Origin of the sequence: Gluconobacter japonicus (genome assembly GCF_002723975.1) — a bacterium.
Lineage (GTDB): Bacteria > Pseudomonadota > Alphaproteobacteria > Acetobacterales > Acetobacteraceae > Gluconobacter > Gluconobacter japonicus.
Map to the genome: position 1 here is coordinate 1 of NZ_BEWO01000011.1, position 115343 is coordinate 115343.

General features: G+C 55.3%; 100 protein-coding genes, 2 tRNA genes, 1 other RNA gene, 3 pseudogenes and 1 riboswitch (1 of these 107 running past the window's edge). Of the genes and pseudogenes, 67 read left to right on the top strand and 39 right to left on the bottom strand.

From position 1 onward, the window contains the following. From GJA01_RS15735 to GJA01_RS08955, 9 genes and pseudogenes are all read left to right on the top strand, one after another. Positions 1-118 (top strand): annotated as a pseudogene (locus tag GJA01_RS15735) (3-ketoacyl-ACP reductase); the annotation flags it as partial. A gap of 9 nt (positions 119-127) precedes the next feature. Then, positions 128-1276 carry a dihydrodipicolinate synthase family protein gene (locus GJA01_RS08920; protein ID WP_062021195.1) on the top strand — a complete coding sequence of 383 codons (1149 nt, stop codon included), beginning with the start codon at positions 128-130 and terminating at the stop codon, positions 1274-1276. 2 nt (positions 1277-1278) lie between these two features. Further along, positions 1279-2136, top strand: coding sequence for a sugar phosphate isomerase/epimerase family protein (locus GJA01_RS08925; protein WP_099282342.1), 858 nt, complete (start codon positions 1279-1281; stop codon positions 2134-2136). A 16-nt stretch (positions 2137-2152) separates the two neighbouring features. Next, positions 2153-2914: an electron transfer flavoprotein subunit beta/FixA family protein gene (locus tag GJA01_RS08930; RefSeq protein WP_099282344.1), complete on the top strand. Its 762-nt coding sequence runs from the start codon at positions 2153-2155 to the stop codon at positions 2912-2914. Continuing rightward, entirely contained in the window at positions 2914-3840 is a 927-nt protein-coding gene (locus GJA01_RS08935; RefSeq protein ID WP_062502472.1) for an electron transfer flavoprotein subunit alpha/FixB family protein, read from the top strand. The genes GJA01_RS08930 and GJA01_RS08935 overlap by 1 nt, the downstream gene beginning before the upstream one ends. Positions 3841-3874: 34 nt before the next feature. Next, positions 3875-5527: an electron transfer flavoprotein-ubiquinone oxidoreductase gene (locus tag GJA01_RS08940; protein WP_062502473.1), complete on the top strand. Its 1653-nt coding sequence runs from the start codon at positions 3875-3877 to the stop codon at positions 5525-5527. Positions 5528-5651: 124 nt separating this feature from the next. Continuing rightward, positions 5652-7049 (top strand): annotated as a pseudogene (locus tag GJA01_RS08945) (sugar porter family MFS transporter). Between the two features lie 117 nt (positions 7050-7166). Further along, the gene (gap, locus tag GJA01_RS08950; protein WP_062021181.1) at positions 7167-8186 is read left to right on the top strand and encodes a type I glyceraldehyde-3-phosphate dehydrogenase; all 1020 of its coding nucleotides are present in this window, start codon (positions 7167-7169) and stop codon (positions 8184-8186) included. Positions 8187-8259: 73 nt separating this feature from the next. After that, a complete protein-coding gene (locus GJA01_RS08955) occupies positions 8260-8724 on the top strand; it encodes a DUF3465 domain-containing protein (protein ID WP_062502474.1) in 465 nt (154 codons plus the stop codon). A gap of 50 nt (positions 8725-8774) precedes the next feature. Here GJA01_RS08955 and clpA read toward each other — a convergent pair whose 3' ends face one another. Together clpA and clpS are read right to left on the bottom strand one after the other, a co-directional pair. Beyond that, complete coding sequence (clpA, locus tag GJA01_RS08960; RefSeq protein ID WP_099282346.1) at positions 8775-11084, bottom strand: ATP-dependent Clp protease ATP-binding subunit ClpA; 2310 nt, start codon at positions 11082-11084, stop codon at positions 8775-8777. Positions 11085-11210: 126 nt separating this feature from the next. Then, positions 11211-11639 carry an ATP-dependent Clp protease adapter ClpS gene (gene clpS / locus GJA01_RS08965; RefSeq protein ID WP_010503767.1) on the bottom strand — a complete coding sequence of 143 codons (429 nt, stop codon included), beginning with the start codon at positions 11637-11639 and terminating at the stop codon, positions 11211-11213. 248 nt (positions 11640-11887) lie between these two features. Here clpS and GJA01_RS08970 point away from each other — a divergent pair, with 248 nt between their 5' ends. From GJA01_RS08970 to GJA01_RS09005, 8 genes are all read left to right on the top strand, one after another. After that, the gene (locus GJA01_RS08970) at positions 11888-12943 is read left to right on the top strand and encodes a D-alanyl-D-alanine carboxypeptidase family protein (protein ID WP_061932902.1); all 1056 of its coding nucleotides are present in this window, start codon (positions 11888-11890) and stop codon (positions 12941-12943) included. 86 nt (positions 12944-13029) lie between these two features. Next, positions 13030-13833, top strand: coding sequence for a type I methionyl aminopeptidase (gene map / locus GJA01_RS08975; RefSeq protein WP_010503763.1), 804 nt, complete (start codon positions 13030-13032; stop codon positions 13831-13833). Next, the gene (gene ggt / locus GJA01_RS08980) at positions 13830-15629 is read left to right on the top strand and encodes a gamma-glutamyltransferase (protein WP_062504153.1); all 1800 of its coding nucleotides are present in this window, start codon (positions 13830-13832) and stop codon (positions 15627-15629) included. Before map ends, ggt begins: the two co-directional genes overlap by 4 nt. Before the next feature lie 45 nt (positions 15630-15674). Next, positions 15675-15771: signal recognition particle sRNA small type (gene ffs / locus GJA01_RS08985), an RNA gene on the top strand. A gap of 100 nt (positions 15772-15871) precedes the next feature. After that, on the top strand, positions 15872-17833 hold the full coding sequence (locus tag GJA01_RS08990; RefSeq protein WP_062504261.1) for a DNA polymerase III subunit gamma/tau: 1962 nt from the start codon (positions 15872-15874) through the stop codon (positions 17831-17833). Next, the gene (locus GJA01_RS08995; RefSeq protein ID WP_010500689.1) at positions 17830-18153 is read left to right on the top strand and encodes a YbaB/EbfC family nucleoid-associated protein; all 324 of its coding nucleotides are present in this window, start codon (positions 17830-17832) and stop codon (positions 18151-18153) included. Before GJA01_RS08990 ends, GJA01_RS08995 begins: the two co-directional genes overlap by 4 nt. Before the next feature lie 28 nt (positions 18154-18181). Next, positions 18182-18775: a recombination mediator RecR gene (gene recR / locus GJA01_RS09000; protein ID WP_167347222.1), complete on the top strand. Its 594-nt coding sequence runs from the start codon at positions 18182-18184 to the stop codon at positions 18773-18775. Continuing rightward, a complete protein-coding gene (locus GJA01_RS09005) occupies positions 18772-19515 on the top strand; it encodes an SDR family oxidoreductase (RefSeq protein ID WP_062504155.1) in 744 nt (247 codons plus the stop codon). The genes recR and GJA01_RS09005 overlap by 4 nt, the downstream gene beginning before the upstream one ends. Before the next feature lie 2 nt (positions 19516-19517). Here the strand turns inward: GJA01_RS09005 and GJA01_RS09010 are convergent, their stop codons facing one another. Both GJA01_RS09010 and GJA01_RS09015 read right to left on the bottom strand, forming a co-directional pair. Then, positions 19518-20123: a chorismate--pyruvate lyase family protein gene (locus GJA01_RS09010; RefSeq protein WP_253783309.1), complete on the bottom strand. Its 606-nt coding sequence runs from the start codon at positions 20121-20123 to the stop codon at positions 19518-19520. Continuing rightward, complete coding sequence (locus GJA01_RS09015; RefSeq protein WP_010500698.1) at positions 20059-20391, bottom strand: FYDLN acid domain-containing protein; 333 nt, start codon at positions 20389-20391, stop codon at positions 20059-20061. Before GJA01_RS09015 ends, GJA01_RS09010 begins: the two co-directional genes overlap by 65 nt. Positions 20392-20541: 150 nt before the next feature. Here GJA01_RS09015 and aroA point away from each other — a divergent pair, with 150 nt between their 5' ends. The 8 genes from aroA (at position 20542) to GJA01_RS09055 (ending at position 33126) form a co-directional block, all read left to right on the top strand. Then, entirely contained in the window at positions 20542-21867 is a 1326-nt protein-coding gene (gene aroA / locus GJA01_RS09020; RefSeq protein ID WP_082785274.1) for a 3-phosphoshikimate 1-carboxyvinyltransferase, read from the top strand. Further along, the gene (cmk, locus tag GJA01_RS09025; RefSeq protein WP_062504161.1) at positions 21864-22502 is read left to right on the top strand and encodes a (d)CMP kinase; all 639 of its coding nucleotides are present in this window, start codon (positions 21864-21866) and stop codon (positions 22500-22502) included. The genes aroA and cmk overlap by 4 nt, the downstream gene beginning before the upstream one ends. Positions 22503-22754: 252 nt before the next feature. Further along, on the top strand, positions 22755-24464 hold the full coding sequence (gene rpsA, locus GJA01_RS09030; protein WP_010500704.1) for a 30S ribosomal protein S1: 1710 nt from the start codon (positions 22755-22757) through the stop codon (positions 24462-24464). A 234-nt stretch (positions 24465-24698) separates the two neighbouring features. Continuing rightward, positions 24699-28049, top strand: coding sequence for a glycosyltransferase family protein (locus GJA01_RS09035; protein WP_062504163.1), 3351 nt, complete (start codon positions 24699-24701; stop codon positions 28047-28049). A gap of 19 nt (positions 28050-28068) precedes the next feature. After that, positions 28069-31050 carry a glycosyltransferase gene (locus GJA01_RS09040; RefSeq protein ID WP_062504165.1) on the top strand — a complete coding sequence of 994 codons (2982 nt, stop codon included), beginning with the start codon at positions 28069-28071 and terminating at the stop codon, positions 31048-31050. A 48-nt stretch (positions 31051-31098) separates the two neighbouring features. Next, positions 31099-32118: a CgeB family protein gene (locus tag GJA01_RS09045; protein ID WP_010500711.1), complete on the top strand. Its 1020-nt coding sequence runs from the start codon at positions 31099-31101 to the stop codon at positions 32116-32118. Positions 32119-32194: 76 nt separating this feature from the next. Then, complete coding sequence (locus GJA01_RS09050) at positions 32195-32524, top strand: hypothetical protein (protein ID WP_062021549.1); 330 nt, start codon at positions 32195-32197, stop codon at positions 32522-32524. 119 nt (positions 32525-32643) lie between these two features. Then, on the top strand, positions 32644-33126 hold the full coding sequence (locus GJA01_RS09055; protein ID WP_062504167.1) for a hypothetical protein: 483 nt from the start codon (positions 32644-32646) through the stop codon (positions 33124-33126). A gap of 100 nt (positions 33127-33226) precedes the next feature. Here GJA01_RS09055 and GJA01_RS09060 read toward each other — a convergent pair whose 3' ends face one another. Further along, positions 33227-35926 carry a M16 family metallopeptidase gene (locus GJA01_RS09060; RefSeq protein WP_062504169.1) on the bottom strand — a complete coding sequence of 900 codons (2700 nt, stop codon included), beginning with the start codon at positions 35924-35926 and terminating at the stop codon, positions 33227-33229. A gap of 145 nt (positions 35927-36071) precedes the next feature. Between GJA01_RS09060 and GJA01_RS09065 the strand changes: the two genes are divergently transcribed. Continuing rightward, positions 36072-36605 (top strand): hypothetical protein, encoded by a 534-nt coding sequence (locus GJA01_RS09065; protein ID WP_062504171.1) that lies wholly within the window; start codon positions 36072-36074, stop codon positions 36603-36605. A 12-nt stretch (positions 36606-36617) separates the two neighbouring features. Next, on the top strand, positions 36618-37646 hold the full coding sequence (locus GJA01_RS09070; protein WP_062504263.1) for a glycosyltransferase: 1029 nt from the start codon (positions 36618-36620) through the stop codon (positions 37644-37646). A gap of 6 nt (positions 37647-37652) precedes the next feature. On the opposite strand, the gene GJA01_RS09075 is transcribed toward GJA01_RS09070, so the two are convergent. Beyond that, the gene (locus tag GJA01_RS09075) at positions 37653-38246 is read right to left on the bottom strand and encodes a DUF4339 domain-containing protein (protein WP_023944723.1); all 594 of its coding nucleotides are present in this window, start codon (positions 38244-38246) and stop codon (positions 37653-37655) included. 131 nt (positions 38247-38377) lie between these two features. Between GJA01_RS09075 and GJA01_RS09080 the strand changes: the two genes are divergently transcribed. From GJA01_RS09080 to GJA01_RS09090, 3 genes are all read left to right on the top strand, one after another. Next, a complete protein-coding gene (locus tag GJA01_RS09080) occupies positions 38378-38767 on the top strand; it encodes an MliC family protein (RefSeq protein WP_253783312.1) in 390 nt (129 codons plus the stop codon). 79 nt (positions 38768-38846) lie between these two features. Continuing rightward, complete coding sequence (gene add / locus GJA01_RS09085) at positions 38847-39902, top strand: adenosine deaminase (protein WP_062504174.1); 1056 nt, start codon at positions 38847-38849, stop codon at positions 39900-39902. A gap of 211 nt (positions 39903-40113) precedes the next feature. Then, complete coding sequence (locus GJA01_RS09090) at positions 40114-41040, top strand: lysophospholipid acyltransferase family protein (protein WP_062504176.1); 927 nt, start codon at positions 40114-40116, stop codon at positions 41038-41040. 39 nt (positions 41041-41079) lie between these two features. Here the strand turns inward: GJA01_RS09090 and GJA01_RS09095 are convergent, their stop codons facing one another. The 3 genes from GJA01_RS09095 to GJA01_RS09105 all read right to left on the bottom strand — a co-directional run bounded on the left by GJA01_RS09095 (position 41080) and on the right by GJA01_RS09105 (position 44049). Continuing rightward, the gene (locus GJA01_RS09095) at positions 41080-42258 is read right to left on the bottom strand and encodes a nucleoside hydrolase (RefSeq protein WP_010500729.1); all 1179 of its coding nucleotides are present in this window, start codon (positions 42256-42258) and stop codon (positions 41080-41082) included. Between the two features lie 139 nt (positions 42259-42397). Continuing rightward, a complete protein-coding gene (locus tag GJA01_RS09100; protein ID WP_062504178.1) occupies positions 42398-43489 on the bottom strand; it encodes a glycosyltransferase family 61 protein in 1092 nt (363 codons plus the stop codon). Between the two features lie 83 nt (positions 43490-43572). Continuing rightward, positions 43573-44049 (bottom strand): Lrp/AsnC family transcriptional regulator, encoded by a 477-nt coding sequence (locus GJA01_RS09105; protein ID WP_034880991.1) that lies wholly within the window; start codon positions 44047-44049, stop codon positions 43573-43575. Positions 44050-44192: 143 nt separating this feature from the next. Between GJA01_RS09105 and GJA01_RS09110 the strand changes: the two genes are divergently transcribed. Beyond that, the gene (locus GJA01_RS09110) at positions 44193-45209 is read left to right on the top strand and encodes a 1-aminocyclopropane-1-carboxylate deaminase (protein ID WP_062504180.1); all 1017 of its coding nucleotides are present in this window, start codon (positions 44193-44195) and stop codon (positions 45207-45209) included. A 70-nt stretch (positions 45210-45279) separates the two neighbouring features. Here the strand turns inward: GJA01_RS09110 and GJA01_RS09115 are convergent, their stop codons facing one another. Genes GJA01_RS09115 through GJA01_RS09125 form a run of 3 tightly spaced genes read right to left on the bottom strand, consistent with a single transcriptional unit; the run spans position 45280 to position 49422 of the window. Next, the gene (locus GJA01_RS09115; RefSeq protein ID WP_062504182.1) at positions 45280-47592 is read right to left on the bottom strand and encodes a xanthine dehydrogenase family protein molybdopterin-binding subunit; all 2313 of its coding nucleotides are present in this window, start codon (positions 47590-47592) and stop codon (positions 45280-45282) included. Further along, complete coding sequence (locus tag GJA01_RS09120) at positions 47585-48061, bottom strand: (2Fe-2S)-binding protein (RefSeq protein ID WP_061932855.1); 477 nt, start codon at positions 48059-48061, stop codon at positions 47585-47587. Before GJA01_RS09120 ends, GJA01_RS09115 begins: the two co-directional genes overlap by 8 nt. A 26-nt stretch (positions 48062-48087) precedes the next feature. Then, a complete protein-coding gene (locus GJA01_RS09125; protein ID WP_062504184.1) occupies positions 48088-49422 on the bottom strand; it encodes a c-type cytochrome in 1335 nt (444 codons plus the stop codon). Positions 49423-49849: 427 nt separating this feature from the next. Between GJA01_RS09125 and GJA01_RS09130 the strand changes: the two genes are divergently transcribed. The 5 genes from GJA01_RS09130 to GJA01_RS09150 all read left to right on the top strand — a co-directional run bounded on the left by GJA01_RS09130 (position 49850) and on the right by GJA01_RS09150 (position 57040). Then, positions 49850-50872 carry a FecCD family ABC transporter permease gene (locus GJA01_RS09130; RefSeq protein ID WP_062504188.1) on the top strand — a complete coding sequence of 341 codons (1023 nt, stop codon included), beginning with the start codon at positions 49850-49852 and terminating at the stop codon, positions 50870-50872. Continuing rightward, positions 50869-51651 carry an ABC transporter ATP-binding protein gene (locus GJA01_RS09135; RefSeq protein ID WP_062504190.1) on the top strand — a complete coding sequence of 261 codons (783 nt, stop codon included), beginning with the start codon at positions 50869-50871 and terminating at the stop codon, positions 51649-51651. Before GJA01_RS09130 ends, GJA01_RS09135 begins: the two co-directional genes overlap by 4 nt. Next, the gene (locus GJA01_RS09140; protein WP_062504192.1) at positions 51648-52604 is read left to right on the top strand and encodes an ABC transporter substrate-binding protein; all 957 of its coding nucleotides are present in this window, start codon (positions 51648-51650) and stop codon (positions 52602-52604) included. The genes GJA01_RS09135 and GJA01_RS09140 overlap by 4 nt, the downstream gene beginning before the upstream one ends. An 84-nt stretch (positions 52605-52688) precedes the next feature. After that, complete coding sequence (locus GJA01_RS09145) at positions 52689-54836, top strand: beta-N-acetylhexosaminidase (RefSeq protein ID WP_062504194.1); 2148 nt, start codon at positions 52689-52691, stop codon at positions 54834-54836. A 134-nt stretch (positions 54837-54970) separates the two neighbouring features. Continuing rightward, positions 54971-57040: a M13 family metallopeptidase gene (locus GJA01_RS09150; RefSeq protein ID WP_062504196.1), complete on the top strand. Its 2070-nt coding sequence runs from the start codon at positions 54971-54973 to the stop codon at positions 57038-57040. 43 nt (positions 57041-57083) lie between these two features. On the opposite strand, the gene metE is transcribed toward GJA01_RS09150, so the two are convergent. Next, positions 57084-59396 (bottom strand): 5-methyltetrahydropteroyltriglutamate--homocysteine S-methyltransferase, encoded by a 2313-nt coding sequence (metE, locus tag GJA01_RS09155; RefSeq protein WP_062504197.1) that lies wholly within the window; start codon positions 59394-59396, stop codon positions 57084-57086. A gap of 116 nt (positions 59397-59512) precedes the next feature. Further along, positions 59513-59716, bottom strand: a riboswitch (cobalamin riboswitch). Positions 59717-59783: 67 nt separating this feature from the next. Between metE and GJA01_RS09160 the strand changes: the two genes are divergently transcribed. The 3 genes from GJA01_RS09160 to GJA01_RS09170 are packed head-to-tail and all read left to right on the top strand — an operon-like array spanning position 59784 to position 62319. Beyond that, positions 59784-60710, top strand: coding sequence for an ArsR/SmtB family transcription factor (locus GJA01_RS09160; protein WP_062504199.1), 927 nt, complete (start codon positions 59784-59786; stop codon positions 60708-60710). A 30-nt stretch (positions 60711-60740) separates the two neighbouring features. After that, complete coding sequence (gene metF / locus GJA01_RS09165) at positions 60741-61607, top strand: methylenetetrahydrofolate reductase [NAD(P)H] (RefSeq protein ID WP_062504201.1); 867 nt, start codon at positions 60741-60743, stop codon at positions 61605-61607. A 46-nt stretch (positions 61608-61653) separates the two neighbouring features. After that, the gene (locus GJA01_RS09170) at positions 61654-62319 is read left to right on the top strand and encodes an HAD family hydrolase (protein ID WP_010500755.1); all 666 of its coding nucleotides are present in this window, start codon (positions 61654-61656) and stop codon (positions 62317-62319) included. A 9-nt stretch (positions 62320-62328) separates the two neighbouring features. On the opposite strand, the gene GJA01_RS09175 is transcribed toward GJA01_RS09170, so the two are convergent. From GJA01_RS09175 to GJA01_RS09190, 4 genes are all read right to left on the bottom strand, one after another. After that, positions 62329-63426: a LacI family DNA-binding transcriptional regulator gene (locus tag GJA01_RS09175; protein WP_062504265.1), complete on the bottom strand. Its 1098-nt coding sequence runs from the start codon at positions 63424-63426 to the stop codon at positions 62329-62331. Between the two features lie 144 nt (positions 63427-63570). Then, positions 63571-63834: a hypothetical protein gene (locus GJA01_RS09180; RefSeq protein WP_062504203.1), complete on the bottom strand. Its 264-nt coding sequence runs from the start codon at positions 63832-63834 to the stop codon at positions 63571-63573. Positions 63835-63948: 114 nt separating this feature from the next. Continuing rightward, complete coding sequence (locus tag GJA01_RS09185; RefSeq protein WP_010500758.1) at positions 63949-64356, bottom strand: ArsR/SmtB family transcription factor; 408 nt, start codon at positions 64354-64356, stop codon at positions 63949-63951. Further along, positions 64353-64997 carry a peroxiredoxin gene (locus tag GJA01_RS09190; protein WP_010500759.1) on the bottom strand — a complete coding sequence of 215 codons (645 nt, stop codon included), beginning with the start codon at positions 64995-64997 and terminating at the stop codon, positions 64353-64355. The genes GJA01_RS09185 and GJA01_RS09190 overlap by 4 nt, the downstream gene beginning before the upstream one ends. Positions 64998-65101: 104 nt before the next feature. Here GJA01_RS09190 and GJA01_RS09195 point away from each other — a divergent pair, with 104 nt between their 5' ends. From GJA01_RS09195 to GJA01_RS09215, 5 genes are all read left to right on the top strand, one after another. Continuing rightward, complete coding sequence (locus GJA01_RS09195; RefSeq protein ID WP_062504205.1) at positions 65102-66028, top strand: MBL fold metallo-hydrolase; 927 nt, start codon at positions 65102-65104, stop codon at positions 66026-66028. A gap of 44 nt (positions 66029-66072) precedes the next feature. Then, on the top strand, positions 66073-67758 hold the full coding sequence (locus GJA01_RS09200) for a bifunctional protein tyrosine phosphatase family protein/NAD(P)/FAD-dependent oxidoreductase (protein ID WP_062504207.1): 1686 nt from the start codon (positions 66073-66075) through the stop codon (positions 67756-67758). 15 nt (positions 67759-67773) lie between these two features. Then, complete coding sequence (locus GJA01_RS09205; protein WP_062504209.1) at positions 67774-68541, top strand: sulfite exporter TauE/SafE family protein; 768 nt, start codon at positions 67774-67776, stop codon at positions 68539-68541. 291 nt (positions 68542-68832) lie between these two features. Then, on the top strand, positions 68833-69378 hold the full coding sequence (locus tag GJA01_RS09210; RefSeq protein WP_061932821.1) for a cupin domain-containing protein: 546 nt from the start codon (positions 68833-68835) through the stop codon (positions 69376-69378). 183 nt (positions 69379-69561) lie between these two features. Continuing rightward, the gene (locus GJA01_RS09215; RefSeq protein ID WP_010500769.1) at positions 69562-70215 is read left to right on the top strand and encodes a TetR/AcrR family transcriptional regulator; all 654 of its coding nucleotides are present in this window, start codon (positions 69562-69564) and stop codon (positions 70213-70215) included. Positions 70216-70241: 26 nt separating this feature from the next. Here GJA01_RS09215 and GJA01_RS09220 read toward each other — a convergent pair whose 3' ends face one another. Next, positions 70242-72503 (bottom strand): TonB-dependent receptor, encoded by a 2262-nt coding sequence (locus GJA01_RS09220; protein ID WP_062504211.1) that lies wholly within the window; start codon positions 72501-72503, stop codon positions 70242-70244. Positions 72504-72685: 182 nt separating this feature from the next. Between GJA01_RS09220 and GJA01_RS09225 the strand changes: the two genes are divergently transcribed. Beyond that, the gene (locus tag GJA01_RS09225; RefSeq protein WP_062504213.1) at positions 72686-74953 is read left to right on the top strand and encodes a TonB-dependent receptor; all 2268 of its coding nucleotides are present in this window, start codon (positions 72686-72688) and stop codon (positions 74951-74953) included. A 66-nt stretch (positions 74954-75019) separates the two neighbouring features. Here the strand turns inward: GJA01_RS09225 and GJA01_RS09230 are convergent, their stop codons facing one another. Both GJA01_RS09230 and GJA01_RS09235 read right to left on the bottom strand, forming a co-directional pair. Further along, positions 75020-76711: a putative bifunctional diguanylate cyclase/phosphodiesterase gene (locus GJA01_RS09230; RefSeq protein WP_253783314.1), complete on the bottom strand. Its 1692-nt coding sequence runs from the start codon at positions 76709-76711 to the stop codon at positions 75020-75022. Between the two features lie 480 nt (positions 76712-77191). Next, a complete protein-coding gene (locus GJA01_RS09235) occupies positions 77192-77875 on the bottom strand; it encodes a Fe2+-dependent dioxygenase (RefSeq protein WP_010500776.1) in 684 nt (227 codons plus the stop codon). Between the two features lie 305 nt (positions 77876-78180). Here GJA01_RS09235 and GJA01_RS09240 point away from each other — a divergent pair, with 305 nt between their 5' ends. Together GJA01_RS09240 and GJA01_RS09245 are read left to right on the top strand one after the other, a co-directional pair. Beyond that, positions 78181-80136, top strand: coding sequence for an adenine deaminase (locus GJA01_RS09240; protein WP_062504217.1), 1956 nt, complete (start codon positions 78181-78183; stop codon positions 80134-80136). A gap of 63 nt (positions 80137-80199) precedes the next feature. Next, positions 80200-81336: a HupE/UreJ family protein gene (locus GJA01_RS09245; protein WP_253783326.1), complete on the top strand. Its 1137-nt coding sequence runs from the start codon at positions 80200-80202 to the stop codon at positions 81334-81336. A gap of 232 nt (positions 81337-81568) precedes the next feature. Here the strand turns inward: GJA01_RS09245 and GJA01_RS09250 are convergent. The 6 genes and pseudogenes from GJA01_RS09250 to GJA01_RS09275 form a co-directional block, all read right to left on the bottom strand. Beyond that, positions 81569-81644 (bottom strand) — tRNA-Glu (locus GJA01_RS09250). Between the two features lie 41 nt (positions 81645-81685). Beyond that, positions 81686-83485, bottom strand: a complete 1800-nt coding sequence (recJ, locus tag GJA01_RS09255) for a single-stranded-DNA-specific exonuclease RecJ (protein WP_062504220.1) — start codon at positions 83483-83485, stop codon at positions 81686-81688. Between the two features lie 10 nt (positions 83486-83495). Further along, positions 83496-84497, bottom strand: a complete 1002-nt coding sequence (gene glpX, locus GJA01_RS09260; protein ID WP_062504222.1) for a class II fructose-bisphosphatase — start codon at positions 84495-84497, stop codon at positions 83496-83498. Then, positions 84494-85783, bottom strand: a complete 1290-nt coding sequence (locus GJA01_RS09265) for a homoserine dehydrogenase (protein WP_062504224.1) — start codon at positions 85781-85783, stop codon at positions 84494-84496. The genes glpX and GJA01_RS09265 overlap by 4 nt, the downstream gene beginning before the upstream one ends. Further along, positions 85780-87005: pseudogene (locus tag GJA01_RS09270) on the bottom strand (LL-diaminopimelate aminotransferase). Before GJA01_RS09270 ends, GJA01_RS09265 begins: the two are co-directional and overlap by 4 nt. Before the next feature lie 97 nt (positions 87006-87102). After that, positions 87103-88059, bottom strand: a complete 957-nt coding sequence (locus GJA01_RS09275) for an OmpA family protein (RefSeq protein WP_062504267.1) — start codon at positions 88057-88059, stop codon at positions 87103-87105. A 222-nt stretch (positions 88060-88281) separates the two neighbouring features. Between GJA01_RS09275 and GJA01_RS09280 the strand changes: the two genes are divergently transcribed. The 3 genes from GJA01_RS09280 (at position 88282) to GJA01_RS09290 (ending at position 91125) form a co-directional block, all read left to right on the top strand. Then, on the top strand, positions 88282-88923 hold the full coding sequence (locus tag GJA01_RS09280) for an ATP-dependent Clp protease proteolytic subunit (protein WP_026017357.1): 642 nt from the start codon (positions 88282-88284) through the stop codon (positions 88921-88923). Positions 88924-88976: 53 nt separating this feature from the next. Beyond that, positions 88977-89960 (top strand): ferritin family protein, encoded by a 984-nt coding sequence (locus GJA01_RS09285; RefSeq protein WP_010500788.1) that lies wholly within the window; start codon positions 88977-88979, stop codon positions 89958-89960. 199 nt (positions 89961-90159) lie between these two features. Next, positions 90160-91125, top strand: coding sequence for a GGDEF domain-containing protein (locus tag GJA01_RS09290; RefSeq protein WP_062504226.1), 966 nt, complete (start codon positions 90160-90162; stop codon positions 91123-91125). A gap of 42 nt (positions 91126-91167) precedes the next feature. Here GJA01_RS09290 and recA read toward each other — a convergent pair whose 3' ends face one another. From recA to GJA01_RS09325, 7 genes are all read right to left on the bottom strand, one after another. Continuing rightward, a complete protein-coding gene (recA, locus tag GJA01_RS09295) occupies positions 91168-92202 on the bottom strand; it encodes a recombinase RecA (RefSeq protein WP_010500791.1) in 1035 nt (344 codons plus the stop codon). 174 nt (positions 92203-92376) lie between these two features. Further along, entirely contained in the window at positions 92377-93453 is a 1077-nt protein-coding gene (locus GJA01_RS09300; protein WP_062504228.1) for an EscU/YscU/HrcU family type III secretion system export apparatus switch protein, read from the bottom strand. Between the two features lie 3 nt (positions 93454-93456). After that, the gene (locus tag GJA01_RS09305) at positions 93457-94284 is read right to left on the bottom strand and encodes a flagellar biosynthetic protein FliR (protein ID WP_062504230.1); all 828 of its coding nucleotides are present in this window, start codon (positions 94282-94284) and stop codon (positions 93457-93459) included. Then, positions 94281-94553 (bottom strand): flagellar biosynthetic protein FliQ, encoded by a 273-nt coding sequence (locus GJA01_RS09310; protein WP_007284585.1) that lies wholly within the window; start codon positions 94551-94553, stop codon positions 94281-94283. The genes GJA01_RS09305 and GJA01_RS09310 overlap by 4 nt, the downstream gene beginning before the upstream one ends. 3 nt (positions 94554-94556) lie before the next feature. Next, positions 94557-94874 carry a flagellar hook-basal body complex protein FliE gene (locus GJA01_RS09315; RefSeq protein ID WP_062504232.1) on the bottom strand — a complete coding sequence of 106 codons (318 nt, stop codon included), beginning with the start codon at positions 94872-94874 and terminating at the stop codon, positions 94557-94559. 3 nt (positions 94875-94877) lie between these two features. After that, positions 94878-95285, bottom strand: coding sequence for a flagellar basal body rod protein FlgC (gene flgC, locus GJA01_RS09320; protein ID WP_062504234.1), 408 nt, complete (start codon positions 95283-95285; stop codon positions 94878-94880). 13 nt (positions 95286-95298) lie between these two features. After that, the gene (locus tag GJA01_RS09325) at positions 95299-95691 is read right to left on the bottom strand and encodes a flagellar basal body rod protein FlgB (RefSeq protein ID WP_061932798.1); all 393 of its coding nucleotides are present in this window, start codon (positions 95689-95691) and stop codon (positions 95299-95301) included. 208 nt (positions 95692-95899) lie between these two features. Here GJA01_RS09325 and GJA01_RS09330 point away from each other — a divergent pair, with 208 nt between their 5' ends. After that, the gene (locus GJA01_RS09330; protein ID WP_062504236.1) at positions 95900-96193 is read left to right on the top strand and encodes a flagellar biosynthetic protein FliO; all 294 of its coding nucleotides are present in this window, start codon (positions 95900-95902) and stop codon (positions 96191-96193) included. Continuing rightward, positions 96190-96927, top strand: coding sequence for a flagellar type III secretion system pore protein FliP (gene fliP / locus GJA01_RS09335; protein ID WP_010500815.1), 738 nt, complete (start codon positions 96190-96192; stop codon positions 96925-96927). Before GJA01_RS09330 ends, fliP begins: the two co-directional genes overlap by 4 nt. 2 nt (positions 96928-96929) lie before the next feature. Here fliP and GJA01_RS09340 read toward each other — a convergent pair whose 3' ends face one another. Continuing rightward, positions 96930-98321, bottom strand: a complete 1392-nt coding sequence (locus tag GJA01_RS09340) for a gamma-glutamyltransferase (protein WP_172794476.1) — start codon at positions 98319-98321, stop codon at positions 96930-96932. Between the two features lie 152 nt (positions 98322-98473). On the opposite strand from GJA01_RS09340, the gene GJA01_RS09345 reads away from it, so the two are divergent. From GJA01_RS09345 to folE, 5 genes are all read left to right on the top strand, one after another. Continuing rightward, positions 98474-99289 carry a DsbA family protein gene (locus tag GJA01_RS09345; RefSeq protein ID WP_099282348.1) on the top strand — a complete coding sequence of 272 codons (816 nt, stop codon included), beginning with the start codon at positions 98474-98476 and terminating at the stop codon, positions 99287-99289. A gap of 408 nt (positions 99290-99697) precedes the next feature. Next, positions 99698-102094 carry a putative bifunctional diguanylate cyclase/phosphodiesterase gene (locus tag GJA01_RS09350; RefSeq protein WP_253783318.1) on the top strand — a complete coding sequence of 799 codons (2397 nt, stop codon included), beginning with the start codon at positions 99698-99700 and terminating at the stop codon, positions 102092-102094. 46 nt (positions 102095-102140) lie between these two features. Continuing rightward, positions 102141-102986: a dihydropteroate synthase gene (folP, locus tag GJA01_RS09355; RefSeq protein WP_062504269.1), complete on the top strand. Its 846-nt coding sequence runs from the start codon at positions 102141-102143 to the stop codon at positions 102984-102986. Then, entirely contained in the window at positions 102983-103870 is an 888-nt protein-coding gene (gene folK, locus GJA01_RS09360; RefSeq protein ID WP_062504241.1) for a 2-amino-4-hydroxy-6-hydroxymethyldihydropteridine diphosphokinase, read from the top strand. The genes folP and folK overlap by 4 nt, the downstream gene beginning before the upstream one ends. 8 nt (positions 103871-103878) lie before the next feature. Further along, on the top strand, positions 103879-104517 hold the full coding sequence (folE, locus tag GJA01_RS09365; RefSeq protein ID WP_082785272.1) for a GTP cyclohydrolase I FolE: 639 nt from the start codon (positions 103879-103881) through the stop codon (positions 104515-104517). Positions 104518-104523: 6 nt separating this feature from the next. Here the strand turns inward: folE and GJA01_RS09370 are convergent, their stop codons facing one another. From GJA01_RS09370 to queE, 3 genes are read right to left on the bottom strand one after another with little or no spacing between them, the layout of a single operon-like run. Next, positions 104524-105057 carry a 6-carboxytetrahydropterin synthase gene (locus GJA01_RS09370; RefSeq protein WP_062504243.1) on the bottom strand — a complete coding sequence of 178 codons (534 nt, stop codon included), beginning with the start codon at positions 105055-105057 and terminating at the stop codon, positions 104524-104526. Then, on the bottom strand, positions 105054-105755 hold the full coding sequence (gene queC / locus GJA01_RS09375; protein ID WP_062023040.1) for a 7-cyano-7-deazaguanine synthase QueC: 702 nt from the start codon (positions 105753-105755) through the stop codon (positions 105054-105056). The genes GJA01_RS09370 and queC overlap by 4 nt, the downstream gene beginning before the upstream one ends. Beyond that, positions 105752-106393 carry a 7-carboxy-7-deazaguanine synthase gene (gene queE / locus GJA01_RS09380; RefSeq protein ID WP_062504244.1) on the bottom strand — a complete coding sequence of 214 codons (642 nt, stop codon included), beginning with the start codon at positions 106391-106393 and terminating at the stop codon, positions 105752-105754. The genes queC and queE overlap by 4 nt, the downstream gene beginning before the upstream one ends. A 123-nt stretch (positions 106394-106516) precedes the next feature. On the opposite strand from queE, the gene GJA01_RS09385 reads away from it, so the two are divergent. Further along, positions 106517-107356, top strand: a complete 840-nt coding sequence (locus tag GJA01_RS09385; RefSeq protein ID WP_062504246.1) for an ABC transporter permease — start codon at positions 106517-106519, stop codon at positions 107354-107356. Between the two features lie 3 nt (positions 107357-107359). Next, complete coding sequence (locus GJA01_RS09390; RefSeq protein ID WP_062504248.1) at positions 107360-108124, top strand: ABC transporter ATP-binding protein; 765 nt, start codon at positions 107360-107362, stop codon at positions 108122-108124. Positions 108125-108136: 12 nt separating this feature from the next. Here the strand turns inward: GJA01_RS09390 and GJA01_RS09395 are convergent, their stop codons facing one another. Together GJA01_RS09395 and GJA01_RS09400 are read right to left on the bottom strand one after the other, a co-directional pair. Beyond that, a complete protein-coding gene (locus GJA01_RS09395; protein ID WP_062504250.1) occupies positions 108137-108376 on the bottom strand; it encodes a hypothetical protein in 240 nt (79 codons plus the stop codon). Between the two features lie 198 nt (positions 108377-108574). Next, a tRNA-Asp gene (locus GJA01_RS09400) sits at positions 108575-108651 on the bottom strand. Positions 108652-108852: 201 nt separating this feature from the next. On the opposite strand from GJA01_RS09400, the gene GJA01_RS09405 reads away from it, so the two are divergent. The 8 genes from GJA01_RS09405 to cheB all read left to right on the top strand — a co-directional run. Further along, positions 108853-109815 carry a retropepsin-like aspartic protease family protein gene (locus tag GJA01_RS09405; protein WP_062504274.1) on the top strand — a complete coding sequence of 321 codons (963 nt, stop codon included), beginning with the start codon at positions 108853-108855 and terminating at the stop codon, positions 109813-109815. A 116-nt stretch (positions 109816-109931) separates the two neighbouring features. Next, on the top strand, positions 109932-111428 hold the full coding sequence (locus tag GJA01_RS09410) for a methyl-accepting chemotaxis protein (protein ID WP_253783322.1): 1497 nt from the start codon (positions 109932-109934) through the stop codon (positions 111426-111428). Next, positions 111428-111694, top strand: a complete 267-nt coding sequence (locus GJA01_RS09415) for an STAS domain-containing protein (protein ID WP_062504252.1) — start codon at positions 111428-111430, stop codon at positions 111692-111694. The genes GJA01_RS09410 and GJA01_RS09415 overlap by 1 nt, the downstream gene beginning before the upstream one ends. Then, positions 111694-112053, top strand: a complete 360-nt coding sequence (locus tag GJA01_RS09420; RefSeq protein WP_062504254.1) for a response regulator — start codon at positions 111694-111696, stop codon at positions 112051-112053. The genes GJA01_RS09415 and GJA01_RS09420 overlap by 1 nt, the downstream gene beginning before the upstream one ends. Continuing rightward, on the top strand, positions 112050-114059 hold the full coding sequence (locus GJA01_RS09425) for a chemotaxis protein CheA (protein WP_062504256.1): 2010 nt from the start codon (positions 112050-112052) through the stop codon (positions 114057-114059). The genes GJA01_RS09420 and GJA01_RS09425 overlap by 4 nt, the downstream gene beginning before the upstream one ends. Before the next feature lie 24 nt (positions 114060-114083). Then, a complete protein-coding gene (locus GJA01_RS09430) occupies positions 114084-114506 on the top strand; it encodes a chemotaxis protein CheW (RefSeq protein ID WP_062504257.1) in 423 nt (140 codons plus the stop codon). Further along, entirely contained in the window at positions 114503-115324 is an 822-nt protein-coding gene (locus tag GJA01_RS09435; RefSeq protein WP_062504259.1) for a CheR family methyltransferase, read from the top strand. The genes GJA01_RS09430 and GJA01_RS09435 overlap by 4 nt, the downstream gene beginning before the upstream one ends. Then, positions 115324-115343, top strand: part of the annotated coding region (cheB, locus tag GJA01_RS09440; RefSeq protein WP_099282350.1) for a chemotaxis-specific protein-glutamate methyltransferase CheB (this coding region is incomplete at its 3' end). 968 nt of the annotated region lie beyond the right edge of the window; 20 of its 988 annotated nt are in view. The genes GJA01_RS09435 and cheB, both read left to right, overlap by 1 nt.

Genomic DNA, 115343 nt, shown 5'->3' on the forward strand with positions numbered 1-115343 from the left:
AGTTGGAGAGCCCTCGGACATGGGACGCATCATTGCGGCCCTTGCCACCGGGAAACTGCCTTACACCACAGGCCAGGTCATTTCGGCGGATGCCGGAATGCTTGTGCCGCGCTTCTGAGAAACGGTTATGAAGATCATCCTGCCCGACGAAACCGGCCGGAAGATGGACTACCATCTGATCGGTACTCCTGTTCCTCGCAGTGTCCTTCCTGCCAATCCGGCCCGGATCGTCTATTCGGCGGCCCATGTCGTCGCTGATCCGTTCACGGATAATGCACCGTCCGGCCGTGCCACGATTGACTGGAAGAAGACGCTTGAGTTCCGTCGCTATCTCGTCGGCATGGGCCTTGGAATTGCTGAAGCCATGGATACGGCCCAGCGCGGCATGGGTCTGGACTGGCCCGGTGCGCTGGATCTGATCCGTCGCACCAAGGCCGAACTGCCAGATGCGATGGTCGTGAACGGCGCGGGGACAGACCATCTGGACCCGAAGGATGCGCGCTCCGTCGATCATGTGCTTGCAGCCTATCTGGAACAGGTCGAGGCGATCCAGAAGGTTGGCGCACGCGTCATTCTGATGGCCAGCCGAGCCCTCGTTCGCGTGGCGTCCAGTGCCGAGGACTATAAGCGGGTCTACCGCGAAGTGCTGTCCGCCTGTGATGAGCCTGTCGTTCTGCACTGGCTGGGCAAGGATTTCGATCCGGCTCTGGCTGGCTATTGGGGTACGGATGACTTCAATGAAGCCCTGGAAACAGTCCTGAGCATCATTGAAGAAAACGTCGCGAAGGTGGACGGCATCAAGATTTCCCTTCTCGACAAGGAGAAGGAAATCATCATGCGTCGTCGCCTGCCCAAGGGTGTGCGGATGTATACGGGTGATGATTTCAATTACCCCGAACTGATCGCCGGGGATGAGCAGGGCTACAGCCATGCGCTTCTCGGCATTTTTGATCCGATCGCGCCTCTGGCGGCTCGTGGTGTGAAACTGCTGGGTGAAGGCGATGTGAAAGGCTTTCACGCTGCGCTCGACCCGACCGTTCCGCTGGCTCGCGTGATCTTTCAGGCACCCACGCAGTACTACAAGACGGGTGTGGTGTTCCTGGCCTGGCTGAACGGATTTCAGGATCACTTCATCATGCTGAATGGTGCGCAGTCCATGCGCTCCCTTCAGCATTTCACGGAGATCTTCCGTCTCGCTGATGGCTGCGGCCTGCTGCGGAACCCCGATCTGGCCGTGTACCGGATGAAGTCGCTTCTGGCGATGTACGGGGCCTGACCATGCGGGACTTCCGTCACGATCATTCGGCTCTCGCCCTCAATACCGCAACGCTTGGCCATAATGTGCCGGGCGTTGGGGCAGGGTGGTCACCGGAACAGACGATCGACGCCTGTGCTGAACGCGGCATTGGCGGGATCGTGTTCTGGCGGCGGGAGATCGAAGAGAGGGCTGCGGAAATCGGAGACCGGGCGCGTCAGGCTGGGGTGAAGGTTGTCGGCCTGTGTCGGACTCCCTTTCTGGTCGGTCCGCTGGGCCTTCAGACAGAAGAGGCGATCCTGTCGGATTTCCGTCGGTCCATCGACCAGACAGCCGCACTCGGGACCGATGTTCTGACCATCGTTGTCGGTGGTGTGGAAACCGGCACGAAAGGCGTGACGCGCAGTCTGGACATCGTGGCGGACCGTATGGCGAAGGCCATTCCCTATGCTGAAGCCTGTGGCGTGAAACTCGCGCTGGAACCTCTGCATCCGGCTTATGCCGGAGACCGCTCCTGCCTCACGACCACCCGTGACGCCCTGGATCTCTGCGACCTTCTGGCGTCGGAGAGCGTGGGCGTTGCGATCGATATCTACCATGTGTGGTGGGACACGGACCTGCCACGCCAACTCGCTCGTGCGGGAAACCGCATTCTGGGTTTTCACCTCTGTGACTGGCTTGTTCCCACAACAGACATCCTGCTTGACCGCGGGATGATGGGGGACGGCGTTGCAGACCTGCGGGGGATCCGCAGGGAGGTGGAGGCCGCCGGATATTCCGGCTTCTGCGAGGTGGAAATCTTTTCCGCGAATAACTGGTGGAAGCGCCACCCGGCTGACGTGCTGGACACGATGGTCGAACGCTTCCGCACTGTCTGCTGACCCATCGGAGGGCATCATGAAGATCCTCGTCCCTGTCAAACGTGTCGTCGATTACAACGTCCGCATCCGCGTAAAGGGTGACGGGTCCGGGGTCGAGCTTGCGAACGTCAAGATGTCGGTCAATCCGTTTGACGAAATCGCCATCGAAGAAGCCGTCCGTCTCAAGGAAAAAGGCATCGCAACGGAAGTGGTCGCTGTTTCCATCGGTGTGCCGCAGGCGAAGGAAACACTGCGCACTGTGCTCGCCATGGGCGCGGACCGCGCTATTTTTGTCGAAGCCACAGCAGATGTAAATGTGGATATCGAGCCTCTCGCCGTCGCCAAACTGCTGGCGAAGGTGATTGAGGATGAGAAACCAAACCTCGTCATCGCGGGCAAGCAGGCCATCGACAACGACATGAACGCGACCGGCCAGATGCTCGCCGCCCTCCTGGGGTGGGGTCAGGCCACGTTCGCGTCCTCCGTCGAGATTGAGGGCGACAGCGCAACCGTCAGCCGTGAGGTTGATGGTGGCCTTCAGACCATCCGCGTGAAGCTGCCTGCCATCATCACGTCGGATCTGCGCCTGAACGAGCCGCGCTATGTCGCTCTGCCCAACATCATGAAAGCCAAGAAGAAGCCGCTCGAAGAACGCAAGGCGTCTGACCTTGATGTGGATATTGCGCCGCGTCTGAAGGTTATCCGTACGGCTGAACCGCCTCAGCGTCAGGCGGGTGTGAAGGTCGGTTCCGTTGATGAGCTGGTTTCGAAACTCAAGACTGAAGCAGGAGTGATCTGATGTCTGTTCTGCTGCTTGCTGAAGTGGCCAATGGCCACCTCGTTACCGATACCGTTGCCAAGGCTCTGTCCGCCGTCAAGGCGCTGGGCGATGTGACGGTTCTCGTCGCGACCCAGAACGGAGCGAATGCTGCCGCTGAAGCTGCAAAGCTTGAGGGTGTGTCCAAAGTCCTGCTGGCGGACGATGCGTCTCTGGCTCATGAACTGGCTGAACCTGTCGCCGCCCTTATCGTGTCGCTGGCATCCGGCTATAGCCATATCGCTGCGGGCTCGACGGCGTTTTCCAAGAATGTTCTGCCACGTGTTGCGGCTCTGCTGGATGTCATGATCCTGTCAGACGTAACGGCTGTGCAGGATGCCGAGACGTTCGATCGCCCGGTCTATGCCGGCAATGCGATCCAGACGGTGCAGTCCTCCGATCCTGTGAAGGTTTTCACCATTCGTACGGCAGCCTTTTCGGCTGTTGGCGAAGGTGAGGCTGCCAGTGTGGAAAATGTCTCTGTTCCGGCTGATCCGGGGCTGTCGTCCTGGGTGGAAGACAAGGCAGTTGAGTCCGAACGTCCTGAGCTGACGGCTGCCAAGACCATTGTTTCGGGTGGTCGTGGCGTCGGATCGAAAGAGAACTTTAATACTATCGCCAAGCTTGCGGACAAGCTGAATGCCGCCATCGGTGCCAGTCGCGCTGCTGTGGATGCCGGATATGCGCCGAATGACTGGCAGGTCGGGCAGACGGGCAAGATTGTCGCGCCGGAGCTGTATATCGCAGTCGGTATTTCCGGGGCGATCCAGCATCTGGCGGGCATGAAAGATTCCCGGGTGATCGTCGCCATCAACAAGGACGAAGACGCCCCGATTTTCCAGGTCGCGGATTACGGACTGGTGGGAGACCTCTTCACCATCCTTCCAGAACTGACGGCAAAACTCTGACAGGCCCCGGAGGCCTGCAGGGAGGAGAAAGACCATGACTACGATCGAACGGGAAAGCATGGACTATGACGTTGTCATCGTCGGCGCTGGCCCTGCTGGTCTCTCCGCGGCGATCCGGCTCAAACAGAACGAGCCGGACCTCTCCGTGGTCGTACTGGATAAAGGGTCTGAAGTCGGGGCGCATATCCTGTCAGGCGCGGTCATTGATCCGTGCGCGCTGGATGTGCTGCTCCCTGACTGGCGGACCATGGATGCGCCCATCACCGTGCCGGTGAGGGAAGACAATTTTTTCCTGCTGACGGAAAAGAGCCAGATCCGCCTGCCGAACAGCATGATGCCAAAACTCATGGACAACCATGGGAATTACATCGTCTCGCTCGGGAATATCTGCCGCTGGTTGGCACAGGTCGCAGAGGGCCTGGAGGTGGAAATCTTCCCCGGCATGGCAGCGAGCGAGATCGTTTATGACGAGCAGAGCCGCGTTGCGGGTGTCGTGGCTGGTGAGTTTGGCAAGAACCCGGATGGAACGCCGGGTGATGCCTACGAACCGGGTATGGAACTGCACGGGAAATACGTGTTCTTCGCGGAAGGTGCGCGGGGTTCACTGGCCCGTCAGTTAATGGATCGGTTCGCGCTTTCCGAAGGCAAAGACCCGCAGAAATTCGGGTTGGGCCTCAAGGAAATCTGGGAAATCGATCCCGCCAAGCATCATGAAGGCACGGTCACGCACACCATGGGCTGGCCGCTGAACAGCAAAGCCGGTGGCGGGTCCTTCATCTACCATCTCGACAACAATCAGGTCTGCGTTGGGTTTGTGGTCCATCTTGGCTATGAAAACCCGTATCTGGACCCGTATCGCGAGTTTCAGGAGTTCAAGCACCACCCGATGGTGGCCGAACTGCTGAAGGGCGGAAAGCGTGTGGCCTACGGGGCCCGCGCGCTTTCAGAAGGCGGCTGGCAGTCCATCCCCAAGGTAACCTTCCCGGGTGGTGTTCTGCTGGGGTGTTCCGCCGGGCTGGTGAATGTCCCGCGCATCAAGGGCAGCCATAACGCCATTTTCTCCGGCATCGCAGCAGCGGACGCGGCACGCTCCGCTCTGGCTGCGAGCAGGGCACAGGATGAACTGACGGCCTATGAAGACGAACTCCGTAATGGCCCTGTAGGCGCAGACCTCAAGCCTGTCCGGAACGTCAAACCGCTTTGGGAGCGTTTCGGGCTGATCGGTGGCGTCGCTCTTGGTGGCCTTGATATGTGGATGACCAGCCTGGTCGGGTATTCCCCGTTCCGGACCCTGCATCATGGCAAATCCGATGCCGCAGCAACGGGTCTGGCTTCGCAGTTCAAGCGGATCGACTATCGCAAACCGGATGGCGAACTGAGCTTCGACCGCACGACCAACGTGGCGTTCTCTTTCACCAACCATGAAGAACGCCAGCCGTGCCATCTGACCCTGCGTGATCCATCCATCCCGATAGCGGTCAATCTGCCGCTCTATGACGAGCCGGCCCAGCGATATTGCCCGGCGGGTGTCTATGAAGTGCTGCGACCGGAAAACGAGCAGCCACGCTTTCAGATCAACTTCCAGAACTGCGTGCACTGTAAAACCTGCGATATCAAAGATCTAAGTCAGAATATCGTCTGGACAACACCGCAGGGTGGGGATGGTCCAAACTATCCAAACATGTAAAACTTAAATAAAAGAGAAATAAAAATGTTCTCTTTTATTTGATTTTACCTGAGATGATAACTCTAGAACATGAATAGTTAAGGGTTGTTCTCATAACGGGAACCTGAAGAAGAGGAACAAGGCAATGAGTGGCATCGACCTTTCGGCATCGCCGCCAGTGTCCCTGAATGGTAAAAGTGTTCTGACCGCAATTCTGGCTGCGGTTGCGGGGCTGATGTTCGGCCTCGATCTCGGTGTGATTTCAGGCGCCCTGAAATTCATCGGTCAGGAATTCAACGTGACGGATTTCGGCAAGGAATGCATCGTTTCGGCCATGATGGTCGGGGCAGCGCTGGGCGCAGTTTCTGGCGGCCGGCTCTCTTTCCTCTTCGGCCGCAAACGCCTGCTGCTGTCTTCTGCTTTCCTGTTCGTTCTGGGCTCGCTGCTCTGTGCGCTGGCAACGTCCGTCACGTTTCTCATTATCGGACGGATGGTACTTGGCGTGTCTGTTGGCATCGCCAGCTTTACCGCTCCACTTTACATCTCCGAGATCGCCCATCAGCACTACCGCGGGTCTCTGATCTCGGTTTATCAGCTCATGATTACGGTCGGGATTTTCGTAGCGTTCATCTCCGATGCGCTGCTGGCATATTCTGGTTCCTGACGGTGGATGCTGGGGATCGTGGCCATCCCCGGCGTAGTGTTTTTGCTGGGTGTGCTTCTGCTGCCGGACAGTCCGCGCTGGCTGGTTCTGCGCGGACGCAAGGACGAGGCCTTCACGGTCCTGCATCAGCTCCGTGGCCATGAAGGGGAAGCACGCTCGGAAATTGCAGACATTGAGGAGCAGCTTGCCCAGATTGAAGGCGGCTACGGTCTCTTCAAGGCCAATGCCAATTTCCGCCGTTCAGTGTTTCTCGGGGTTCTGCTTCAGACCATGCAGCAGTTCACCGGCATTATCGTGGTCATGTACTACGCCCCGCGCATCTTCGAAGTCGCAGGTTTCGGCGATAACGCAGCCATGTGGGGTACGGCGATTGTCGGACTGGTCAACGTGCTCTCCACGTTCATCGCCATCGGCTTCGTGGACAAATGGGGCCGCCGTCCGATGCTCATTGCCGGCTTCATTATCATGACGATCGGCATGTTTACGGTTGGCACGCTCCTCTACTTCGGAACGGGTGATAGCGAACTGGCCCGCTATGGGGCGGTTACGATGCTTCTGGCTTTCATCGTTGGCTTTGCGTTCTCTGCCGGGCCGCTGGTGTGGATCCTGTGTTCGGAAGTGCAGCCCATCAAGGGCCGTGACTTCGGTATCGCCTGCTCGACCTTCACCAACTGGCTTACGAATATGATCGTCGGTCTGACGTTCCTGACGCTTCTGAACACGATCGGGAATGCTCAGACCTTCTGGATGTATGCCGCTTTCAATGCGTTCTTCATCTACCTGACCCTGAAATTCGTGCCTGAAACGCGTGGTGTCAGCCTCGAACAGATCGAGCGGAACCTCATGGCTGGCAAGCCGCTCAACCGGATCGGCCTGTGAGCCCCGGCTTTGACACCCTTTCTGGCAAGACTGTCCCGGCGCTCTCACGCCTGCCGGGACAAACCGCCGCCGTGGTCTCGTCCCGGCAGCGGTTTCCCCTGACGGAGACCCAAGACAATGACAGTAAAGATCGCCATTAACGGTTTCGGCCGTATTGGCAGGCTGGCCCTTCGCAGTATCGTTGAAACAGGACGGCAGGACGTCACACCGGTCGGAATCAATGGGCCTGGATCAGTCGAAGACAAGGTGCATATGCTGGTTTATGACAGCGTGCATGGCCGGATGCCGGGTGAGGTGCAGCTTGAGGGCGACATGCTCACAATCACCCATAACGGCAGAACTTACGGTCCTATCCGTGTCTCTTCCGAGCGTGACCCTTCAAAGGTTCCGTTCGAGGGAGTGGATGTGGCTCTTGAATGTTCAGGTCTTTTTACGACGAAGGAAAAGGCAGGGCTTCTTCTGGATGCCGGTGCCCGCAAGGTTTTGATTTCCGCGCCGGGCACGGATGTTGATGCCACCATTGTGTATGGTGTGAATAACGACATGCTGAAGCCGGAAATGACGGTCATTTCCAATGCCTCCTGCACGACCAACTGCCTTGCTCCACTTGTGAAAGTGCTGGACGACAATTTCGGCATCGAATGCGGCTATATGGTCACGATCCACTCCTATACTGGAGATCAGCAGATCGTAGACCGTCGCCACCGTGACCTCAGGCGCGCGCGCTCCGCCGCCCTGAACATGGTGCCGACCTCAACAGGTGCGGCCAAGGCCATCGGGCTGGTGCTTCCCCATCTGAAAGGTCGTCTGGACGGAACCTCCATTCGTGTTCCAACACCGAATGTTTCACTGGTGTCGCTCGACTTCCTGTCCCGCAATCCGCCGGAGACAGCAAAGGATGTGAACCGCGTCATGCAGGAGGCGGCCAAGGGGGCTCTGAAAGGCGTGCTGGCTTATAGCGATGCGCCTCTGGTCAGCAGCGATTTCAACCACTCGCCCGCGTCGTCCAATTTCGATGCAACACAGACGGCGATCATGGAATGCGGACGGATGGTGCGCGTCTGTGCTTGGTATGACAACGAATGGGGTTTCTCGAACCGCATGATCGACACGTCCGTCCTGTTTGGGACGATGTAAATCAGGCGGTTATTTGTTTCAGAGTATGGAACGGAGCATAAAAGCACTTTCCTGAACGGAGGGTGCTTTTTCCATGATGTCCCGTCTGAAACTTCTGGCGCTAATGGCCTGCCTTGGCGCGCCGCTTGGGGCTTCTGCCCAGACCGTGGGTTCCATGCCCGCAACCTGCGATAACGCGAAATTCCTGAACGACCAGCAGACTTTCGAACAACGCGGCGCCACCCGGACGGACCTTCCGGAACATATCTGCGGGCGTGTCATTGCGGTGGCACAGCGGGCGCAAAGAACGCGCAGCGGCTGGCATGGCTATTTCTACGTCGATGTCGGGCAGGGCGTTTCCATCCGGATCGTCTCCGGGCTGGATGAGATGAGCGCCCCTCAATGGCCGTGGGTTCAGAAGGGCGACACTGTTGAGGTGCAGGGCCGGTATTACTACGACAGCCTGCGCAAGCAGGGCATCGACTGGACGCATCATGGCACAAGCCGCAAATGGCCCTGGGCCGGGTATGTGACCGTCAACGGGCATCGCTACGAATAAAAAAAAGCCCCGGAGGATCATCCTCCGGGGCTTTTTCCTGACAAGACGACTTAGTTCGTCGCTTCGTCTTTTTTCTCGGCGTCTTCGTTCTTGAGTTCTGAGCCTTCGATGATCTCGAAGTCCAGCGCGTCGTTTTTCAGACCGATCTTCACAGCGCCACCCTTTGCCAGTCGACCGAAGAGCAGCTCTTCCGCCAGTGGCTTCTTGATGTGCTCCTGAATGACGCGGCCCAGAGGACGTGCGCCATACAGGCGATCGTAACCCTTCTCGGCCAGCCATTCCTTGGCGGCAGAGGAAATTTCGATCGTGACGTGACGGTCGGCCAGTTGGGCTTCGAGCTGGAGAATGAACTTCTCCACCACGCGGCCCACGGTCTCCGGCGTCAGGTTGGCGAACGGAATAACCGCGTCCAGACGGTTCCGGAACTCAGGGGTGAAGGTGCGCTTGATTGCCTCTTCATCCTCGCCCGAACGACTGGTGCGACCAAAGCCGATCGCTTCCTTGGACAGATCCGCCGCACCCGCATTCGTGGTCATGATCAGGATCACGTTGCGGAAATCGACGGTCTTGCCGTTGTGATCCGTCAGGCGACCATGATCCATGACCTGAAGCAGGACGTTGTAAAGGTCCGGATGGGCCTTTTCGATTTCGTCCAGCAGCAGGACGGCATGGGGATGCTGGTCAATCGCATCCGTCAGCAGTCCACCCTGATCAAACCCGACATAGCCCGGAGGAGCACCGATCAGACGGGAGATCGAATGACGCTCCATGTATTCGGACATGTCGAACCGGATCAGTTCAATGCCCAGAGACGAAGCAAGCTGCTTGGCCACTTCCGTTTTGCCGACACCCGTAGGGCCGGAGAACAGGTAGTTGCCAATCGGCTTTTCCATATCGCGCAGACCGGCGCGGGACAGCTTGATCGCTGCGGCAAGCGCATCAATCGCCTTGTCCTGACCGAACACCATGTTCCGCAGATCCCGCTCCAGATGGCGCAGGGTCTCCCGGTCATCTGCCGTGACAGCCTTGGGCGGAATACGCGCAATCTTGGCGATGGCGTCTTCCACGTCTTTCAGCGTGACGGTCTTGCGGCGCTTGTTCTCGGGAACCAGCATCCGGGCCGCGCCGACCTCATCAATCACGTCAATGGCCTTGTCCGGCAGCTTGCGGTCATGCACGTAACGGGCTGCCAGTTCGACGGCGCCACGCAGGGCTTCGTCGGTGTAGCGAACCTTATGGTGCTTCTCGTAGCTGCCTTTCAGACCTCTAAGGATTTTGATCGCGTCCTCGATGGGCGGCTCCGGCACGTCGATCTTCTGGAAGCGCCGTACCAGAGCACGGTCCTTCTCGAAGTGCTGACGGAACTCCTTGTACGTCGTGGACCCGATGCAGCGGAGCGTTCCAGCGGCCAGAGCCGGTTTCAGCAGGTTGGACGCATCCATTGCCCCGCCCGACGTTGCACCTGCACCAATGACGGTGTGGATTTCGTCGATGAACAGGATTGCACCCGGTGTCTGGTCAAGTTCCGTCACAACGGCCTTGAGGCGTTCCTCAAAGTCACCGCGATAGCGCGTACCAGCCAGAAGCGAACCCATGTCGAGGGAGAAAATTGTGCTGTCCTGCAGGACTTCAGGTACGTCCTTCTCAACGATGCGCTTGGCCAGACCTTCTGCAATAGCCGTCTTGCCCACACCCGGATCACCCACATAAAGCGGGTTGTTCTTCGTGCGGCGGCACAGGATCTGGATCGTGCGTTCGATTTCCTGATCGCGACCAATCAGCGGATCGATCCGTCCTTCACGGGCGCGATCGTTCAGATTGACGCAATAGGTCGCCAGTGCACCGTCCTTGGCCGTTTCCTTGCGCTCTTCGCGTTCGGACGTGTCCTTGGACGCAGCAGCAGGTTTGCGGCCTGCACCCCGGTCCGGAGCTTTGGCAATTCCATGAGAAATGAAGTTCACGGCGTCGAGTCGTGTCATGTCCTGCAATTGCAGGAAGTACACGGCATGGCTTTCACGCTCGGCAAAGAGCGCAACCAGCACGTTCGCGCCCGTGACTTCGTCGCGGCCTGTGCTCTGCACATGAATGGCCGCACGCTGGATCACGCGCTGGAAAGCCGCCGTCGGTTTGGGTTCTGTCGGGCGATCTGACGCTAGCCCCGCCAGATCCTTGTCCAGGAAATCGGTCAGATCGGAGCGCAGCTTCTCAAGGTCGATTCCGCAGGCGCGGAAAACCGTCAGTGCGTCGGCATCTTCTGTCAGAGCCAGCAGCAGATGTTCGAGGGTGGCATATTCATGACGCCGATCCCCCGCGAATGTCAGGGCGCGGTGGAGCGTCTGTTCGAGCGTACGGGACAGCATAGGGTGGCGCTCCTCTCGACCTCTCGTGGAAGAGGTATCTTGTCGTGGTGCAACACGTAACGCCAGTCAGAAACGCAGGATTGAACAAGAAATTGTCCGGTGCCTGCATTCCTTAGGGCAAGAAAGTCAGTCTTTTTCGATCGTACACTGAAGGGGATGCTGGTTCTGGCGTGCCAGATCCATAACCTGAGCCACCTTGCTTTCCGCAACCTCGTAGGTAAAGACGCCGCAGACGCCCACCCCCCGTTGATGCACCTGCAACATGACAGCCGTCGCTTCTTCCCGGTTCATGGAGAAAAAGCGCTCCAGCACATGCACGACGAACTCCATTGGCGTGTAGTCGTCATTCAGCATCAGCACCTTGTACATGGACGGCTTGCGCGTCCGTGTCCGAGGACGAACGACAACGCTGAGTCCCAGATCTTCGTCATCGGGAAGGCGTGGCCCCGTAGGTTCTTTGGGGTCCGACGGTCCTGGCCCCATCACGGTCGATCCGTACATGGATTCGGCTTGCAGACTGGCGGTAGCGGGTGAAAGAAAATCGTAAGAAGACATGACTGGTATGATATGGGACGCTTCCCCCGACTTGAGAAGGGGGTAAGAAGCAGTACATTTCGTGAATATTGCCATGTTCCTGACATGATCTGGTCGGCTTTGCGTCATGCTTACGAAAAATTAAGCAAACTCCCGCAAACCCTGTGGACGGGCGCTTTTTGTTGCGCCTAATGTAATGGGATTACAGGCCGTTCCAAAGCGGTCTGACTGTCCCCGGCGATAATGTTCTGTTCAGAGGCTGCCATAGAATGCGTTCTCCTTTCCGCAAGGCCCTCCTGTTATGTGCACTGACGGCAGTAGGTATGGGGTCCGCCCGCGCGCAATATGCCGGGCATGTTTCCAGCTTCGTGATGGATGCCCGAACCGGGGCCGTCCTCTCGCAGTCCGATGCGGAGTTGCAGCGCTATCCGGCGTCTCTGACCAAGCTCATGACGCTGTATCTCACTTTCCGCGCCCTTGAAGCGCACCAGATTACTCTGGATCAGGAAGTTCCGGTCTCCATTCATGCTTCCATGCAGGCACCTTCGAAACTGGGGCTTGTACCGGGAACACGTCTGACGGTTGAGCAGGGCATTCTTGCTCTGGTTACGAAATCCGCCAATGACGCCGCCTGCGCTCTGGGTGAGTTTCTGGGCGGCGGTGACGAAGTGCGCTTCGCCCAACTCATGACACAGCAGGCCCGCGCTTTGGGCATGACCAACACGACGTTCCGCAATGCGTCCGGTCTGCCAGATCCGGATCAGGTGACAACGGCGCATGATCTCGCCCTTCTGGCACAGCATCTGATCAATGATTTCCCGCAGTATTATCACTATTTCGGTGTACCTTCTTTCTACTTCCATCGTCATCTGGTGCCGAACCATGATCCGATGCTGAAGATCTATGCAGGCGCTGACGGGATGAAGACAGGCTATACGGATGCGGCTGGCCATAATCTCGTGACGTCCGCCATTCGTGGGAATGTCCGCCTGATTGGTGTGGTGCTGGGGTCGTCGTCCAATGGGCGCCGCTCTATGGAAATGGCTTCCATTCTGGATGATGCCTTCGCTTCTGAAGGTGTGGCACCGCAGCCGCTGATGCATCCGGTCGCACCACGGACGATGATGATTGCTTCTGCCCGTCATGGTGGTCGCTTCGCGCATAGCCGCACCCTGGTTGCGTCCAATCGTCCAATGGAGGTGGCGGATGCCCCGACAGGGCCGCGCCGCTTCGGTCGTATTACCCGGCGGGGAGCATCGGTCCGTATGGTCAGTGCGCATCATGTCGCGACCCATCACAAGGCGGGTCGTCACCCGCGAGGCTGAAAAACTCGTCTCCCTGCCTTGCGGTCAAGGCAGGACAGTCGCATTTTGTCCCGACCTGTAGAAAGATTAAGGATCGGGCGGCAGACATGGGTGATAATTCGCGTGGGATTGTTCTTTACGACAGTGAAGACTTCAAACATCTGAGAAAAGTCGGGCAACTGGCTTCAGAAACGCTGGATATGATCACGGAGCATGTTCAGCCGGGTGTCACGACGGAAGAACTGAACCGGATTATTCATGAGTTTACCCTGGCTCATGGCGCGATCCCGGCTCCCCTGAATTACCATGGCTTCCCGAAAGCCTGCTGCATTTCCATCAATCATGTCGTTTGTCACGGTATTCCAGGGGACAAGAAGCTTTCCAACGGCGATATCGTCAATATCGATGTGACGTCCATTCTGGATGGCTGGTACGGCGACAACTCCCGTATGTACATCGTCGGAAAAGCCCCGAAGAAAGCCGAGAAGCTGGTTGAAGTGACCTATGAGTCCCTGATGCTGGGGATTGAGCAGGTCAAGCCGGGCAATACACTTGGCGATGTCGGCCATGCGATTCAGGTTCATGCTGAAAAGAACCGCTTCTCCATCGTGCGTGATTTCTGCGGTCATGGCATCGGGCGAGACTTTCACGCCGCTCCGAACGTCCTGCATTATGGAAAACCGGGGCAGGGCGTGAAGCTGGTGCCCGGAATGGTCTTCACGATCGAACCGATGCTCAATATCGGCAAGCCCGAGGTCAAAGTATTGGATGATGGCTGGACAGCCGTTACGCGTGACCGCACACTCTCCGCTCAGTTTGAGCATATGGTTGGGGTGACGGAAGACGGTTGCGAAATCTTCACCCTCTCCCCGAAAGGTTACAACAAGCCCCCTTACGGAGCTGGCGCATGAAAAAAATCTTTGCCCTGATTGTTGCAGGTCTGACAGGGGGTACAGCGCTGGCCGCTCCCGCAACGACCACTCTGAGTTCTGCTCACGATCCGCTGGCTTTCGGCCCGGATCATATGTCTCCAGGCGTGCTGGTGTCAGGCAAGCACGGCATGGTGGTCTCAGCGCAGCATCTTGCATCGGAAGCGGGGGCGCAGATTCTTGCACAGGGCGGTAACGCCATCGATGCGGCTGTTGCCGTGGGTTATGCGCTGGCAGTTGTCTATCCGGCTGCGGGTAATATTGGCGGTGGCGGTTTCATGACCATTCGCCTGAAATCCGGTCAGACGGTTTTCGTGGATTTCCGCGAACATGCGCCGGGTGCCGCAACCGCCACAATGTATCAGGATGCTTCCGGCAAGGTTATTCCGGGTCTGTCCACGGAAGGCTGGAAAGCCGTTGCGGTTCCGGGGACGGTGGCTGGACTGGATACGATCCTGCAAAAATGGGGGCATCTGTCGCGTGAGAAGGTCATGGCGCCTGCCATTGCTCTGGCACGCGATGGCTTCATTCTGAATGAAGGGGACGTGCAGCTTCTGAACACGTCCACGAAGTATTTCCGTCAGGACCCGTATGCGCGTCCGATTTTCCTGCGTCCGGATGGGTCGTCTTTTGAACCGGGTGACAGACTGGTTCAGAAAAACCTCGCCAATTCGCTGGAACTGGTCGCCAAGAATGGGCCGAAGGCTTTCTATGACGGGCCGATTTCCGCTGAGATCGTACGCGCCAGTAAAGAAGGCGGTGGTCTTCTGGAAGCCACTGACTTCACGAACTACCATATCCGTTTCATGGACCCGATCCGCTGCACCTATCGGGGTTACACGATCGATACAGCCCCTCCACCAAGTGGTGGTGGCGTAGCGCTTTGCGAAATCCTGAATATTCTGTCCGGCTATGACATGCATGCGCTGGGCCTGCACACGGCGGCATCTGCGCAGCGTGAAATCGAAGCCATGCGTCATGCCTATTCAGATCGGCGTGATCTTGGCGATCCGGCTTTCGTCAAAAATCCGATCGAACACCTGAATGATCCCGCTTACGCCGCGCAGGTGCGGGCTGGTATTCCGCTGGATCATGCTCTGCCGTCCAGCACGCTCCGTGCGGGCGAAGCACTTCCGGTCAAGGCCGCAGAAGCCGCGCCGGATACGCAGGAAAAGCATGAAACGACCCAGTTCTCCGTGCTGGACAAAGGCGGCATAGCGGTTTCGGCTACTTATACCCTCAATGGCTGGTTTGGCTCGGGGGTGATGGGCGGCAACACTGGCATCTGGATGAACGACGAAATGGATGATTTCTCATCCAAACCGGGTGCGCCAAATATGTTCGGAATTGTCGGGTCCGAGGCCAATGCCATTGCTCCGGGCAAGACACCGCTGTCCTCCATGTCTCCATCGATTGTCTCGAAGGACGGCAAGGTTATTATGGTGATTGGCAGCCCCGGTGGCTCCCGTATCCCGACGATTACGCTCTCCGCCATTCTGGGCGTGCTCGATTACGGCCTGGATATCCGACAGGCTGTGGATCTGCCTCGAATCCACGAACAGTGGGAGCCGTCTGCTGTAGAACTGGAGCCGGGTGCCCTGACGGATGATGTGATGAATGTGCTGAAATCCGAAGGTTACGCGCTGTCTCTGCATCGCCCATGGGGTGTGGCTGAAGGCATTCTGGCAGATCGTCCGAGCCTGTCTGCTCACAAAACGGGCCTGATCTACGGTGCTGCTGATCCGCGTCATGCGGGTGGTGAAGCCGCGGGTGAATGATAGGGGGTTGTCAGACACCCCCATCTCCGTGTTAGGAGAGCGCCGGGAGGTCGGCTTTGGACGGATACCTTGCCAACCCGGTCAGGTCCGGAAGGAAGCAGCCGCAGTGAGTTTTATCCGGGTTAAATGTCCGGCCTCCTATCAAGTACAGCCTGCGGGCGCGACAGATTTTCTGTTCTGCGCCCCGGCACAAGGCCGACAGAGAGCGGTCTTCACATCCCGCTCTGACGGTTTCCAGTTTCATGACTGACGATAACGACGATCTTCCCCTGCCGCCTGAAAACGGTGGCGGCTTTTTCGGTGATGCGCCTGCGCAGCCCGTTCCGGCTCCTGCGCTCCCGGAGAACAATACGCCCTATCGCGTTCTTGCCCGAAAATATCGGCCTCAGACTTTTGAAGATCTGATTGGTCAGGACTCGCTGGTCCGTATCCTGCGGCGCGCGTTTGAACTGAAGCGTGTGGCGCATGCCTTCATGCTGACGGGCGTGCGCGGTGTGGGTAAGACCACGACAGCCCGTATCATCGCACGTGCCCTGAATTGTGTTGGGCCTGACGGGAATGGCGGCCCGACCGCTGAACCCTGTGGCGTTTGCGCGAACTGCACCGCCATTCTTGCGGATCGGCACCCGGACGTTCTGGAAATGGACGCGGCCTCCCGCACCGGCGTGGATGACGTGCGTGAGATCATTGAGGCCACGCGCTTCCGCCCGATGCAGGCGCGCATGAAAGTCTTCATCATCGATGAAGTGCACATGCTGTCCCGCAATGCGTTCAATGCGCTTCTGAAAACGCTTGAAGAACCACCGCCGCAGGTTACCTTCATTTTCGCGACGACAGAACTGCGGAAGGTGCCGGTCACGGTCCTGTCCCGCTGTCAGCGCTTTGACCTGCGCCGTGTGCCGCAATCTTTGCTGATCGAACATTTTGGCCGCATTGCGCAGAAGGAAGGCGCAAGCCTTTCTGACGACGCGCTGGCCCTGATTGCCCGCGCTGCTGATGGGTCTGTTCGTGACGGCCTTTCGTTGCTGGATCAGGCGATTGCCCAGGGTGCCAGTGATGCGGATGCTGTGTCAGACATGCTGGGTCTGGCAGATCGCGGACTGGTCTTTGACCTGCTCGAAGCTCTTATGGCTGGTAAAGCGGCAGCGGCTCTGGACCTGACGGATCAGGCTTATGCAAGAGGCGCTGATCTGGGCGTCCTTCTGGCGGATCTGCTTGATCTTCTGCACCTCGTGTCCCGCCTCAAGGCTATGCCATCCCTGCGAGAAGGCCGGGATCTGCCGGAAGCCGAGCGGACACGGGGTGGCATGCTTGCCGATCGTTTGTCCACGAGTGTTCTGGGGCGTGCGTGGCAAATCCTGCTCAAAGGTGTTGGGGAAGTCGAGGCCGCGCCTGACCGACGACAGGCGGCGGAAATGGTGCTGATCCGTTTGTGCCATGCCAGCCTGCTGCCAACGCCGGACCGTCTGATCCGCCAGTTGACGGAAGGCGGTGTCGACCTCTCGCTTCCGTCTGGTCCGTCTAGTGGCTCTACGAACGTCGGATTTTCAACTGGCAGCGTAAATATTCAGGCTCATGCCTCGCAGCAGCTTTCCGCGTCTACGGATCAGGGCGGCCCGAGAGCGCATGTTCGTCTGGTCGCCAATGGTGGCGAGATCATTGAGCCGGGTTACGCGGAAGCAGAGTCCGAACAGGCCCCGGAGCCAGAGGTCCTGACGCCTCCGCGCACATGGCGCGAAATGGTGGCCCTGACATGGGACAAGGTTCCTCAGCTTCATGGAACGCTTCGCAATGCGGTGCATCTCGTGCGGTTCTCCCCGCCAGATGTTCAGATTCGCCTTGAAGATGCCCAGACCAAAGCCGACAGGCTTCTCCAAAGTTTTCTGGAAGAGCATTTTCCCGGTCAGTGGCGCATCAGCCTCTCAACAGCTGAGGGTGAGCCAACGCTTGACGAGCAGGGCGCCGAGGTCGTGCAGCTCAACCGGGCGGCGGTTGAAGCTCATCCACTGGTCAAAGCCATTCTTGACGCTTTTCCCGGTGCAAAAATCGGGGATGTGCAGGATCATTCCCTTGATGAATACGGTCTGCCACCCGAAATAACCGCACCATTGACGGAGGATTCTCCTCCCGACCTGGAATTCGCGCCTCTCGACGCCGATTTCCTTGATGAAGACGATCTACTGAAAGACCAGGAGCCGTTATGAAGAACCTTGCCGGACTGATGAAGCAGGCCAGCCAGATGCAGTCCAAGATGGAAGAAGCCCAGAAAAATCTGGCCAATCTGACGGTGGATGGCTCGGCGGGTGCAGGTCTCGTGACGCTTCAGCTCACGGGTAAGGGCGAAATGCGCAGCCTGAAGATCGATCCGAAGCTGGCTGATCCGAACGAAATGGAAATGCTTCAGGATCTGATCGTTGCTGCTTATACGGACGCCAAGAACAAGGCAGAAGCGGCCAGTTCTGCGGCCATGCGCGATGTGACGGGTGGTCTGGACCTGCCCCCTGGCCTGAAGCTGCCGTTCTGATCCTTTTTCCTGCGGACGTGACGCCATGATGATCAGCAATGACATCGAGCAGCTGATTTCCATGCTGTCCCGTCTGCCGGGGCTTGGTCCTCGGTCCGCGAGACGGGCTGCTCTCAGTCTGCTGCGCCAGCCAGAGGCGCGGATGTTGCCCCTGGCGCATCTTATGGAACGCGCCGCGACCAGTGTGAGAACCTGCACTCTGTGCGGGAATCTGGATACAGTCGATCCTTGCCATATCTGCACGGATGCTCACCGTGATCGCGGTCTGGTCTGCGTTGTCGAGACTGTTGGCGATCTCTGGGCACTTGAGCGGGCAGGGGTGCATCGGGGCGTCTATCAGGTGCTCGGTGGTACACTTTCTGCACTTGCAGGACTTGGTCCGGATGACCTGAATGTCGCGTCTTTGCTGGATCGTATTGCCGAAGGCGGCGTCCGGGAGGTCATTCTGGCCCTTGGCGCAACTGTTGAAGGCGCAACGACCGCGCACTGGTTGCAGGAAAAGCTGGCTCCCACAGGCGTGACGGTCAGCCGTGTCGGACATGGTGTTCCGATGGGGGGAGCGCTGGATGTGCTGGATGACGGCACGCTCGCCGCAGCCCTGATTGCACGGCGCGCCTTATGATTTCTCCGCGCGTTCCCCGTACGGCGCTTGTGACGGGGGGAGCCAGACGCATTGGTCGTGCATTGGTCGAAATGCTGGTGGAGCAGGGCTTTACGGTTGCCATCCACTACCGTGAAAGCGAGGAAGATGCTCAGGAGCTTCTCGATCGGCTTGGCGGTCGTGGTTGTCTTCTGAAAGCGGATCTGGCTTCTGAAAAAGGTGTTGAGGCACTGGTTGCTGACGCCACGGAGAAACTGGGTCCAGTTGGTGTTCTCATCAACAATGCTTCTGCTTTCACACGCGATGAGATCGGGACGGCAACCCGGGAAAGCTGGGACCGGCATATTGAACCGAACCTGAGAGCGCCGTTCGTTTTGTCTCAGGCTATGGCACAGTCTCTTCCTGAAGATGCGGAAGGACTGATTCTGAACATGCTGGATCAGCGTGTCTGGAACCTGACACCACATTTCGTCAGCTATACCGTGTCTAAAGCTGGTCTGTGGACCCTGACACAGACGCTGGCGCTCGCGCTGGCCCCCCGGATTCGCGTCAATGCGATTGGTCCCGGACCTGTTCTGCCGGCTGTAGGGCAGTCACAGGAGCATTTTGACCGAATGTGCGCCGGAACGCCCCTGAAGCGTGGTGCCTCGCCGGAAGAGATTGCTCAGGCCGCTCTGGCCCTGTTTTCGCTCCCGTCCGTGACCGGCCAGATGCTGGCGATGGACGGCGGTCAGCACCTCAACTGGTCACCAGCCCGATAAGTTCAGGGCTGGGGCTTCAGAGCTGCGGGAAGATAATCTTCTACAACCAGAGAAATGGGTGCGTTGTCGGACGCACGCCGGAGTATGGCCCGGTTTTCCAGAACGATTCCCGACGATGCGTCCGGAAAATGCGATTCGAGTCGCTGTCTGTGGAAATGTGTCTCGGTCACAGCTTTCCCGAACGGCGTGTCTGTCGTCTCAAGGATATGGTTCATTTCAGCCGTCAGACGTTCTGGCACATACCAGTTCCAGGCGTCTGACAGGGCCACATCGCCGCATAGAAGCTGGACGTGCCGCGTCCGCACCTGATCTGCCGTTTTGACGTCTAAAAGTAGAAGAACGTCCGGAGAAGGCTGTTCTCGGGCTGGAAGGCGCACCACCCGGATGGGAAGGGCGCAGTGTTCCTGAAGGACCGCCGTTGCGCTGGGATGATGGTCCAGCCGGTCTTTCAATGCACGAACGGCTGCGCCATCCGGGGACGAAACGTCCCCCGGACCGGCGCAGCCGCTCAATGCTGCTGCAAAGGAAAGAGCACGGACAACCTTAGTTGTCGTCGCGGTCGTCCTTGTCAGTCGTGACTTCGATGTCGTTCGAAAGATCATCGTCATCGTCCAGATCATCATCAGGTGCCATGACATCGTCATCGGCATCATCATCCGTGTCCAGATCGACGTCGACATCATCTTCGTTCTCGTCAGGCTGAGCCTTCGGATCCTTCTCTTCCGGCAGCGGGCCTTCGCTCCGCTTCAGACGGCCGATGTCGTTCGGCTGGGTGGTGCCACACTTGGGGCACACTGTAGGGACGCGGTTCAGGTCATAGAAGCGGGCGCCGCACTCAACGCACGTCCGTTTTAGACCGAGTTCGGGTTTTGCCATGTTATGCAAGCCTGCCAATGCCTCGGATAAGGAACGCGGCCATGCCAGCTTGTTTCCGTCATGTCAAACATGAAGTGTCTTAAAAACTGCATGAGCGCACCCTTTTGTAGGTGATTGACAGGCAGGAATGACCCTCGCATGAACAGGGGCATGCAAGCGCGACCTTTGACAGTTTCCGCGTCCCCGAAGGGACTTTCCGGCCGCACCCGTGTTCCGGGTGACAAATCCATCAGCCATCGTTCGCTGATGCTGGCCTCTCTCGCACATGGCCGTACGCATGTTTACGGTCTTCTGGAGGGCGAGGACGTTCTGCGGACTGCAGACGCCATGCGCGCTCTGGGTGCGACCATTACCCGCGATGGTGCCGTCTGGACGATTGACGGTCGGGGCGTCGGAGAACTGACCGAGCCAGCAGATGTGCTGGATATGGGAAATTCCGGAACGGCCGCGCGCCTCCTGTCCGGTATTCTGTCGTCCCATAAAATGAACAGTGTCATGACCGGGGATGCTTCCCTCCGCTCCCGTCCAATGCGTCGCGTCATGGATCCCCTGTCCAAAAACGGTTCCGAATTTCTGGCCCGTGAGGGTGGACGTCTTCCGATGGCCGTCCGCGGTGATGGTCAGGCCAAGCCGCTTGAATACCGTCTTCCGGTTGCTTCGGCACAGGTGAAGTCCGCTGTTCTGCTGGCCGGTCTGAATGCCGTTGGCAAGACAGTTGTGGAAGAGCCGGTCGCCACTCGTGACCACACGGAAAACATGCTCCGTCATTTTGGTGTGGACGTTGATGTTTCCGTTCTTGATGCCGGTGGGCGTCGAATCGAGCTGACTGGTCCGGTGAAGTTGACGGCTCGTGACGTGACCGTGCCGGGCGATCCGTCTTCATCAGCCTTTCCGCTGGTGGCTGCACTGCTGGTCCCCGGCTCTGATCTGCTGATCGAGAACGTGGGCCTTAATCCCCTGCGGACAGGTCTGTTCACGACACTGCTCGAAATGGGCGCTGACCTGACGATTGAGAACGAGCGTGTTGAAGGTGGTGAGCCTGTTGGTGATCTGCGCGTTCGTCACAGCAAGCTCAAGGGTGTGGATGTGCCGCCCGAGCGTGCTCCTTCGATGATTGATGAATATCCCGTTCTGGCCGTGGCCTGCGCGTTTGCAGAAGGATCGTCCCGCCTGCGTGGTCTGGAAGAACTGCGCGTAAAGGAAAGCGACCGTCTGGCTGCCACGGTTTCGCTGCTGGACGTCAACGGTGCAGAAACAGAAGTCGTGGGTGATGACCTGATTGTTCAGGGCTTCAGGGGGCCGCTGGGTGGTGGCACCGTGACGACGCACATGGATCACCGTCTGGCCATGAGTGGCATCGTGTTCGGTCTTGCCGCGCAGAAGCCGGTTCATATCGACGATACGGCTTTTATCGAAACCAGCTTTCCCGGCTTTGTTGACCTGATGAACGCATTGGGTGCGGATATCCGGGCATGAGCCGTCCGCTCGTCATTGCCGTGGATGGACCAGCCGCAGCCGGGAAGGGGACGCTGGCCAAGGCGCTCGCAGCCAAGCTGGGGCTGCCCTATCTGGATACCGGGTTGCTGTACCGTGCTGTCGCGCGCCGGATGGTAAATGCGGATCTGGACCCGGCGGGAGATGCGTCTGCCCAAGCGCAGGCACTCCAGCCGGAAGATCTTGCCCGAACGGATCTCCGTGTTCCAGAAATCGACCGGGGGGCCTCTCTGGTGGCGGCCCAGCCGGCGGTTCGTGCAGCCCTGCTGGACCGGCAGCGTGTGTTTGCCACACAGACTGGTGCTGTTGTGGATGGCCGGGACATCGGAACGGTCGTTTTTCCCGACGCAGACGTGAAGTTTTTCATTACGGCGTCTCCCAGAACACGCGCCCTGCGTCGCCACCATCAGGTTCATGGTGAGGCTCCTCTGGTCGAAGCTGACCTTGAGGCGGCTGTTGCCGAGATTGTCGCGCGAGACTCGCGGGATTCTTCGCGTGATACGGCACCCCTTGTACAGGCTGCGGATGCCGTGCTGATCGAGACGGACGACCTCTCCGCAGAACAAGTGCTTGAAAAAGCCTGTGAAGAAGTCTTACGCCGGCAGGTGCGCTCCTGATTGCTCGCAGAGAGCGATCAAACACCCGTTTTTTTATTGACAGAGCGCCTGCTGAGGGTGTTTTTGCGGGCTAGCACTGTGTCCATAATGGACACAGTGTCGTCTGTCGCGCGTATTTGCGTGCAGGCTTAACCTAACAGACCCGTCCTGACCTCTGATGGCAGCGGGGAGTCGTCACGACAGATCCTGATCCGCGTGGCGCAGACGTGGATGATCGGTTTCAGGCCGAAAATCCGGGAATATTGTATTTACATGGCTTCAGCCAATCAGACCCCTGCCGAGCACGGCATGGAAGATTTTGCAGCCCTTCTCGAAGAGACGCTGGGCCGCGACACCGGTTTTGACGGCTCCGTCGTCACCGGTCGCGTGATCCGTCTGACAGACGAATTCGCTATCGTTGATGTCGGTCTCAAGAGCGAAGGCCGCGTTTCCCTTAAGGAATTCGGCCCGCCGGGTGTTGCTCCGGACGTAAAGCCGGGCGACGTTGTCGAGCTGTATGTCGAGCGTTACGAAGACCGTGACGGTTCCATCGTTCTGTCCCGCGAGAAGGCTCGCCGGGAAGAAGCATGGACCGCTCTGGAGCGTGCATTCGGCAACAACCAGCGCGTCAACGGCACGATCTATGGTCGCGTCAAGGGTGGCTTCACGGTTGATCTGGGCGGCGCAATGGCGTTCCTTCCGGGCAGCCAGGTTGACATCCGTCCGGTTCGTGACGTCGGCCCGCTGATGGGTCAGCCGCAGCCGTTCCAGATCCTGAAGATGGATCGCGCACGTGGCAACATCGTTGTGTCCCGTCGTGCCGTTCTTGAAGAGACCCGTGCAGAACAGCGTTCCGAGCTGATCCAGGGCCTGAAGGAAGGCATGATCCTTGACGGCGTCGTCAAGAACATCACCGACTACGGTGCGTTCGTTGACCTCGGCGGCGTTGACGGCCTTCTGCATGTCACGGACATCGCTTGGAAGCGCATCAACCACCCGTCCGAAGCTCTGCAGATCGGTCAGCCGGTTCGCGTGCAGGTCATCCGCTTCAACCCGGACACGCAGCGTATCTCCCTCGGCATGAAGCAGCTTGAAGCTGATCCGTGGGAAAATGTTGCACTCAAGTACCCGGCAAATGCCCGTTTCACGGGTCGCGTCACGAACATCACCGACTACGGTGCATTCGTCGAGCTGGAGCCGGGCGTCGAAGGTCTGGTGCACGTTTCCGAAATGTCCTGGACGAAGAAGAACGTCCATCCGGGCAAGATCGTTGCTACTTCCCAGGAAGTCGACGTCATGGTTCTGGACGTGGACAGCTCCAAGCGTCGTATTTCCCTTGGTCTTAAGCAGGTTCAGCGCAACCCTTGGGAGCAGTTCGAAGAAGAGCACAAGGTTGGCTCTGTCATCGAAGGCGAAATCCGCAACATCACCGAGTTCGGTCTGTTCATTGGCCTCTCCGCAGACATCGACGGCATGGTTCACATGTCCGACCTGTCCTGGGACGAAGCTGGCGAAGCAGCCATGGCGAACTACGAGAAGGGTCAGGTCGTCAAGGCCAAGGTCCTCGACGTGGATCCTGAGAAGGAGCGCATCTCCCTGGGCATCAAGCAGCTCCAGGAAGATCCGGCAGCCGACACGCTGGCTCGCGTTCAGAAGGGTGCAGTTGTCACCTGCGTCGTGACGGCAGTCCAGACGAACGGTATCGAAGTGAAGGTCGACGATCTGCTGACCGGCTTCATCCGTCGTGCGGAACTGGCTCGTGACAAGGCTGAGCAGCGTCCAGAGCGCTTTGCAGTTGGCGAAAAGGTTGATGCGAAGATCGTGTCCGTTGACCGTGCAGCCCGCAAGCTTGCCCTGACGATCCGTGGTCGTGAGGTCGAGGAAGACAAGGCAGCCATCAGCGAGTACGGCTCTTCTGACTCGGGCGCATCCCTGGGTGATATCCTTGGTGCGGCAATCCGTCGTCGCAGCACAGACGTCTAAGGTTACAAAAATCTTACAGAATTATTCTGTGATGATTTTAAGAAAGAGCCGCGAAAGCGGCTCTTTTTTTATGTCTGTATTCCGAAACCGTCTTTTTTCTTGGGGGGTTTTGTTGCTGTAAACCTTCGGGTAAGTATTGTTGTACCGTGATAGCGGCAGTCTTTTGCGGCCTATTGCCAAAATGGCTGATGGTTCGGTTCTGGATGGGAGTGGGTGTCAGGCACCCAAAGATTGATGGCGGTTATTTACAACACGAATTATACCCACAATCCCAATTCCTATCTGACTCTGGCGGTCGAACGGGCCGCCAAATCATTGTTTGGAAAAGATCAGGTAGTTGTCGCTGACAACATGTCTTTGGCAGGTATTGCTGCTTCAGGCGAACATGATGTTCTGATCTGCCTTGATGCACAGCGCATCAATCTGGCTCTGATCCGTCGTGTGCGCCCAGCTTTCAAGACGCTGATCCTGTGGACGTTTGAAGATCCGTTCATGCGTGACTTCAATGTCGAGAATGCTGGTCTTTTCGACTACGTCTTTACGAATGATCCATCCTGCGCCGAATATTACCATGGCAAAGGACACTATCTGCCGCTGGCCGCCAGCACCTCTATTCATGAACGCAAGGTTCTTCCGGCTAATGAGCTGGAATATGACATCTTCTTCGCCGGCACGATGTGGCCGAATCGTGTTCAGACACTGCGCCGCGTTATCGCAGCCTTCCCGGATGCGAAGCTCAAACTGGTGTGCCCAGGGAACGAATATCTCCCGCCGCTTCCGGCTGATCTTGCTGCGTTGGCAATCCAGCGCCCCATCAGCCATGAAGCTTTCATCGACTTTGCAAATGTCAGTGCCGTCACCCTGACGATGTTCCGCGACTATGCGAGCCATGGAGATGTCAGTCAGGCGACGGCTCCGGGGCCGCGTTTCTTTGAACTGGGTCTTGCGGGTACAGCACAGGTTGTCGAAGCGCCTGAGAGCATGGCCAGCGAGTATTTCGATACGGTGGAGGGGATCAGTCTTGCCCGTGATCCGGATGGTGTCGTTGACGCGATCGCCCGTATTCTGAGCAACAAGAGCACGCGTCGTAAGGCGGCTCTGGCTGCCCAGAAATCTGTCCTGGCTCACCATCTCTATGAGCATCGTCTCGAGAAAATGCGTGAAATTACGGGCGCAGACTTCGGGCGCCGCAAGGCATCGGATGTTGTGCGACTGGACCGTCGTCGTCGTCTTCGCATCCTCATGTGCACGCACTCCACTATTCATGAGCAGGCCTGGGGTGGCGTCGAAGTCTATCAGCAGGCTCTGTGTTCTCTGCTTGGACGTGAGATAGAGTTTTTCTACTGGCTGCGTCGTGGAACATTCTGTCGCCTGACAACAGCGAGCGGTCAGGAACTGGAGCGTTTTGATGTGCCAGAGGTCGGCTGGCAGGATGCAATGTGTGATGGGCCGGAAGAAATGGCCTTCTCCAGCGTTATCAGCCAGTACAACATGGACATTGTGCATTTCCAGCACCTTGGCCACCATGCCTTGTCCCTGCCCATTATTGCCAAGGCAAATGGTGCAGGCGTTGTCTTCTCAGCACATGATTTTTGGTTGGTTTCTGCCCGCTATAACCTGCTGAACCATGAGCTGCGTTACGTAGAGGATGAGGTTCGTTCGGTTCTTGCGGCCGATATTACGCTGAAGGCTTCTGAAAATGTCGAGCATGGTGGGGAGCAGACGCGTCGTGCGTTTGTAGCCAAAATGCTGCGGTCGGTAGATGCGATCATGTTCGGGACACAGCATTCCCGTGACCTGACGCATGAAATTTACCCGATCCTCGATGAGAAGATCAGCCTGATTACAGGTATTCCCAGCCCTGAAAACACAGTTCCTGTAAAGCCGAAGACGTATGAGCCGCTGGGTGAAAAGCCGCTCAATATTGCCATTGTCGGAAACTTCCTGCGGACAAAGGGAGCGGATACGATCCTGAGCCTGATCGAGATCGCGCATCCGGATCATTTTGTTTTCCACATCTTTGGTTATGTCCATCCGGAATATGAAGCGGTTCTGAATGGCAGCCGACGTTCCAATGTGAAGCTTTATGGCCGCTACGACATGGGCGATATTGAAGCTCTGAAGAAGGCTGATGTTGCCCTTAATCTTTCGATCTGGCCCGAAACCTATTGCATCTCTCTGTCTGAAGCCTGGCAGAACGGTCTGATTCCCATCGTGACCGATGTTGGGGCTCTGGGCGATCGCGTTGAAGATGGCGTCAATGGTTTCAAGGTTCCCATTAACCGTCCCAGCATGGTTCTTGAGCGCCTTGAACTGCTGAGGTCTTCCGAGCCGCTGCGCAAGGCAATCATGGCTAATATCGGGCCGCATCTGTGGACACATGCCCGCGAATATGCGGATGGGCTTCTGGCTCTTTATCAGGATGTTGCTCCGCGCCGGCCGATGGGTGTGGCCGATCTTCGCCTGGATGCAGGTCAGGTTCATCTTCTGCCGCATCCGTCATGGCGTCATCAGGCTCCGCCACGTCATATTTTCGATCCGCCGACGACACGCGATCTGTCGGTCGAGCTTCCGCTTCCAGTGTCGGACTGGTTCTCTATTCAAGGCGCGGAATGCTACATTGACGACATCTGCCATCATGTTTTTGCGACCAACGAAGACGAAGACTTCAAGGGCTCGAACGAATTCCACATTCGCGGCTGGTTCCTGATCCCGGGCGTTAGCACGGCAGGACGTATGCTAACGGTTCTGATTGGGGAAGATGCGGACAGCCCGCTGATTTTCCTTGAATGTGAGCGGGAAATTCGTGGCGATATTGTCGAGATGTTCAATGGCGCCCCGCGTCGTTCGGGCTTCTCCGGAAAGGCTGCTCTGCGCGGCAAGTGGTGTGAGGGACGTTTCCGGGTCGGGCTGGTCAATGTCATCAATGGCCAGGCTGCATTCCAGATGACGTCCATCCAGATTGAAGTCGACGGTGGCAAGATCGAAACGATCCAGCGTTCGGCTCCTTCCAATGATGTTATCCTTGCTGACTTCAATCGTATTTCCCATAGCGACGGTTTGATGCGCGGAATCAAGCTGGCTGCGTTCCAGAAGGGTAAGCTTCATCCTTATGGCAGCGGATTGCTGGAGTGCTTTATCGACGAGTTTACCGGTGTGATCGGTGAGCCTGCGAATACAGTTGAGCCTTACGAAAACATTGTCATCCGCGGCTGGGCCTTCCTGAAGTCTCTCTCTCGTGCCGGTCAGATCTATATTGGGCTGGTGTGCCCTGAGAAGGACGAGTTGGTTCTGTTTGGTATGGATCGCGTTGCTCGTCAGGACGTGTCTAAAGTTCATCGGGATGCCCCGCTTTGTGCCGGGTTTGCTGGGGTTCTGAATCCGCTCCATGGTTATGCCCGTCCACTGGACGGTGTTTACCGCGTGGCTTTGATCAATGTGGCGAGTGATGTCTTTGGAACGCATTTGACCGATCTGGTTGTGACGTTCGATGGGGGGCGTATTGTCTCCACTGGTCGTGAAGACCTGACACTTGAGCAATCCGAACGGGTGGACTTTCTGCTGAACGAGAAAGCCATAGCCTGAGGCGGGGGCGTTATTCTTGATGTCTGATCCAGTCCCTGACCAGCTTTCTGCTGCTCATCAGCCTCGCTGGCGCGCGTTTGATGAGCAGTGGTATCTGCTGCGTTATCCTGAAGTCAGAGACTGGATGCATGAAGAAGGACATCAGGATCTTCATGCATTTTATCTGGAGACTGGTCAGCGTTATGGCCATTCCCCTAACCGCTACTTTGATGAAATCTGGTATCGGGAAGCTTATCCGGACGTTCGTCGTGACCTGATTCAGGAAAAGTGGCAGTCTGGATTTGAGCACTATTGTGCTGAAGGCTATCGTCAGAATTCTCCGCACTGGCTGTTTGACGAAAGCGGTTATCTTCGTCGCTATCCTGAACTGACCCGTCGGTTTCTGGATGAGAACGGATTTGTAAATGGCTACGACCATTATCTCGAAGTCGGTGAAGCCCGTTACTATCGGGGGCATCAGTTCTTTGATGATGAATTGTGCCGCAGACTTGCTTTGCGTTTTCCCGACTATTTTGACAGTAGCATCGGGCTGTTCGCGTCATGGTTGAGTCTTCCGTCCAGCATCGCGGATGCAGGTCGGGTGTCATGGTATTTTGATCCCGTCTGGTATTTGGAACGATATCCTGAGGTCCGTCGTGAGATCGCGGATGGTCGTTACAGCAGTGCTTTGCATCATTATCTGACGAATGAGACAGCACGCCGTTTTGACCCGCAGGAACTGTTCTCTGAAGAGTATTATGCATCGTCCCATCCGGACGTCATGGCCTGTATTGATCTGGGATCTTTCAGAAACGGTTATGAGCATTTCCTGCGCTTTGGTGCTCATGAAGGGCGGGTTCCCAAAGAAGGGGTAGACCTGCTGGCGCATATGAGCCGGCCTCAGGTGCGTAACGATGTCCGCAATCATGTTTATGACAGCGCCTTTGCCCATCTTGTCGCGGCGAGAACGGGCGATGTTCAGCGGGCAGCGCTGGCCGAGACGCCTGACATAGACGAAAATCATTCCCGGCAGGTTTTTGAACGGGAAGCTGAAGCGCTCTTGCCCGCTTTTGCCCGGCACCCACTTGATTTCACGGTTACTGGCGTGCCGGAGGTCAGTGTCATTGTGGTCGTTTACAATCGGCTTGCTCTGACAATGCAGGCGCTGTCGTCGCTGAGAGCCAATTATGCAGGTGCGATCCAGCTGATTGTTGTCGATTCAGGATCGCACGACCAGACGAGACGTCTGGGAGAACTGGTGCGTGGGGCCAAAATCCTGCGCTTCAGATATAATATTGGATATCTCGAAGGGTGCAACGCGGCTTTGGCCGAGGTTGAAGCGCCCTTCGTTCTGTATCTGAACAATGATCTGCGCCTCTATCCCTGCAGCATTGCCCATGCTTTGGAGCGGCTCCGGTTTGATGAAGGCGTCGGGGCGGTTGGGGCGAAACTGATCCGGACGAACATGCGGTTGCAGGAGGCGGGGTCTATCATCTGGCGTGATGGGTCCACCTATGGGTATCGGCGTGAGGCTAATCCCAATTTGCCGGAAGCCAATTTCGTCCGGGATGTGGATTATGTTTCGGCCGCATTCCTGATGATCCGTTCTTCCCTGCTGAGACGTCTGGGCGGATACGATCTGCGGTATCGCCCGGCTTATTTCGAAGATACGGATCTTTGTGTCCGGATTCTCAAGATGGGTCTCCGGATTGTTTATGACCCGAATGTGGTCGTGGAACATCTGGAGTATGGCAGTTCCGGTTCCGCCGGATCACAGACACTGATGCATGCTAATCTGCGTATCTTTGCCAAAGCGCATCAGGATTTCCTGCGACAGCAGCAGCCCGCTCATATCCGGAATGCCGTTCAGGCGCGTGAACGTCGATCGGACCGGAAGCATATTCTGTTTATTGAAGACAGATTGCCGCTTCGTCGTCTGGGATCTGGCTATGTGCGCTCGAATGATGTTGTTCGGGAGATGGCTGCCCTCGGATATCAGGTGACGGTTTTTCCGATGCTGCCGAGGGATCAGAGTGAACTCGAGCTTTTCGGGGATTTTCCTGAGACGGTCGAACTGATCGCAGATCAGCATTTGTCCACATTTCCCGACTTCATTCAGGCGCGTGCCGGGTATTATGATCTTGTCTGGGTTGGGCGAACGCACAACATGGCGCGATTGCTCCCGATCATGAATGAAGCCAGCCGTTACCTTCCGACGGGTGGAGCCGTGCTCGATACGGAAGTGATCTCTACGCCAAGAACTCTGGAACGCATCAAGGTTCTGGATTTGCCACAACCCAAGGTGGGTTTTGATGAGATGCTGCGGCGTGAACTGGAGTGTGCTCATTACTGTCAGCAGATTGTCGCTGTGACGGAGCATGATGCGTCTCTGGTGCGTCGGGCAGGCTATGAGAATGTTTCGGTTTTGGGACATGAGATGCGCATTCGCCCTACGGCAGCGCCTTTTGAGACCAGAAGAGATATTCTGTTCCTTGGGGCTCTCCATGACGAAGGGGCTCCTAACCATGACAGTCTGGAATGGTTTGTCGGAGAGGTTTTGCCGTTTCTGGACGACGTGCTGACGGAAGATGTTCGCTTTACAATCGCAGGATTCATTCATCCGTCTGTCGATGTGAGTGTCTTTGCAAGGCATCCGCGCGTGGATATTGTGGGGGCCGTAAACGATCTGGCACCGCTTTTCGATCGGCATCGTGTCTTTGTGGCGCCAACTCGGTTTGCCGGCGGATTGCCTTTCAAGGTGCAGGAGGCTGCGGCCTTTGGGGTTCCAATGGTGATTACGTCTCTTTTGGCTAGCCAGGTGGGATGGAAAGATGGCGAGGAGCTTCTTTCGGCTGCTGCTGATGATGCTGAAGGGTTTGCGTCTGGTGTGGCCCGTCTCTATCAGGACAGCGCACTCTGGGCGCGTTTGAGAGACGGGGCGCTGAAAGCGGTAGAACGGGATTGCGCTCCTGCACGATTCCGGCAGGATCTGTCTTCGATCCTGCAGGCCTGCATTGCGTAAAAGGGCCGGGTGGCCGGATCATGAGAGTGTAAGGAAACAGGTGAGGCTATGACCACAGAAGTGAAAGAACATGCCGCTGCAACAGAGCGGAACGTGTCTGGCCTGACCGGACGTGTTCTGGTGTGTAGTGGTGGCCGCTATGAGAGCCAGGCCAACGCGCAGATCCGTGAGTCTATCATGGACGGTTGGGCGGAGTGTTTTGGCGAAGAAAACGTAACGGCTGTCCATATTTCTGCCGCTGCGGCGTCCGTTAAAATCCTGAAGCCTACGATCGTGTTTGCTATCGGCTCTTACCTGCCAGAAAGCACCTATTTCGGCGAAGTATGTCGGGAAGCCAAAAAGATCGGCGCCGTGACGGTTTTCTGGGCCACCGAAGACCCCTACGAACAGGATGCGAACTATCGCATCGCTGATGACTTTGACGTCGTGTTTTCCTGTGATCGCTGGGGACACAACTTCTATCAGCGTGACCGGGTGTTCCATCTGCCGCTCGCCGCAAGCCCGAAGCTGCACTACATGCCGATCGAGGAAAACGTCGAAAAAACGATCGACGTTCTGTTCTGTGGTGTGGCGTTCACCAGCCGTAAGGATATCGTTCGGAACCTGCTGCCGGTTCTCCGCAATCTGAATATCAAGATTGTTGGTCCAGGCTGGGGTGAGCTTGGTATTGGCTTTTCTGACGCGCGTATTGAGAAGTCCCAGCTTGTAGAACTGTATCGTCGCTCGAAGATTGTTCTCAATCTTGGTCGTTCGCTGCATTTCGAGAACAAGCGTTTCGTGATTGCGCCTTCCACGCCGGGTCCGCGGACCTTTGAAGCGGCTCTGGCAGGCGCGTTTCAGGTCTTTCACGAAGATACGCATGAAATCCGTCGCTATTTCAATGCGGATGAAATCCCTGTCTTTTCCAATCGGATCGACTTTGAAAATCTGATTGAAAAGTATCTGGGAGATGATGAAGCGCGTCTGGCCATGACCCGCAAGGCTCAGGCGCGGACACAGGCCGAGCATCTTTACAGCCATCGGATCAAGCAGGCCCTCGCTGTCCTTCAGTCAGAGGGACTTCTCTGACCTCGGGTGTTGCTGAGAGGGTATTTATGGAAAGCCGGACTTCTGTCCGGCTTTTTCTTTTTGAAGGGGTGTAGGGGTGCAAACTGTCTGGCTTACGGTTTTGTTGATTGTGGCGGCGTTTCTGGAAGTCGGAGGCGATGCTCTTGTGCGATCAGGGTTGCATACGGCTGGGTTGGGGCGGTTAGGATATATTGCCGCTGGAGGAGCGGTGCTGCTGGCTTATGGTCTGACCGTCAATCTGCCTGACTGGGATTTCGGACGCCTGATGGGGGTGTATGTTGCGCTGTTCTTTGTGGCCGCCCAGATCGTCGCCTATTTTGCCTTTGGCCAGACACTGACGCTTCCGATTTGTGTTGGGGGCACATTGATTGTTCTGGGTGGAGCCGTGATGACGGTTTGGCGTTAAGACATCCTCTTTGTCTCAAAACTGTTGCTTGAAATATATTGTTGTAAATCAGAATTGTGACGTAATGTTTTCATAAAGATCCTGACGGATCTGAATGTCGTTGGGAGCTTTGCGTAGAAATGCCACAGCATATATTTAAGAGGATTTTTTACAGCCTTACTTTTCTTGCTCTTGCCGGTTGTATCCACACAACTGCAGCCGTGGTGAATCCACTCCAAACGTCCCAGGTTTCAAAACGGGTCGTTGTTCCTGCCGCCTCCAATTATTATAGCTTTACGGACAGAATCGTAAAAAAGAACAGCGATGTTATTATTGCATCCTGGAAATCAGTAAATGTTGACTGCACGACAAACCCTTATCAGGTCTTGCAGATCAACAAACAGCCTCTTCATGGGACGGCGTATCTCGCTGATTATTCAGTTTTTCCGCAATTTGTAGAGAAAAATCCACGTTCTCGCTGCAATAAAACCAAAGTTATGGCGAAAGCCCTGCACTACCGTGCGAGCACTGATTATACAGGATTTGATCTCGTTCTTGTGGATGCTGGTGGTCCGACAGGAGAGGTACGCAATATGGCGTTCCGTATAAAAATCATTGAATGAATTTTTAGGACGTGGGTGCCGCTCAAGATCGAGTGGTGAAAAACAGCACTGAAATACCAAGGTTCAGTAAAGGTGCCGGGCTTTCCCGGCACCTTTATTTTTACTTAGGCTGAGGCCCCAGAACGATCTGGGCCAGATCATCCGGACGTACCCATTTGCTGAAAGCGGCCTGCACCTGAGCGGGCGTCATGTCGTAGATGGCCTTGGCGGCCTCGGCTGGTGAGTTCAGGGGAAGGCCAAGATCAATCAGGTCCAGATAGCTTCCGGCCAAGGCACCGAAGCTTGCGCGCGCCATGGGTTGACGGCGGAGCAGAGAGGCTTTGGCCAGATCGAGGCTCTCCTGTGATACTGGCTGTGTCCGCATGTCCTGCACATCCTTGATGGCCAGTACACGTGCTTTGCTGACCTTGTCCGGGTCCGCGCCGAAGCTGATGCCGAACGAACTGCGGGTGCGGGAATAGCTGAAGCTGCTGCCGGCTCCATAGACGTATCCAGTGCGAACGCGCAGATCCTGCATCAGGCGTGAAGAGAATCCATTCCCAAGGATCTCGTTGCCGACAGCCAGAGCATGGCGATCCGGATCTGTGACGTTCATTCCAACCGTTTCGACCAGCTTCACGTCATCCTGAGAGCGTCCCGGATCAGAGACAACGGCCTGCGAGGCTTTGCTGAGTGGAATGGAAGGGAGATCCACAACCGGGGCTGGGCCCGTGGCTTTCCAGCCGCCAAAAGCTTTCTCGATCTGATTTTTGGCGTCTTCTGGCGTGATGTCACCGACGACGACAATTGTGGTCAGGTCCGGGCGGTAAGTGGCTGTGTAATAGGACTTCACATCGTCGAGCGTGATTTTGCTCAATGTGGCGGGCGTGGCTTCCCGGAGGGTGGGGTCATTGGCGGGGACAAGCGCGTGACGTGTGGCACGGCCAAAGCGGTAGGCCGGCGACTGAAGCTCGCCAGCGCGCGCCTGAATGGCCTCCATTTGCGTGACGTGGAACGCTTTCTCTGGGAAGGCCGGAGAGAGCTCATGCTCGGCCAGCAGGGAAAGACCCGCACTGAAATTCTGCGTCAACGTGCTGAGACTGAAACTGGGACCAGCGTTTTCGTCGGCGGAAATTTCGTCTAGCGCACTGGCGAGAGCCAGCCGGTCATGATGCGTGCTGCCATAGAGGAACATGTCTGCCGTCAGTCCGGCGAGCCCCTCTTTCCCGGCAGGCTGTTGCAGAGAAGGGTTCTGCCGGATTGAACCAACCAGTTCGATTGTGTGGCTGACATGTTCTGGCTGGACCAGAAGATGGAGACCATTCGGGAGCGTATAGGCCGTTGGGAGCGGGGCTGCTGCCGGGATGCTCAGGCGGGCAAGAGCTTCGGTGGCCCATCCCGGAAGGGAGACCTTGCCGGAGGGGGGCGTGTTGAAAGATTCCGCGCCGCCATATCCTTTGCCGCCAATCGCCTTGCCTTTTTCGCTAGGCGTCAGGGTTGCGCTGATGGCGTGTTGCGGGTCCAGCAGGGCTTTGGCGAGATCATCCACCTGCGCCTTGGTGACGTTGCGGAAGGCCGCAATCATGTCATCAGGACTGTTCAAATGCTGAATGGCGACGGCCTGCGACCAGTTTTCGGCCAGTTCGGAAATGCTGTTGGCGTTGAATTCCAGCGCTGCGATTTCCTTGCGCCGTGCCGCCTCAATCAGCTCTGCCGGAACGCCATTTTTGCGGAATCCTTCCATGAGAGACGCAAGCGTATGACGGAGTTCGTCAGGGTTCGCGCCTTTGGGGAATCCGGCATAGGCCACGGCCAGACCCGCCTGTGCGTCCGGATCATACATGAAGCCTGCATCCAGGGCCTTGCCGTCCGGGACCAGCCCAAAGAGGGCACCGCGCTGACTGGCGATGGCATCGGCCAGAAGGTTAACGGCGGCATAGTTCGGGTCACGCTGTCCCGGCATCCGCCAGGCCATGGTGACGAGCCCGATCGGGAGATCGGTATCCAGTGCAAGAGACTGGGCTTTGGCAGGTGTGGGAGTGACTGTTGGGCGTTCCGGGAGTTTGGCGGAAGGGATGTCGCCAAATGCAGCCTGAACTTTCTTCAGTGTTTCCTGTGCATCGACATCCCCGGTGATGACGAGAATGGCATTGTTCGGAGCATACCAGCTTTCGTAAAACTGCTTGAGCAGGGGCGCCGTGGTGGCATCGAAGGACGGACGCGTTCCCAGAGCGTCATGCTCATAGGGGGTCCCTGCATACAGGGCGGCTCTGACCTGCGAGAGGTAGCGATAGATCGGGCTGGAGAGATCGCGTGAAACTTCCTGCTCAATGGCACCGCGCTCATGTGCCCATTCTTTTTCGGTAATGTTCAGGCCACGCATCCGGCCTGCTTCGATCCGCAGAAGAACATCCAGATCAGCCGTCGGTGCCTTGAAATAATACTGCGTGACGTCAGACGTGGTGTCCGCATTGTCGTTGTTGCCAAGTTGGGCGCTGATGGTGGACAGCTGATCGCGCGACAGGCTTTGCGATCCATTGAACATCATGTGTTCAAGGGCATGGGCCGTACCCGGAAAGCCCTTGGGCGCATTGACGGAGCCAACTTCGTAATTGAGCATCGTCTGAACAACGGGTGCCAGCGTGTCCCGCACGATCACGACCCGAAGGCCATTGGGCAGTGTCGCCCGTGTAACGGCTGCCGGTGCCGCGGTGCTGGCCTGTGGAACTGCAGGGGCGGCCTGTGCGGTCGCCAGCAGGGGCGGTGCCAGCATGGAAGCTGCAAGCAGTGTCAGACGGGTCAGGCGGGAAAAACCGGGCATAGGATGTTAACTTCCTGCGGGTAAAATGATCTACCAGGCAGTAAATCGACTGTCGGGGATGCTGTCTACGGGAGCAGGATTGCCGAAGGATGAATAAAAAATCATGTGACGTGCTCAATCGGTCGCCGCTAAGAATGGAAGTATTATGACGTCTTCCAATTTTATCGTTCGCTGTGATGACTGGCTGATTGATCGCGTGTTCCTGCCGGTTGCAAACCGGCTGCCCGTTGGCCTGTCTGCTGTTCAGCTTGGACTGAGCTTTCAGCTTGGGTCGCTGATGCTGAATGGTGCTGCCCTGCTGCTGCCGATCGTGCTGTTCGGTGTCACGCTGGGTGGCCTGGTTGATACGGCGTTGATCTGGTTCATGAATCTGGCCTTCTTTCTAGGGATGAAGAAGACGATCCCGCTGATCCGGCCTGGCATGATGAATCCGTTGCGACCCATGATGCTCAGTATGCGCATGATTGCGATTGCGTTTCTGATTTATCAGCTTTTCCGGGGGCTGGACGGGGTTGGTATCGGCTGGATTCTATCCCAGCTTATGACGCTGTCTCAGCTTACGTTCGTGATGGGGCTGTATTTTGTGTCTTGTCAGCCTCAGCCGCCCCGCCAGCGGATGTCTTCCCGCACTGGGCCAATCATTGAAGGCGTCTGGTCTACGGGTGGTCGAATCAACTGATTGGGAAAGACGGTGAAAATTCTTCACTGTCTTTCAACGCGGGAATTTGCCGGGACCGAGCGTCATGTCGCTGAACTGACGGCAATTCAGGCCCGTTCCCATGAGGTAACGCTGCTGCTGGAAAGCCGCACGGCTGACTTCAGAACCGGCGGCGATATTGCACGTCATATCGACCCGGCTGTGCGGATTGTCCGGGCAGACTGGCGAGGATATCTGGGATGTCTGGCCAGACTGATGCAGGCCGGTTCCTTTGATATTGTTCATACGCATCTGGGGCAGGCCTCTATCCGGGCCGGGGCCCTGAAAAAAGCCGGAATAGGCGGCAGGGTGCCCGTCATTGGTACGCTGCATAACGTCTATCGCGGGCGCAGTTATGGCGCGCATGACGGTTTGATCTGTATTGCGCGCTGGCAGCAGGACAGTTTGCCCAAGCGATGGGTCAACCGAAATGCGCTGATTTCGAACTGGACTGTTCCCTGCACTACGGCTGCACAGGAAGGTCCAGCTCTTCGCAGGAAATTTCGGCAGCACCACGGTATTCCGCAGGACGCTTTCGTTATCTGTGCGATGGGGCGGCTCGTTCCGGAAAAGCGGTTTGATCTGTTGGTGCAGGCATGGAAGCAGGCTGGTCTTGCGGCGGAGGCTTATCTGGTTCTGATGGGTGATGGGCCTGAGCGGGCGTGTCTTGAACGGGGACATACCGTGCGGGATCGCATTATTTTTGCGGGCTACCGGGAGGATGCACCGGCCGTTTTTGCTGCATTTGATGGCTTCGTTCTGCCTTCAGGTCGCGAGCCATTCGGGTTGGTTCTGCTGGAAGCCATGGCGGCCGGTTTGCCAGTTTGTGCTACGGCGGCTGGAGGCGCTTTGGATATTCTGGAGCATGATCCGGCTTCGCTCGTCACGCCGAATAATGTGGAAGCCTTATCCGCTGGGCTGAAGCGTCTCCGGCAGCAGCCCAGACGGGTCTGGGATCTGTCTTCCTACGATCTGGCGGAGCAGGCTCGGAAGACAGAACAGTTTTACCAGCGGTTTCTCTGAGCAGACTTATAGTTCGTAGTGGCGAGAGACGTAGCTGGAGACATTTCCGGGGTGACGCACCATGTCCCAGCTTTCCGAGAATGATGGAACGAACTGGAACAGGAACACCAGCATAGACAGGAAGAACAGCAGCATTCCGCGCCCCACGAACCGGATGCGTCTCCAGAAATACAGGGGCGGGATCAGAATCCAGAATGGTGAGCCGGGGCGGAAGCCGGCGGCCATCAGGGCGCGACGGTCTGCCAGCATGGACGTAAAGATGATGGCAAAGCTGAGAATGACAGCGATGATCCCCGACTGCCGGTCAGGCATCCCGCCGATCCAGGCCAGTGCGTTGACGATCATGCTACTGACAAACGGACCGAAAATACTCAGCCATGCCCAGCGATTGGAAACCCGGCTGGCGGGCAGTGCAGGGGGGACCCCAGCAGGCTGAGGGGGCCAGAAGGAGCAGCTTCCCGCTGGTTGCCATTCCGCCCCGAAGGCTTCTGTCCAGCAGAGAGTGGAATGTTCGATCATTCCTGTTGTTGCCAGAGTGCGCATGTCCTCTTCGGAGACCGGGCCTTTGCGGCTACCGTGTTCTTCGTAAAACCAGCTCACAATCCATCCTTGCTCGGGAAAGGTGTCATCATCCTGGCAGGATGGGCGCTTAATCTGACTGAAAGATGCGTCTCAGGCAATGGCAGAGGCGTTACCCTCTCATGGAGGATCAAATGATGAAGAAATGTTCGATGAGTGTGTTGTCTGTTCTCTGCCTGGCTACTGGCCTGGCTCAGGCTGCTCCGACAGGCAGCCTGAAGATCCCTCTGCCTTCAGGAGTGAAGGTGGATCGTCAGACGGCGGTCTATACCTGCAGTGCGCGGGACGAAAACGCGAAAGACCTTCTGGCTGCGCTCCCTAAAAATCCTGTGACCGCACAGTATTTCAACGCCGGTGAGATCAGTCTGGCTATTCTGCAGATTCGTGGGCAGACACAGGTCTTTTCCAATGTCATTGCGGCGGATGGCGCAAAATATACGGCGGCTCAGTATGTCTGGTGGAGCAAAGGCAATGAGGTACTCTTCTCGAGTGCTATGGACGACAAGGCACTTGTGACCTGCCGCGCCACCACAAAACGGTAAAACCGTATCGGGATCGTTTCAATTTTCCAGCAGGCATGCATGATGGTTTCCTGTCTTCGGTTGATGAGGAAAACGCGTCATGTCTGCTGTCTCTATGCAGGAGTTTCTGGAAAAGCTGCCCAAGGCTGAACTCCATGTTCATCTCGAAGGAACTTTGGAGGCAGATCTGAAGATCAGGCTTGCAGAACGTAACAACCATCCTTTGAAGTCAAGCACTGCGGAAGACATCCGGCGGGGCTATGTCTACCATGACCTGCCGTCTTTTCTTGCGCTGTATTACGAAGGGGTGGAGCTTCTCCAGACCGAGCAGGATTTTTATGATCTTTGCTACGCTTATCTGGCGAAAGTGGCGCAACAGAACGTGCTCTACACCGAGATTTTCTTTGACCCGCAACTGCATATTCGCCGTGGGCTGGATTTCGGGACTGTTATCCGCGGCTTCAATGCCGCGCAGGAAGACGCCGAACGCGATTTCGGTATCCGGTCCAATCTCATCCTGTGTTTCATTCGGGAGATGAGTGCGAAATCCGCTGATGAGACCTTCACCCAGGCGTTCCCCTATCTGGAGCGGCCTGACCGTAGTCGTATCATCGGTGTGGGTTTGGACTCTGACGAGATGGGCAATCCTCCCGCAAAGTTTGCGAAGACTTTTGCCCGTGCAAAAGCAATGGGGCTCCACCTGACCATGCATTGCGATCTCGATCAGGAGAACACGCATGAGCACATCCGACAGGCGCTTCAGGACCTTGGGAGCGAACGTCTGGACCACGGGCTGAATGTGCTGGAAAAGCCTGAACTGATTACCATGGCACGCGAAAAAGGCGTGACGTTTACGATTTGCCCGTCCCCGAATGACGTCATCCGTCCCGGTCGGTCCCGTCAGGACATTCGGGATATGCTGGCGGCAGGTCTGAAAATTACCATCAATTCCGACGACCCGGGCTATATGCAGAGTGTGTATATGACGGAAAGCCTCGCCAAGGCGCAGGCTGCTGCTGATTTGACACCGGAAGAACTGATTCAGATCAGTAGAAATGCTTTTGAGGCTGCCTGGATCTCCGATGCAGAGCGCGGGACGTATCTGGCGGCTCTTCAGGATTTTGCACAGACATACCGGGTTGTCGCTCCGGCCTGAGGAAGACGTTGATCCTTCCTGTGGCTTCAAGGTGTGGGGGGGCAGGAAGGATCTTTTAAAAGTAATTTCAGGAATAATTTCATATCCTTAAAATAAATTATGTTTTTATATGTCTGTATTGTTTCTTGATAAATATATTCCAGGTATATCCGTATTCTTTAGATACAAATCATAAATTGATTATCTCTTTTTCTGTGACGATGATCTGCCTATGGCCTTTATCGTCTCGGCTCTGCACCGCCTTTCCTATCACCTTCAATCCGCCGCGCTGGGGAGTGTGATCGGCATCCTGCGTGGTGTCGGTCCAAAGCGTGCGTCTGACGCCGGCGGCTGGTTAATGCGCAGGGTGGGGATGAAACTCTCCGCTACCCGTATCGCCGATCAGAACCTGCAACAGGCTCTTCCTGGTCTCGCCGCGGATGCACGACAGCAGATCATTCGGGATGTCTGGACCAATCTGGGAAGAAACGTCACGGAACTGCCTCATCTGGCGTCGTTTGCGCGCAGTGAGGTTGGACCGGGTTGGGAAATCGAGGGCGAAGAGCATCTTGTTGCTCTTCAGGCTCAAGGAGCACAGGCTTTGTTCTTTTCCGGCCATCTGGGAAACTGGGAACTGATCCTGCCGATCGCGACCAGCTTGGGTATGCCGGTTGCAGGTTTCTATAGGGCCTCATCCAATCTGGCTGTTGAAAGCGCGACGCAAAAAATGCGCCAGAAGGCTCTTGGCTCGACTGGTACGATGTTTCCCAAAGGCCCTAAGGGTGCCCGGCAGGCTCTGACCCATTTACAAAATGGCGGATCACTGGGTTTCCTGGTGGACCAGAAGATGAATGATGGGCTCGCCATCCCTTTTTTGGGGCGTGACGCCATGACGGCCCCGGCAGTGGCGCAACTGGCTCTGCGTTTTAACCTTCCAATCATTCCCGTGTACATTGTCCGTCTGGGAGAAGGGCGGTTCCGCATGGTGTGTGAAGCACCGTTACAGGCTGTGCGCACGGGCGATCGTCATGCGGATATACGGTCTATTTGTGTTGCTATGAACGAGACGCTTGAGCGTTGGGTCCGTGAGCGACCTGGAGCGTGGCTCTGGCTGCATCGGCGGTGGCCAAAAGAACCACTGGCCTTGCCAGCAGTATGAAAAAAGCCCCGCGACAATGTGTAGCGGGGCTTTGATGTTTTAGGGCAGAGGACGACCGCTGACGGGAGCCTGCGGGCTGCCGATCAGATCAAGGATCTGCTTCTCAAGTTTCGGGACATTGACGCGTAAAACAACTTCGTTCTTGCGTTCACCCAGACCCGGTTCATAACCCGGCGTCCAAGAGACAACGTCTCCATAGCCCGGACCGAACTGGCTGTTCACATCGACGAACAGTTCCTGTTTCTCCGTGATGATGCTCGGGTCCAGCCAGACGGATGCTGCGATCTCATCCCAGAGCGGGAAGCCGCTCAGATGCCACTTCATGACATGCCCGATGGGCGTGCCGGTTGCTTCCAGCTTCTTCAGAAATTCTGGCGTCAGTTCCGTATCCGTTGAAGGGTCGGCCGGAACCATCACGATGTGCTTCCACGGTGCGCGGAGAGCTGCGCTTGCGCTTTCCGGGTCCAGACGGAAGTTAAATTCACGGCGGGGACTGTTCAGGAATTCACGCGCGAACTGATGCGCCACAACGCCGGGCCGTGTCTGGCGCGGGTTCAGGCCACCGCCCATGTAGACGAGTTCTTTCGCGAGCCCGGCGAATTCCGGATCGAGCGTCTGCGCCAGTGCAATATTGGTCATTGGCCCCGTTGCGATGATGCTGACCTGCCCTGGATACTGATGAACCATACGGATCAGGAAATCAGCCGCACGCTCGTTTTCCGGCTTCTTGACCGGGTTGCCATAGGGCAGATCCGGCACAACGTCGGGGCCATGATAATAGGGCAGGGGCTGCTCGGTCTTCTCGACCCATTTCTTCATCCAGACGCCCTTCCAGATCAGCTTGCCATAAAGGGCTTCCCAGCGATCTGTGAGCTTTTCGGAGTTCAGGAACGGGTACGTCGCGCCGGGAACGACGGGGATGTCTGCCCTGCCTGCCACTTCCACGCCACGAAGCGCATCATTCGTCGCTTCTTTCTGCCAGACGTCTCCCGTGACGGTCGTGATGCCAAGCACGCGCACGTTGGGCGCTTTGATGATCATCCACTGGGCAATGCTAAAACCGTCATCGTCAAAAATGACAAGGCGAGGATCAGCCTTGGCCTGCGTCGCCCCTGCCAGAAGGCTGCCGACTGTCAGGCTGAGAGCCAGGGTTTTGCAAAACTGTTTGCGTATCTTTGTGAAACGTTCCGCTTTAGGGACGATTGAAAGGAGAGGCATGGGAGACTGTGTCCATGGCTGTTGGCAGAGAACCGCGAGACCATACCTCAATGAAAGGGTTTGCACATCGCGAACCAGCCGTTCGCAGCTCTTTGGAATAATTATATTTCAGGACGGCGGGTACGCGTTTTGCGAATGCTTACGGAATGAGAGCGTCAATTTTCTGGAGGAAAGCCTGAAGATCTTCTTCAGAACATCCAATCAGGAACTCGTTTTTTTCAGGGGTGGGCCACGCGCAGCCTTTGGTCACATAGACATTCTGATGGCCCATCAGAAACCCGATGTTCAACTGAACGGCGTTCCAGAAGCCAAGACATCCGACGACAGTGTCAGGACCGGAAAACAGCGTGCTGTGCATGCCTGATCCATGTTCGCCAATAACCGCTGCTGCGTCGGAAAAAATTTCGATCTGCTCTTCAAGGGAGAGCTTTTCGGGGTGGATAATTTCATAGCCGCGTTCTGCCGCCATGGATTCAAAAGCTGCACGGTTGGGGAATGGCCGATTGCCATGTGAGAAGTCTGCCCGGGACACCAGAATCTTGCGGGATTTCTTTTCAGTACCGATGTTCGGTTTCAGGGAATTGTAAAAATCCCTGACGAAACTGTGGAAGGAAAATTCTCCCGTGTAGCAATACGATGGAAGAATAGCCTCTCTGCATAGAACGATATCGGAGCCGGGATTATATCCGATGATAGTGTCTCTGTTGACGCCGCACGCCAGAGCCAGAAAGCGGTAAATCCATTCGGGTGATGAATGCGGAAGAAGGATTTTCAGGTCCGCAAAATGCTCTCCCTTCACGGCTTTTACGACGCCGAACCGGGGTAGATAATCAATCAGCCAGTGCCCCCAGATCTCAAAAGAAATCCCATCGGCGACAATGACTGGCTCTTCTATAATGATCTTATTTTTGGAAGACTGTGAAAAATAGTCTTCTTCAGGCGGAATTGTGCGTTGATTGTCCTGCCCTGTGGCACAGTCATAGATCAGATGCGTGCTGAGAATTGTACTGCCCGGGCGCGTCACAATAAGGTCTTTGACGGTATAAAAACCAACGGGGTTAAGGTCTTCGGTCGGTCTTTTCCAATGGTACTCGTGAACCCACCCCCGATGATCCGTCAGTTCCCAGATTTTGAAAGGTCCAACGGATTTTTCGGCTGGTCTGCATTCCTGAAAGTCTGAAATCCCGCAATCGGCAGTTTTCGTTCCTTGGGACAGATCGGAAAATCTCATGACGTCAGGACCTTTGATTTTACTGTATCGCGAACAATAGAAGCCTTTCCGGATCTGTTCCAGACGTTGGAATGTTTTGAGCTTTAGAAAGCCAATGGTGCGTTGTCTTTCACTTCCTTGATAACGAAAAACGTCCTGGCCTGACGAACGCCGGGGAAAGCGATCAGCTTTTCGGCATGAAGGCGGTTGAAATCCGCCATGTCATCCACGCGGATTTTGAGAAGATAATCAAAATCGCCCGCTACCAGATGACAGTCCAGCACCATGGGCATGTTTTTCACGGCGGCTTCCAACTCTGCAAAACTCTCTGGCGTGGACCGGTCCAGCACGACGCCAACGAGCGCGATGGTGCCAAGCCCGACTTTCACGGGGTCAATCTCTGCACGAACGCCGCGGATATAGCCCTCCTGAAACAGGCGCTGCGTCCTGCGATGGCAGGTCGCGGCACTGACATTCACGCGCTCCGCGAGTTCGGCATTGGACATGCGACCGTTTCCCTGCAGAAGCTGAAGAATCTTGCGGTCAATGGCATCGAGATCGGAGGAGGAAGACTCTTTCATAAAGATCCTTAAAATTGACAATATCTTCGATAAAAATCGAGATTGATAGGTTTTTAGGTAAAAATATAGATCAAATTAGAAAGCACCTTCGGGATAAAATTCATTACGCCTCATGGCCTGTCATTCTTCCAAGGGCACAGACCATGAAGCTGGAAAAATTCGAGCGTTATCCCCTGACATTCGGCAAGACTGCCATTGAGCATCTGCCACGGCTAAGTGAAGAGCTGGGTGGCAAGGTGCAGATCTACGCCAAGCGTGAAGACTGTAATTCCGGCATGGCGCTGGGTGGGAACAAACTCCGCAAGCTGGAATATATCGTGCCGGATATTCTGGCCTCTGGCGCGGATACGCTGGTTTCCATTGGTGGTGTGCAGTCCAACCATACCCGCATGGTCGCAGCGACAGCCGCCAAGCTGGGCATGAAATGCGTTGTCGTGCAGGAGAAATGGGTCCCGCATTACGACGCCGTTTATGACCGTGTCGGCAATATCCTCATGACGCGCCTCATGGGGGCTGAGTCCCGCATCGTGGAAGATGGCTTTGACATCGGTATCCGCCAGAGCTGGGAAGATGCGATTCAATCCGTGAAGGATTCTGGCGGAAAGCCCTATGCCATTCCGGCCGGTGCGTCGGTTCATCAGTATGGCGGTGTTGGTTATGCCGCTTTTGCGGAAGAAGTCGCGGAGCAGGAAAAGGAACTCGGATTCACATTCGATTACATTATCGTCTGTGTCGTGACGGGTTCGACGCAGGCGGGAATGATCGTTGGGTTCGCTGCGCAGGATCGTGCGGATCGGGTCATCGGTATTGATGCTTCCGGAACGCCGGAGCAGACGCGCGAGCAGGTGCGGGAGATTGTGGATCGTACGGCGGATCTGGTGGAACTCGGGCGGACGGTGCGAGACGATGAGATCGTGATCCTCGAAGATTACGCCTATCCCGCCTATGGCGTCCCCTCCGAAGAAACGAACGAAGCCATCCGGCTGGCTGCCCGCACGGAAGCCATGATGACCGACCCTGTCTATGAGGGGAAATCCATGCAGGGCCTGATTGATCTGACCAAGAAGGGATATTTCCCGGACGGGTCAAAGGTTCTGTACGTCCATCTGGGCGGCGCACCGGCCCTGAACGGTTACAGCTATTATTACCGGAACGGCTGATGCAGCCATAAAAAAACGCCGCGTCCCGGGTGGGCGCGGCGTTTCTGTTTTCCGACGATAGGGCCGGGTTTTAGCTGTTGTGACCGTTCAGTTCACGCAGCACGTCCGCCGGACGCATCGGAAGGTGACGCAGGCGCACACCGACGGCATTGAACACGGCATTGCCGATGGCAGGGGCAACAACCGTCACACCCGGCTCACCAAGACCCGTAGGTTTCTCGGTGTTCTGGACGAACTCGATGTCCATCTCCGGCACGTCTGGAAGACGGACCGGAGTGTAGGTGTTGAGGTTGCTGTCCTTGATCGTACCATTGACGATCTCGGTGCCTTCAAACAGCGCCATGCTCAGACCCCAGAGGGCTGCACCCTCGGTCTGTGCCAGTGCGCCGCCCGGATCAACGATCGTGCCCGCATCCAGAACCAGCCAGAGCTTCTGGCAGGTAATCACGCCGGTCTTGCGATCAACGTGAACCTGAGCCGCACCAGCCGTCCAGGTCGGCATACCGCGCTCCTGACCGAAGCTGGTCGCGATGCCGATGGCCGTGTCTGCCGGAAGCTGCGTCTTGCCGTAGTTGATCTTCTCGGCAAGGCGCTGAAGAGCAGCAGCCTGACGCTTGGCCCCGCCGACGGCATTTGGCGCATCGCCTGCGTTACGGCCTGTGCCCGTGAACATGGACAGGCGGAACTCCAGCGGGTCCTGCTTGGTCTGATGAGCAATTTCATCAAGAAAGGACTCAAGCGCCCATGGCGTCCAGCCCGCAGACACTGAACGGAGCCAACCTGGACGGAAGGTCTTGTTGGCCAGATCGTTCGTGATGGCGCGAACGCGGGTCGGACCGGTTTCGTACCAGTGATCCGCACCGGCAATGGCGAACTGATCGTAAGACTTGCCGTCTTCGCCCTTTGCCATGAAAGCAGGGGCCATGATGAGCGTCGGCCAGCCAGCGGTCGCAGCATAGTCCATCGCCGTGATCTTCTTCTGGTCTGCGTCGAGGGCGACGCGGATCGTCTGAAGGGACGGGGAGCGGATGGAGTCAAACGCCATATCGTCAGAGCGCGTCAGGATCAACTTGACGGGTGCGCCACCAATCTCTTTGGACGCCAGTGCCGCCGGGATGGAATAGTCACCGTTCAGACGACGACCAAATCCGCCACCGAGCAGATAGGTCCGCATGACGATCTGCTCTTCTGGTACCTGAAGCGCTTTGGAGAGCTGCGGCAGAACAAGGGACTGCCACTGGTTGCCGGTATGGATTTCCCACATGCCGTCAACATGACGGGCCACGGCATTGACCGGCTCAAGCTGGTAATGCGCAACGGAGGCACAGGTATAGCTGCGTTCGAAGCTGTGTGCCGGATGGGCCAGAGCTTCATCCACGCCTTTGTCGTTGAAGACGCGCGCCCCTGTGTTCGGGTCTGCAATCAGCTTGCGGCCGTGTTCGATAATGTCTGCTTCCGAGACATTGATCGTCGGGCCGGGATTCCACTGAACCTTCAGAACGTCCGCAGCCTTGATGGCGGCCGGATAGGTCTTGGCCAGAGCCACAACCCAGCCCGGCACGATACCGGACGGATCATCCAGAACAACATAGCGAAGGAAGCCGGGGATCTTCTTGGCTTCGCTGTCATCGACGGACTGCACCTTAGCGGCATAACGCGTTGGCGGCATCTTGGGGCGGCCATAAACCATCCCTTCGAGCTTCACGTCGATGCCGTAGATGGCCTTGCCCGTCGTCTTGTCTGGAATATCCAGAGCGGGAACCGGCTTGCTGATCAGGCGGCGTTCGCTGGCAGGCTTGAGTGGCAGCTTGGCCATCTCATCCGCCGTGAAGCTCCGCGTTGGCTTGGCTTTGGAGACGATCTCGCCGTAGGAAATGCTCTTGCCGCCAGCCGTGAGCGTGCTGTTGCGGGCAACGCATTTGTCTGGCGTGGTGCCGAGCAGCTTTGCGCCTTCTTCCAGCATGATCGTACGGGCTGCGGCGCCGGCCTGACGGAACGTGTCCCACGTATCCCAAACAGACCAGGAACCGCCGGTCACGAACTTGCCAGCCCATTTCGGGGCGGTGTCCACTTCCGTGATTTTGATGTGATCCCAGTCGGCTTCCATTTCGTCCGCAATGATACGGGCGAGGGCGGTTCCGACGTGCTGCCCCATCTCGGCACGGACGACATTGACATTGATGGAGCCGTCCGGCGCGATGGCGCACCACATGTTCGGCTCAAATGCGGCTTCCGGCAGCATGGCAGACGGATAGGTCTGGGACGCTTCGGCCTTGCGGGCGAAGCCGAACATCAGACCGGCTCCGGCGGCCGTCATCAGGAAGCTGCGGCGTGAAAGACGGGCCTTGTCCGACTTGCGGGCAATCTGCTCGATTTTAGCCATTGTTGGCGCCTCCCTGCTGTGCGGCAGCCGCTTCCTTGATGGCCTTGCGAATGCGGATATAGGTCATGCAGCGGCAAAGGCTGCCCCCCATGACACCGTCAATCTCGGCATCCGTTGGGTTCGGATAGTCTTTCAGAAGGCTCGCAGCCTGCATGATCTGGCCGGACTGGCAGTATCCGCACTGCGGCACCTGCTGGTCACGCCAGGCGACCTGCACGACATGATTGCCTTCCGGGTCAAGGCCTTCAATCGTTGTGATTGAAGCGCCTTCGATGGAAGACAGCGCCGTGATGCAGGAGCGCGTGGCGCGCCCGCCCACATGCACGGTGCAGGCACCGCATTCACCGATACCGCAACCGAACTTGGTGCCGGTCAGGTTCAGTTCGTCACGCAGGACCCACAGCAGGGGTGTATCATCCGGTGCATCGACCGAAACGGGTTGTCCGTTGAGTTCAAATTTCGTCGTCATCTTCGTGCTTCCCTGTCCTGCCCGGATCAGTGCGAGGCGTTAACGGGCGGTGCGGACAGTGTGGCGCGGGCTTCCGCGGCCTTCTTTTCCAGATCCGTCCAGGGGGGGAGGGTGGTGCGGGTGCGGCGCAGATACGCGGCGATGCGGGCCATGTCATGGTCCGAAAGGGCCGTGTAGAAGCTCGGCATGGCAATATGATCCTGACCTTCGGCAGCTCCGATGCCATGCAGCATCACCTGGAAGAGATTGTTCGGCTCATCCAGCCACAGTGCATTGTTCAGAGCCAGTTCCGGGCGGCCGGAAACAGGCTTCGGGCCCGAATTGTAATGGCAGGCGCCACAGGCACCCTGATAGAGTCGGGCATCCGCATCCAGCGTCTGCGGACCGACCAGATCCTTGCCAGACATCTGCATGGCACGGGCAATCGCGGCTTCATCACCGTGAACGCGCTGATCAGCCTTGGCGATGTCAGCATAATAATGAGCAATGGCGTGCACATCTTCTTCCGGAATTTTGGACAGGAAGCGATGCGGCACGGGAGACATCGGGCCAGCCGCAGAGCCATGCAGCGGGGCAACGCCGAAGCGCAGGTACTGGAAGAATTCATCTTCCGTCCAGACAACTGGCGTCGGGTTATGGTCATTCAGCGGCGGTGCGATCCAGCCATCAATGACGGCACCGTCATAGGCATGGCTCGTCTTTTCCGCACCGAGAAGGTTGCGTGGCGTATGGCAGGCGCCGCAATGGGCATTGCCTTCAGCCAGATAGGCACCCCGGTTCCACTGTGCGTCATGCTTCGGGTCGTTCTGATAGCGGCCCGGCGTGAAGAACAGGAGCTTCCAGAAGCCCTGACCGATCAGGCGAATGTTGATCGGGAAGGGGACCGTGTTGTCACGCGGTTTCAGATGCACGGCTGGACGGGTCATCAGATACGCATACAGGTCCGAGACGTCCTGGTCGTTGACCTTTGTGAAGTGGTCGAACGGGAAGGCCGGATAAAGCTGCGAGCCATCGCGGGCGATGCCCTTGTTCATGGCGCGCTTGAACGCTTCCAGAGACCAGTTGCCGATACCCCATTCCGGGTCAGGCGTGATGTTGGATGAGAAGATGTCACCGAACGGGGTGGCCATCTTGAAGTCACCAGCCAGTTCGGGGCCGGGCTTGCCATCGACGCGGGTGTGACACTCCGCGCAGTATCCACCAGCCGCGACGATTTCGCCACGCTTGATGGCGTCCGCGGAAAAGGACGATGCAGAAGGGGGGGAGATGGGGGAAATTGCAGGATACCAAGCATAAGCGAGGAACCCGAGACCGCCCACCGCACCGAGGCCCACAATACTGGCGGCTATCCGTTTGAGCATTCTTGTACTGTCCCGGCACTGTTTTCAGAACTGCCGTCCACGTTGTGACGGATGATTGCCCCTCAATATGGCACACGCCACAGAAATGGAAGATTGAGATAACTCAAAATTCATCTGGATTGATGTTGTCATGCAGTTTTCATGGAGGAGGGGCTTCAATGTCACACATATTCAAAAATCTTTCAGTCAAATCCATGCAGGGATGCGTCAATATTCAGATTTATAAATAGGTATTTTATTGGTCCTATATGGTTCCATCACTGTCTAGGCACTCTGAAAAAACGATTCGGTCTGAATGAATATTCTGTCACCGAGTGCCAAAAAGAAGATATGTTTCAATTCAGGCTGAGAGTCCTGTCGCAAGGAGAAGAGGCCGGCCCAGTTTCCGATCCCCCCTGACAAGGGGTAGGATGGGGAGATATCTCGCGTGAAAGGGCGCCTCATTTCCATTCGTCCGGCCTTTATTCGCAGTCTTTCGATCGCAGTGCTTGTTCTGGCAGTCCTATTGGGCTTGTGCTGGGGACGGTATCCCCTGTCTCCTTCACGTGTGGCGGTCGTTCTCGGCAGACTGCTGCATGTGTGCGGCGGGTCTGACCCCATTGCAGATGCTGTCATCTGGCAGGTGCGCCTTCCGCGTGTTCTGGCTGGATTTCTGGTTGGAAGTGCTTTGTCCTGCGGTGGAGCAACGTTTCAGGCCGTTCTGCGAAATCCGCTCGTCTCGCCAGATATTCTTGGTGTTCTGAGTGGATCGGCGTTTGGGGCTGCTCTGGTGATCGTGATGGGCGGTTCGCCCGTTCTGATTCAGCTTGGGGCATTCTGTGGTGGCCTGGCAGCGGTGAGTGCCGGTCTCTCCATTTCCCGCTTGTTACCGCAGGGGGGGCTGCTGACACTGTTAATGGGCGGTTTGATTGCCAATGCAGTCTTCACCGCTCTGCTGTCCCTTGTGAAATATACGGCTGATCCGATGGATCAGTTGCCCGCTGTTGTGAACTGGCTTCTGGGCACGTTGTCCCAGACGGGCTGGACGGAACTCTCCTGGCTGACAGTCCCGGTTCTTGCTCTGGTCACGGTCCTGATTCTTTTGTCTCCGTTGCTGGATGTTCTGTCTCTGGGGGATGACGAGGCTCGAAGTCTTGGTGTGTGCGTTCAGTTCATGCGCCCGGTGATCATCCTTCTGGCAACGCTGGTCTGTGCCATGACGATTTCCATGGCGGGGATTATCGGCTGGGTTGGGCTTCTGGTGCCGCATGTGGCGCGGATGCTGGCAGGGGCGGAGCATCGGAACATGATGCCGGTCTGCGCGCTTCTTGGAGCCGCAGGGCTTATTCTGGCCGATACTGTTGCCCGCTCCCTGACCTCGGGAGAAGTGCCGCTCGGGATCATGACTGAGCTTTTTGGCGCTCTGGCTTTTGTGCTGGTGCTGCGACGCCTGCGGGGAGAAGGCGTATGACGGAGGTGTTCCTGTCCTGTGAGGCTGTCACGTTGAAGCGTCTCGGACGCCCGGCTGTGCTTGACGGAATTACGCTGACGTTTTGTCGTGGAGAACTGGTTGGACTGCTGGGCCTGAATGGCGCGGGGAAAAGTACGCTTCTGCGTATTCTGATGGGATTGCTGAAGCCGACATCCGGTACGGTTCATCTGGAGGGGGAGCTGCTGTCGTCTTTTCGTTCAACGGATGTGGCGCGGCGACTGGCGTATGTGCCGCAGGGCCATGCGGCGGTTTTTCCCTACACGGTGCGGCGGATGGTTGAGCTTGGACGTGTTCCGCATCACGGCATTGCCGGACGGTTGGGGCCAGACGATCAGCGGAAAGTCGATGCTGCGCTGGAGCGGCTGGGCCTGTGTGGCTTGGCGGATCGACCGGTGACGGAGCTGTCTGGCGGAGAACGGCAACGCGTTGTTCTGGCGCGGGCTTTGGCGCAGGAAGCCGTCGGGCTGCTGCTTGATGAGCCGATGACAGGTCTGGATTATGGTCATCAGGTCAGGTTGATGGGATTGCTGGCAGAGTTGGCGTCAGAGGGACATCTCGTGTTTCTGACGTCGCACCGGCCGGAAGAGTTTTTTGCGTCTGGAAGTCGTGCGCTTGTTCTGGATGGGGGCCATATCGTTGCGGATGGTCCGCCTGAGCAGATTGTGACGGCAGAACGGATGTCCCGCCTTTACGGTGTGCCGCTGGCGCAGATCGATCATGCCGGGAAACGGTTTTTCCACCATGAGGAGAATACATGATGACACTGTCTCGACTGTTCGGGGGGCTTCTGAGCCTCTCCCTCATGGCGACAACAGCTTACGCAGCTCCCCCGACCCGGCTTGTGGAAGGATGGTACGCGCATAATGCGACGCTCATCATGCTGGGGGCGCAGGATCACATCGTGGCAACCGTGGCCAAGCCCTCGATCATGCCCTGGATGTTTAAACTGGTGCCGTCTCTCTCAAAGGCTCAACCTCTGGAGCCCGGCAATCTGAACGGTGAAGAGCTGCTGCGTCTTGATCCGGATCTGGTGTTCGTGACGGCATCCGGTCATTCGGCTGATGCGCTTGCAAAGGTGGGGCTGCATGTCGTGCCTGAAGGATTTGATCGTTTCGTCGGTCTTCTGGAGTGTGTGGACGGAACGGCGACCCTGCTTCAGACGCCTCTGGCCACCAAGCGGGCGCAGGCTTATCGCGTTGCATTTCTGAAAGCAGTCTCGCAGGCTGCCACCAATCCGCAAGGCCCGCGCGTTCTCCATATTGAATCGCTCAAACCGCTGCATGTGGATGGCGATCAGAGCATCATAGACCAGTGGATCCGGTCTGCGGGGGGCCGGAATGCCGCTATTGGCGTTCATGGAAACAAGCAGCCGGTCTCTGTGGAGCAGATCCTGTCCTGGAATCCGGACATTATTATAGTTGGTGCCAATGCGGGTGATCCGGCGCAGCTTGCCAGTGATGGCGTGTGGTCCCAGCTTGCAGCCGTGAAGGCGGGGCGTGTCTATCGCAATCCGGCCGGAATTTTTCCATGGGACCGGTATAGCCCTGAACTGCTTCTGCAGGTTGATTGGGCGCGACAGATTGTTCAGACCGGTCATGTGGATGAGGCCGGAATGATCACGAAAATGCAGGACTTTTACCGTCAGTTCTATGGCATTACGCTACGGGCCGCGGATGCAAAACGGATGCTTGCGGCCCTGCCGCCGGAATGAAAACGGTAAAAAACACTCAAAAAGATTGCTGATTCGATCAGAATCGTTTCAGATATTGATTCGAAACTGCAAGGAAACTCTCGGATGACCCGGACCTCCTCTTTCCCTAACAGCTCTTTCTGGAAAAAAGCATGTCTGGGTGCTGTTCTCCTGGCTGGTACAGCCTTTGGTGGGATGGCGCAGGCGGCACCCGTGCTGATGCCGGTCCCTCAGACTGTTTCAGCGTCCAATGGCGTCAGCGCTCTTTCGGGAGGTGTTCGGATCGTTTGGGATACGCAGGCTTCTCCGCTTCTGCAACGTGCGGCAGCCCGCTTCACGACGCGTCTTGAGGCTCTCGCCGGGCCTGCTGGGCAGGGGAAACCTTATGTGCTGCATATCAGCGCAGGGCATGATCCCGCCTATCTCACCACGTCGACCAAAGAGCATTATGCTCTGACCACGTCCGCGGATGGAGCGCATCTTGAGGCCGATGGTCCGGCGGGTGTTGTTTATGGACTGGCGACGTTTCTTCAGCTTGTTCACAAGACGTCTGATGGTGCGGTCGTAGAGCGGTTGCATATTGATGATGCTCCCCGCTTTGTATGGCGTGGTTTGCTCCTGGATGTGTCCCGTCATTTTGCGTCGGTTGAAGCCGTCAAGCGCCAGCTTGATGCCATGGAGCTTCTGAAGCTCAATGTTCTGCACTGGCATCTGAATGACGGTACCGGCTTCCGCGTGGAGAGCCATGTTTTCCCGAAGCTGACCAGTGTTGGGTCTCACGGGCAGTATTATACGCAGGCTCAGATCCGGGACGTCGTGGCATATGCTGCGGATCGCGGGATCCGCATTGTTCCTGAGTTTGATGTTCCCGGTCACGCGCTGGCTGTTCTGCAAGCCTACCCGGAACTGGCGGCTCAGCCGCTGCCGGACGTCAACGCTGTGGGTGAGAACCTGAACAATCCGGCAATGGACCCGACCAATCCCAAGACGCTGAAATTCATCCGCGCGCTCTATGCGGAAATGGAGACGCTTTTCCCGGATCATTATTTCCATTCGGGCGGCGACGAAGTGCTCGGCACGCAATGGACGAATAATCCGAAGATCGCGGCCTACATGAAGGCGCACGGCTATGCGGATGCGCCGGCTCTTCAGGCCGCGTTCACGGCGCAGGTTGAGAAGATCCTGTCCAGCCAGGGGCGTGTCATGATGGGCTGGGATGAGGTCAGCGAAGCGCCGAGCCCAAAGAATGTTGTTGTTGAGGGTTGGCGCAGCTCCAAATGGACGGGGTCTGCCACGCAGGCTGGTCATCCGGTTGTGGTGTCTTCAGGCTATTACCTGGATTTGCTGACGCCATCGCGCACGCATTATGCGGTTGATCCGTATGACACGAAGGCGAATGGTATTACGCCATCAGAGGTGGAGGAGACGCATCCTCACATCACTCCGCTGATGGACGCTTTCCTCCAAGACCCGAACGCAGCTCCGCTGACCGATGAGCAGAAGAAGCTGGTTCTCGGTGCAGAAGGCGCCTTGTGGACGGAAATTGTTTCCGAAAACATGCTGGACGCCCGTTTATGGCCTCGGACTGCCGCTCTGGCAGAGCGGTTCTGGTCTCCTGAGAGCGTGCGGGATGTGGATGATCTGGAGCGTCGCCTGCCTGTCATCATGGGGGAGCTTCAGGCAACCGGTCTGCAGGCCACGCAGCATGAAAATGGTCTGAAAGAAGCGCTGGCTCCGGGACATACCGGCCCGCTTTCCACTTTTCTAGAAACCGTTGTTCCGGTGCGGAACTATGCTCTGAACCGTCTGGCCTCCAAAAGTGGGGATGCCATGCTGTCGGCTCCGGTGGCGATTGCCGATCCGGATGCGTTTGAAGCCACGCGTTTCAACAACATGGTCAAGCGGTATCTGGCCGGTGAGAAAAGCCTGAAGGCACCCTTGAAAGCCATGCTGACGGCGTGGTCCTCCAATGATGAAGCTTTTTCCGCCATCGCCAAGGATGTGCCCGCCCTTGAGGAAGTGACGCCTGTGTCCCATGCAGTTGCAGCGCTTTCCAATGCGGGACTGAATGTTCTGAACGGTGCTTCAGGAACGGCATGGCGTCTGGATGTGCAGCATCTGATCGCGGCGCAGGATGAGTTCTTCCACAATTCGTCGAATCATATCCTGTCCCTGAAGCGTGAGCAGCCACCTGGCGGCCTGCTGATTGCCATTCTGCCGGGGATCAAAGCACTCGTCGAAAGCAAGAACTAACAGTGTTGGTCATGCCCCGCTTTTCAAAGCGGGGCATAATTTTTGCGTCTTATTCGTTTCGACCGTAAACTTACAATGCAGGCCCGAGGGCAGACCAACATGGCCTGCCAGATTTTCATGATCGGGCCTGTTGTATGAATCAGAAGACATTTTCCCGTAAAGCAGTTCTGCTGCTGTCCGCCAGTCTCGGACTGGCAGCAACGCCTTCCGTTGTTTCCGCAAAGCCGACTGTGCCGCTGATCACATACGATCAGTATGGCCTTGATCTCGCGGGCCGGAATACGAGCGTAAAGCCGGGGGACAGTTTCTTCGATTATGCAAACGGCAATTTCCTGAAGACGCTCGAAATCCCGTCGGATATGAGCAGCTATGGCCCGTTCAATGCTCTGGCCGAAACCTCCCGCCAGCGCATCCAGTCCATTCTCAAGGATCTGTCCGCACATCCGGTCGATCAGCCGCAGACAATCAACGAGAAGCTCGGCACATATTATGCGTCTTTCATGGATGAGAAGGCCGTTGAGGCTGTCGGCGCCAAGCCTCTTGATGCTGAAGTTGCTACCATTCATCAGATCAAGGATCTGAAGACGTTTGCACGGTTCAGCGGTGCATCGGCGACGACATTTGGTTCATCCCCGTTCTCGGTGGATGTGGATGTCGATGCGAAAGATCCAACACAATACGCGCTCAGCATTGATCAGGCTGGTCTGGGAATGCCGGATCGGGACAACTACCTGAAGCCGGAATTCGCCTCCAAGAAAGCGGCTTATCAGGCATACGTCACGAAGCTTCTGACACTTGTTCACTGGGCTGACCCTGCGAAGTCTGCTGCGGATATCGTGGCGTTTGAGACGGAAATCGCCAAGGTTCACTGGGCGCGGACAGAACTGCGTGACCCGGACAAGACTTACAACCCGATGACCGTGGCCGCACTGGTCAAGAGCACGCCGTCTTTTGACTGGATGACATGGTTGCTTGCAGCCGGGGTGCCTGAGGCGGGTCTGGAACAGCGGACCGTCATTGTAGGGGAACCGTCCGCAATCAAGGCTGAGGCGGATCTGATCGCAAAGACTGATCTGAACACCCTCCGGGCCTGGCAGGCTTTTCACACGGCCAGTAATGCTGCGTCCTTCCTGTCTAATCCGTTTGTGCAGGCGCGTTTTGCGTATGCAAAAGCCATGTCTGGCCAGCCTGCTCTTGCGGCGCGCTGGAAGCGTGGTGTGGATTTCACGAGTGCTGCCATGGAAATGGCGCTCGGCAAGATCTATGTGGATCGGTATTTCCCGGCTTCGGATCGTGCGGCTATGCAGATGCTGACGGGCAACCTGAAGGCAGCGTTCCACAATCGTCTCGAACACAACACATGGATGAGCGCGCAGACGCGTGACGCCGCGTTGAAGAAGCTGGCCAGTTTTGAAATCCAGGTGGGTTACCCGAACGAATGGCGGGATTATTCCGATCTGGTTGTGAAGAAGGGTGATGTGTACGGCAATGCCAAGCGCGCTTTCGCTTTTGAGTGGCACTATCAGCTCAGTCATCTCGACAAGGTTGTTGACCGTAACGAGTGGTTGATGTCCCCCGCAACGGTGAATGCCTATAACAACCCGCGTTTTGTGGAGGTTGTGTTCCCGGCTGCAATCCTTCAGCCGCCATTCTTCAACCCGAAAGCTGATCCGGCTGTGAATTACGGGGCGATCGGTGGCGTCATCGGGCATGAAATGACCCATTCCTTTGACGACAAGGGCCGCAAATACGACGACAAAGGGCGTCTACGGAACTGGTGGACAAAGGAGGATGAAGAGCGCTTCCAGAAGCTGGCGGACCGTTTTGGTGCACAGTACGACGCCTTCGAAGTGCAGCCCGGCGTGCATGTGAATGGCAAGCTCACGATGGGCGAAAATATTGCCGATCTTGGTGGCCTGACATTGGCGCTGGATGCTTATCATGCGTCCCTGAACGGCAAACCAGCTCCGGTCATTGATGGCCTGACGGGCGATCAGCGTGTGTTCATGGGGTGGGCACAGGTCTGGCGTGAGAAGGTTCGTCCGGATACTGAGAAGCAGATGGTCGTTATTGACCCGCATTCGCCGCCGAAAGCCCGCGTGAACATTCCCATGCACAACGTAGATCTTTGGTACAAGGCCTGGAACGTGCAGCCGGGCGACAAGCTGTATCTGACACCCGATCAGCGCGTCAAAATCTGGTAACGGCGTATGATGGGGTGGAGAGCCACCCCATCTACTCGCGGGTTTACGGCCGCATATAATGGGCTGCTGCAACCATGTTGAGGAGCGCAGCTTTCGTCTCCGGCCATTTCCGGGTTTTCAGTCCGCAATCCGGATTGACCCAGAGGGCATCCGGACTGATGGCTTTGCTGGCAGCCCGAAGCAGGTCCACCATTTCCTCAACAGACGGCACGCGTGGCGAATGGATATCGTAAACACCTGGCCCGATTTCTGCCGGATAGCGATAGGCTGCGAACGCATCGAGCAGTTCCATACGGGAACGGGCGGTTTCAATCGAAATCACATCCGCATCCATTGCGCCAATGGCAGCAATGATGTCGTTGAATTCCGAGTAGCACATATGGGTATGGATCTGCGTGGCGTCCTGCACACCAGAGGCTGAAATGCGGAAACTTTCCACGGCCCAGTCCAGATAGGATTGCCAGTCTGCACGACGAAGCGGCAGGCCTTCACGCAAGGCGGCTTCATCAATCTGGACAATGCCGCACCGGGCTTTTTCCAGATCACACACTTCATCTCTGATGGCGAAAGCGATCTGTCGGCATGTTTCCGAACGCGGTTGATCGTCTCGTACGAAGGACCAGTTCAGGATTGTGACGGGCCCTGTCAGCATGCCTTTCACGGGGCGGTTGGTGAGGGATTGGGCATATTCCCACCATTCAACCGTCATGGCTTTTGGACGTGACACATCCCCGAAAATGATGGGTGGCCGGACATAGCGGGACCCGTAGGACTGAACCCAGGCATGTTTTGTGAACGCAAAGCCGGAAAGTTGCTCCCCGAAATATTGCACCATGTCATTGCGCTCAAACTCGCCATGCACCAGCACATCAAGATCAATTTCTTCCTGCCAGCGGATGGTCCGGGCGGTTTCTTCCTGCAGGAAGACTTCGTAAGCCTCGGAAGAGAGCTCTCCTCGTGCATGATCGGCGCGGGCTTTGCGGACTTCAGGTGTCTGGGGGAAGGACCCGATGGTCGTCGTTGGATAAAGCGGCAGTCTGAGTTTGGACTGTTGCAACGGACGGCGCGCGGGGAAGGGGGAAAGGCGCTGGGCGAGAGCTGGGTTGCGATCCGCAGAGCGTGCCTGAACGGCAGGATCGTTGATTTTTGCAGAAGATCGGCGTGCCTGAAGAGCCGCAGCATTTTCGGCCAGAGTGGCCTGCACGACGTCTCGCCCTTCATTCAGGGCACGTGCCAGTGTGTGTAGCTCCTCGATTTTCTGAACAGCAAATGCGAGCCAGGATTTCACATCCGCGTCCAGATCTGTTTCCCGTTCCAGATCAATGGGTGTGTGGAGAAGGGAGCAGGATGGCGCGAGGATGAGGTCACGCTGGCGGACCAACGGTTCAAGATTGTCCAGAAGTACGTTCAGATCGGCCTTCCAGATATTCCGTCCGTCCACCACGCCGAGAGACAGCAGCAGATCTGGTCGTGCTTTCTCAAGAATAGATGCAAGTTGTTCGGGAGCACGGACTAGATCCACATGTAGACCGTGAACTGGCAGGCTTAGGGCGATGTCCTGATTGTCTCCGAGCGCACCGAAATACGTCGCGAGCATCAGTTTCAGGTCTGGAACAGCGGCTGTCAGAGTGTTGTAGGTCGTTTTGAAAGCTGCGGCAGCATGTCCCGGCAGATCCAGAACAAGGGACGGTTCGTCAATCTGAACCCAGTCCACCCCTTCTGTTCGCAGGGCCTTCAGAACCCGTTCATAAACGGGCAACAGGACAGGAAGCAGATCAAGGCGATCAAACGCCGGGCCGTCACATTTTCCCAGAAGCAGGAAACTGACAGGACCGAGCAGAACAGGGCGTGTCTCAATCCCAAGGGCCTTGGCTTCCCGATATTCGTCCACCGCTTTTGTGGAGGCGAGGCGGAACGTCTGGTCTGCTATAAATTGCGGGACAAGGTAATGGTAGTTCGTGTCAAACCACTTGGTCATTTCGGCAGCGGGAACGTCCTGAGGTGCGCCATGAGCATGACCGCAACCACACGCCTCGGATGTCGTCTGGGAGCCGCGCGCCATGGCGAAGTAGGTTCCCAGATCCACCTTGTCCCTCACATTACCATAAATAGGAGGAACGGCGCCGACCATTGCGGATGTATCAAGCACATGATCGTAGAGTGAAAAATCGTTGGAGGGGATGATCTCTGCGCCGAGGTCTTTCTGGCGCTGCCAGGCTGACGCCCGAAGGGACGCAGCAGTGGAAAGCAGATCATCGACGGAAGAATGTCCCGCCCAGTACTGTTCAAGAGCGGTTTTCAGTTCACGGCGGGTGCCGATACGCGGAAAGCCCAGAGTTGCGACGCGGACAGTCATGAAAGCCTCGACAGGTTCGTGGCAGTGCGCTCGCAGGGCATGCAGGATCGTTCACGCCCCGAACAGGCAATGTGCGGCGTGGAGACATGCGTGACCCTTCCGGAACGCCCCGCCGGAGGATGTTATGTGCCGTGGCAGGTCTCCTGGCTTACGGGTCTTCGCGCTGATTCCGCCTTCCCGGACTTTCATCCAGTGGCCTGTGTGGAATCGGCACTCGCCGCTGACAGTTGCGGGGGCAGCGCCGGCTTTGCACCGGCTTCCCTCTTAGCCACACCAGATGCGCGAACATCCGACATGGAACCATGACAAGCCTTATGACTGCCGCATGTTCTGAAAAAGAGTCAATAGCTCTTGCTCATATAAAGAACTCCTTATATGTAAATCCATATGGAGCAGGCACTTACTATTTTTCAGGCCTTGGCGGACATGACCCGTCTGCGGATTCTGGCCCTTCTGCGCGAGATGGAACTGTCCATCGGCGAGGTTGCGCAGGTGCTCGGGCAAAGTCAGCCCCGCGTGTCACGGCATGTCAAAATCCTTGCCGACGCAGGGCTGATCGAGCGTCGTAAGGAAGGAAGCTGGGTTTTTCTGACGCTAGGGACGCCGGAAATTCTTGAACCTGTATTCATGGCGTTGGATCGTTGGACTGTGAGGGAGCCGGCGGAAATCCGGGCAGATCGTATTCGCTTGCAGGCGATCCGGGATGTCCGCGCTATTGCCGCGGAAGACTGGTTTGAAACCCATGCCGCCGAGTGGGATGCATTGCGTTCCCTGCATGTGTCGGAACGGGAAGTCGAAGCTGCGATTGTGAAGACGCTTTCAGCGTTTCCGATCGGGCGACTGGTGGATATCGGGACTGGAACCGGCCGCATGATGGAACTGCTTGGGGTGGGTGCTACTACCGTTATCGGGTTTGATCGCAGCCCGTCCATGCTTCGTCTGGCCCGAACCAAACTGGCGGCGGCGGGTTTGGAGCAGGCCGATCTGCGCCAGGGAGATTTCCAGGCTCTTCCCTTGCCAGAGCACTCTGCGGATGTCGCGATCATGCATCAGGTTCTGCACTATGCGCAGCATCCGGCGGCGGCCATTGCGGAAGCTGCCCGTATTCTTGATGGAAACGGTCGATTGCTGGTCGTCGATTTTGCGTCCCATAGCCGTGAAGAACTTCGCACGCGCGACGCGCATGTCCGTCTCGGTTTCACGGATGCACAGATGGCGGCATGGTTTCGTGCTGCCGGTTTGATCCCTGCGGAGCCGGTTGCTCTTGAAGGCGAACTGACGGTCAAGCTCTGGCTTGGCCAACGTCCTAACTGATCTCAAATATTGAACTAAGGAGCTGGCGTGATGGCCGCACAGACAGGGCCGCTGCCCGCAATTTCGTTCGAATTTTTCCCCGCAAAGTCGGAGAAGGCAGCCGCTACGCTGTTGGAGAACGCAAAAACGCTTGCTGCTTTTGGCCCGCAGTTCATGTCCGTGACGTATGGGGCAGGCGGTTCAACACGGGACCGCACCTTGGCCACCCTGAAAGATATGGTTCGCGAAACTGGCGCGCCAATGGCTGGGCATCTGACCTGCGTGGGAGCCTCCCGGGAAGAGGTCGACGCCGTGGCCCGGGCATACTGGGATGCTGGTGTGAAGCACATCGTGGCTCTGCGTGGTGATCCGCCGCCGTCAGCCGGGGGTGTCTATGAGCCTCATCAGGAAGGTTACGCGGGGGCTGTGGATCTGGTGCGTGGACTGAAGGAAGTTGCGCCGTTCGAAATCTCCGTGGCGGCATACCCGGAAACACATCCTGCGGCACTTAGTCCGCAGTCGGATTTGGAGCATCTGCGGGCGAAAATTGATGCTGGCGCGGACCGGGCTCTAACGCAGTTTTTCTTTGAAGCGGACACATTCTTACGCTTCCGGGACCGGGCGGCTGCCGTTGGAATCGAGCAGCCGATTGTGCCGGGTATTCTCCCCGTCGGAAGTGCTGCACAAGCCTGGAAATTTGCCGAGATGTGCGGTGCAAACGTGCCGAGGTGGATGCGCGATCTGTTTGATGGGCTGGATGAGACGCCACAGACGCGGACGCTTGTGGCTGCGACCATTGCTGATCGTTTGTGTCAGACTTTGAGGGCCGAAGGTGTGGAGCAGTTCCATTTCTACACATTGAATCATGCAGATACAGCATCCGCTCTCTGTCGCCTGCTCAAGCACCGTCCCCTTTGAAGAGGCAAGGGCTGGATTTCCAGCCCAAACGGGGTGACAAAAGGGAATGACACGATTCCCGATTATTCTTCTCGACTACGATGGTACTCTGGCGGAAACGCAGCCGGCCATTCTTCGCAGCCTGAAAGAAGCCTTCGAGGCCAGTGGTTACGACAGTCCGTCCCCTGATGCTCTCAAGGCGGAACTGTCGAAGGGTGGGACACTTCAGACGCTTTTTCAGGCTATCGTTCCGGACAGTGAAGACGAAGATGCCGGAGCGTTTGTGCGGCATTACCGTGCCAGTTATCCAAGGGCCGATCAGGAAGAAACAGTTCTGTTCGATGGGGTGAAACCGGTTCTGGAAGCTCTGAAGGGCAAAGGCGCAACGCTTGTTGTCCTGAGTAACAAGCATGCGCCGACAGTTCATAAAAGCATTGAGCGCTTTGGCCTGTCGCGCTGGTTCAGCGGCGTTATAGGCTCAGAGCCGCAATATCCCCATAAACCTGATCCCCGCGTCATGACGGATCGGGTGCGGCCTCTGTTCCCGGAAGCGGATTCTGCTGAATTCCTGATGGTGGGGGATACGCTGGCGGATCTGACCTTCGCCCGCAATACGGGCATCGCCTCCTGCTGGGCAAGTTATGGTCATGGTGCCGCGCAACCCTGCATTGATCTCAGACCGGATTACCGGATTGATCGCGTTGCCGATCTTCTGAACGTCGTCAGCCTGTAACGGGGAGGCTCAGCCCCTAGAAGGCTCAGCCTTGGGGGGCTGGCCAATACTGCCGCGCTTCACGAGTTCTGTTTTGAGAATGACATTTTGACGGCCGTCCTGCTGCACTAGAAGGCGAACGGCTTCCGTGCCCTTTTGCTCATGGGGCTGGCGGATTGTGCTGAGATCTGCGGTCGCTGCGGCGGGAATATCGTCAAAACCAAAAATGGACACGTCCTGCGGAATACTCAGCCCTGCCGCGCGAATGGTCTTCATGGCGCCGATCGCGACACGATCGCTCATCGCGAGGATCGCTGTGGGGCGTTCTGGCCGATTGATGAGAAAACGGGCGCCTTCTGCACCAGCCTCTTCAGAATTGATGGGAATTTCCCAGGCCGGAACAGTCTCGGGAGCAATCCCGGCTTCCTGAAGAGCAGTCAGGTATCCCTCCAGGCGCATGGCGATCGTACTGTGTGCGATGTTGGCCCGGCGTTTTGCTGTCAGGATACCAAAATAATCGTCATGAGCCGTTTTGAGAGACAGGATGCCAAAGCTGCGATGGCCAAGTTCCAGAAGTGTTTTGGCGGCTTTGTAGGCCGCATCCCGGTCGTCAATGCCAACATACGGGACGCCATCAAGTCTTGGCTGATCGACGACAACCAGCGGCACATTGCGCTGCTGGGCCATCATGACGCAGCGGCTGTCGGGGGCGACGGAGTACAGGATGTATCCATCAACAGCAGCGTTGCCCAATGAAACCGGCGTATTCATGTTACGAAGGCTGCTGCCAGCGGAGATCAGCGCCAGATCGGTTTCAAGCTCGTTACAGCTTTTGGCCACGCCATTCAGAACGGTCAGGACGGCCGGGTCGGAGAAGGCGTAGGGGAGGTCTTCGCTGAAAAGAAACCCGAGCGCACCTGAATGTCCTGTCGCAAGCTGCTTGGCTGCCGGATCGGGGCCTGTGTAACCCATCTCCTGTGCCGCTGCGAAAATCTTCTCACGCAGCGCCGCAGACAGCTGACCGGGGCGAATATAGGCATTGGAGACTGTCGTGTGAGACACCCCGACCTGTGCTGCTACATCCTTGAGGGTAACTTTGCGGCGGCCGTGCTGACGGGTGGTTTTCATACGCTGTCCAATAATGAAAACGGATCTTTCACGCAATCCTGCGGGATGTTGCGCTGACCCGTCAGGGATAAGGCCCTGAAAACAAATATTAGCCTGCGGAGGTCCATTCCGTCTTCACAATTACGACAGCACAATCTGGAAAGATCATTCTTTGGGTTTGGAGATGGTACTGGCCTTCTTGGCTGGGGGGTCGAACATGGCGCGGCATTTGGGGGTAAGCTGATCCAGCTTTTTCTTCATGCAGGCCGTGATTTTGGCTTCATTCGGGATGGCAAACGTGCACAGCCGAATGGCATCTCCCTGACAGGCCTGTTTCTGCTCGTCGCGTGTCGCAGCGTGGGCGGACCCAAGAGTCAGTCCGGCCATGCAGGTCAGTGTCATCAGGTAACGGATTGGATAGCAGGTCATGAGCCATCTCCTTTTTGATGTAAAAGCGTCCGGCAAGAGAAGCGGTTTCCAGTCTGAATACACTCCCGTCAAGAAAATGACAGAAATACATAAATAGACCGGAAACAGTCCTTTTTACACTGACCGCGGCAGGGGCCGAATAATACGGGCAAATCGTGCCCCATCCTGGGATGCCGCCTGAATACTCGCTTGGCGAAGTGGGGCTGCTGCAGACGGTGCCACGGCCTGGCCGTCCGGTCGAAGGGTCATCAGGAGCATTCGGGCGCGGGCCGCATCGGGTGTATCGGCCATGCAGTAACTGATGGCACGTGATTCTCGCTGAGACTCAATCAGGCCGCTGCGCCGTAGCGTTCCCAGGTGCTGGCTCAGGGTCGGCTGTCCGATTCCCGTCATGCTTTCGATTTCGCTGACGGCATGAGGGCCATCCAGCAAGGCAGAGAGGATTGTCAGGCGTTGGGGTTGTGCGAGGAGGCGCAGCCACTCCGCAAGATTACGACTTTCTTCGAGAGCAAGAAGGGTCATGAGCGGGGCCTTTTCGGTTGAAGGAACCAGCTTGGTCCAGCTTTCTGAACGGCTTCCTGTGTCTGGAGCGGAGGCGCAATAGCCGGTTCGCCCGGTTGCCATCCTTCAGGGGTCAGAATGTTTGACCGATCGACTTCCTGCAGGGCGCAGAGGATGCGCTGAAGTTCGGCAACAGAGCGTCCTACACTGGCAGGATAGGTGAGGATCGTGCGGATGATCCCTGTTGGGTCAATGAAGAAAACCGATCGGACCGTGGCACTGTTCTGCGCCTGTAGATCCATCATGCCGTATGCACGGGCCACTTCCAGGGAAGGGTCTTCCACAATCGGGAAGGGAACACGCACGTTGTACTGTTCTTCAATAGCGGACACCCACGCCAGATGTGAGGGCAGACTGTCTGCGGATAATCCGAGCAGAACACAATCCCGTTCCCGGAAAGCAGGTTCCTGTCTGGAGAGGGTGATGAATTCGCTGGTGCAAACGGGAGTAAAGTCTGCCGGATGGGCAAACAGCAGAACCCACCGTCCGCGTAGGGCGCTCAGAACGAATTCACCGTGTGTCGTACGGGCAGTGAAATCCGGAGCTTCATCCCCGATACGCAGGGTGGGGAAGGGAAGATCGTCAGTGATGGGGCCTGTCATGGTCCTGTTCCAGCTTGTCCGGGTCTTGACGTTTGATAGTTAATGACTTTATTAAACCAATAATAAATTTTTTGGAAACGATAAACTCCAGAGGTGAAAACGTCATGCGCGATGCTGCCATTGAAGCTGCGACCGCCCAGATCAGACGTGTGCAGAACGGTGAGGTTCCATCTCCTGTAGTTTGCACGTTCTTTGATGAAGCGACAAATACCGCCAGTCACGTCGTTCACTGCCCGGTGACGCGCCGTGCAGCAATTATCGACAGCGTACTCGACTATGATGCCGCTGCCGGGCGCACATCCAACGGCTCTGCACAGGTGATTGTGGACTATGTCCGCCGCGAAGGGCTGACGGTGGACTGGCAGCTTGAGACCCATGCACACGCTGACCATCTGTCGGCAGCCCCATGGTTGCAGGAACAGCTTGGCGGAAAACTGGGAATTGGTGCGGACATCATTCGTGTCCAGAATGTTTTCGGCAAAATTTTCAATGCCGGAACACGTTTCGCTCGTGATGGGTCCCAGTTTGATCGACTGTTCAAGGACGGCGAGACTTTCTTGCTTGGCGAAATTCCCGTTACGGTTTTGCACGTCCCTGGCCACACCCCCGCTGATATGGCGTTTGTTATCGGAAGCTCCGCTTTTGTGGGGGATACGATCTTCATGCCAGATTTCGGGACGGCTCGTGCGGATTTTCCGGGGGGCGATGCCCGTCAGCTTTTCCAGTCCATTCGTCGTTTGTTGTCCCTGCCGCCAGAGACGCGCCTTTTTCTCTGTCATGACTACAAAGCACCCGGCCGCGATGACTATGCCTGGCTGACGACGGTTGCGCTGGAGCGCGAGTGCAACATCCATGTTCATGATGGCATCAGTGAAGACGAATTCGTGTCCATGCGTACAACGCGGGATGCCACACTTGCCATGCCAAAGCTGCTGATGCCGTCTGTACAGGTCAATATGCGTGGCGGACATATGCCCGAGCCGGAAGCAGACGGCATCAGCTACATCAAAATTCCCGTCAACCGCCTCTGAGCGGACCCTGTTTTTTCAGTTTCACTGTTACCGGAGAGGCCACCATGCCGACAAACCATATCACGGAACGCTATGCTGTTTCCCCTCAGGTCGCACCGCAGGACGTTGCTGTTCTGAAAAGTGAGGGCTTTCGCAGCATCATCTGTTTTCGCCCGGATGGTGAAGCCCCGGACCAGCCAGAAGCCAATCTGGTCGCTGAGGCTGCAAAAGCGGCGGATATGGCGTTTGTTACCATTCCGGTTAAGGCAGGGACTGTGCCTGATGACTCTCAGATTCAGGCAACCCGTGCAGCTTTGACATCCCTGCCAGCTCCAATCGTGGGCTATTGTCGCTCTGGCACCCGTGCTGCCCAGATCTGGGCTTTGGCGGAGGCTGGCTCTCGTCCGGCCAGTGACATTCTTGCGGATGCCGCGCGTGCAGGGATTGATCTGGGAGGGCTGAAGTCTCGTCTTGAGGCTGTGCCAGCGCCTTCCATGTCGTCTCGTGAGGGGGCACGTCATTTTCAGGTTCTGGTCATTGGCGGTGGAGCCGGTGGTCTGTCTGTTGCGGCAAGTTTGCTTAAGCGCGATTCTGCTCTTGCGCTGGGTATTGTGGAGCCGTCCGAAGAACATTTCTATCAGCCAGGCTGGACGCTGGTGGGTGGCGGTGTCTTCAAGGCCGCGCAGACACGTCGGCGTGAACAGGATCTGATTCCGAAGGGCGCGGTCTGGCTAAAGAATGCGGTAGAACTTTTCCGTCCGGAAGCGCGTGAGGTGGTTCTGAAGGACGGGACGGTTCTGTCTTATGATGCCTTGATCGTTGCAACCGGCATTTCCCTGAACTGGGATGCAATTCCCGGCCTTACAGAAACGCTGGGCAAGAACGGTGTCACGTCCAACTACCGCTATGATCTGGCGCCATACACCTGGCAACTCGTGGAGCAACTGAAGGGGGGTAAGGCGATCTTTACGCAGCCTCCGATGCCGATCAAATGCGCTGGTGCCCCGCAGAAAGCCATGTACCTGGCCTGTGACGCATGGCGCCGTCGGGGTGTTCTGAAAAGCATTTCGGTCGATTTCAATACAGCAACGCCAGGCCTGTTTGGTGTAAAGGAATTCGTTCCCGCCCTGATGAATTATGTGCGTGACTACGATATCGCTTTGCATCTTGGCTCCAAGCTGGTGGCAGTAAACGGGCCGGAGCGCATTGCCGTGTTCGAGCGTAAGACGGAAACCGGTGTTGATCGCGTGGAATGTGCGTTCGATATGCTGCATGTCGTCCCGCCACAGGTCTCCCCGAAAGTCGTGCGTGAAAGCGCCATCGCGGGCTCAGACGGGTTCGTGGAGGTCAATCCCGAAACATTGCAGCATGTCCGTTATCCACAGGTCTTTGCTCTTGGAGACGTGATCGGTACGTCCTGTGCCAAGACGGCGGCGACTGTGCGTGTTCAGGCTCCTGTTGTGGCAACAAACGTACTGGCTTTTCTGAAGCGCAAGGATCCGGTTTCAGGATATGATGGATATGGCGCGTGCCCGTTGACGGTGGAGAACGGCAAAATCGTGTTGGCTGAGTTTTCCTATGGTGGCAAACTTGCCCCGACGATGCCGAAATGGCTGCTCAACGGTCAGAAAGCGACCCGTCTTGCCTGGTGGCTGAAGAAATACGTTATGCCCGCTCTTTACTGGAAGGGAATGCTCAAGGGTCATGAGCTTTTTGTCGCTCCCAAGCCTTTGAAATCTGGTAAGAAATGATCGTCAGCCAGAATAATGCATATCGCGATTGAACTGTTCTGTGGCGTCATTATCGGCTTCACGCTTGGATTGATTGGCGGGGGTGGGTCCATCCTCGCTGTGCCTCTGATGGTTTATGTGGTGGGGGTGAAAAACCCTCATGTCGCCATTGGAACCAGCGCCTTGGCGGTGGCTGTCAACGCGCTGGCTGGGTTGGTCAGTCATGCGCGACAAAGAACGGTCAAATGGCGGTGTGCGGCTGTTTTTGCACCATTTGGCGTAGTTGGTGCCCTGGTTGGCGCAGCTTTGGGGAAAGAGGTGGATGGCCAGAAACTGCTTCTGTGCTTTGCCATCCTGATGGTTGTCGTGGGTGTCCTGATGCTTCGGGGGCGCCGCAATCCGGGAATTGCAGGGGCTGCCTGCAACCGCGACAATATGCCCAAAGTCATGGCCAGTGGTCTTGGGACAGGTCTTCTTTCCGGCTTTTTCGGTATTGGCGGGGGCTTCCTGATCGTTCCGTCTCTGGTTGCCTGTACAAGAATGCCTATTCTGAATGCGATTGGCACATCGCTGGTTGCAGTTGCGGCCTTTGGTGCAAGTACAGCCCTGAGTTACATGCTGTCAGGATATGTTGACTGGGTTATGGCCGCTCTCTTTGTAATTGGAGGCGTTATAGGGAGTACGCTGGGCACGTCTGCGGCACGTCGTCTTGCCGGGGTGGGTAGTACCTTAACCACGTTCTTTGCTGGCGTTATCTTTGTCGTTGCGGCCTATATGATCTGGCGGAGTCTTGCCGCTCTTTGACGTACTGCAAAGAACGGTTTTGATGTTTGCCTGACCCAAAGCCTGTCCGACTGCATCGGGCAGGCTTTTTTTTGTGGAAGCATCATGGGGTTGGTGAATTTCGCAATTTAATAAAGTTACCATAAATCATCGCTCGTTTAATCCGTTTCGAGAGATATGCTCGTCGCAAAAAATTTGCGGGATCTGTGGCTACACCTCTGATCGGCATCCCGTTGGCGTAGCAGTCTTTTCCGTGTTCCATTCCTGAACCGTTATGACATACTGCAAAGACTGTCAGAGCAGGGAGAGCGAATGGTGGCGGATGTTGGTCAGAGACTGCGGCTTGTTCGTGTTTCAAAAAATTTATCTCAGCGGGAACTGGCCAAGCGTACAGGTGTCACCAATTCTACAATTTCCCTGATCGAATCAGGCGATATGAATCCCTCAATTGGGACTCTGAAGCGCGTGCTTGATGGTATCCCTGTTACGCTGGGAGATTTTTTCAGCTTCCAGACTGAGGGACAGGAACAATACTTCTATGAGGCCCGGGATCTTACGGAAATTGGGCAGGGGGGCGTCTCATTGCGACAGGTTGGCAGCAACCTGTTCGGACGCTCGCTTCAGGTTCTGCATGAGCGCTATGAGCCTGACTCGGATACGGGTGTTGCCTATGCTCACGAGGGGGAAGAGGCAGGCGTTGTTATTCGCGGCCAGGTCGAAATCACTGTAGAAAATCAGACCCATATTCTGGGGCCGGGTGATGCTTACTATTTCGAAAGCCGCAAACCTCATAGGTTCCGTTGCATTGGTGAGGAGCCCTGCGAACTGATCAGCGCCTGTACGCCTCCGACGTTTTGAATAAAATGCCCTGTTTATTTGTCTGAGAAAGGCGGAAAAGACGCTGGGCTTGTCTCTCATGGAATGCTCACAATTTCATGAGGGGTGTTTTTTCCGAGAAACGCACCAATCTTAAGCCTTGTGAAAAGCCTCTCGATTTCGTTAAGGCTAGAGACAAGACCTTTTTCAACAGGGAGGCTGGGTATGTCCCAGTCATCATCTTTAGCGGTAAAGGAAGTTTTTCCGCCGCATCTCGGAGATATGAGGGCAGGGCGTTCGCCTGGTCGACCCATCAATCTTCTGCTGAAAGACACGATTCTGACGGCAATTGCCACGGTCCTGACCGAAGAAGGGTATCAGGGCCTGACGATTGGCAAGGTGGCCAAAGCTGCAGGCGTTTCAACCGCAACCGTTTACCGGCGCTGGCCTACGAAGCAGGCCATGTTCTTTGACGCAATCCGTCAGTGGAAGACCAGCCTGACCCCCGATGTCGATACGGGAAGTTTTCTTGGAGACGTCGATCAGCTTGTAGAGGCACGTATCCGGTTTCTGGCGACCCCACTTGGGCGCACCTATGGCACCCTGCTGGGTGAGGCAGTTCACAACCCGGAATTCGGAACTGTCCTGCGCGAGGTCAGCATTGAGCCGGCTCGTCTGGAAATGCGCCGCTTTCTGGAGCGCGCAAGACAGCGTGGTGAAGATGGGTTCTGCTACCCGGCCGAGACGGTTCTGGACATGCTTCTCAGCACAATACACTTCCGCGCAATGGACACATTGTGGAACTGTCCGCTGGAAACAGAGGCCAATATCCGGGATATCAAGGGGCTGGTTCGCTGCATGATTGGAACCCGCCAGTAAGCGGGCTTCAATCATCTGCTTCCAGGTCAGAAGTTGCTTGAAATACGGCCCCCGATAAATCGCGGGGTGCCGGGGATATAGAAGTATGTTGTTGTCGCCATCCCGCCACTTTCGAAATACTGGCGGTTCAGGATGTTCGACGCATAAATCGTAGCTTCCCAGCGCCCTGAAGCGGGGTGCAGGGTGGCGTGGGCGCCCAGTAGGAAATACGGCGGCAGGCGATAAAAGCCAGTTCCTCCAACGGCAATGGCCTGGCTCCCCCGATAAGACCAGTCAGGCCCGACATCGAGGCCCAGCTTGTCTGTGAGGGGTTGCCGCCATTCGGCCTGGCCGTTCAGGGTCAGTTTGGGTTGACCGTTATCCACGCCTGCAAAATTATTGGTTATGGCTTTCCACACGCCTGTCTTGGCGTAATAGGCATTTGTTGCGGCGCGATTGACGTTCGGGAAATCCTGATAGTTGCCCCGCTGCCAGCCAATATTCTGCGTCACAAAGACGTGCCGCACAGGGTGCATTTCCAGCGTGCCCTCAAAACCCCAGCTTTCGGATTTTGGAACATTGGTAATCTCGCTAAGCGGACCATAATTCGGAATCAGAACTGTGCCGACGACCTGCTGTCCATGGAAATCATTGTAGAAGGCCGCGCCGTTCAGGCGCAGTTTTCCCGGAATCGGATCGCTTTTAAAGCCGACTTCGTGGGTCAGCACTGTTTCCGGCCCGAATGGGTCAAGCTGAGCTTGAATCTGAGTATTGTTTGCGCTGAATCCGCCCGGTTTGAAGCCTTTGCTCAGCTTGTAATAAACCATGGTGCTTTGCAGCATCTGCCATGAGACGCCAACCTGTCCGGCAAACTGGGCCGAGGCCGTACTCTCAGGCTGAAAGATATGGGTCGATCGGCCGAAGATTTCCGATTTCAGACCTGTCAGTGAGCGATCATCAATTTCGTGGAGCAGACCTCCGAACAGCGTCACGTTATGCGGCAGACGATAACTGATATGGCCAAACTCGGACGTGCTTTCCTGGTTCATCCCAAAGTTGGTGGACATCATGTAGCCGCGGGCGGAGTAATCCGTGTAATCGAACAGAAAGCGCTGTTTCATCCGGCTGCGCTGATAGAATGCGCCGACAACCCATTGCAGACGGCTGGATGGATCACGGGATGAGAGCCGCAGTTCCTGCGTAAACGCGTTGGCGCTAATAGTCCGATAAGTGTCGGCCTGTGAGGCAGATGTCGCGTCCTGATCGGTGTATTCGCCCTGACGTTCTGTCTCGAAGGCGCTGATGGACGTGATTTTGGCAAAGCCCAGATCGCGGTCGATATGAAGATCCCAGCCCCAGAACTGATTATGTTCGCTGGGTTTGAGACTCCGTGGACGGCCAATAAGGTCCGCGAACTGTGGCCGAAGAGACCATTGCGCCTGCTGCCGTCCCAGAGAGGGTAATCCCTGTGATCCAATCAGACGATGAACGGGAATCCCGGTCACGACTTCGCTGTCATCCTGAACGAAATGGCCGGATAGCAGAACTGTTGTTTTGCTATCCGGGCGCCAGCGAAGCTTTCCGCGTAAGGCCCAGGAGTCTGCATCTCCCAGGTGAGCACCCGTAACAGGATTGGTTTGCCATCCGCCACCTTGCCGGGTTTGTCCGGCCAGACGAAAATCCAGCCCTTTGGCCAGCGGGCCAGAGACATAGGCTTCGCTTCGACTGCGGGCGTAGGAGGCGATGTCTTCGCTGGCACCATAATGCCAGGTGCTCGTCGGGTCCGCCGTGTGAAAGCGGACTTCGCCGCCCGTGTCAGACTGTCCATGCGTGGTGCCGACCGGGCCCGGTGTAACCGTTGCATCGGCCAGATCGAACATCATGCCACTGGCCATGGTCGAAAAGGCAAATGGCACGTCATCGAAATAGGTCAGAACGGTTGGAATGTTGTTCTGGGTGAAGTCATTGAAGCCCACGCCGCGAAGATAGAAATTTGTGGAGGCTGTGCCGTTGATGGACTGAATCGTCAGATTGGGGGCAACACGTTCGACGTCGCGTAACGTCACAACACCGCGCTCGATCAGGCGCTCTGCGGTCAAGCGCGTATCGGCATCCGGCTGTTTCTGGGCGGCTTGAAAAGCAAAATCCGTTCTTCTGACGCTGACCTTGATGGTCTCGTCCGTGTGCGCTTCAAGGGCTTTTGGAGTGATGTGCCGGTGCGATTTCTGGCTGTGTGGAAGCGTCTCTGCGAAGGCGGACGTGGCGCTCAGAAGGCTGGCGCCGAGAAAAAGAACCCTGCGAAACGACATGGGAAAAGTAACTCTTCTGAAAGGGGAGATACCGGCACACGGCAGAAATTGTGGCTTTTATATCTCACCCGAAAGCCAGAGCAAGCAAACAGGAGGAAAAGAGTCCGCTTCGGCTTGATACGTTATGATATAACATAATACAAAGCTGCCGCTGATTATCTTTTTCGTCTGTTGAGGACTGCATGCTGCCTTTTGTGTCTGCCCGATCTTTCCTTGTGCTCCTTGGATGCACGACCGCCCTGTGTGGCGCTGCTCATGCACAGGACGCAACGGCAGGGACAACGACTGCTGAAACTGAAACTTCTCGGTCCAGCTTTGGTCATTCCGACAATCAGCACGGAACGACAGTGACGGAGACAAGCCGGACGGGCGAAGATGATATTGTCGTCAACGCCCATCTGGAGCGCGCGCGTGACGCCCTTCAGTCTTCTACGGGCGCGACCACCTATCGTTTCAGCCGTCAGGATATCGAAACCAATCCGGGTGGTGACAATGCACCGCTGACCTCTGTTCTGCTTCAGGCTCCGGGTGTCGCGCAGGACAGTTATGGTCAGATCCATATCCGTGGCGATCATAATGAAGTTCAGTTTCGTCTGGACGGTGTAGCACTGCCGGAAGGGATGAGTGTCTTCGGTCAGGCGCTGATGACCCGCTTTGCACATTCCATGTCCCTGACGACCGGCGCACTCCCCAGCGAGTACGGATTTCTTCAGGCCGGTGTGATCGATATCAACACCAAGAACGGCTATTCCGACCCCGGTGGCAGCATCTCCATCTACGGCGGCGCGCGCGACTATTTCTTCCCGTCACTTCAATACGGCGGTCACAAGGGGAAGTGGGACTGGTTCGCGACAGCTGATTATGTCCACAATCGTGTTGGCATTGAAAATACGACCCCCAGTTTCAATGCGATCCATGATCTGACCAATCAGTATCACTTCCTCGGCCACGCCCGTTACACGGCCGACGAGAATACCCGGATCAGCCTGACGGCAGGTGTTTCCAATGCTGAGTACCAGCTTCCGAACAATCCGGGTCAACAGCGTCAGTTTGCCAACCCATCCTATCTTGGAAACTCTTTGTCCCAGAACCAGTACGGTACAGGAGACAGTGGAAGCCTGAGCGAACATCAAAAGGAAATTACCGATTTTGGCATGCTGTCCCTTCAGAAGGATATGGGCCGTCTGAGCTTCCAGACGTCTGCCGTTCTGCGATACAGTTCCCTGCGGTATTCGCCCGATCCGCTGGGTGATCTGGTTTATAACGGTATCGCCCAACGTGCGGCCCGTTCCGTTTTCTCAACAGGCACCCAGACGGATGCGACTTGGCAGGCGGCGAAGAACCATACCGTCCGCTTCGGCTATCAAATCTATGTCGAACGCAACACGTCCAAGTCTGACTCAACCGTTTACACACAGACGGGTGAAGACGACGACGGTAACGCCGTTTACTCCGGCGATACGGCGAACATTCATGAGGGTTCAGGCCGGACTGGCTGGATGTATGGACTGTATGCTCAGGATGAGTGGCGCCCGATCAAAAACCTGACCATTAATTACGGTCTGCGCTTTGATGGTGTGGATGAATATACCCATTCAAAGCAGGTCAGCCCGCGCATCAATATCGTTTACAAGCCCTGGCATGGCGGAACCTTCCATGCGGGCTATTCCCGGTACTTCACGCCACCGCCGTTCGAACTCGTGACCGGAACGGCTCTGTACAAATACACTGGCACCTCTGCACAGCCTGCGAACTATAAGAACAGCACGGTCAAAGCTGAGCGCGACCATTACTTTGATGCCGGTTTTTCCCAGACGATCCTTCCGGGCTGGCATGCGTCGTTTGATGCCTATGTTAAACTGGCGAAGAACATGATCGACGAAGGACAGTTCGGCTCGCCGGTCATCCTGTCGGTATTCAATTACCGGCGTGGTCAGGTACACGGATACGAGTTCTCAACGGATTACACACGCGGTCCGTTCAGCGTGTACGGCAACTTCTCCTGGTCGCGCGCGATCGGCAAGGATGTGGTGTCCGGGGAGTGGAACTTCGATCCGGACGATCTGTCCTACATCAAGAAGCACTGGGTCCATCTGGATCATGACCAGCGTTGGACGGCGTCTGCGGGAACAAGCTACACGGCGTTCTACAAGACCGGTCATCCGCTGCGTCTGTCAGCGACCATGGTGTACGGAAGTGGCTTGAGAGCCGATGGGGCGACGCCGAATGGTGCGTCGGTTCCGCAGTATGCGACGTTTAACCTGTCTTTGGTTCAGTCTTTCAAGGATCTGTTCCACGTTCCGTTCCTGAAGCAGACACAGCTTCGTCTGGACGTCACAAACCTGTTTGACAAGACCTACCTTCTGCGTGATGGCAGCGGCATTGGTGTTGGTGCGCCGCAATATGGTCTGCGCCGGACAATCCTGACCGGTATTGACCAGCGGTTCTGAGGGACCACAAGAGGCAGGCGCGAAAGTGTCTGCCTCTTTTTTTGGCTTCCCGGCTATGAGCGGAATTTATTCCGCCACTTCGATATCCAGCACAAACGGATCATGCCGTATCCACGGTGGTCCGTTCAAATTGAGGATATGGGGAATTTGCGAAAGAGGGATGGCTTTGGAAAAATGCCATCCCTGAAAGAAATCACATCCCATAACGGCTAGGGCATCTGCCTGTTCGGCTGTTTCCACGCCTTCGGCAACCACAACGCGCCCCATGCTGTGGACGATATCGATCACGCCCCGAATAATGGCGGTATCAATCCCGCGTTCCGTCACACCTGCTGTAAAGACCCGATCAATTTTGACGTGGTCGAAGGTCACGGTGCGGAGATGGGTAAGAGACGCAAAACCGGTTCCGAAATCATCCAGAGAAATCTGGATACCTGCCCGGTGAAGGTTCTTCAGTTCGTCCAGAATGTGTTGGTTATGCATTCCGAAAAGGATTTTTTCGGTAATTTCGATGGTAATTTTTTCGGCAGGCACAGCATGGCGCTGCATTTCCCGAAATAGTCTTTCAGTGAAATTATAATCCCGGAAATCTTCTGACGTGACATTGATGGCAACGCGTTCAAACGGGATCTTCTGTTTTGTCAGATGCTGAATGTCCGTCAGGGCCTGACGTAGCACGAAATCGCCAATGGCAATGCTGAGTTCAGCATCTTCAAAAGCTTCATGAAAATAGTGCGGGCCAAGCAGACCCCGTTCGGGATGATCCCAGCGTAGCAGGGCTTCAAAGGAAGGGTGGCGTTTGTTGTCCCGGGGGAGCACGAGCTGATAAAAAAGCTTGAACTGCTTTTTCTTGAGACCAAGCTGAATAGCCTTTCTCATGCGGGAGCGCCTTTCGGTTTTCTCCTTCATGAACTGGGCGTATTTCTTGATGCGGTTACGTCCTTCAGCCTTGGCTTCATAAAGCGCCAGATCCGCACATCGCAGGATCTCACGTCTCCGGCTGTCATTAAGGCGTGAAACGGCATAGCCCAGACTGGCGCTGCAATGATGCGTCAGGCCACCGCCCCTGAAACGAAAGCGCATCGTCTCAAGAATCTTCCTGAGCCGGATTTCAAATGTCTGCGGCTCATCTGATACCATGATGATGGCGAATTCATCGCCTCCAATACGCGCGATAAAGCAATCTGTTGCCTGAAAGGCTTTGAGTCTGTTGGCAATACGCTTGAGCAGCCGGTCGCCGGATTCATGGCCTGAGGTGTCGTTAATGGCCTTGAAAGTATCAATATCGAGAAGACACAGGCAGACATACCGATTGTCTGGATGATCGTAGGTGAAAAGATCTTTGAGGTATTGAGAGAATGATGTGCGATTGGGAATATGCGTCAGGAAGTCCGTATTAACTGCTACCTGAAGCTTCAGCTTGTTAGCCGTAAGTCGTTGTTCGGCATTTTTCCGGGCGGTAATGTCGAAGCGGATCGCAACGTAGTTTGTGACTTTTCCATTTGAGGCACGTCGCGGAACAATCGTTGTATCAACCCAGTAAAGCTGACCATTTTTCCGGCGGTTGCAGATTTCGCCATGCCAGACGTTACCCTGTGCAATCGTCTTGTACATTTTCTGGAAAAAGCTTGAATCGTGAATGCCGGAATGGAGCATTCGGTGATCCTGATTGATCAGTTCTTCTCGTGAATACCCGCTGATTTCAATAAACTTATCATTGGCAGAGAGGATCTGTCCGCGCGTATTGGTAACGGCCACAATAGCTGAGCAGTCCAGGGCGTGCAGAACAAAAGAATCATGTGCGCTTTCGGACCACGTTTGAAGTGATTCGAGGTAAGTTCCAAAATCAGGGGGGGGTATCACAAAGTCTGTCCCGCTTGTCCATACGATGCCAGTGTTGCGAGAAAACACTAACAAAACGCTAAAGAATAATTTCTATGGCTCTGTCTCTGACAAGAGGCCAGTGCAGTCAAAGTGGTTTGCCAGAAAGGTGAATCCTTTAGAGCAGAACAGTTTCAAATGCCAGAAACGCTTTACCCCATAGCCGTATCCTTTAGCCGTGCGGAGGAGGGCGGGGAGGTGGTGCTATTCGAGAGGGCAAGGTAATCCTGTAACTGCCTTGCCCGGATATAGCTGGTTGCAAAAGCCTGTTTTGACGTCAGATCATATTGACAAAATGTGGTGTGAGCGTGGAGAGCGCTGTTCCTGCTCTGAGGCTTTGTTTGGTGGCTGTCGTGTTTACAGTTCAGCCCATTGCCGCAGAAGGTTATGGTAGGTGGAGGTCAGGCCCAGAACTGCTGGGTGATCATCGGGCAATGCTTTGCGGGTTTCGATGATGGAGCAGTCAAAATCATACAACAAGGCGCGCTTTGTATCATCCCGAACCATAGATTGAGACCAGAAGAAGGACGCCCAGCGGCTTCCACGCGTAATACGATTGACGCTGTGCAGACTGGTGGAGGGATATACGACCATATCGCCCGCTGGCAGTTTGATGCTCTGCTGGCCATATGTGTCCTGAATGACGAGTTCTCCGCCATCATAATCTTCCGGGGAGGACAGGAATAGCGTGGAGGAAACATCTGTTCGAATGCGAAAGCCTGCCCCAGGAACGGGCCGGATGGCATTATCGACATGAGCATTGAAGTGCATTCCGGTATCGTACCGGTTGAAAAGGGGTGGATAAACCCGCAAGGGCAGGGCTGCACTGTTAAACGTCGGATTACGCCCCAAGGCGCGGAGAACGATTTCCCCTAACTCCCGGCATATGGCTGAATCCTGTGGAATTTGAAGGTTCAGTTTTGCTTTCGCAGACTGCTCTCCAGCCGTAACGCGGCCGTCCGTCCATTCTGCCGTCTTCAGGCGTTCACGGCAGTAGCGGACTTCCTCGCCGGACAGAACATTTGGAACGTGGATGAGCATGTTTCTGAAGTTTCCCTGTGGTGAAATCTGGCCCTTTACGGCCCAGTCCAAAATATTTTCTGTAAATAAGAATGACTCTCATTGTTGTTTTTAGAGCCCTTTGAAGATCCCTGCAATCCACAGCGTGTTTCATGTGTTTGTGTATCCGACGAAAAGCTCAGAGACGTAGGAAACGGATGGAGACCGTACGGAGTAGGATATATTCTGCTTCAGAGTGTTCGATTAAAAACACCTCCGAAAATATTGCGAATACGTTATTAGTAAGCCTACACTCCGGCACTTTTTTGAGTGACTGGATCATCAAAATGCCTATCGTCCTGTCTCTGTGGCGTCGTTCCATAATCGCCCTGTCCTGCTTCTGCATCGGGAGTTTTATGGAGGCGGGCGCGATGGCCTCGGGAGTAGCTTCCGATGTGCCTACGGCAAGCCATGTGCTGCATCCGATTGCCTTCAGCGATGAAGTCAAAACGCGGCAGACCCTTGTAGCTGTTGCGCTGGGACGGGAACCGGCCGATCTTGTGATTCACAATGCTCGGGTACTGAACGTCTATACTCTGAGTTGGGAAGACGGGCAGGATATTGTTATCGCCCGCAAACGCATTGCATGGGTTGGGCCAGCCGGGCAGTGGAAGGGCCATGCGTCTTCGGTGTTTGATGCCAAGGGCCTTCCGGCAGTACCGGGCTTTGGAGAGTCCCATAAGCACATCGAAAGCTCAATGTTGTCCCCGGAATGGGAGGCGGCTCTTGTCATTCCGCTTGGAAATACCTGGACGACAGAAGGCTCACATGAATTTGCCAATGTGAGCGGCGTGCATAACGTGGAGTTCTGGCTAACGCCTGAACGGCTCGGAAGCCCACTGAAAATCTTTCCTGCTTTGGGATCGGCTACGCCGCCTTCCGCTTTTGAACAGGGCGGGGGCAGCTACGCCTATCAGGAAATTGCGGACAATATCCGCAACAACCCACGGGTTCAGGGACTGGATGAGGTCATGGACTGGCCTGCGGTATCCAACCCTGCACACCCCGGGCATCAGCGTATTTGGGAGAACATTCAGGCGACGTTTGATAATCGTGGGGTGATCGACGGTCACGGTGCCGGTTTGTGGGATATGGATACGATCAACGCTTTTGCGGGCGCGGGTCTGTCCAGCGATCATGAAACCCGGTTGCCGCAGGAGGCCTGGAACAAGCTTCAGCACGGTTTGTTCCTGCAATTGCGGGATGATAATATTGAGCGGGCTATCCCCTATTTCGTTAATAAGGGACTGAAAAGCTGGAGCAATATTTCCCTTGTCACGGATGATCGGAATGTTGCGGATACCCTGAAGCAGGGGACGATGGACTATCATATCCGGCTGGCTATCAAGATGGGTGCTCCGGTAGAAGCCGCTTATGCCATGGCGAGCTTATATCCGGCGCAGCACGGCCATATGGACCAGATTGTCGGATCAATCACGCCGGGCCGTTATGCGGATGTGGTTCTTCTGTCGTCTGTGCCAGATGTTAAAATCAAATATGTTTTTGCAAATGGAAAGCTGGCGGCTCAGGATGGGACGTATCTTCTTCCTGTTCCGAAAATCACATGGCCGTCCTGGGCCTCTGATACCATTCATATTGGCAGGAAGCTGACGGCAAAGGATTTTGAAATCCTTGCCCCTCAAGGCAGGACAACACACGTCACAGCCGCCATCCAGGCACCGTTTTATACTGACCCCGTGCAGAAGACCGCGACTTTATCCGTTGTGAACGGAGTTGTTCAGCGCGATATTGCCCATGACATCATCAAAGTCGCGACTGTGGATCGCTACATGGGGCAGGGACGTCTGGGAAAGATGTTCTGGACGGGCAATGGCCCAAAGACGCCAGACAGTGCGATTGCGACATCTGTTTCTCATGATCTGCATAATATCACCGTCATGGGGACGAGTGACGAAGCCATGGCGCTGGCCGTCAATCGCATTGCCGAACTCAAAGGAGGCATCGTGATGGTGTCTCACGGCAAGGTTCTGGCGGAAATGCAGTTGGAAATTGCAGGTCTGATGACGAGCCGGTCCATTCCGGATGCTGCGGCCAGCATGGAAAATGTCTATGCCAAAGCGGATACTCTGGAATGGATTGGAACGCCGGGATATCCGCGGAGACTTCTGATATCCATGATTACATGCAGTCCCTTCACATGGCGGCTGGTTGTTCCCTATCCGGGTAATCCCAGCGGGCTTGTGCTTCTTCAGACGGGGCAGACGATGCCGACGGTCTGGTAAGGTATGAGGAAGGTTCGCAGCCTGGGACGGTTTTTCAGGACTGTTCTTTGCAGCTTGCTCATTGTGACCCTTTTCGGGTTGGCCTCTGTTGCTGAGGCTGACCCTGAATCCATGACGAGAGTTCTGGTGTCATTGGATCGACCTGATGCGGCCACCGTCATGATCGATATGGATCTGACAGTTCTGCTTGGTGATCCCGCTCGTTATTATGCCTTGGCAATCGGAAAAGGGCCGCAACACGAGGCAGAAGTGCAGCATGTCGCTGCTCTTATTACCCGTGTTCTGCCCCTTTTTGCAGGATCGAAACCGTTACATCTCTCGTTTGTAAAGTACGGCTTCTCTCAGAAAAGTCAGGCAGAATACATGGATCTGGCAGCAGACAAGCCTGCGCATTTCCAGTTTGATGTTGCGCTGCCTCCGGAGGGAGGGGCTTTACAGCTTCGGATACCGCTGGCCGCCCAGATTGATTACCCGGTTGCATACACGCTCCAACTTCCTGAGCGACATTTTACACAGACCCGGTGGATGGATGCAGGACAACATGAAAGTCTGTCCTTCGAGTATCGTGGCAAACTTCCCACCCATCACGCTGATCAACCTGCCAGTTTTGATCCAGATACGTTGGCGTGGTGGCAACAGCTTCCGATCTATCTCAAGCTGGGCTTCAAGCACATTGTTCCTGAAGGAACAGATCATATTCTTTTCGTTCTCGGGCTTTTCTTTCTTGGGATCAGTTGGCGGAAACTCCTTTCACAAACCACGGTCTTTACCGTTGCGCACGCGACAACATTGTTTCTTTCGACCTATGGGATCTTCGAGCTTCCCAGTCGTTTTGTAGAACCTGCGATTGCGCTGTCTATTTCATTTATTGGGTTGGAAAATGTCTTCAGCCCCCGGTTGGGCATAATGCGGCTTTTGGTGGTTTTTGCGTTCGGGCTGATTCATGGCTTTGGCTTTGCCAGCAGTCTAAGCGAGGTGCCTTTCCCCAAGCGTGATTTTATTGGTGCTCTTCTGGGGTTCAATCTGGGGGTCGATGCAGGGCAGCTTTTTATCATCCTGCTTGCGACATTGGCGGTGGGCTGGTTCAGAAAGCGCCCATGGTTCAGAAGCCGTATTGCGATACCTGGCTCGCTTGTGATTGCCGCTATCGGTCTGTTCTGGGCAGGACAACGCATTCTTGCGTATAATCTATTGTTTTGAAGTATTTCTCGAGGACATACCGGCCACTGGCGTGGTGCCTCAGGCGTAGAAACGATCTATCATGGACACAGTGTAGACTGATCCGACAGTCAATCCCGGTATATTGAGGTAAGATTGTTGAAAGCTTGGCCCCAGCCCATTTACACACTTAACAGCAGATAGCACTGGCACTGAAGTGGTTAGAATGAGTTGCTCATTCTGTGTAAGGAACTCAGTTTTTAGCTGAATACCTTGGTGTCCCGTACGGGATTCGAACCCGTGTTGCCGCCGTGAAAGGGCGGTGTCCTAGGCCTCTAGACGAACGGGACTGGAGGCGTGAGCGGGTGTATAAGGGGGTTCTGGACCCCCGTCAAGCGGCTGAAACGTCAGAAATGAAAAAAGTTAGATTTTTTCTTTCCTGCCAGGTTTCGACCCTCAAATGTCCCGCCAGATGCAGAAGTGGCATTGCTCGATCTTCCAGAAGTGGCACGAAGGGTTTGTCTCCTGCACGGAAGACGAGCGCCTTCAGTCGGGTCCCTCCGTCCTCACCCTGGAACATCAGACGCAGCGTATTGCCGTCTTTGCCGATCCGATCGCTTTTGACGCATCGTACATTGCTGATCGCCAGAACGGGCTCCTCGTTACCTGGTCCAAAAGGAGCCAGTCGCTCAAGCTGGGAGGCAACTTCAAGCGAAGCACCGCGCAGGGTTAGAACACCGTCGATGCGCAGCGCTTCCTGTACAGGGAGCGCGTGTGCTTCGGAGAGAGTGGTATCCAGAAAGTCATGGAATGCTGGAGCATTGTCGCTTGTCAGGGAAAAGCCTGCTGCCATGGCATGACCGCCACCTGTGACCAGTAGACCGGATTGCCGTGCCGTAATGATGGCATTTCCAATATCGAGGCCCGGTACGGAGCGGGCAGAGCCTTTAATGATGCCATCTGTATAAGCCCCCACAAGGGCAGGGCGATTAAAGCGTTCCTTCAAACGTCCAGCGACAATCCCTACAACGCCGGGATGCCATGTTTCCCCATGCAGGAAGATAACGGCGTGTCCGTTTTCTATTTGCTGCTCGGCCTGCTCTATGGCCTGCGCCAGAATACCGGCTTCAACTGATTGGCGCTGTCGATTGACGCTGTCGAGCTCATCCGCCAGCGCTCGGGCTTCAATAACGTCGTCAGACAGAAGAAGGCGCAGACCCAGATTGGCTTTCGCAATCCGGCCACCCGCGTTGATCCGTGGGCCAAGTGCAAAACCGCAGGCCATGGCACTGGCTTCTTCCTTGACGCCCGCGACGGAAGACAGGGTTGCCAGACCGAGCCGTTCCCCACGGCCCATGACGCGCAGTCCCTGCATGACCAGAGCGCGGTTCAGGCCGGTCAGAGGCATCACGTCACAGATGGTGGCGAGGGCTGCGAGGTCGAGGCGTTTGAGAAGGTCAGGCGGCTGGCGCCCGTCCGTGAACCAGCCTTCCTGACGGAGGAGGCGCACTGTGGCGACCATTGTCAGAAACGCGACTGCGGTGGCGCAGATTGATCCCAGACCGGAGGTGCAGTCCAGTCGGTTGGGGTTTACGACAAGACCTTTGGGAAGAATGGAACCATCCGGTTTGTGATGGTCCAGAACAATGACGTCGGTCTGACCGTGGAAGCCGTTCAGAATGTCGATGGCGGCTGTTCCACAGTCGATGCAGACCAGAAGGGTCGCACCGTCAGCGACAAGCTTTTCCAGAGCGGTTGTATTGGGGCCGTAACCCTCGGTCATCCGATCGGGAATATGCGTGCTGACTGTGCAACCCATTTCACGAAGCGTATCGCAGACCAGTGCAGTCCCACAGGCCCCATCGACGTCATAGTCGCCGAAAAGGCCCACATGCTCATGCTTGCGGACAGCTTCGGCCAATCTGGATGCGGTAGCATCCATATCCTGCAGGCAGGATGGATCGGGCATGAGATCGCGGAGACGTGGGTCCAAAAAGGAAGCAGCTTCCGTGGCGGAAACGCCACGGGCTGTCAGGATACGGGCCAGAAGTTCCGGAATGGCCGCACGCTGGGCCAGACCGAGGGCGAGGCGGTTATCCGCCTCTGCCAGACGTGGATCGCGCCAGATCCACCGACGGTTGCCTGCGCTGCGGGATACTCCGAGGACCAGGCCCGTATCGTCTTCTAACATGCTACTCCATTCAGGATGGTCGATTTGTCTTCAGGCTGAAGTCGTGATGGCTCTCAATATAGCGAACTGTGCCTGATTTTGAACGCATGACAATCGAATGCGTCTTTGCGCGCGTCGGACCGATACGCTCGACACCTTTCAGCAGGGAACCAGTGGTAACGCCTGTAGCGCTAAACAAAACGTGACCGGCGGCCATGTCGTGCAGTCCAAGAAGGCGCGTCGGATCTTTGCCATCGGCCATTTCACGGGCGCGTTCACGCTGTGCATCGTCTTCAAACAGCAGGCGGCCCTGCATCTGGCCATTCATGCAGCGGATTGCTGCGGCTGCCAGAACGCCTTCGGGGGCACCGCCTGAGCCAGCGTAAAGATCCACGCCACCACCATCGATACAGGTCGCGATAGCTGCCGCAACGTCACCATCGCTCAGAAGCTGAACACGGGCACCGGCCTGACGGGCACGGGCAATCAGTTCTTCGTGGCGCTCACGATCAAGCGTACAGAGGACAAGATCCGAGATATCGCGGTTCTTGGCCTTCGCGAGATTGCGCAGGTTCTCTTCGATGGAAGAGTCCAGATTGACGACATCATCCGGCAGATCCGGTCCGACGACAATCTTTTCCATGTAGATGTCTGGGGCATGCAGGAACTTGCCACGCTCGGCGAGGGCAACCACCGTAATGGCATTCGGCAGGCTCTTGGCGCAGAGGTTCGTGCCCTCAAGCGGATCGACCGCGATGTCCATGGCTGGGCCGCCGGAGCCGACTTTTTCACCGATGTAGAGCATCGGTGCTTCGTCCATTTCGCCTTCGCCAATGGTGACGACGCCATCAATGGCAACCGTATCAAAGGCGGCGCGCATGGCCTGAACGGCCGCACCATCTGCGTCGTTCTTCAGGCCTCGGCCTGTCCAGCGGTCAGAGGCAATGGCGGCCGCTTCCGTGACGCGGACAAGCTCCAGCGCCAAGTTGCGGTCGGTAACGCGGTAAGGAAGAACACTTGTGGGATCGATCACTGGAGAGAATCCTCGATCTTGAGCACTAAAGGAGCCCCATTAACAACTGGGAGCGCGGAAAGTGCTGTTATAGCTGCAGAAATAGCCTTTTCTGGGGCCTGATGCGTCACCAGGGCCAGATGTGCACGTCCCGCCGCAGCGTCATGTTGCGAGACAAAATGCACGGAAACATCATGGTCACGGAGAACGGATGTCAGATCGGCCATGACACCAGAACGATCTTCCACATCCAGACGGATATAGAATGCGCTCTTCAATTCCCCGAGACTTGTGCAGGACACAGGTGCCGGAGCACTTTTGACGCCCCAGACCGGGAGATTTGCCCCGCGGGCCAGGTCGATCAGGTCCGCAACCACGGCGCTTGCCGTTGGGCCTTCGCCAGCGCCACGGCCGGAAATTGTGATGGGACCGCTGAACGGCCCCTGTGTGGTGACGGCATTGAAAACCCCTTCCACGGCGGCAATGGCTGCCTTGGCAGGGACGAGGCAGGGACGGACCCACGCTTCGATCCCGTTATCCCCGGTGGCGCGAGCCATACCGAGCAGTTTGATACGGTATCCCAGTTCATTGGCGAACGTCAGGTCCGAGGCTGTCACATCTCGGATACCGTGGACGGGAAGGGTGTTGAAAACGATCGGCTGGAAGGCAATCCCGGCGAGAATGGCCAGTTTGTGAGCCGTGTCCCAGCCATCAACATCCGTGGAAGGCTCTGCTTCTGCGTATCCCTTGGCCTGCGCTTCTGTCAGCACATCCCCGAAATCGCGTCCGGTCGTGCGCATTTCCGTGAGGATGTAATTGCAGGTGCCATTCAGGATGCCGCCCACGCTATCCAGGCGATCAGCAGCCAGTCCTTCGCGGACGAGCTTGATGGCCGGGATGCCGCCAGCGACCGCAGCCTCAAAGAAAAGCGGCGCAGCATTTTCGGCGGAGAGACGCGTCAGTTCCGAGCCATGTAGCGCAACGAGTGCCTTGTTGGCCGTCACAACCGGGATACCGCGCGTCAGGGCAGTTTCCACCATGTCGCGTGCCGGACCTTCGGAGCCACCGATCAGTTCGACAACAACGTCGATCTCCGGGTCTTGCGCGACGGACACGGCCTCGTCATGCCAGCGCATGCCAGACAGATCGACGCCGCGGTCTTTGTCCCGGGTGCGCGCCGTGACCGCGACCACTTCGATCGGCCGACCGGCCCGGGCCGTAATCGTTTCGGCATTCTTCTGAAGAAGACGAATGACGCCGACACCGACAGTCCCTAGTCCGGCCAGTCCGATCCGCAGTGGTTTCACGATGATGCAGCTCCAAGAAGATCAGCGGTCGATGCACCGGCACCGTGCCGGCTCATGAAGCTCTTGATGGCCCGCGTCGCCTGACGCAGCCGCTGAGTATTTTCAACAAGTCCGATCCGGACGAACCCTTCGCCATATTCGCCAAAGCCGAGGCCGGGTGCGACGGCCACGCCAGCTTCTTTCAGCAGAAGCTTGGAAAATTCCACGCTCCCCATGTCAGCGAAAGCGGGGGGAATAGGGGCCCATGCGAACATGGATCCGGCAGGAGCAGGAACATCCCAGCCAGCAGAGCTCAGGCCGCGCAGCAGAACGTCCCGGCGATCCTTATACATGGCGCGGATGTCGGACACGTAATCCTGTGGGCCATTCAGAGCCGCGACCGAGGCCACCTGGATCGGCGTGAAAGCACCATAATCCAGATAGGACTTGATACGCGTCAGGGCCTGAATCAGCTTCGGGTTGCCAACGGCAAAACCCATGCGCCAGCCCGCCATGGAATACGTCTTGGACATGGAGGTGAACTCCACGGCCACATCCTTCGCGCCTGGTACGGCCAGCAGGGATGGCGGTGGTTCATCCGCATTGAAGTAGATCTCGCTATAGGCGAGGTCCGAAAGGATCCAGATGTTTTCCCGGCGCGCGAAAGCCACGATTTCCTTGTAGAAATCGAGATTGGCAACAAAGGCCGTCGGGTTGGACGGAAAGTTGACGATCAGCGCGGTTGGCTTCGGAACGGAGTGGCGTACGGCACGGTCCAGCGCACGCAGCATGTCCTCATCCGGTGTGGCCGGAATGGAGCGGACGGACGCGCCTGCGATGATGAACCCGAACTGATGGATAGGGTAGGACGGGTTCGGCACCAGGATCGTGTCACCGGGGCTGGTGATGGCAGCGGCCAGATTGGCCAGACCTTCTTTGGCCCCAGCGTTGCGATGACTTCCGTTTCTGGATCGACGGAGACATTGAAGCGGCGCTCATAGTAGTTCGCCATGGCGCGACGCAGACCGGGGATACCACGACTGACGGAATAGCCATGCGCGCGCGGGTCACCGACGGTTTCGACAAGCTTCTGCACGACATGAGCCGGCGGAGCACTGTCCGGGTTGCCCATGCCGAGATCAATGATGTCCTCACCGGCCGCTCGCGCGGCAGCCTTGGCCTTGTTCACTTCAGCGAACACATAGGGCGGCAGGCGGCGGATGCGGTGGAACTCTTCGGTCATGACCAGCTCAGGGTAAGAAGATTACGGGAAGAGGCACGATAGACAGGTTTTTCTGTAAGAGGAACAGTCCTTTAAGACATGTTCCTTTCAGACCTGATCAGCCGCCATTCCGGACGCGAACACCGTTGCCGATGGCCTCGGCGCGCAGGACGATGGCCGAAGCCGGGACGCCTCGCTGGATAAGCGCATTGGCGACTGCGCGGGCGCGCAAAAGCCCGAGCGCAATTTCACGGCCCTGATCGGCCGTAGACAGGCCGGCATCCGCACTCATGGCTGCGCCAAAGCCAAGAATCGTGATTTTCTGATCCCCGCGTTGGGAAATGATTCGCTGATAGTCGCTCGAAGGGTCCCCTACGACGTGATCTGTCGAAGGTTGAAAGCGGATCAGCGTGCCTTCCGGGGTGGAGGTATCGATGTCCGGGCGGAGAGGGCCAGTCAGATTGGCATCTCGGGGAAGATCAAAGCCTGGAAACTGTGGCGGCGGTGGTGGAAGCGCGCCGATCTGCGGAAACTCTCCTGGAGGCGTTGGCGGAATTGCTGCAGCAACCACTGGCGGAAGTTCGGCCTCTGGCGTGGTTGGCTGTGGCGTTTTTGATGGGGTGGCAGGCTTGGTGGCAGGCGCAGGAGTTCCCGGAGCTGCTCCTGGAGCCGCATTGACAGGAGGTGTTGTGTCCGCTGGCTGTCCTACTGACGTCATGGTCAGGTTGTTCTGCTCTTCCGGTTCAGTCCCGGTCGGGTTAACGGCCGACGGTGCGGTTTTCGGCGGCGGTGGCGGTATGGTGGGAAGTGTGCCCTGGGCCGCACTCTCGCGCTGGGCCAGATTGCGCTGGGCTTCCAGTTGCATTGTCAGGTTAACGCGTGCCTCGGGGGACGGCATTTCCGGATTTTGAGCCGGGGTACGGCCAACATGTGGGTATGGCAGGTTCTGTCCCGGCGGGGGCGGACGCAGTTTGGCGATCTCGCCGCCCTCAAAACTATGCCACCATCCAGTCGGAACATCGACGGCGTCCTGATGCTGGCAGGCGGTAAAGAGGGGCGCGGCCAGCAGCAGCATGAACGAAATCTTTCCCGCATTTCTGCGCGTTACCGCTTTCCCGGGATGCGTCGTGTTCCCTGAACCCACTGTGCCGTTCCTGCCTTCGTCAAATCTCTGAACAGCGCGGAGACTAGCGGTTCGTGATCGGGATGGCGAGACTTCGTCTTTCCCGGACTTGGCATGAAGGCAAACGAAGCGCAGGATAGGGGGATGAAGACGCACGATGGATCTGGAAACGACATGGACATCACCAGAATGACCCTTACCCGTCTGGACGACGAGCCCGATGCCCCAGAGGCACCGGAAGACGACAACAAGACGCTGAACAGCCCGATCAGCGAACTCGAAAGCCGCCTGTTCGACCAGCGCAAGGTTCTGATCTTTGGTGGGATCAACGACAAGATCGCGCGTGACGTCACGGGACGCCTGCTGGCGCTTGCTGGGTCGTCCGACAAGCCGATCGACGTCTATGTGAACTCCCCAGGCGGCCATGTAGAAAGTGGCGACACGATCCATGACATGATCCGCTTTGTGGATTCGATTGCGCCTATCAACATGATTGGCACGGGCTGGGTCGCCTCCGCCGGTGCGCTGATCTATGCGGCGGGCCGTCCGGAACGTCGCGTTTGCCTGCCGAATACACGCTTCCTTCTTCATCAGCCGATGGGTGGTGTGCGTGGTCCGGCAACGGATATCGACATTGAGGCCCGCGAGATCATCAAGATGCGCGAGCGTCTGAACCGGATTTTCGCCAAGGAAACCGGGCAGACCTATGAAAAGGTCGCCAAGGATACGGACCGCAACTACTGGATGTCCGCAAAGGAAGCGATTGAATACGGTCTAGTGAACCGTATCATCCACTCCGCGACCGATCTGAAGTAAAACGACAAGCTCCAAGGGGCACGGCGTGTCGCAGGGCACGCCGCGAAAATATCATGAAAAGCCTGGCTGACATCTATTCCCACCTTCCCGACGCACCGTCGGAGAAGACGCTTGAACGCGTCGATTACGAAGCGCGTCACTGGAGCAGCCCGATCAAGGGACCTCTCAAGCCGGGAACGGAAGAGCACAAGAAGGCTGTCGCGCAGATGTTCCGCGACACGTTTAATCCATACAAGCCATCTGTCATCGACTGGCCGGAACTGGACCCGGAGACGCTGCATCGCATCACGTCTCTGCCGATTTGGGACATTGCCGTACAGACTGAGGGTAAGGCCCGTCTGCGGATGGCAGCCTATGCTGCGATGATTGATGACCCGGACATGAAGGACGCCTTGTCCCGCAATGCCTGGGAAGAAAACCGGCACAAGGAAGTTCTGAGCAAGCTGGTCGAAGCCTACAAAATTCCGATGGCGCCTGAGCCTCCCTATGTGGAGCCTAAGGACACGGAATGGGCCTATCTCGTGACGGGTTTTTCCGAATGTGTAGATAGTTTCTTCGCGTTCGGCCTGTTTGCCTTGGCTGAGCGCGCTGGTCTGTTTCCGATGGAACTGATTGAGACGTTCGAGCCTGTCATGCAGGAAGAGTGCCGTCACATTCTACTCTTTGCCAACTGGCTGGCCTGGCACCGTGCGACTATGCCGTTCTGGAAGCGTCCATGGTTCGAATTGCGCGTCATTGGCGTCTGGATCTTCCTAGCCTACGAGCGCATGGGACTAGCCCGTTCCATTGACGACAATGGCGAGGAGCATACGCAGGACAACAATTTCACGGTAACTGGCGCCAAGGACATGACGAATATCGACATTAAGGTTCCTGAGCTGATGCAGCTCTGCCTTGATGAGAATGATCGTCGTTTTGCTGGTTACGATCCGCGCCTGCTGCGTCCGACGACAACGCCAGCAATTGCAAAAGTCATTATTAAGGGTGCTCATCTCTGGGAGCGCCTGCGCGGCGGACGAAAAGCTGTCGCTGAATGATGGGGTAATCAGGATTGGGGGAGGCATAATTATGCTTCCCCCGAGAGTTCTATAAGCAATGTAGTTCGTTAATATATCATCAAATAATACTTAAAAATTATAAGTTATCGTTGATTCTTGTTGAGGGACATTGTCCTCTTATTGACCTTTTTTCAAAATAAAGCTTCGTCATGTCCTAGAGGAGGCATGGGAAGATTTTATGAAGAAAAACTCTTCGCACGAGCACGACCTGCAACTCCGGCAGGATCTGGACAGGCTTACTCTGATGCTCGATGCCAGTGTGGACTGCATCAAGCTTCTGTCCTGCGATGGAACCCTTCTGCGTATGAACAGATCGGGTTGTGAGGCTTTAGGCTTGGAGCATGGCAAGACCGCGTTTGGCATGAAATGGCTTGAGTTGCTTCCGCAAGATATTCGAGCCCGTGGGCGACGTGCGCTTTCCCGAGCAAGACAAGGATTCAAGGCATCATTTTCTGGCCGGAGCGAACTTCCGGGTCAGAAAACTGTCTATTGGGATAATATTTTAACGCCTGTGATGGGAGCAGATGGTGCGATCATAGCTATTCTCTGCCTTTCCAGAGACGTAACGCGCCAGAGAGAGGCTGAACGGAAACTGCGTATTGCTTCCGAGAATGATGCCCTGACGGGGCTTCCTAACAGACGAATGTTCAAGAAACATTCCGCTCTTATGCTGAGGAAAAGGAGCAGAGGAGAAGAAGTCGGTTTGCTGCTTCTGGATGTTGATTACTTCAAGCAGATCAATGACGCTTTTGGGCACGATGCAGGGGATTTTGTTCTGAAGGCAATCGCAGCGCGCCTGGAATCTGTGCGCCTTCCAACAGAATGTATTGCCAGATTGGGAGGCGATGAATTCGCCCTTCTGGCACGCAAAACCTCCAATGAACTTGCTTTAGAGCAGATCGGTGCACGAATTCATGCAAGTCTTGAAGAACCCGTTCATTATCGAGGCAGGATCTTTCAAATCGGTCTGAGTATTGGTGGAGCGATATCTTCGTCCCGGCTGAAAGAGATCAGCACTCTTTTCAAAGCCAGTGATACAGCTCTGTATCAGGTAAAATCCTCAGGACGAGGTGGTTTGATAATTTTTAGTGAAAACCCGAGGGAATACGGTTTGGAGAGTTCTGCAGGAGTTTTGCGCGCTTAACGAAAAAAGAGGCTCTTGAGAGAGCCCCTTTCTTTAAGAAGTTCAGTCTTCAGAGGTGTCATCTGCCGCGTCTGGGCCCACCATCAGGGCGTCAGCCACGACGCCTGCGTCAGCACGGATACGGCGTTCGATTTCACCAGACATCTCCGGGTGCTCCCGGAGGAACTGCTTGGCGTTTTCGCGGCCCTGTCCAATGCGCTGGCTGTCGAAGGAGAACCATGCGCCGGATTTCTCGACGATATTGGCTTTCACACCGAGATCAAGCAGTTCGCCCATCTTGCTGATGCCTTCGCCATACATGATGTCGAATTCGACCTGACGGAACGGAGGCGCCATCTTGTTCTTGACGACCTTTACGCGCGTCTGGTTACCGACAACTTCATCCTTGTCCTTGATAGACCCGATACGGCGAATATCAAGTCGGATGGAAGAGTAGAATTTCAGCGCATTGCCGCCCGTCGTTGTTTCCGGGTTGCCGAACATCACGCCGATCTTCATGCGGATCTGATTGAGGAAAATCACCAGTGTGTTCGAGCGCGCCACTGTCCCTGTCAGCTTACGCAGGGCCTGGCTCATGAGGCGGGCATGCAGACCAACATGACTGTCGCCCATATCCCCCTCCAGTTCCGCACGGGGAACCAGAGCAGCCACAGAGTCAACAACGAGAACATCTACAGCGCCGGAACGAACCAGCGTATCGCAGATTTCAAGGGCTTGCTCACCTGCATCCGGCTGGCTCAGAAGAAGCTCATCAATGTTGACGCCAAGCTTGCGGGCATAGCCGGGGTCAAGCGCATGTTCGGCGTCAATGAAGGCAACTGTTCCGCCTTTTTTCTGGGCTTCTGCCAGAACATGCAGGGCGAGTGTCGTCTTGCCGGAGCTTTCCGGACCATAGATTTCGACGATACGCCCACGTGGCATGCCACCAATGCCGAGGGCGATATCAAGCCCCAGAGAACCGGTTGAAATAACGTCGGCCTGCTCTTTCGGACGCTGGCCCATGCGCATGATGGACCCTTTGCCGAATGCGCGCTCGATCTGGCTGAGTGCGCCCTCAAGCGCCTTGGTCTTGTCCATTCAATCCTCGTAATCGCTCATGGCTGGCAAAGAGGAACACGATAGACCGCGCATTCTTTGCCGCATAGGGCAGATTTCAGTCGGTAAGCGTGTCGTGTTCACAAATGTTCTGGTGCTCATATTATGGTTCGTGCCGGTTTCGCCAAGAGGGAAGATGCGGGAAAGGCAAGATTTTTATTCGGCCGGGATATTCCGGCTGCCTGGCCTTTTAAGTTTCCAGACATAGGCAATGATCGCGGCGACCACTTTGAAATGTTCCGCTGGAATCTCGCTTTCAAGAGGAAGAGGAAAGAGCGCACGCGCCAAAGGCGGGTTAGAGACGACCGGGATACGATGATCCTGCGCCGTCTCCCTGATCCGAGCAGCAAGATCATCCATTCCTTTAGCGACAATTCGGGGTGCGCTGGATTTCCCCTTCTCGTAAACGAGCGCTACCGAATAATGGGTGGGGTTGGTTACGACAACTGTTGCGTTTTTGACGGCTTCCATCATGCGCTGTTTGACCCGTCTGGCTCGAAGGGCCTTGAGTTGCCCCTTGATGTGAGGATCGCCCTCCGTGTTCCGATATTCTTCTTTCAGTTCTTCCCGGCTCATCTTGAGCTTGGCGGTGTGGCGGAAGCGCATCCAGAAAATATCCCCGCCCGCAATGACAAGTTGTGCCAGAGCCATGCTGATGGCGCCGCTGAAACCCAGATGAGCAATTTTTGTCAGGATGGCCGCTGTAGTCAGACCCGTCATACTGCGCGCATCGGGAATGATGCCTTTGGCAAGGTGCCAGAGGACTGCCGTAAAAATAAGCAGCTTGATAACGGCCTTGAATGTATCCGGCAGAGTACCGCCACCAAGGATGCGTGTCAGACCGGCCATAGGTGAAACACGGGACATCTTAGGGAGGAGTGAGGCGGGATGAATCAGAAAACCCGTTTGTAAAAAACCTGCCGCCAACGTGAGGGCCGTGACCAGACCAGCGACGGGAAGAGCCAGTTTCAGCCCCGCGACAATGGAATGTTCTGTAGCGGCCAGAAGACCGTCCTGAACCATGGAAACAGTCCCGGCATTGGCCATCAGGCTCTGCATGCTGCGGACAAAATCCGTCACTAGAAAAGGCAGAAGTGTAAAAACACCCAGTATTCCGGCCAGCAGGACGATGAAACTCATGGCTTCACGGGAGAGAACAATCTGACCATCGTCCCGGGCTTTCTGAAGCCGTTGTTGGGACGGGGCTTCTGTTCTGTCTTCTGCCTCTGCCATGGATTACAGACCCGGCAGAGCGCGCAGCACGTCAAAGGCCTGTCCTTGCCAGACGGTCAGCATGGCCTGCAGCGTCAGTCCAAGAAGGGCAATTCCTCCCAGCATCTGAAGAGGATTAGCGGCATTATAGATTTGTAGAGCAGGAAGAAGGCGCGTCATAATGCCAAGCATCATTTCCCAGATCAGGGAAAGGATGAGAAAGGGCGCGCTGAGTTCCAGTCCCAGTGCAAAGGCTTTACCAGTCATTTGGATGACGCTGTGTGCTGCATCTCCGAGGATTGGCCAATGATCAATGGCAGTCTGGCCCATAAGGGCACCCCCGGGAGGAATGAGGCCATAACTGCCAATCATTGCCCTGACCGGGAAGATATAGGCTCCGGTGATCAGAAGCATCAGGGGCGCAAGAAGGTTCATGAATCTGGCCGGAGCTGAACTGCTTGAGCCAAGATCCGGGTCTGGCTGGAGAACGCTGGAGATACCGATAAACATGGCGATCATCTGGCCTGCGATAGGAAGGGCCATGGTGATGAGCCGGGCCAGCCAGCCGATCAGAACGCCCGCAAAGAGCTCAACCGCAATCATCCCGCCCAACCCCAAGGGCCCCAGAGCATCAAGCCTGCCCATATCAAGCAGAGGAGCAACGAGAGGCAGGACCAGAAAGGTCAGCGTCAGGGCAATGCCAGCCCGGACCACCATGGGCAAAGACTGTTCCCCAAGTCCCGGCATGACCATGACCGTCGCTCCCGTGCGGGACAGAACGAGCAGGAAAGCGAGGGCCCATTCCGTCAGCGCGGGCCCTGCGAGGTCCGTAGGCAGAAACATGGGAGTCATGTTGTGCCGACGAGAATGAGCTGGTCAAAAAGATGGCGTGTGAATGTAAGGAGCGTTGCTGTCATGAATGACCCTGCCATCATCATGACAGCGCCAATGGCAATGACCTTTGGGACGAAGGACAGTGTGCTTTCATTGAGCTGCGTAACCGCCTGCACAAGAGAGACCAGCAATCCAACCACAAGAGCCGTGAGCAGGGCGGGGGCACTCAACTTGAGGGCAACGATGAACGTCTGCTCAAGAATGGCGCCGAGATCGATCGCCTGCATGGATCAGATCGTCATTTTCATGACGTCCTGATACGCTTGCACCATCCGGTCCCGGATGACGGTTGACGTCTGGAGCGCGAGTTGAGCGTTGGAAACGGCTGTGACGATCTGGGTCATGTCTCCGCCACCGTTCAGGCCGACGGCTGACTGGGCTTCAGCATCATGGCCTGTGGCAATGACGTTCTTGACCGCCTGTGACATGACAGAGCCAAAATCATTGCCGGATGTGCCGTCGGGAACATCGTCCGTCACGCCTGTCTGGAGGCTGTTCTGCAAACTTTGGGCGTAGGCACTATGGGCCTGGGAAAGGGATGTGATCATGGATTACTTCAGAAGATCGAGCGTGCGCGACAGCATGGTGCGCGCGCTCTGCATCGTATTGAGGTTGGCTTCGTAGGACCGTTCCGCCTCGCGCATGTCCATCATCTCCACCATGGAATCCACGTTGGAAATCTTGACGTAACCCTTTGCATCCGCTGCTGGATGAGACGGGTCATATTTCGTCTGGAAGTCTGACATGTCCTGGCCAATGTCATGGACATCGACTGAGGATACGCCGGTATCGTCGTCGATATGCTCTGAAAAAGTAATCGTCTTGCGACGATAGGGATCGGCGCCGGGCGTTGAGCCGGTCGTATCCTGATTGGCCAGATTTTCAGCGACGACACGAAGGCGCTGGGCCTGTGCGTCCATGCCGCTGGCGGAGATGCCAATGGTATTCGAGAGGTTCATGTGTCAGGGCGCCTTATTTACCAAGAACCGTCTGGAACATGCTCATGTATTTTCCATAGATATTGACCGCGAGGTGCTGCTGGTCGTTGACGTCAGCCACCTGTTCCATCTGCTGGTCGAGGGAAACCTGGTTTCCATCCAGCGAACTTTCGGAGTCCACTTCCCGCACGGACGTATCAGAGGTGCTGACCCCGAAATGACCGGGCTGTGTCGCAACGGGCGTGATGTCGAACTGGCCCAAAGCCGCCTCGAAGGGAGAGACATCCTTGGGTTTGTAGTCGGGTGTGTCTGCATTGGCGATGTTGCCTGCCAGAACCTGCTGACGGGCCTGTAGCCAGTTCAGGCGGTCCTGACCCAAGGCAAACAGGTTAGTTCCACTGGTTGAGGTGGTGTCTGTGTTGCGCATTGGTGCAGTTTTCCTCCCTGCGGTGCCGGATAGCGGCTCGACAGGAGGGATCATGGACGAAACAGCTTAATAAATGGTTGATGGTGGTTCCGATTCTGGAGGATAGGGTGGCTGCGTGATGAGAATTTGAGAAAGAATGGCGCGGTATTAGGCGTCTATTAATCTTTGTCCTGCATCATTCCTTTCAAAGTGAAGGAAACCTGATGCCATGACCTTGCATGACGGTCTGACTGCCTGCTCAGCGCTAATGTTCGTAATTGTGCTGCTTGTCTGCCTCAAGCCTCTGTTGAAGCTCGTTTCGCCGCAGCGTAGCGGTCAGAAAGGCGGAACTGCGGCATTGTCGCTGGTTGGACAGATGGCTTTGGATCGGACGCGGCGTCTTTCGGTCGTGCGCTATGGCAATCGTGAAGTTCTGGTTTTAACAGGCGGGACACAGGACGTTCTGTTGGAATGGCAGAATGAGGGCGCAGCTTTTTCGTCCGCTCTGGAGGATGCCTCGTGAAGCGTTGGGTGCTTTTTCTTGTTTTGGCACTGCCGTGGCTCATTCCTCATCTGGCTCATGCCCAGGCAGTGAGTATTGATCTGGGGCAGTCTGGCGGAGCTGGGACGACCAGCCGTCTGGTGCAGCTCAGTGCGCTCATCACCGTTCTGTCCCTTGCTCCCAGTCTTCTGGTCATGGTCACGGCTTTTACCCGGATTGTGATTGTGCTGTCCCTGTTGCGAAGTGCGCTGGGCGCGCAGGGTACGCCGCCGAATACGGTTCTTATCGGATTAGCTCTTTTTCTGACGCTCTTCGTGATGCAGCCGACGCTCCAGAAATCCTGGGATACTGGTGTGGCACCAATGATGGCGGGGCAGGTTGGGGAAATGGAAGGACTGAGCAAGGTGGCGCAGCCGTTTCATGACTTCATGGCTGCAACGGCACGACCGGCCGATATTTCAACTTTTCTGAATATCGCTCATGAAAAGCCGCCGGAAAAGTTGGTGGATACACCTTGGCGGGTACTGGTTCCGGCCTTCATGATCGGCGAATTGCGTCGTGGTTTTGAAATGGGTTTTTTGTTGTATCTGCCATTTCTGGTCATTGACCTCGTCGTTTCGAGTGTTCTGATGAGCCTTGGCATGATGATGCTCCCCCCCAGTACCGTGTCCCTGCCGTTCAAACTGATCTTTTTCGTGATCGTGGACGGCTGGTCACTTGTGGCGGGGAGTTTGGTGCGAAGTTTTACCGGGTAATGTCAGTTTGTGGTGCCAGCGGACAGACCAGCACCACGTGGGTCGGTGTTACCGTGGCAGGCGCTACCGCTTGCGCAGGTGATTGCATTGACACGGCCTGAGCCGGAATGGGCAATCTCTGCTCCTTGAGCAACAGCCCGTGCCGCTTCACCGACGGCGTCGGCTGCATCATTCTGGCCGGATGCTGCGATCGCTGCGCGGAGACCGCGACGATCCCGTAGGATGGCAGCGGCCAGAAGTGGGCGAGGCGTTGAAGCTGGAGAGGCCCCCAGAACAATCCCGGTATTGCCAGCGATACGGCCCGTACCGAACAGGTTATTCTCGCTCAAACTACAAGCGACAGCCATGCCGTTGCGATCTGTTACGACGAAAGATGTGGAAGCCGGCAGGGAGGGTAGAGAACCACTACCGCTCTTGCCGCTATCCAGCGCAGCCTGTGCGGCTGCAATATCCGTGGCACCCGAAGCGCGCCAGGAAGCAACAGCACCCTGAGCAGAAGCGCCGGTTGTGTAGCGAATTGCAGCGCCTAGTCCACCATCGGCTGGGGGTGCCAGAAAGGCTGCCGTAAGACCATTGGCCTGGGTCGTCAGAGCGACGGTCTGGATGGGGAGAGTCTTGCGAAGGTCTTCGTCGTTGAGGCGTCCACCAGCTTTCTGGGCAGCCGTTGCATAAACGTCAGCCAGTGCGCCGTTGTAGAGATCGCCGACGCCTGCAGAGCGGACGCGTTCGAGAAAGCCTGCGAGGCGTTGCTGGATCAGGCTGTCACCTGCGGTTACCGTTCCGGCCTCACCGCGTCCGAAGACTGCGCGCGCGCTCTCATCTGCCAGGAGGGCTGTCCGGACAACTGACAGGTCGGAGGCCAGCGCACGGCTGACGGTGACGCCATTACTGGCAAGGTTCATCGCCGGTGCGATCAGATCATTGAACTCAACAGAGCCATACTGATGCTGGATCAGATAGAGGCCGCGCAGCATGGCGGGCGTAGAGGCTGGTCGGTCTCCGCCAGCACTTGTGCCAGGGAGAGGAAGAAAACTGACACTTTCCGCGGGGGAATTCGGGCGGGAAACAATGCAGGCCCCACCGCCGCCAAAGGAGGCGCGGGACGGGAGTGTGACACCGAGAGCAAGAGCTGTTGCAACTGCTGCGTCAGCCGCATTGCCGCTGCGAGCCAGAACGTCATGCCCGACCAGAGCGGCCTGGGGTTCGTCAGCGACGACTGTTCCGATACTGCCTGTCAGGGCAGGGGCAGCAGCAGGGCCAACGAGAGAACTGATACCTGGAATGCTGGAACATGCTGACAGGAGGAGCCCCGAGGCTACCGAGGCCAGAAGGATGGAGGCACGGCGTGCTTTGACGATGCCGTGGATGGAAATCTGGTTTCGACGGTGCGCCACCTGGCGTTTCTCCACTCTCTGGTCTTGGGTCCGGCAAGCGAGTTGCTCCGAAAAAGAAGCAGCTCTGACGTTCAGTTATTTCCAGTCATAACGGGTATTGCGCTCTTGTGGGAGGGGCCTTGGCTGCTTCTCTTTGTGACAGTCTTTCTTTAATCATGAGCTGCCGTTACGGTGCCACGACGTCTGCCAATCTGGAGCTGCCCGTGAAACATCCTTTGCTCGCAACGGCTTTTGCCGCTTTTTCCATGTTTTCCCTGAGTGAAAACGTGGCAGGAGCTGCGCCTACAAGCCAGCCGGAGACCTTCACGCCTGCGCAGCGCACCGAAGTTGTTCAGATCCTGCGGCAGGCTCTCAAAGAAGATCCATCCATTCTGACGGATGCGATCAGCTCCCTCCGGGAAAAGGCGGAACGACAAAAACAGGATTCGGCACTCGAGGCTGTGCGGGCTCATCTGCATGATCTTCAGACCGCGCCGGATTATGCAGTGCGAGGTAATCCGAAAGGAAAGATCACGGTTGTAGAATTCTATGATCCGCGCTGTTCCTACTGCCGCGCCATGATCCCGGAAGTTGACCGTTTCCTGGCACGTCACCCGGACGTCCGGCTGGTTGAAAAGGTCATTCCTGTTCTGGGAAGTGGAAGTGTTCTGGATACACGCGCTATTTTCGCCGCCAGTGCGCAGGGAAAATACGGCGTTATGCGTCAGGCGCTCATGGAAGACACGACCAAGCCGACCATGGAGCGCGTCATGGAACTGGCCAAGGCGAATGGGCTGGATGCTGATCGGCTCAAGACGGACATGAGTTCGACCGCGACTGTCGCACTGATTACGACCAATCTGGATCAGGGGCGCGCCATTGGGCTTGATGGAACCCCGACCTTTATTTTCGGTTCGGCAGCCATTGCGCCTGGGGCATTGAGTGCTAATCAAATGGATGCATTTCTGGAGCAGGCTCGAAAGTCCTGATTCCAGTCATAGGATATGCCCCGCCAGGTTTCTGAAATTATACCTGCTGTAGGTATTTGCAGCAGGTGAATTCTTGATTGGCGGGTTTTTCTTGAAGATAATCTGTGTAATCTTTCATCATATACCTCAGGTTCCGGCTTTAAGACGTCATTTGAGGTTTTGACCGAAACAGAATGCTCCTCTGGTACAGCCCTGATGGCAGACAAAAAGACCCGCGAAGCAAGGAGCGACTTCGCATTGAATTTACCGTTCAATTCTAGGAACAGTAAAGAGAAACAGCCGTTTTCTGAGAGAGACGGGGATGCTTCGCATCTCGAGCGCGTCTTCTTCTCGCGGTGTATATTCAAATTTCTGGTGTCTCGCACGGCTCGGATGTTGGCCCGGGCTTTTCCTGCGGGGCCGGCCCATGTGCCAAAGCATTTGCAAGCTGCATTTGATTATTATCGTCTGCGTATTTTGGCGCTTTTCCTCCCGTTCTTTCTTTTTGCTCAATTCTTCAGCGCGGCAGTCGCGGGTGTCTGTCTGTGGTCAGTGGATCGCGAAGTAGCCCTTATGCTCGCGGTCTGTGTCGAGAGCCTTGTAGGCGTATGGAGTTTTTCCAAATGGTTCTTCCTCGCTAGCTTCTACAAGCGTGTGCTCAGAAAAAGATCTGTTTTGAAGGGAGCAGTATGTGGCGAAAAAATTGAGTATGTTTGGACCTATGCGCAGATTGCCAGATCGCTCAGGCTGCTGAATGGCGCCCTGGGTGTGGTCTGGGGATGGTTTCTTGTCTGTGTTTTTAATCTTCCAAGTGAACGCATTCATATTCTTGCAGTGATCGTCTGTACGGGGCTTTTTGCGCCCCTGTTACTATGTTCGGTTGTTAGTGGAGCCGTTGAAGCTCTGACACTTCCTGTCGTCGCGGCAGCCTGTCTGGTGATGGCGCAGCATTTCTGTGGCGCGCTGGCATTTACCATTCTTTCGATTTTCCTTGAAATAATAGTCTGCGGTTTGTTCGTGATTGGGGGCAGCCATCTGGCCCGTTATCTGTTGCAACGGCTTCTTCTGGACCGCATCGAGCAGCGGGAGCGAAACGAGATCATCAGCATGATGACCCGTGGCTCCGACAGTCATACCGGTGACTGGATTTGGCTCACGGATGCGGATGGCTGCGTGCAGGCGCCGTCCGATGGTTTTTGCGTACTTCTGAAGCAGTCCGCTGAAGAGATTGCAGGGTTACCGCTTGTTGATCTTCTGGCCTTGCCTGTGATTCAACCGGGCCGACCTTTGCCTTGGATCGACGGGCAGCCCATGTCTGACTCTTTGCATTTTGGTCATTGCCTCGCCAACAGGCTGGCCTTCAGAGATCTCTGCATACCGGTTAATTCCGGCGGAGAAACAGCTTGGTGGCTTATGACTGGCCATCCAGTATTCAAACAGGGATTTTTTCAGGGATATCGCGGGATTGGCGCTGATATTACGAGACAACGCAGGACAAGAATCCTTTACGCAGCGCGGATCCGGCATGATGATTTGACGGGCCTTCCAAACCGTCTGGCGTTTTGTGAAAAGTTGCAAGCCAGACTGCTTGAAAAAATGACTCAGCCTTCTTTGTGCAGTCTCATGTTGCTGTCAGTGGATACACTCTTGCATGACGGTGTGGAGACGCACGATAGCGTTTTGCGGGATGTCTTGTTTTCCGAAATCGGAAAACGTTTTTTACATTTCACCAAAGAAAAATTCGGTGTCGCGGGGCGTTACGGGATAACGGAATTCGCGTTTTTCCCGATTGCTCGGGGACCTGTTTCTTTCGGGCCAGAAAACGCGAAGCTGATGGCTCTAGAACTGGTCGCGTTGCTCGAACAGCCCCTCATCCTGAATGACGGGATGAGTCTTGCCGCCAGAGTGGCGGTCGGGATTTCTCCGGTTCCCTGCAAGGGGCAAAGTCTTGAGACCCTGCTCGAAGCTGCCGACATAGCCCTGCATGATGCAAAAGAAAAACCCTGCAACCGGTATTCATTTTACGAACGCCTCACACAGGAAGATGAAGAGCGCCAGCAGGCCCTGCTTCAGGATGTGAAGCAGGCTATTCAGAACAAGACTTTCTCGCTCGTGTACCAGCCTGTAGTGGATGCCCAGACGGGAGAGATCAATGGTTTTGAAGCTCTGTCCCGGTGGAGTGGTTCTCGACATGGACCGCTTTCCATTGAAAGGCTTATCGGCCTGATCGAGTTCTCCGGACAGGGGAGCGAATTTGATTTCTGGGTTCTTGAAACGGCCTGCAATGCAGCAGTGGACTGGCCGTCTCACCTCTGGGTTGCCGTCAACATGATGGCCTCACGCTTTTCTCAACCCTATGTGGCTGAACGGATTCTGGCGGTTCTCTCACATGCAGGTCTGGATCCGGGACGTTTGCAGATCGAAGTGACGGAAATGCTCGATTTGCATCCTGAACCCGCCGTTTACCATGCGTTCCAGTTGCTGGACCAGCAGGGCGTCAGACTGGTTCTTGATGATTTTGGTACCGGTTTTTCCGCGCTCAGCTATCTGCGTCTGTTCCCATTCTCCAAGATTAAGCTCGATACCATTTTCGTGCAGGATCTCTTTCAGGATTCCCGAAGTGCAGCCATCGTGCGCAACACGATTGAACTGGCAGTGGATCTGGGTATCGCCGTAACAGCAGAAGGGGTATCCTCTTTGGAGCATTACCGCTTTTTGCAAGCGCAGGGATGCAATGAGGTGCAGGGATATCTCCTTGGCCGTCCATGCCCTGCGGAAGATCTGGTTTGGGATTCCCTTCCTCTATGTTCTTTTACGCAGGTTTGAGACAGCCCTCTTTGATCGACTTGATCGGCAAGGTCTCGCACGTCTGATGAAACAGCATGTTCTGTCTGCCTCTGAGGGGCATGCGCTCTGGCTGTCCAAACCTCATGCCATGGGACGGCCGGCACTGATGGGCATCCTGAATGTCACGCCGGACTCATTTTCGGATGGAGGTCTTTTTCAGTCTCCTGAGACAGCGCTGGCGCATGCCCGGGAAATGCTGGCGGATGGTGCAGACATTGTGGATATCGGTGCGGAATCCACACGCCCTGGCTTTCGGTCAGTCCCGGCAGATGAGGAATGGGCCAGGCTCGAACCCGTCCTTGGCAGACTTGTTCCAGAAGGAGTGCCTCTGTCGGTTGACACGACGAAATCTGTCGTGGCCCGTAAGGCTTTGCAGCGCGGTGTACGGCTTATCAATGATGTCTGGGGCTTCCATTCAGACCCGGATATGCCGTTCGTGATTGCGGACAGCGGAGCCAGCGCTGTTATCATGCACAACCGCTATGAGGTCGATGACCAGCTTGATCTGCTGGCAGACTGGCGGCGTTTTTTCGATCACTCTCTGGAACTTGCCGAAAAAGCCGGTCTGGCGAGGAAGCGCCTCATTCTTGACCCCGGGGTAGGGTTTGGAAAGACGCAGGATCAGAATGTTCAGGCTATCGGGTCTCTTGGCGTTCTGAAGACGGAGTACGAACTCCCGATCCTGCTTGGTCTCTCCCGGAAATCCCTGTTTGGGTATCTGCTGGGGCGACCGATAGAAGACCGTCTGGCTGGAACATTGGCAGCTAATCTGGTTGGGGCAGATCTGGGGGCCGATATCCTGCGCGTTCACGATATCAGAGAACATTCTGACGCTCTTTCTATCCGGCGCGTTCTCAAGGAGGCTGTATGATTTCGGCGCCTTTGACGTCCGTCTTCGTACGGGATCTGTGCCTCTTCGGGTATCATGGCGTTCTGCCGGAAGAGAACCGTATCGGGCAGAGATTTATTGTTGATATCGAAATCCGGGCTGATCTGTCAGGCGCGATTGCTGAGGATGATTACAGACAGGCGGTCTGTTACGGCACGCTCTGTGAGATCGCAGCGGAAAGTGTCACCGGCACGCCAATGGACCTGATCGAGGCTTTGGCGGGACGGATTGCGGATAACATTCTGAAGCGCCTGGACCGTGTTGAAGTGGTTCTTGTAACCGTTCACAAACCATCCGCTCCGGTGCCGTATTCAGTGTCCGAAACAGCCGCTACCGTGACACAGCATAGGCGTCATGAGGTCGCGTTCTCGCTGGGGGCCAATCTGGGCACGCGCGAAGCGACCCTCAATGCGGCTCTGGACCGTCTGTCCATGGAAGATGGTCTGGAGATCACGGATGTGTCTTCCTTTTACGACAGTGCTCCATGGGGCGGGATTGATCAGCCTGCTTTCGTCAATCTCTGTGCCATAGGACATACGACGCTGTCTCCTCATGCCCTGCTCAGGGTCTGCAAGGCCATTGAGGGTGATCTGGGACGCGTTCCGGGGATGCGATGGGGCGCCAGGGCCGTCGATATCGACGTTCTGTATTATGATGAACGTAGTCTGTCCGATCGTATTCTGACGGTTCCACATCGGCACCTGTTTGAACGCACCTTCGTCCTCGAACCCCTGGCTGAAATTGCTGCGAACCATGTCATCGGTGGACGCCGGGTGGCGGACGCGCTAGCAGTCCTGCCTCGCACCAGCGGAGATGTGACCCGGCGTGATCCGGATTGCACCGCGTCGGGGAACGAAGGAGCCTGAAACCCGCCATGACCGATCTGAACGCCACTGCCATGACCGCCTGCAAGGACGATCAGCGACCGCTGGGCGCTTTGTCACGGCCTGCGGATGCGGAAGAACGGCTTGCCAATGCTGTCCGGACCATTCTGGAAGCGGTGGGTGAAAACCCGGAGCGTGAAGGCTTGCAGGATACGCCGCAACGTGTGGCCAAGATGTATCTGGAAGTTTTCGGTGGCCTGTATGAAGATCCGCGGGAGCATCTGAAGACGCAGTTTTCCGCAGATCAGCATCATGCTGCGGTGATTGTGAAGGATATTCGCTTCCACTCCATGTGCGAGCATCATCTGCTTCCGGTGCATGGCAAGGCTCATGTGGCCTATTTGCCAGCGGGTGGCCGCCTGACAGGTCTCAGCAAGCTGGCGCGTGTGGTGGAAGGTTTTGCCCGTCGCCCACAGCTTCAGGAGCGTATGACCGATCAGGTTGCTCAGGCCATGGAAGATGTTCTGGCGCCGGAAGCCGTTCTGGTCGTAATCGAGGCCGAGCATATGTGCATGAGTATGCGTGGCGTTCGTTCACCCGGCTCTACAACCGTGACAACCGTAGCGCGTGGAACATGGAAGCATGATCATACCGCGCGGATGGAAATTCTGTCGCTCCTACGCGGCTGAAAACTTTCAGAAGTCTGAAATGCTCATGTCAGCCCGGTTCCACCAGCATGTCTGTGGGGACCGGCTGACTTTCGGCAGATAAAATGTCGGATCACCCGTCAGACGCACAGTGTTAGTCGGCGTTTCTTCCAGTTCCAATGCGTGAACACACAGACTGCTCCCCTGATCGGCCAGAATGGCCGTCAGTTTGGCGAGCAGCAGAGCGGCCATAACTTCGGTTGTCGGGTCGCCGGGCGTGACGACGATCCTGCGCGCACGCTCAGGTTCATGATCCCGGAACCATGCCAGAAGCGGATCCTGCTCCGAAAGCTGAAGAGCATGATCGAGGCTGTTATCCACAAAATCATGCCAGCGCGTTTTGGCATCTGCAAATGGCAGGATCATATTCTGATGACCGTCCAGACGCGTCTCTTCCACGGGCCTGAGTGTCACCTTCACATATTCATTGTGGCCGTGCGGAATGGCGCATTTCTCGCTGCTTCCGGTGATCAGCCGATGGCCCATGCAGAAACGGCGGGTGAAGACGAGTTCTGCCGTCATGCTTTGCTCTCGCAGTATCGACGCCAGCCTTCCGCACGAAGTTCACAGGCCGGGCAGGTACCGCAGCCATAGCCCCAGGCGTGATGATGGGTCCGGTCTCCCATGTAGCACGAGTGGCTCTCATGGTTGATCAGATCAACGAGCGTCTTGCCGCCAAGTTCTTCTGTTAGATCCCAGGTCTGTGCCTTGTCGATCCACATCAGAGGTGTGTGAAGGACGAAACGCTGGTCCATGCCGAGATTGAGCGCGACCTGAAGAGCTTTGATCGTGTCATCCCGGCAGTCTGGATAGCCCGAATAGTCGGTCTCGCACACACCGGTGACGATGTGCTTGACGTTCCTACGATAGGCGAGGGCAGCCGCGAAGGTCAGAAAGATCAGGTTGCGGCCCGGTACGAAAGTATTCGGCAGACCGCTTTCGCTGAAACCGATTTCGGCTTCGCGTGTCAGGGCCGTTTCGGACAAAGCGCCGAGGGAGGCGAGATCAATCGTGTGATCTTCGCCAAGACGCGCCTTCCACTCCGGGGAATGCTCGGCCATTCGAGCGCGGAGTGTGTCCCGACATTCGAGTTCTACGAGATGGCGCTGACCATATGCATATCCAACGGTTTCGACACGGTCGAAGCGTGATAGTGCCCAGGCCAGACATGTTGCGGAATCCTGGCCGCCGGAAAACAGAACGAGTGCGGCGTTGCTCATGGGATTCCGATCAGTTTGTGAGTTTGCAGCGACAGGCGCCAGCGAGGGTGCGCGAGACAGTAAGCCACCGCAGCCTGTGTATTTTCCAGTCGTGCAGGACCATCCATAGGCTGAAGCCAGAAATGCTGGAACGACAGGTTCTCGAACATTTCAGGCGGAAGTTCAGTCTGTGGATAGACGAGCTTCAGTTCCGCACCGCTGGTCTGAACAAGAGGGCCACCCGGCTTGGGGCTGACGCAGACCCAATCGATCCCATCAGGTGCGGCAATTGTCCCGTTCGTCTCAACGGCGATTTCGAACCCATTGGCTTTGACAGCAGCAATCAGTTCCGCATCCAGTTGCAGAAGAGGCTCGCCCCCTGTGAAGACGACGTAACGCCGTCCACTCTCGTCAGCAGCACTTTTCCAGCATTGCTCAATGGTTTCAGCCAGTTCGGCAGCGGTCTTGAAACGGCCACCGCCTTCACCATCCACTCCAATAAAGTCCGTATCGCAGAAGCGGCAGGCCGCCGTCTCGCGGTCCTGCTCTCGGCCTGACCACAGGTTGCACCCGGCAAACCGGCAGAACACGGACGCACGACCCGTCTGCGCACCCTCTCCCTGGAGAGTTACGAACATTTCCTTCACAGCATAAGACATGACCGCAGCATGTCGGCGAGGATGACGCCAGATGCAAGGGAAAACATTCTTTTATGCGTCAGGATGTGTTTCCACTGCCACGCAGGGGTGGGCAGAAACGTCTTTCATGGTAGGGAGAGGCTCATGGAAGACAGCAACTCCCGTACTCCCATACTTGATCTTTCGCCACAGAGAGGATTCGGCCGTGTGCGGGCCGCCCTGAACGACCTGAACGCGGGTATGCGCCTGCTGCCGCTTGCGCTTGCGCTGGGCTGGCTGGATATCAAACTGCGGTATCGCGGCTCGATCCTTGGGCCATTCTGGCTGACGCTCTCAACGGCCATCATGGTTGCGGCCATGGGGGTCGTCTATGGCTATCTCTTTCATATGGATCTGCCGCATTATCTGCCGTTCCTATCCCTTTCAATGGTGCTCTGGGGATATATCAGCGGTGTCATTAACGATGCTGCGACGGTCTTTACACAGAGTACGTCTCTCTTTCATGCAAGGCGCATCCCGGCGACGCTTCCGGTTATCCGGCTTGTCGTCCGCAATGTGCTGACGTTTCTGCACAATGTTGTGGTAGTTGCGGTCGTATTCGGCATTTATCATGTCTGGCCAAAGCAGAGCTGGAGCCTGCTGGTCAGCCTGCCACTTTGGTTTCTGGATAGCTTTGCCATCATTTTGTTGATTGGTATGTTGGGTGCCCGCTTCCGGGACATCGCGCCAATTATGGCTTCGATCCTTCAGATTTTCTTCTTCGTTACGCCCGTGATCTGGAAGCCGGATCTCATCTATGTAGGGCGTCAGTATCTGTTGCTGGATCCCTTCTATCCCATCCTCGAAATCGTGCGCGCGCCCCTGATGGGAGAGGATGTGCGCTCATCCTTGTGGATTGCAGCAATTGCTCAGGGCGTTCTGTTGTGGGGGCTGGCTGCGGCCCTGTTCTGCCGGATGCGCGCCCGTATCCCTTACTGGATCTGACCTATGCCCAGCATCGCTATTGATCGGCTTCAGATCGATTTCCCACTTTATCATGGTCAGAGCCGCTCGCTGAAAAAGCATGTCGGCAACACGATCTCCAGCCTGCGTCCAGGTTCACCGGCAGCTCACCTCATGCAGGATGGGCGTGAACGCACCGTAGTGAGTGTTCTGCGGGACGTCAGCTTTGTTTTGAAATCCGGAGAACGGCTTGGACTGATCGGCAGGAACGGTGCGGGCAAAACTACGCTTCTGCGTGCGATGGCGGGTATTTACGAACCGGTTGGTGGCCGTGTGAGGCTGGAAGGGTCTATCGGCACACTTCTGGATGCCAGCCTCGGCATGAATATGGAACTGACGGGGCGGGAGAATATACGCCTCTATGGTCTTCATGCTGGACTATCCAAGGTGGAAATCAGCCAGATTGACCAAGACGTGCAGGATTTCGCCGACCTAGGTTCGTATATGGATATGCCTGTAAAAACTTACAGTTCGGGCATGACGGTTCGTCTGGCTTTTGGTCTGGCAACGGCTGTGAAGCCGCAGATTTTGCTGATGGATGAATGGTTTTTAGCGGGCGATGGCGCTTTCATGAACAAAGCGCAGGAGCGTCTTGAGGCCATGGTCCAGCACGCGGATATTCTGGTGATCTCTACTCACCAGCCAGATGTGATGCGTAAATGGTGCACGCGGGTTATCTGGCTGGAAGATGGCCGGATCCGGATGGATGGAACGCCAGACGAAGTGCTGGATGTTTATCTTACGGCCTGACCCAGTCTTTTTTTAAGCGGTGACATCCAGTTCATGATTGCTGCTGGATTTGGAAGACGTCCCGCCAGTCGTCGTTTCAGAAACGATGTTTCCCGAAGAATCAGTGACCGTCGTTGTGACGGATCCGTCAGCGTTGGTTGTGGTCGTCGTTGTCTCCTGAGTGGAGGACGTTGAAGACGAGCTCTGGCTGCTTGTGGTGCTGTACAGAGACGACATGGCAGATGCGCCAACGGAAGAAATGCTTGAAGACATGATGCATCCTTGAGGAAAAAAACGGAGACATCAGTGTCGTACGGTAGAGTTAATGCATCCTTACCAAGGCCGTATCGCTTCAGAACGAAGTGCAACGGTTTGTAACGGTGGAATGATAAGGAAAACCTAATTCAATCAGGTTTTATAGAATGTTTTAAGCTTTTTTGGAGGAGTTTTTAGGCCACTCTTTTAAGAGAGTGGCGCGAGTGACGGGGCTCGAACCCGCGACCTCCGGCGTGACAGGCCGGCGCTCTAACCAACTGAGCTACACCCGCAAACCGCTTTTCAGCGATTTTGGGACCGTCCGTTTGGAACCGTGTTGGCGTCCTCTCGGTCGGTGGCGGTGATGTACCAATCTCCCGGGGGGGTGACAAGAGGCTTTTTTCAAAAAAATGCTTTTCGAACAAAAAAAGTCACTTGCGGGAGAATTTGCTCCTGCGGGACAAGTGTCATGGTTTGCAACAATGAAAAGCGGGATGACAAGCGGTATGCGAGCATGGGGGCAGGGTGCCGTTATCGGAATGCTGATGTCAGGACTGGCAGCCTGTGCGCCAACAGGGCCACTTCAGTGCAAGATTTATACGAGCGGCGTGATGCCTATCATCAACCGCTCTGGCTCTCCTGTTGTTCGAGCAGGTATCAATGGCCATCCGGTGGCTCTCATTGTTGATACCGGTGCTATGATGTCCCTGATCGGAACATCTCATATTGATCCTTTGGGACTAGAGGTTTTGGGAGCGTTTGGAAGCATCCAGGGTGTTGGAGGTGGAGAACTCAGTCAGGCTGTAAAAATTGACAGCCTGGAAATGGGTCCGTCCAAAGCGACAAATTTTGCTGCTATCGCGGCTGGAAAATTTGGAGCATCCATCAACGGTCTTCCGATCGTAGGATTATTCGGAAACGATTTTCTCAGCAATTACGACACGATCATTGATATTCCTGATCATGTCGTTCGCTTGGTCAGGACGGAAGATTGCCCAAGTCCGACCCCCGGTTGGGGAGAAAGAATTCACACCATTCATGTTACTCATGACCCGTCCAGATATTTGAGGACAATGCTGGAGGTCAAAATTAATGGCCATGCGGCGGATGCAACTCTAGATACCGGTTCCACCAATACGCTTATTACAATGAGCACAGCCCGTCATGCCGGTGTAACACGTGAGATGCTAAAGCAGGATCCTGTTAGCTTGGCATGGGGCGTGACCCACGATCCTTTGAAAGCGTATCATCACCTTTTTTCAACACTCGAAGTCGGTGACATCATTTTTCATAATGTCCGACTGACTGTTGTTGATGACATTCCTGAGGGAGATGTCCTGCTTGGCAGTGATTTTATGCGGCATTATCGCTTGTGGATTGGACGGGGAAGCAAGTTATACGCCCAACATGACACGGACATTCCACCTAACGACCCAGACAGGCAGGCGGCGGAATAGATTGTCGTCAATCCAGAGCTTTTTCTCTGTGGAGTGTTAACAGAGTGTCAATCAGTTCCCACTAAACACGTCCCTACGTTCGCAGGTCATGCACTTGTGGAAGGTGGGGAGTTGTTATGGCTGGGCAATCTGGAATGTTTTCCTCTCATGTGACCGTACGTTCTGAAAGTAGCGTTGCCTCCGGAGTTTTTTTCTGGGTGGTGGCACTCTCGCCCGTGCTGGCTTTAACAGGAATAACATTCTGGCAAACCATAACTTTGTCCAAGGGAATGTCTGAATCGGCGACATTCATAGAAATGTTACCGAATGGGTTCCTGTTACTGGTTCTTCTGCTAGCTGCTGCCCTACTGTTTTTCAGAATATTCAGGCCTGCGAGTGCTCTGTCACAGGCTGCACAGGCGCTTGCTGGGCAAGACATTCTTCCAGCGGGGAAACCGCTTCCCGAACTGCTCGCGATACAAGACCGTCTACAACGGGTACAGATTGACCTTCTGACTAGCAACAGAGATACCGCAGAAGCGCGTCAGGCTCTGTCGCAGGCAGAGGAAAAATCTGAAAGTGAAATGCAAAATGCGCGAGAGGGAATAGAGTCCTTTGAAAAATTTACGGATACTTTGACAATAGCATTAAGTAGGCTACGTGCAGGGTGCCTGGATTATCGAATAGAAGAGGTATTTGAGGGGCGATACGAGCGGCTGCGGTTGGATTTTAACACAACGGTTGAAGAGTTTCAGAAGATATTTATGTCTCTGAATGACAGCGTTGGGACGATTTCTTCTGGGTCAGCAGAAATTGCTTCTGCTGCAGATGATCTGGCGCGCAGGACCGAGCAACAGGTCAGTCGTCTTGAAGAAACAACGCTGTCTGTGGGCGCTGTGACAGAGGCGGTCAAGAAAACTGCTGAAGCTGCAACTCATGCAAGCTCGGTTGCGCGGCAAACTGTTGAACAGGCAGAAAGCTCAGGAGGGGTGATGGCCGCAGCGACGGCCGCCATGCTGGATATTCAGGGATCGTCCAAACAAATTGGTCAAATTCTTGGGTTGCTAGACGATATCACTTTTCAGACTAATCTTCTGGCTTTGAATGCAGGTGTGGAAGCTGCCCGCGCGGGAGAGGCTGGTAGAGGTTTTGCTGTTGTCGCAACGGAAGTGCGAGCTTTGGCACAGAGATCAGCGGACGCAGCCAAAGATATCAAGAATCTGATTACATCGAGTACGCAGCAGATCAGTAAAGGTACAGCCCTTGTTCAGGAAACTGGAGATGCGATGAAAAAAATTGGGGTGAATGTAGGCAAAATCAGTTTGCTTATCGGTGAAATTGCGACTACAGCGCAAAAACAAGCTAATAATCTCTCAGAAATCAGTGCTGCCGTAAGCCAGATGGACCAGAATACGCAGCAAAATGCAGCGATGGTCGAAGAAGCGACTGCAGCTAGCCACAATCTTAGTGCAGAGGCTACTGAATTAGTTCAGATTTTTCGTCATTTTCATTTATGTGACGACGCTAATTTTCCCGTGCCGGCTGAAGCTGATTTTCATAATTCATTATCGCATCAGAAACTCGCTGCAGAAATTTATCAAACTTCAGATGAAGGATGGGAGGAGTTTCGGTGATGGAAATTTTTTACTTACCTGAAACTCTTGATACGGCTGCTGCACCAGATCTCCTGGAAAATTTAAAAATGTTGTCAGAAGACATTCTGCTGGATGGTAGAGAAGTAAAACGGTTGGGCGGTCGGTGTCTTGAGATAATACTGTCTGCTCGAAAAACAGCACTCTCCCGGAATAAGAATTTTAAGATTCAAAATCTTTCTCCTGAAATGGAGAAAATTTTGGTTTTAATGGGGGCCAAAAGAATTTTAGATGAGGAGACAGCATAATGAATATTCTTATCGTTGACGACTCTCGCACAATTCGAAAACTTTTGAGCGATACGTTGGAAGCCGTAGGTCACACTGTTTGTCAGGCAAAAGATGGTATTGATGCTCTTGAGAAGTTGGAAAAATTCTCTCCAGAGACCATTATTACTGATCTTAATATGCCGCGAATGAATGGTATCGAATTGGTAAAGAAATTACGGCATATAAACAAGACAAAATTTCTTCCTATTCTTTTTCTGACCACTGAAGGTAGTTCAGAAATGAAAGAAAAAGGAAGACAGGCTGGTGCAACCGGTTGGCTGGTAAAGCCATTTGATAAAAATAGTCTTCTAAATACTATAGAGCGCGTTTCGTCATGAATAATTATGTCAAAGATGATGATCTTGAGACTATACGTCAGATTTTTTTCGAAGAATGTGGAGAACAATTAAGTCTTCTTGAGGAAGAGCTTTCGTCTCTTGAGGAAACGACAGAAGCAAGCGAGAAAATTAACACGATTTTCCGAGCGGTTCATTCCATCAAGGGGGGCGCGGGAGCTTTCGGAATGGAAAAACTTGTTCGGTTTTCTCATCTTTTCGAAGCAGTATTAGAAAAGTTCCGTTCGGGAGAGTATGTGGTTAATTCCGTATCGGTTTCTATTTTTTTGAAAGCTGCAGACGTATTAACTGATATCGTATCGTTTTATCGCGATGGAACAGATCTACCAGTTCAGGACAATGTGACTGAAGAATTAAATAATTATTTAGAAAAAGTAGAAAAATATAATGACTATTCTGATGAAGTGGACAATTTTTGTTTTAATCCAATAAAGATTGATTTTGAGGAGGAAAATACTTTTTATCTACAAATTATCCCTGAATTTACTTTCTATGAAAATGGAGATGATATCCGGAATATATTGTTTTTTTTGGAAAAAAAGGGAAAAATTGTAGTTGAAATTAATTCTCTCAATATTCCTTATCTTGGTATCTTTGAAATAAATAAAACCTATACAATATGGAATGTTGAAATAAATACAACATGCGATAGAAATGAGATCGAAGAAATATTTGAATGGTCTGGAAATAGCATAAAGGTAAATTTTTTAAATCATGAAAATTTTCTAGAAGAAAAAAACAAAAAATTTACTTTTTCTAATAAAGAAAAAGAAGAGCCTATCCTAGGAAAAGCTTTACAAAATTCTCATAAAGAAAACTCAACGATCAGAATTGACACTAAAAGAGTCGATAATTTGGTAAATCTTTTAAGTGAAATTGTGATTAATCAAGGTTCTATTCGAGCACAAATGAAAATAAACGATATTCGGTCCGGTTCTCCTTTGGATATTGTTATTTCTGATTTAGAGCAACTCACTCATGAGTTGCAGGAAAATGTGATGGCAATGCGCGCGCATCCCATCAAAATGGTTTTTCAACGTATGGGACGCATTGTGCGTGAAACAAGTCGAATTTCTAACAAAAGAGTAATATTACATCTTGAAGGTGAGGATACTGAAGTTGATCGTTCGATTTTGGAAAAATTATCTGATCCATTAACGCATATGGTACGGAATGCCATAGATCATGGACTTGAAAGTGAAGATATTCGTACGGTTTCTGGTAAATCGTCAGAAGGTAACTTATTTCTGCGGGCATTTCACCGCTCCGGTCGAATCATCATCGAAGTTGAAGATGACGGATCTGGGTTAAATTGTGATAAAATTTATAGAAAAGCTCTTTCGAAAGGGATAATTAATAATAATTCTATAATGGAAAAAGAAGAAATTCAAAATCTTATTTTTTCTCCTGGATTTTCTACGGTTGACAATGTTTCTGATCTTTCAGGAAGAGGGGTAGGAATGGATGTTGTTAAAAAATCTATCTCCGATATGGGAGGAAGAATTTCTATCTTTTCAAAAGAAAATGAAGGAACCTTATTTTCAATTTCTCTTCCGTTAACACTGTCTGTTGTAGAAGGTTTAATTTTTAGAAGTCATAATCAAATTTTTATTATTCCCGTTTCTAGTGTTGTTGAAGCATTACTTTTTCAAAAAAATAAAATATTTGAAATTTCTGAAGGGGTATGGGGATTCTCTTATAGAAATCAATATATTCCGATATTCCATAGTGGAAAAATAATAAATAATAATTTTATAAACGAAAATAATAATTCTTATATAATAATAGAAAATGAAAAAAGAGAAAAAATTGCTATTATTGTCGATGAAATTATCGATCAATCTAGATTTGTAGTTAAATCAATAGAGAAAAATTATAAAAAAATAGAAGGATTTTCATCGGCTACTATTTTGGGAGACGGAGGTGTTGCCCTAATTGTAGACGTTGATTTTCTGATTGAAACTTTTTGCAGTAAAAACCATAGATAAATTATCTAGTGATGGAGAATAATAATGGAAAAATACTTAATTTTCACATCTTATAATCAGGAATATGCAATTGATATTGGGGTAGTCCGAGAAATTAGAAATTGGACTCAATCTACGATTATTCCTTCATCCCCAGCATATGTAGAAGGCATTATTAATATCCGCGGAACGGTAATTCCACTGGTTGATTTTTGTAAAAAAATAAATCCAGACAGAGTAGAAGTTGAAAAAAAAGCTATGATAATCATAGAAAATGAAGATAAAACTATATCGTTCTCTGTTAAAAATGTTTTAGATATTATAGATTATAATAAAAATGATATAAAAAATCTACCTGAAGTATCTCAATGTGATATTTCTGATTTTGTTGATGGAATAATCTCGTTCGATGAGCGTGTGATATTTAGGCTAAATATATCTTTTTTGATTAGAGATTGTTTGAATTGACCGAAAAATATGAAAAAATATCTAGGCAATCTTTGAAAATTATTTCGCAGATTGCGTATGATGTTTCGGGTATTATTTTAAGTGAAAAAAAAGAAGATCTTATTTTTTCACGCTTAAATAAGAGATTACGAGAAAATAAGCTATCAAGTTTTGAAGAATACTGTATTTTGATTCAATCAAATCCTGATGAACGTCTACAGATGATAGCATCCTTAACAACTAATGTTACGGCGTTTTATAGAGAAGGGCATCATTTTCAATATTTATCAAAATTGATAAAAAGCACATTCATTAACAGAATAAAAAATGGTGAGGAGTTGCGTATATGGTCAGCTGCCTGTTCAAGCGGTGAGGAGGCTTATTCAGCTGCGCTGACTGTTGCTGACGTTCTTATGACGCTTCCAATTGCAAGGATAAAAATCCTTGGCACTGACATTGATAATAGCATGCTGGATCTCTCCAAGAAGGGGATCTACTCTGTAGAAGAAAAATATTCTATTCCTTTAGAAATATTTAATAAATTCTGTATAGAGAAACAAAATCGGTTCACCTTCAAAAAGGAAATATTAGAAAAATTAAGGTTTAAATCGCTAAACCTTATAGCTGAATGGCCGTTTGAATCGAAATTTCATGCTATATTTTGTCGAAATGTTGCAATTTACTTCGATAAAGTGACGAGAGAAAAATTATGGTCACGCTTGGCCAAAAGGCTGCATGTTGGTGGAGAATTATATATTGGTCATTCAGAAAGAATTCCCAATCCGGATATACTTGGTCTGCGACCTGTCGGACTGAATTCATATAAGAAAGTAAAATAATGGTTGATGAGTATAGTAT

Bases quoted from the DNA above. Each gene is read 5' to 3' on its own strand.
- GJA01_RS08920 (WP_062021195.1), top strand. From the start codon at position 128: ATGAAGATCATCCTGCCCGACGAAACCGGCCGGAAGATGGACTACCAT.
- GJA01_RS08925 (WP_099282342.1), top strand. From the start codon at position 1,279: ATGCGGGACTTCCGTCACGATCATTCGGCTCTCGCCCTCAATACCGCA.
- GJA01_RS08930 (WP_099282344.1), top strand. From the start codon at position 2,153: ATGAAGATCCTCGTCCCTGTCAAACGTGTCGTCGATTACAACGTCCGC.
- GJA01_RS08935 (WP_062502472.1), top strand. From the start codon at position 2,914: ATGTCTGTTCTGCTGCTTGCTGAAGTGGCCAATGGCCACCTCGTTACC.
- GJA01_RS08940 (WP_062502473.1), top strand. From the start codon at position 3,875: ATGACTACGATCGAACGGGAAAGCATGGACTATGACGTTGTCATCGTC.
- gap (WP_062021181.1), top strand. From the start codon at position 7,167: ATGACAGTAAAGATCGCCATTAACGGTTTCGGCCGTATTGGCAGGCTG.
- GJA01_RS08955 (WP_062502474.1), top strand. From the start codon at position 8,260: ATGATGTCCCGTCTGAAACTTCTGGCGCTAATGGCCTGCCTTGGCGCG.
- clpA (WP_099282346.1), bottom strand. From the start codon at position 11,084: ATGCTGTCCCGTACGCTCGAACAGACGCTCCACCGCGCCCTGACATTC.
- clpS (WP_010503767.1), bottom strand. From the start codon at position 11,639: ATGTCTTCTTACGATTTTCTTTCACCCGCTACCGCCAGTCTGCAAGCC.
- GJA01_RS08970 (WP_061932902.1), top strand. From the start codon at position 11,888: ATGCGTTCTCCTTTCCGCAAGGCCCTCCTGTTATGTGCACTGACGGCA.
- map (WP_010503763.1), top strand. From the start codon at position 13,030: ATGGGTGATAATTCGCGTGGGATTGTTCTTTACGACAGTGAAGACTTC.
- ggt (WP_062504153.1), top strand. From the start codon at position 13,830: ATGAAAAAAATCTTTGCCCTGATTGTTGCAGGTCTGACAGGGGGTACA.
- GJA01_RS08990 (WP_062504261.1), top strand. From the start codon at position 15,872: ATGACTGACGATAACGACGATCTTCCCCTGCCGCCTGAAAACGGTGGC.
- GJA01_RS08995 (WP_010500689.1), top strand. From the start codon at position 17,830: ATGAAGAACCTTGCCGGACTGATGAAGCAGGCCAGCCAGATGCAGTCC.
- recR (WP_167347222.1), top strand. From the start codon at position 18,182: ATGATCAGCAATGACATCGAGCAGCTGATTTCCATGCTGTCCCGTCTG.
- GJA01_RS09005 (WP_062504155.1), top strand. From the start codon at position 18,772: ATGATTTCTCCGCGCGTTCCCCGTACGGCGCTTGTGACGGGGGGAGCC.
- GJA01_RS09010 (WP_253783309.1), bottom strand. From the start codon at position 20,123: ATGACGATGATCTTTCGAACGACATCGAAGTCACGACTGACAAGGACG.
- GJA01_RS09015 (WP_010500698.1), bottom strand. From the start codon at position 20,391: ATGGCAAAACCCGAACTCGGTCTAAAACGGACGTGCGTTGAGTGCGGC.
- aroA (WP_082785274.1), top strand. From the start codon at position 20,542: ATGCAAGCGCGACCTTTGACAGTTTCCGCGTCCCCGAAGGGACTTTCC.
- cmk (WP_062504161.1), top strand. From the start codon at position 21,864: ATGAGCCGTCCGCTCGTCATTGCCGTGGATGGACCAGCCGCAGCCGGG.
- rpsA (WP_010500704.1), top strand. From the start codon at position 22,755: ATGGCTTCAGCCAATCAGACCCCTGCCGAGCACGGCATGGAAGATTTT.
- GJA01_RS09035 (WP_062504163.1), top strand. From the start codon at position 24,699: ATGGCGGTTATTTACAACACGAATTATACCCACAATCCCAATTCCTAT.
- GJA01_RS09040 (WP_062504165.1), top strand. From the start codon at position 28,069: ATGTCTGATCCAGTCCCTGACCAGCTTTCTGCTGCTCATCAGCCTCGC.
- GJA01_RS09045 (WP_010500711.1), top strand. From the start codon at position 31,099: ATGACCACAGAAGTGAAAGAACATGCCGCTGCAACAGAGCGGAACGTG.
- GJA01_RS09055 (WP_062504167.1), top strand. From the start codon at position 32,644: ATGCCACAGCATATATTTAAGAGGATTTTTTACAGCCTTACTTTTCTT.
- GJA01_RS09060 (WP_062504169.1), bottom strand. From the start codon at position 35,926: ATGCCCGGTTTTTCCCGCCTGACCCGTCTGACACTGCTTGCAGCTTCC.
- GJA01_RS09065 (WP_062504171.1), top strand. From the start codon at position 36,072: ATGACGTCTTCCAATTTTATCGTTCGCTGTGATGACTGGCTGATTGAT.
- GJA01_RS09080 (WP_253783312.1), top strand. From the start codon at position 38,378: ATGAGTGTGTTGTCTGTTCTCTGCCTGGCTACTGGCCTGGCTCAGGCT.
- add (WP_062504174.1), top strand. From the start codon at position 38,847: ATGTCTGCTGTCTCTATGCAGGAGTTTCTGGAAAAGCTGCCCAAGGCT.
- GJA01_RS09090 (WP_062504176.1), top strand. From the start codon at position 40,114: ATGGCCTTTATCGTCTCGGCTCTGCACCGCCTTTCCTATCACCTTCAA.
- GJA01_RS09095 (WP_010500729.1), bottom strand. From the start codon at position 42,258: ATGCCTCTCCTTTCAATCGTCCCTAAAGCGGAACGTTTCACAAAGATA.
- GJA01_RS09100 (WP_062504178.1), bottom strand. From the start codon at position 43,489: ATGAGATTTTCCGATCTGTCCCAAGGAACGAAAACTGCCGATTGCGGG.
- GJA01_RS09105 (WP_034880991.1), bottom strand. From the start codon at position 44,049: ATGAAAGAGTCTTCCTCCTCCGATCTCGATGCCATTGACCGCAAGATT.
- GJA01_RS09110 (WP_062504180.1), top strand. From the start codon at position 44,193: ATGAAGCTGGAAAAATTCGAGCGTTATCCCCTGACATTCGGCAAGACT.
- GJA01_RS09115 (WP_062504182.1), bottom strand. From the start codon at position 47,592: ATGGCTAAAATCGAGCAGATTGCCCGCAAGTCGGACAAGGCCCGTCTT.
- GJA01_RS09120 (WP_061932855.1), bottom strand. From the start codon at position 48,061: ATGACGACGAAATTTGAACTCAACGGACAACCCGTTTCGGTCGATGCA.
- GJA01_RS09125 (WP_062504184.1), bottom strand. From the start codon at position 49,422: ATGCTCAAACGGATAGCCGCCAGTATTGTGGGCCTCGGTGCGGTGGGC.
- GJA01_RS09135 (WP_062504190.1), top strand. From the start codon at position 50,869: ATGACGGAGGTGTTCCTGTCCTGTGAGGCTGTCACGTTGAAGCGTCTC.
- GJA01_RS09140 (WP_062504192.1), top strand. From the start codon at position 51,648: ATGATGACACTGTCTCGACTGTTCGGGGGGCTTCTGAGCCTCTCCCTC.
- GJA01_RS09145 (WP_062504194.1), top strand. From the start codon at position 52,689: ATGACCCGGACCTCCTCTTTCCCTAACAGCTCTTTCTGGAAAAAAGCA.
- GJA01_RS09150 (WP_062504196.1), top strand. From the start codon at position 54,971: ATGAATCAGAAGACATTTTCCCGTAAAGCAGTTCTGCTGCTGTCCGCC.
- metE (WP_062504197.1), bottom strand. From the start codon at position 59,396: ATGACTGTCCGCGTCGCAACTCTGGGCTTTCCGCGTATCGGCACCCGC.
- GJA01_RS09160 (WP_062504199.1), top strand. From the start codon at position 59,784: ATGGAGCAGGCACTTACTATTTTTCAGGCCTTGGCGGACATGACCCGT.
- metF (WP_062504201.1), top strand. From the start codon at position 60,741: ATGGCCGCACAGACAGGGCCGCTGCCCGCAATTTCGTTCGAATTTTTC.
- GJA01_RS09170 (WP_010500755.1), top strand. From the start codon at position 61,654: ATGACACGATTCCCGATTATTCTTCTCGACTACGATGGTACTCTGGCG.
- GJA01_RS09175 (WP_062504265.1), bottom strand. From the start codon at position 63,426: ATGAAAACCACCCGTCAGCACGGCCGCCGCAAAGTTACCCTCAAGGAT.
- GJA01_RS09180 (WP_062504203.1), bottom strand. From the start codon at position 63,834: ATGACCTGCTATCCAATCCGTTACCTGATGACACTGACCTGCATGGCC.
- GJA01_RS09185 (WP_010500758.1), bottom strand. From the start codon at position 64,356: ATGACCCTTCTTGCTCTCGAAGAAAGTCGTAATCTTGCGGAGTGGCTG.
- GJA01_RS09190 (WP_010500759.1), bottom strand. From the start codon at position 64,997: ATGACAGGCCCCATCACTGACGATCTTCCCTTCCCCACCCTGCGTATC.
- GJA01_RS09195 (WP_062504205.1), top strand. From the start codon at position 65,102: ATGCGCGATGCTGCCATTGAAGCTGCGACCGCCCAGATCAGACGTGTG.
- GJA01_RS09200 (WP_062504207.1), top strand. From the start codon at position 66,073: ATGCCGACAAACCATATCACGGAACGCTATGCTGTTTCCCCTCAGGTC.
- GJA01_RS09205 (WP_062504209.1), top strand. From the start codon at position 67,774: ATGCATATCGCGATTGAACTGTTCTGTGGCGTCATTATCGGCTTCACG.
- GJA01_RS09210 (WP_061932821.1), top strand. From the start codon at position 68,833: ATGGTGGCGGATGTTGGTCAGAGACTGCGGCTTGTTCGTGTTTCAAAA.
- GJA01_RS09215 (WP_010500769.1), top strand. From the start codon at position 69,562: ATGTCCCAGTCATCATCTTTAGCGGTAAAGGAAGTTTTTCCGCCGCAT.
- GJA01_RS09220 (WP_062504211.1), bottom strand. From the start codon at position 72,503: ATGTCGTTTCGCAGGGTTCTTTTTCTCGGCGCCAGCCTTCTGAGCGCC.
- GJA01_RS09225 (WP_062504213.1), top strand. From the start codon at position 72,686: ATGCTGCCTTTTGTGTCTGCCCGATCTTTCCTTGTGCTCCTTGGATGC.
- GJA01_RS09235 (WP_010500776.1), bottom strand. From the start codon at position 77,875: ATGCTCATCCACGTTCCAAATGTTCTGTCCGGCGAGGAAGTCCGCTAC.
- GJA01_RS09240 (WP_062504217.1), top strand. From the start codon at position 78,181: ATGCCTATCGTCCTGTCTCTGTGGCGTCGTTCCATAATCGCCCTGTCC.
- recJ (WP_062504220.1), bottom strand. From the start codon at position 83,485: ATGTTAGAAGACGATACGGGCCTGGTCCTCGGAGTATCCCGCAGCGCA.
- GJA01_RS09275 (WP_062504267.1), bottom strand. From the start codon at position 88,059: ATGCTGCTGCTGGCCGCGCCCCTCTTTACCGCCTGCCAGCATCAGGAC.
- GJA01_RS09280 (WP_026017357.1), top strand. From the start codon at position 88,282: ATGGACATCACCAGAATGACCCTTACCCGTCTGGACGACGAGCCCGAT.
- GJA01_RS09285 (WP_010500788.1), top strand. From the start codon at position 88,977: ATGAAAAGCCTGGCTGACATCTATTCCCACCTTCCCGACGCACCGTCG.
- GJA01_RS09290 (WP_062504226.1), top strand. From the start codon at position 90,160: ATGAAGAAAAACTCTTCGCACGAGCACGACCTGCAACTCCGGCAGGAT.
- recA (WP_010500791.1), bottom strand. From the start codon at position 92,202: ATGGACAAGACCAAGGCGCTTGAGGGCGCACTCAGCCAGATCGAGCGC.
- GJA01_RS09300 (WP_062504228.1), bottom strand. From the start codon at position 93,453: ATGGCAGAGGCAGAAGACAGAACAGAAGCCCCGTCCCAACAACGGCTT.
- GJA01_RS09305 (WP_062504230.1), bottom strand. From the start codon at position 94,284: ATGACTCCCATGTTTCTGCCTACGGACCTCGCAGGGCCCGCGCTGACG.
- GJA01_RS09310 (WP_007284585.1), bottom strand. From the start codon at position 94,553: ATGCAGGCGATCGATCTCGGCGCCATTCTTGAGCAGACGTTCATCGTT.
- GJA01_RS09315 (WP_062504232.1), bottom strand. From the start codon at position 94,874: ATGATCACATCCCTTTCCCAGGCCCATAGTGCCTACGCCCAAAGTTTG.
- flgC (WP_062504234.1), bottom strand. From the start codon at position 95,285: ATGAACCTCTCGAATACCATTGGCATCTCCGCCAGCGGCATGGACGCA.
- GJA01_RS09325 (WP_061932798.1), bottom strand. From the start codon at position 95,691: ATGCGCAACACAGACACCACCTCAACCAGTGGAACTAACCTGTTTGCC.
- GJA01_RS09330 (WP_062504236.1), top strand. From the start codon at position 95,900: ATGACCTTGCATGACGGTCTGACTGCCTGCTCAGCGCTAATGTTCGTA.
- folP (WP_062504269.1), top strand. From the start codon at position 102,141: ATGAAACAGCATGTTCTGTCTGCCTCTGAGGGGCATGCGCTCTGGCTG.
- folK (WP_062504241.1), top strand. From the start codon at position 102,983: ATGATTTCGGCGCCTTTGACGTCCGTCTTCGTACGGGATCTGTGCCTC.
- folE (WP_082785272.1), top strand. From the start codon at position 103,879: ATGACCGATCTGAACGCCACTGCCATGACCGCCTGCAAGGACGATCAG.
- GJA01_RS09370 (WP_062504243.1), bottom strand. From the start codon at position 105,057: ATGACGGCAGAACTCGTCTTCACCCGCCGTTTCTGCATGGGCCATCGG.
- queC (WP_062023040.1), bottom strand. From the start codon at position 105,755: ATGAGCAACGCCGCACTCGTTCTGTTTTCCGGCGGCCAGGATTCCGCA.
- queE (WP_062504244.1), bottom strand. From the start codon at position 106,393: ATGTCTTATGCTGTGAAGGAAATGTTCGTAACTCTCCAGGGAGAGGGT.
- GJA01_RS09385 (WP_062504246.1), top strand. From the start codon at position 106,517: ATGGAAGACAGCAACTCCCGTACTCCCATACTTGATCTTTCGCCACAG.
- GJA01_RS09390 (WP_062504248.1), top strand. From the start codon at position 107,360: ATGCCCAGCATCGCTATTGATCGGCTTCAGATCGATTTCCCACTTTAT.
- GJA01_RS09395 (WP_062504250.1), bottom strand. From the start codon at position 108,376: ATGTCTTCAAGCATTTCTTCCGTTGGCGCATCTGCCATGTCGTCTCTG.
- GJA01_RS09405 (WP_062504274.1), top strand. From the start codon at position 108,853: ATGACAAGCGGTATGCGAGCATGGGGGCAGGGTGCCGTTATCGGAATG.
- GJA01_RS09410 (WP_253783322.1), top strand. From the start codon at position 109,932: ATGGCTGGGCAATCTGGAATGTTTTCCTCTCATGTGACCGTACGTTCT.
- GJA01_RS09415 (WP_062504252.1), top strand. From the start codon at position 111,428: ATGGAAATTTTTTACTTACCTGAAACTCTTGATACGGCTGCTGCACCA.
- GJA01_RS09420 (WP_062504254.1), top strand. From the start codon at position 111,694: ATGAATATTCTTATCGTTGACGACTCTCGCACAATTCGAAAACTTTTG.
- GJA01_RS09425 (WP_062504256.1), top strand. From the start codon at position 112,050: ATGAATAATTATGTCAAAGATGATGATCTTGAGACTATACGTCAGATT.
- GJA01_RS09430 (WP_062504257.1), top strand. From the start codon at position 114,084: ATGGAAAAATACTTAATTTTCACATCTTATAATCAGGAATATGCAATT.